The 115,343-nt window shown below is 41.7% G+C and carries 105 protein-coding genes, 2 tRNA genes and 1 riboswitch (1 of these 108 running past the window's edge); of the genes, 70 read left to right on the plus strand and 37 right to left on the minus strand.

The features are described 5' to 3' along the window. Positions 1 to 434 precede the first annotated feature (434 nt). A complete protein-coding gene (locus tag EHS11_RS04820; protein WP_135763285.1) occupies positions 435 to 1,373 on the minus strand; it encodes a DUF1554 domain-containing protein in 939 nt (312 codons plus the stop codon). Positions 1,374 to 1,505: 132 nt separating this feature from the next. Next, positions 1,506 to 3,032: a malate:quinone oxidoreductase gene (locus tag EHS11_RS04825; RefSeq protein ID WP_135763286.1), complete on the minus strand. Its 1,527-nt coding sequence runs from the start codon at positions 3,030 to 3,032 to the stop codon at positions 1,506 to 1,508. Between the two features lie 767 nt (positions 3,033 to 3,799). Between EHS11_RS04825 and EHS11_RS04830 the strand changes: the two genes are divergently transcribed. Both EHS11_RS04830 and EHS11_RS04835 read left to right on the plus strand, forming a co-directional pair. After that, complete coding sequence (locus EHS11_RS04830; protein ID WP_135763287.1) at positions 3,800 to 4,564, plus strand: hypothetical protein; 765 nt, start codon at positions 3,800 to 3,802, stop codon at positions 4,562 to 4,564. A gap of 239 nt (positions 4,565 to 4,803) precedes the next feature. Further along, on the plus strand, positions 4,804 to 5,010 hold the full coding sequence (locus tag EHS11_RS04835; RefSeq protein WP_135763288.1) for a hypothetical protein: 207 nt from the start codon (positions 4,804 to 4,806) through the stop codon (positions 5,008 to 5,010). 120 nt (positions 5,011 to 5,130) lie between these two features. On the opposite strand, the gene EHS11_RS04840 is transcribed toward EHS11_RS04835, so the two are convergent. Further along, the gene (locus EHS11_RS04840; RefSeq protein WP_135763289.1) at positions 5,131 to 5,583 is read right to left on the minus strand and encodes an SET domain-containing protein; all 453 of its coding nucleotides are present in this window, start codon (positions 5,581 to 5,583) and stop codon (positions 5,131 to 5,133) included. 102 nt (positions 5,584 to 5,685) lie between these two features. Between EHS11_RS04840 and EHS11_RS04845 the strand changes: the two genes are divergently transcribed. The 8 genes from EHS11_RS04845 to EHS11_RS04880 are packed head-to-tail and all read left to right on the plus strand — an operon-like array spanning position 5,686 to position 13,157. Continuing rightward, a complete protein-coding gene (locus tag EHS11_RS04845; RefSeq protein ID WP_167884354.1) occupies positions 5,686 to 5,835 on the plus strand; it encodes a hypothetical protein in 150 nt (49 codons plus the stop codon). Positions 5,836 to 5,860: 25 nt separating this feature from the next. Then, positions 5,861 to 6,334 carry a 6,7-dimethyl-8-ribityllumazine synthase gene (gene ribH / locus EHS11_RS04850; protein ID WP_135763291.1) on the plus strand — a complete coding sequence of 158 codons (474 nt, stop codon included), beginning with the start codon at positions 5,861 to 5,863 and terminating at the stop codon, positions 6,332 to 6,334. Beyond that, positions 6,331 to 6,753: a transcription antitermination factor NusB gene (gene nusB / locus EHS11_RS04855; protein ID WP_135763292.1), complete on the plus strand. Its 423-nt coding sequence runs from the start codon at positions 6,331 to 6,333 to the stop codon at positions 6,751 to 6,753. Before ribH ends, nusB begins: the two co-directional genes overlap by 4 nt. 15 nt (positions 6,754 to 6,768) lie before the next feature. Beyond that, positions 6,769 to 8,889 carry a tetratricopeptide repeat protein gene (locus EHS11_RS04860; protein WP_135763293.1) on the plus strand — a complete coding sequence of 707 codons (2,121 nt, stop codon included), beginning with the start codon at positions 6,769 to 6,771 and terminating at the stop codon, positions 8,887 to 8,889. Further along, a complete protein-coding gene (locus EHS11_RS04865) occupies positions 8,886 to 9,686 on the plus strand; it encodes a class I SAM-dependent methyltransferase (protein ID WP_135763294.1) in 801 nt (266 codons plus the stop codon). Before EHS11_RS04860 ends, EHS11_RS04865 begins: the two co-directional genes overlap by 4 nt. A 3-nt stretch (positions 9,687 to 9,689) precedes the next feature. Further along, positions 9,690 to 11,264 (plus strand): DEAD/DEAH box helicase, encoded by a 1,575-nt coding sequence (locus tag EHS11_RS04870; protein WP_135763295.1) that lies wholly within the window; start codon positions 9,690 to 9,692, stop codon positions 11,262 to 11,264. Then, entirely contained in the window at positions 11,228 to 12,352 is a 1,125-nt protein-coding gene (locus EHS11_RS04875) for an N-acetylmuramoyl-L-alanine amidase (RefSeq protein ID WP_246047603.1), read from the plus strand. Before EHS11_RS04870 ends, EHS11_RS04875 begins: the two co-directional genes overlap by 37 nt. Further along, complete coding sequence (locus EHS11_RS04880) at positions 12,333 to 13,157, plus strand: LIC_10740 family protein (protein WP_135763296.1); 825 nt, start codon at positions 12,333 to 12,335, stop codon at positions 13,155 to 13,157. Before EHS11_RS04875 ends, EHS11_RS04880 begins: the two co-directional genes overlap by 20 nt. On the opposite strand, the gene ispG is transcribed toward EHS11_RS04880, so the two are convergent. After that, positions 13,154 to 15,187, minus strand: coding sequence for a (E)-4-hydroxy-3-methylbut-2-enyl-diphosphate synthase (gene ispG / locus EHS11_RS04885; RefSeq protein ID WP_135763297.1), 2,034 nt, complete (start codon positions 15,185 to 15,187; stop codon positions 13,154 to 13,156). The two genes, EHS11_RS04880 and ispG, sit on opposite strands and share 4 nt — an antisense overlap. Positions 15,188 to 15,324: 137 nt before the next feature. On the opposite strand from ispG, the gene EHS11_RS04890 reads away from it, so the two are divergent. Together EHS11_RS04890 and mutY are read left to right on the plus strand one after the other, a co-directional pair. Then, entirely contained in the window at positions 15,325 to 15,609 is a 285-nt protein-coding gene (locus EHS11_RS04890; RefSeq protein WP_135763298.1) for a hypothetical protein, read from the plus strand. Further along, positions 15,606 to 16,673 (plus strand): A/G-specific adenine glycosylase, encoded by a 1,068-nt coding sequence (mutY, locus tag EHS11_RS04895; protein ID WP_135763299.1) that lies wholly within the window; start codon positions 15,606 to 15,608, stop codon positions 16,671 to 16,673. The genes EHS11_RS04890 and mutY overlap by 4 nt, the downstream gene beginning before the upstream one ends. Before the next feature lie 36 nt (positions 16,674 to 16,709). Here mutY and EHS11_RS04900 read toward each other — a convergent pair whose 3' ends face one another. Continuing rightward, positions 16,710 to 17,234: a hypothetical protein gene (locus EHS11_RS04900; protein WP_135763300.1), complete on the minus strand. Its 525-nt coding sequence runs from the start codon at positions 17,232 to 17,234 to the stop codon at positions 16,710 to 16,712. A 236-nt stretch (positions 17,235 to 17,470) separates the two neighbouring features. Here EHS11_RS04900 and EHS11_RS04905 point away from each other — a divergent pair, with 236 nt between their 5' ends. The 11 genes from EHS11_RS04905 to EHS11_RS04955 all read left to right on the plus strand — a co-directional run bounded on the left by EHS11_RS04905 (position 17,471) and on the right by EHS11_RS04955 (position 29,886). After that, complete coding sequence (locus tag EHS11_RS04905; RefSeq protein WP_246047606.1) at positions 17,471 to 18,238, plus strand: AraC family transcriptional regulator; 768 nt, start codon at positions 17,471 to 17,473, stop codon at positions 18,236 to 18,238. A gap of 72 nt (positions 18,239 to 18,310) precedes the next feature. Continuing rightward, on the plus strand, positions 18,311 to 19,675 hold the full coding sequence (locus tag EHS11_RS04910; protein WP_167884355.1) for an alpha/beta fold hydrolase: 1,365 nt from the start codon (positions 18,311 to 18,313) through the stop codon (positions 19,673 to 19,675). A 292-nt stretch (positions 19,676 to 19,967) separates the two neighbouring features. Continuing rightward, on the plus strand, positions 19,968 to 20,852 hold the full coding sequence (locus tag EHS11_RS04915) for a hypothetical protein (RefSeq protein ID WP_135763303.1): 885 nt from the start codon (positions 19,968 to 19,970) through the stop codon (positions 20,850 to 20,852). Positions 20,853 to 20,956: 104 nt separating this feature from the next. Next, entirely contained in the window at positions 20,957 to 22,261 is a 1,305-nt protein-coding gene (locus EHS11_RS04920; protein WP_135763304.1) for a hypothetical protein, read from the plus strand. Between the two features lie 10 nt (positions 22,262 to 22,271). Then, positions 22,272 to 24,785, plus strand: coding sequence for a sigma 54-interacting transcriptional regulator (locus tag EHS11_RS04925; protein WP_135763305.1), 2,514 nt, complete (start codon positions 22,272 to 22,274; stop codon positions 24,783 to 24,785). A 611-nt stretch (positions 24,786 to 25,396) separates the two neighbouring features. Continuing rightward, the gene (locus EHS11_RS04930; RefSeq protein ID WP_135763306.1) at positions 25,397 to 25,672 is read left to right on the plus strand and encodes a Smr/MutS family protein; all 276 of its coding nucleotides are present in this window, start codon (positions 25,397 to 25,399) and stop codon (positions 25,670 to 25,672) included. After that, on the plus strand, positions 25,669 to 27,198 hold the full coding sequence (cimA, locus tag EHS11_RS04935; protein ID WP_135763307.1) for a (R)-citramalate synthase CimA: 1,530 nt from the start codon (positions 25,669 to 25,671) through the stop codon (positions 27,196 to 27,198). The genes EHS11_RS04930 and cimA overlap by 4 nt, the downstream gene beginning before the upstream one ends. 7 nt (positions 27,199 to 27,205) lie before the next feature. Continuing rightward, positions 27,206 to 27,772, plus strand: coding sequence for an aminoacyl-tRNA hydrolase (gene pth / locus EHS11_RS04940; RefSeq protein WP_135763308.1), 567 nt, complete (start codon positions 27,206 to 27,208; stop codon positions 27,770 to 27,772). Then, positions 27,769 to 28,377: a YqaA family protein gene (locus EHS11_RS04945; RefSeq protein ID WP_135763309.1), complete on the plus strand. Its 609-nt coding sequence runs from the start codon at positions 27,769 to 27,771 to the stop codon at positions 28,375 to 28,377. Before pth ends, EHS11_RS04945 begins: the two co-directional genes overlap by 4 nt. Positions 28,378 to 28,380: 3 nt before the next feature. Then, the gene (locus EHS11_RS20090; protein WP_135763310.1) at positions 28,381 to 28,611 is read left to right on the plus strand and encodes a hypothetical protein; all 231 of its coding nucleotides are present in this window, start codon (positions 28,381 to 28,383) and stop codon (positions 28,609 to 28,611) included. Positions 28,612 to 28,623: 12 nt separating this feature from the next. Further along, positions 28,624 to 29,886 carry a replication-associated recombination protein A gene (locus tag EHS11_RS04955; RefSeq protein WP_135763311.1) on the plus strand — a complete coding sequence of 421 codons (1,263 nt, stop codon included), beginning with the start codon at positions 28,624 to 28,626 and terminating at the stop codon, positions 29,884 to 29,886. 61 nt (positions 29,887 to 29,947) lie between these two features. Here EHS11_RS04955 and EHS11_RS04960 read toward each other — a convergent pair whose 3' ends face one another. From EHS11_RS04960 to EHS11_RS05010, 11 genes are all read right to left on the minus strand, one after another. Continuing rightward, on the minus strand, positions 29,948 to 32,377 hold the full coding sequence (locus EHS11_RS04960; RefSeq protein ID WP_135763312.1) for a FumA C-terminus/TtdB family hydratase beta subunit: 2,430 nt from the start codon (positions 32,375 to 32,377) through the stop codon (positions 29,948 to 29,950). Further along, positions 32,374 to 33,981 carry an acetate--CoA ligase gene (locus tag EHS11_RS04965; protein ID WP_135763313.1) on the minus strand — a complete coding sequence of 536 codons (1,608 nt, stop codon included), beginning with the start codon at positions 33,979 to 33,981 and terminating at the stop codon, positions 32,374 to 32,376. The genes EHS11_RS04960 and EHS11_RS04965 overlap by 4 nt, the downstream gene beginning before the upstream one ends. Positions 33,982 to 33,995: 14 nt before the next feature. Further along, the gene (locus EHS11_RS04970) at positions 33,996 to 35,123 is read right to left on the minus strand and encodes an HpcH/HpaI aldolase/citrate lyase family protein (RefSeq protein ID WP_135763314.1); all 1,128 of its coding nucleotides are present in this window, start codon (positions 35,121 to 35,123) and stop codon (positions 33,996 to 33,998) included. A 32-nt stretch (positions 35,124 to 35,155) separates the two neighbouring features. Then, positions 35,156 to 36,610 carry a bifunctional 2-methylcitrate dehydratase/aconitate hydratase gene (locus tag EHS11_RS04975; RefSeq protein ID WP_135763315.1) on the minus strand — a complete coding sequence of 485 codons (1,455 nt, stop codon included), beginning with the start codon at positions 36,608 to 36,610 and terminating at the stop codon, positions 35,156 to 35,158. A 32-nt stretch (positions 36,611 to 36,642) separates the two neighbouring features. Further along, a complete protein-coding gene (gene prpC / locus EHS11_RS04980) occupies positions 36,643 to 37,782 on the minus strand; it encodes a bifunctional 2-methylcitrate synthase/citrate synthase (protein ID WP_135763316.1) in 1,140 nt (379 codons plus the stop codon). Further along, positions 37,779 to 38,684 (minus strand): methylisocitrate lyase, encoded by a 906-nt coding sequence (gene prpB, locus EHS11_RS04985; RefSeq protein WP_135763317.1) that lies wholly within the window; start codon positions 38,682 to 38,684, stop codon positions 37,779 to 37,781. The genes prpC and prpB overlap by 4 nt, the downstream gene beginning before the upstream one ends. Positions 38,685 to 38,714: 30 nt before the next feature. After that, positions 38,715 to 41,039, minus strand: a complete 2,325-nt coding sequence (gene metE, locus EHS11_RS04990) for a 5-methyltetrahydropteroyltriglutamate--homocysteine S-methyltransferase (protein ID WP_135763318.1) — start codon at positions 41,037 to 41,039, stop codon at positions 38,715 to 38,717. Positions 41,040 to 41,052: 13 nt separating this feature from the next. Continuing rightward, positions 41,053 to 41,493 (minus strand): acyl-CoA thioesterase, encoded by a 441-nt coding sequence (locus EHS11_RS04995; RefSeq protein WP_210413633.1) that lies wholly within the window; start codon positions 41,491 to 41,493, stop codon positions 41,053 to 41,055. 285 nt (positions 41,494 to 41,778) lie between these two features. Continuing rightward, positions 41,779 to 41,987, minus strand: a riboswitch (cobalamin riboswitch). 427 nt (positions 41,988 to 42,414) lie between these two features. Then, the gene (locus EHS11_RS05000; protein ID WP_135763319.1) at positions 42,415 to 44,958 is read right to left on the minus strand and encodes an ATP-binding protein; all 2,544 of its coding nucleotides are present in this window, start codon (positions 44,956 to 44,958) and stop codon (positions 42,415 to 42,417) included. A gap of 159 nt (positions 44,959 to 45,117) precedes the next feature. After that, positions 45,118 to 45,423 carry a hypothetical protein gene (locus EHS11_RS05005; RefSeq protein WP_135763320.1) on the minus strand — a complete coding sequence of 102 codons (306 nt, stop codon included), beginning with the start codon at positions 45,421 to 45,423 and terminating at the stop codon, positions 45,118 to 45,120. Further along, positions 45,414 to 45,746 (minus strand): hypothetical protein, encoded by a 333-nt coding sequence (locus EHS11_RS05010; RefSeq protein WP_135763321.1) that lies wholly within the window; start codon positions 45,744 to 45,746, stop codon positions 45,414 to 45,416. The genes EHS11_RS05005 and EHS11_RS05010 overlap by 10 nt, the downstream gene beginning before the upstream one ends. A gap of 234 nt (positions 45,747 to 45,980) precedes the next feature. On the opposite strand from EHS11_RS05010, the gene EHS11_RS05015 reads away from it, so the two are divergent. The 13 genes from EHS11_RS05015 to EHS11_RS05075 all read left to right on the plus strand — a co-directional run bounded on the left by EHS11_RS05015 (position 45,981) and on the right by EHS11_RS05075 (position 58,229). Continuing rightward, positions 45,981 to 46,358: an NADH-quinone oxidoreductase subunit A gene (locus EHS11_RS05015; protein WP_109018746.1), complete on the plus strand. Its 378-nt coding sequence runs from the start codon at positions 45,981 to 45,983 to the stop codon at positions 46,356 to 46,358. Then, a complete protein-coding gene (locus EHS11_RS05020; RefSeq protein WP_109018747.1) occupies positions 46,349 to 46,909 on the plus strand; it encodes an NADH-quinone oxidoreductase subunit B in 561 nt (186 codons plus the stop codon). Before EHS11_RS05015 ends, EHS11_RS05020 begins: the two co-directional genes overlap by 10 nt. Continuing rightward, complete coding sequence (locus EHS11_RS05025; RefSeq protein ID WP_135763322.1) at positions 46,906 to 47,427, plus strand: NADH-quinone oxidoreductase subunit C; 522 nt, start codon at positions 46,906 to 46,908, stop codon at positions 47,425 to 47,427. Before EHS11_RS05020 ends, EHS11_RS05025 begins: the two co-directional genes overlap by 4 nt. 11 nt (positions 47,428 to 47,438) lie before the next feature. After that, positions 47,439 to 48,659 carry an NADH-quinone oxidoreductase subunit D gene (locus tag EHS11_RS05030; protein ID WP_210413634.1) on the plus strand — a complete coding sequence of 407 codons (1,221 nt, stop codon included), beginning with the start codon at positions 47,439 to 47,441 and terminating at the stop codon, positions 48,657 to 48,659. After that, a complete protein-coding gene (locus EHS11_RS05035) occupies positions 48,659 to 49,147 on the plus strand; it encodes an NADH-quinone oxidoreductase subunit NuoE family protein (protein WP_135763324.1) in 489 nt (162 codons plus the stop codon). Before EHS11_RS05030 ends, EHS11_RS05035 begins: the two co-directional genes overlap by 1 nt. A 1-nt stretch (position 49,148) precedes the next feature. Further along, positions 49,149 to 50,444, plus strand: coding sequence for an NADH-quinone oxidoreductase subunit NuoF (gene nuoF / locus EHS11_RS05040; protein ID WP_135763325.1), 1,296 nt, complete (start codon positions 49,149 to 49,151; stop codon positions 50,442 to 50,444). 18 nt (positions 50,445 to 50,462) lie between these two features. Then, positions 50,463 to 51,533: an NADH-quinone oxidoreductase subunit NuoH gene (gene nuoH / locus EHS11_RS05045; RefSeq protein WP_135763326.1), complete on the plus strand. Its 1,071-nt coding sequence runs from the start codon at positions 50,463 to 50,465 to the stop codon at positions 51,531 to 51,533. After that, on the plus strand, positions 51,512 to 52,141 hold the full coding sequence (locus tag EHS11_RS05050; protein ID WP_425460548.1) for an NADH-quinone oxidoreductase subunit J family protein: 630 nt from the start codon (positions 51,512 to 51,514) through the stop codon (positions 52,139 to 52,141). The genes nuoH and EHS11_RS05050 overlap by 22 nt, the downstream gene beginning before the upstream one ends. Further along, complete coding sequence (gene nuoK / locus EHS11_RS05055) at positions 52,138 to 52,458, plus strand: NADH-quinone oxidoreductase subunit NuoK (protein WP_109018754.1); 321 nt, start codon at positions 52,138 to 52,140, stop codon at positions 52,456 to 52,458. Before EHS11_RS05050 ends, nuoK begins: the two co-directional genes overlap by 4 nt. A 4-nt stretch (positions 52,459 to 52,462) precedes the next feature. Continuing rightward, a complete protein-coding gene (nuoL, locus tag EHS11_RS05060) occupies positions 52,463 to 54,394 on the plus strand; it encodes an NADH-quinone oxidoreductase subunit L (protein WP_135763328.1) in 1,932 nt (643 codons plus the stop codon). A gap of 6 nt (positions 54,395 to 54,400) precedes the next feature. Further along, positions 54,401 to 56,134: a complex I subunit 4 family protein gene (locus EHS11_RS05065; RefSeq protein WP_135763329.1), complete on the plus strand. Its 1,734-nt coding sequence runs from the start codon at positions 54,401 to 54,403 to the stop codon at positions 56,132 to 56,134. A gap of 1 nt (position 56,135) precedes the next feature. Beyond that, a complete protein-coding gene (locus EHS11_RS05070; RefSeq protein WP_135763330.1) occupies positions 56,136 to 57,578 on the plus strand; it encodes an NADH-quinone oxidoreductase subunit N in 1,443 nt (480 codons plus the stop codon). Positions 57,579 to 57,695: 117 nt separating this feature from the next. After that, positions 57,696 to 58,229 (plus strand): cupin domain-containing protein, encoded by a 534-nt coding sequence (locus EHS11_RS05075; protein ID WP_135763331.1) that lies wholly within the window; start codon positions 57,696 to 57,698, stop codon positions 58,227 to 58,229. 239 nt (positions 58,230 to 58,468) lie between these two features. On the opposite strand, the gene recJ is transcribed toward EHS11_RS05075, so the two are convergent. Beyond that, positions 58,469 to 60,433: a single-stranded-DNA-specific exonuclease RecJ gene (gene recJ, locus EHS11_RS05080; RefSeq protein WP_135763332.1), complete on the minus strand. Its 1,965-nt coding sequence runs from the start codon at positions 60,431 to 60,433 to the stop codon at positions 58,469 to 58,471. Next, on the minus strand, positions 60,421 to 60,741 hold the full coding sequence (locus EHS11_RS05085) for a bactofilin family protein (protein ID WP_109018760.1): 321 nt from the start codon (positions 60,739 to 60,741) through the stop codon (positions 60,421 to 60,423). Before EHS11_RS05085 ends, recJ begins: the two co-directional genes overlap by 13 nt. 147 nt (positions 60,742 to 60,888) lie before the next feature. On the opposite strand from EHS11_RS05085, the gene EHS11_RS05090 reads away from it, so the two are divergent. The 5 genes from EHS11_RS05090 to EHS11_RS05110 all read left to right on the plus strand — a co-directional run bounded on the left by EHS11_RS05090 (position 60,889) and on the right by EHS11_RS05110 (position 67,679). Then, positions 60,889 to 61,215 carry a hypothetical protein gene (locus EHS11_RS05090; protein ID WP_135763333.1) on the plus strand — a complete coding sequence of 109 codons (327 nt, stop codon included), beginning with the start codon at positions 60,889 to 60,891 and terminating at the stop codon, positions 61,213 to 61,215. Positions 61,216 to 61,293: 78 nt separating this feature from the next. After that, entirely contained in the window at positions 61,294 to 64,545 is a 3,252-nt protein-coding gene (locus tag EHS11_RS05095; RefSeq protein ID WP_135763334.1) for an efflux RND transporter permease subunit, read from the plus strand. After that, positions 64,542 to 65,168 carry an inorganic pyrophosphatase gene (locus EHS11_RS05100; RefSeq protein ID WP_246047608.1) on the plus strand — a complete coding sequence of 209 codons (627 nt, stop codon included), beginning with the start codon at positions 64,542 to 64,544 and terminating at the stop codon, positions 65,166 to 65,168. The genes EHS11_RS05095 and EHS11_RS05100 overlap by 4 nt, the downstream gene beginning before the upstream one ends. After that, complete coding sequence (locus tag EHS11_RS05105; protein ID WP_135763335.1) at positions 65,165 to 66,490, plus strand: TolC family protein; 1,326 nt, start codon at positions 65,165 to 65,167, stop codon at positions 66,488 to 66,490. The genes EHS11_RS05100 and EHS11_RS05105 overlap by 4 nt, the downstream gene beginning before the upstream one ends. 7 nt (positions 66,491 to 66,497) lie before the next feature. Next, positions 66,498 to 67,679 carry an efflux RND transporter periplasmic adaptor subunit gene (locus EHS11_RS05110; RefSeq protein ID WP_135763336.1) on the plus strand — a complete coding sequence of 394 codons (1,182 nt, stop codon included), beginning with the start codon at positions 66,498 to 66,500 and terminating at the stop codon, positions 67,677 to 67,679. Between the two features lie 46 nt (positions 67,680 to 67,725). Here EHS11_RS05110 and EHS11_RS05115 read toward each other — a convergent pair whose 3' ends face one another. The 3 genes from EHS11_RS05115 to EHS11_RS05125 all read right to left on the minus strand — a co-directional run bounded on the left by EHS11_RS05115 (position 67,726) and on the right by EHS11_RS05125 (position 70,090). Then, on the minus strand, positions 67,726 to 68,070 hold the full coding sequence (locus EHS11_RS05115; protein ID WP_135763337.1) for a DUF4180 domain-containing protein: 345 nt from the start codon (positions 68,068 to 68,070) through the stop codon (positions 67,726 to 67,728). Between the two features lie 103 nt (positions 68,071 to 68,173). Further along, positions 68,174 to 68,575, minus strand: coding sequence for a DUF1801 domain-containing protein (locus EHS11_RS05120; RefSeq protein ID WP_135763338.1), 402 nt, complete (start codon positions 68,573 to 68,575; stop codon positions 68,174 to 68,176). A gap of 393 nt (positions 68,576 to 68,968) precedes the next feature. Then, positions 68,969 to 70,090, minus strand: coding sequence for a hypothetical protein (locus EHS11_RS05125; protein WP_135763339.1), 1,122 nt, complete (start codon positions 70,088 to 70,090; stop codon positions 68,969 to 68,971). 174 nt (positions 70,091 to 70,264) lie between these two features. Between EHS11_RS05125 and lexA the strand changes: the two genes are divergently transcribed. The 7 genes from lexA (at position 70,265) to glpK (ending at position 76,923) form a co-directional block, all read left to right on the plus strand. Further along, positions 70,265 to 70,873, plus strand: a complete 609-nt coding sequence (gene lexA / locus EHS11_RS05130; protein WP_109018766.1) for a transcriptional repressor LexA — start codon at positions 70,265 to 70,267, stop codon at positions 70,871 to 70,873. A 37-nt stretch (positions 70,874 to 70,910) separates the two neighbouring features. After that, positions 70,911 to 71,213: an LA_1448 family UV-C exposure upregulated protein gene (locus EHS11_RS05135; RefSeq protein ID WP_135763340.1), complete on the plus strand. Its 303-nt coding sequence runs from the start codon at positions 70,911 to 70,913 to the stop codon at positions 71,211 to 71,213. Further along, positions 71,210 to 72,586 carry a S41 family peptidase gene (locus EHS11_RS05140; protein ID WP_135763341.1) on the plus strand — a complete coding sequence of 459 codons (1,377 nt, stop codon included), beginning with the start codon at positions 71,210 to 71,212 and terminating at the stop codon, positions 72,584 to 72,586. Before EHS11_RS05135 ends, EHS11_RS05140 begins: the two co-directional genes overlap by 4 nt. Before the next feature lie 4 nt (positions 72,587 to 72,590). Continuing rightward, positions 72,591 to 73,637: a tRNA (adenosine(37)-N6)-threonylcarbamoyltransferase complex transferase subunit TsaD gene (gene tsaD, locus EHS11_RS05145; protein ID WP_246047610.1), complete on the plus strand. Its 1,047-nt coding sequence runs from the start codon at positions 72,591 to 72,593 to the stop codon at positions 73,635 to 73,637. Then, complete coding sequence (gene pssA / locus EHS11_RS05150) at positions 73,634 to 74,389, plus strand: CDP-diacylglycerol--serine O-phosphatidyltransferase (protein WP_135763342.1); 756 nt, start codon at positions 73,634 to 73,636, stop codon at positions 74,387 to 74,389. Before tsaD ends, pssA begins: the two co-directional genes overlap by 4 nt. 82 nt (positions 74,390 to 74,471) lie before the next feature. Further along, on the plus strand, positions 74,472 to 75,428 hold the full coding sequence (locus EHS11_RS05155; protein ID WP_135763343.1) for an MBL fold metallo-hydrolase: 957 nt from the start codon (positions 74,472 to 74,474) through the stop codon (positions 75,426 to 75,428). A gap of 1 nt (position 75,429) precedes the next feature. Continuing rightward, a complete protein-coding gene (gene glpK, locus EHS11_RS05160; RefSeq protein WP_135763344.1) occupies positions 75,430 to 76,923 on the plus strand; it encodes a glycerol kinase GlpK in 1,494 nt (497 codons plus the stop codon). An 86-nt stretch (positions 76,924 to 77,009) separates the two neighbouring features. Here glpK and EHS11_RS05165 read toward each other — a convergent pair whose 3' ends face one another. The 8 genes from EHS11_RS05165 to EHS11_RS05200 all read right to left on the minus strand — a co-directional run bounded on the left by EHS11_RS05165 (position 77,010) and on the right by EHS11_RS05200 (position 85,810). Beyond that, positions 77,010 to 78,371 carry an SBBP repeat-containing protein gene (locus tag EHS11_RS05165; protein ID WP_135763345.1) on the minus strand — a complete coding sequence of 454 codons (1,362 nt, stop codon included), beginning with the start codon at positions 78,369 to 78,371 and terminating at the stop codon, positions 77,010 to 77,012. Positions 78,372 to 79,439: 1,068 nt separating this feature from the next. Then, on the minus strand, positions 79,440 to 80,807 hold the full coding sequence (locus EHS11_RS05170) for an SBBP repeat-containing protein (protein ID WP_135763346.1): 1,368 nt from the start codon (positions 80,805 to 80,807) through the stop codon (positions 79,440 to 79,442). Between the two features lie 528 nt (positions 80,808 to 81,335). Then, the gene (locus EHS11_RS05175) at positions 81,336 to 82,484 is read right to left on the minus strand and encodes a flagellar motor switch protein FliG (protein ID WP_135763347.1); all 1,149 of its coding nucleotides are present in this window, start codon (positions 82,482 to 82,484) and stop codon (positions 81,336 to 81,338) included. Further along, complete coding sequence (locus EHS11_RS05180; protein ID WP_135763348.1) at positions 82,481 to 82,723, minus strand: hypothetical protein; 243 nt, start codon at positions 82,721 to 82,723, stop codon at positions 82,481 to 82,483. Before EHS11_RS05180 ends, EHS11_RS05175 begins: the two co-directional genes overlap by 4 nt. A gap of 13 nt (positions 82,724 to 82,736) precedes the next feature. Then, positions 82,737 to 83,903, minus strand: a complete 1,167-nt coding sequence (locus EHS11_RS05185) for an iron-containing alcohol dehydrogenase (protein WP_135763349.1) — start codon at positions 83,901 to 83,903, stop codon at positions 82,737 to 82,739. Between the two features lie 83 nt (positions 83,904 to 83,986). After that, entirely contained in the window at positions 83,987 to 84,313 is a 327-nt protein-coding gene (locus EHS11_RS05190; protein ID WP_135763350.1) for a flagellar biosynthesis anti-sigma factor FlgM, read from the minus strand. 20 nt (positions 84,314 to 84,333) lie between these two features. Continuing rightward, complete coding sequence (gene rsmI / locus EHS11_RS05195) at positions 84,334 to 85,056, minus strand: 16S rRNA (cytidine(1402)-2'-O)-methyltransferase (protein ID WP_135763351.1); 723 nt, start codon at positions 85,054 to 85,056, stop codon at positions 84,334 to 84,336. Then, a complete protein-coding gene (locus tag EHS11_RS05200; RefSeq protein ID WP_135763352.1) occupies positions 85,046 to 85,810 on the minus strand; it encodes an LIC11073 family putative lipoprotein in 765 nt (254 codons plus the stop codon). The genes rsmI and EHS11_RS05200 overlap by 11 nt, the downstream gene beginning before the upstream one ends. Positions 85,811 to 85,850: 40 nt before the next feature. On the opposite strand from EHS11_RS05200, the gene EHS11_RS05205 reads away from it, so the two are divergent. After that, a complete protein-coding gene (locus EHS11_RS05205; protein ID WP_135763353.1) occupies positions 85,851 to 86,543 on the plus strand; it encodes an LIC_20245 family lipoprotein in 693 nt (230 codons plus the stop codon). Between the two features lie 3 nt (positions 86,544 to 86,546). Here EHS11_RS05205 and nadE read toward each other — a convergent pair whose 3' ends face one another. From nadE to EHS11_RS05220, 3 genes are read right to left on the minus strand one after another with little or no spacing between them, the layout of a single operon-like run. After that, positions 86,547 to 88,499, minus strand: coding sequence for an NAD(+) synthase (gene nadE / locus EHS11_RS05210; RefSeq protein ID WP_135763354.1), 1,953 nt, complete (start codon positions 88,497 to 88,499; stop codon positions 86,547 to 86,549). Then, positions 88,486 to 89,778 (minus strand): 3-deoxy-D-manno-octulosonic acid transferase, encoded by a 1,293-nt coding sequence (locus tag EHS11_RS05215; RefSeq protein WP_135763355.1) that lies wholly within the window; start codon positions 89,776 to 89,778, stop codon positions 88,486 to 88,488. Before EHS11_RS05215 ends, nadE begins: the two co-directional genes overlap by 14 nt. Then, positions 89,779 to 90,534 (minus strand): flagellar filament outer layer protein FlaA, encoded by a 756-nt coding sequence (locus EHS11_RS05220; RefSeq protein ID WP_135763356.1) that lies wholly within the window; start codon positions 90,532 to 90,534, stop codon positions 89,779 to 89,781. 79 nt (positions 90,535 to 90,613) lie between these two features. On the opposite strand from EHS11_RS05220, the gene EHS11_RS05225 reads away from it, so the two are divergent. Genes EHS11_RS05225 through proC form a run of 3 tightly spaced genes read left to right on the plus strand, consistent with a single transcriptional unit; the run spans position 90,614 to position 92,858 of the window. After that, positions 90,614 to 91,381: a hypothetical protein gene (locus tag EHS11_RS05225; protein WP_135763357.1), complete on the plus strand. Its 768-nt coding sequence runs from the start codon at positions 90,614 to 90,616 to the stop codon at positions 91,379 to 91,381. Positions 91,382 to 91,384: 3 nt separating this feature from the next. Then, positions 91,385 to 92,086 (plus strand): YggS family pyridoxal phosphate-dependent enzyme, encoded by a 702-nt coding sequence (locus tag EHS11_RS05230; RefSeq protein WP_135763358.1) that lies wholly within the window; start codon positions 91,385 to 91,387, stop codon positions 92,084 to 92,086. Continuing rightward, positions 92,064 to 92,858 (plus strand): pyrroline-5-carboxylate reductase, encoded by a 795-nt coding sequence (proC, locus tag EHS11_RS05235; protein ID WP_135763359.1) that lies wholly within the window; start codon positions 92,064 to 92,066, stop codon positions 92,856 to 92,858. Before EHS11_RS05230 ends, proC begins: the two co-directional genes overlap by 23 nt. Positions 92,859 to 92,871: 13 nt before the next feature. Here proC and EHS11_RS05240 read toward each other — a convergent pair. After that, a tRNA-Met gene (locus tag EHS11_RS05240) sits at positions 92,872 to 92,944 on the minus strand. Positions 92,945 to 93,114: 170 nt separating this feature from the next. Here EHS11_RS05240 and EHS11_RS05245 point away from each other — a divergent pair. The 9 genes from EHS11_RS05245 (at position 93,115) to EHS11_RS05285 (ending at position 102,641) form a co-directional block, all read left to right on the plus strand. Continuing rightward, positions 93,115 to 94,176 carry a sensor domain-containing diguanylate cyclase gene (locus EHS11_RS05245; protein ID WP_135763360.1) on the plus strand — a complete coding sequence of 354 codons (1,062 nt, stop codon included), beginning with the start codon at positions 93,115 to 93,117 and terminating at the stop codon, positions 94,174 to 94,176. Between the two features lie 22 nt (positions 94,177 to 94,198). Then, positions 94,199 to 94,426: a hypothetical protein gene (locus EHS11_RS05250; protein WP_109018785.1), complete on the plus strand. Its 228-nt coding sequence runs from the start codon at positions 94,199 to 94,201 to the stop codon at positions 94,424 to 94,426. Next, the gene (locus EHS11_RS05255) at positions 94,405 to 95,307 is read left to right on the plus strand and encodes a hypothetical protein (RefSeq protein WP_167884356.1); all 903 of its coding nucleotides are present in this window, start codon (positions 94,405 to 94,407) and stop codon (positions 95,305 to 95,307) included. Before EHS11_RS05250 ends, EHS11_RS05255 begins: the two co-directional genes overlap by 22 nt. A gap of 2 nt (positions 95,308 to 95,309) precedes the next feature. Continuing rightward, on the plus strand, positions 95,310 to 96,446 hold the full coding sequence (gene mnmA / locus EHS11_RS05260) for a tRNA 2-thiouridine(34) synthase MnmA (RefSeq protein WP_135763362.1): 1,137 nt from the start codon (positions 95,310 to 95,312) through the stop codon (positions 96,444 to 96,446). A gap of 16 nt (positions 96,447 to 96,462) precedes the next feature. Next, positions 96,463 to 98,715: an alpha-hydroxy-acid oxidizing protein gene (locus tag EHS11_RS05265; protein ID WP_135763363.1), complete on the plus strand. Its 2,253-nt coding sequence runs from the start codon at positions 96,463 to 96,465 to the stop codon at positions 98,713 to 98,715. Positions 98,716 to 98,718: 3 nt separating this feature from the next. Next, positions 98,719 to 99,936, plus strand: a complete 1,218-nt coding sequence (locus EHS11_RS05270) for a PilZ domain-containing protein (protein WP_135763364.1) — start codon at positions 98,719 to 98,721, stop codon at positions 99,934 to 99,936. Next, positions 99,936 to 100,913, plus strand: a complete 978-nt coding sequence (locus tag EHS11_RS05275; protein WP_167884357.1) for an RluA family pseudouridine synthase — start codon at positions 99,936 to 99,938, stop codon at positions 100,911 to 100,913. Before EHS11_RS05270 ends, EHS11_RS05275 begins: the two co-directional genes overlap by 1 nt. A 75-nt stretch (positions 100,914 to 100,988) precedes the next feature. After that, positions 100,989 to 102,146 (plus strand): DNA methyltransferase, encoded by a 1,158-nt coding sequence (locus EHS11_RS05280; RefSeq protein ID WP_135763366.1) that lies wholly within the window; start codon positions 100,989 to 100,991, stop codon positions 102,144 to 102,146. A 66-nt stretch (positions 102,147 to 102,212) separates the two neighbouring features. Then, entirely contained in the window at positions 102,213 to 102,641 is a 429-nt protein-coding gene (locus EHS11_RS05285; RefSeq protein ID WP_210413635.1) for a hypothetical protein, read from the plus strand. A gap of 10 nt (positions 102,642 to 102,651) precedes the next feature. On the opposite strand, the gene EHS11_RS05290 is transcribed toward EHS11_RS05285, so the two are convergent. Together EHS11_RS05290 and EHS11_RS05295 are read right to left on the minus strand one after the other, a co-directional pair. Further along, positions 102,652 to 103,107, minus strand: a complete 456-nt coding sequence (locus EHS11_RS05290; protein ID WP_135763367.1) for a lipoprotein — start codon at positions 103,105 to 103,107, stop codon at positions 102,652 to 102,654. Then, positions 103,104 to 103,763 (minus strand): hypothetical protein, encoded by a 660-nt coding sequence (locus EHS11_RS05295; RefSeq protein ID WP_135763368.1) that lies wholly within the window; start codon positions 103,761 to 103,763, stop codon positions 103,104 to 103,106. Before EHS11_RS05295 ends, EHS11_RS05290 begins: the two co-directional genes overlap by 4 nt. A gap of 25 nt (positions 103,764 to 103,788) precedes the next feature. Between EHS11_RS05295 and EHS11_RS05300 the strand changes: the two genes are divergently transcribed. From EHS11_RS05300 to EHS11_RS05330, 7 genes are read left to right on the plus strand one after another with little or no spacing between them, the layout of a single operon-like run. After that, the gene (locus EHS11_RS05300; protein WP_135763369.1) at positions 103,789 to 105,342 is read left to right on the plus strand and encodes a M16 family metallopeptidase; all 1,554 of its coding nucleotides are present in this window, start codon (positions 103,789 to 103,791) and stop codon (positions 105,340 to 105,342) included. Continuing rightward, complete coding sequence (locus EHS11_RS05305; RefSeq protein ID WP_135763370.1) at positions 105,339 to 106,757, plus strand: M16 family metallopeptidase; 1,419 nt, start codon at positions 105,339 to 105,341, stop codon at positions 106,755 to 106,757. The genes EHS11_RS05300 and EHS11_RS05305 overlap by 4 nt, the downstream gene beginning before the upstream one ends. Next, a complete protein-coding gene (locus EHS11_RS05310; protein WP_135763371.1) occupies positions 106,757 to 107,602 on the plus strand; it encodes an MBL fold metallo-hydrolase in 846 nt (281 codons plus the stop codon). The genes EHS11_RS05305 and EHS11_RS05310 overlap by 1 nt, the downstream gene beginning before the upstream one ends. Positions 107,603 to 107,643: 41 nt before the next feature. Beyond that, on the plus strand, positions 107,644 to 108,252 hold the full coding sequence (locus tag EHS11_RS05315; protein ID WP_246047612.1) for an O-methyltransferase: 609 nt from the start codon (positions 107,644 to 107,646) through the stop codon (positions 108,250 to 108,252). Between the two features lie 44 nt (positions 108,253 to 108,296). Beyond that, on the plus strand, positions 108,297 to 109,055 hold the full coding sequence (locus EHS11_RS05320; protein ID WP_135763373.1) for a hypothetical protein: 759 nt from the start codon (positions 108,297 to 108,299) through the stop codon (positions 109,053 to 109,055). A 49-nt stretch (positions 109,056 to 109,104) separates the two neighbouring features. Then, positions 109,105 to 110,421, plus strand: coding sequence for an N-acetylmuramoyl-L-alanine amidase (locus EHS11_RS05325; RefSeq protein ID WP_210413636.1), 1,317 nt, complete (start codon positions 109,105 to 109,107; stop codon positions 110,419 to 110,421). Beyond that, the gene (locus EHS11_RS05330; protein WP_135763375.1) at positions 110,418 to 111,185 is read left to right on the plus strand and encodes a hypothetical protein; all 768 of its coding nucleotides are present in this window, start codon (positions 110,418 to 110,420) and stop codon (positions 111,183 to 111,185) included. The genes EHS11_RS05325 and EHS11_RS05330 overlap by 4 nt, the downstream gene beginning before the upstream one ends. Positions 111,186 to 111,195: 10 nt before the next feature. Here the strand turns inward: EHS11_RS05330 and EHS11_RS05335 are convergent. Together EHS11_RS05335 and EHS11_RS05340 are read right to left on the minus strand one after the other, a co-directional pair. Continuing rightward, positions 111,196 to 111,282, minus strand: a tRNA-Leu gene (locus EHS11_RS05335). Positions 111,283 to 111,291: 9 nt separating this feature from the next. Beyond that, the gene (locus tag EHS11_RS05340; RefSeq protein WP_135763459.1) at positions 111,292 to 111,696 is read right to left on the minus strand and encodes a PaaI family thioesterase; all 405 of its coding nucleotides are present in this window, start codon (positions 111,694 to 111,696) and stop codon (positions 111,292 to 111,294) included. A 249-nt stretch (positions 111,697 to 111,945) separates the two neighbouring features. On the opposite strand from EHS11_RS05340, the gene EHS11_RS05345 reads away from it, so the two are divergent. Together EHS11_RS05345 and EHS11_RS05350 are read left to right on the plus strand one after the other, a co-directional pair. Then, on the plus strand, positions 111,946 to 114,597 hold the full coding sequence (locus tag EHS11_RS05345) for a hypothetical protein (protein WP_135763376.1): 2,652 nt from the start codon (positions 111,946 to 111,948) through the stop codon (positions 114,595 to 114,597). Between the two features lie 170 nt (positions 114,598 to 114,767). Then, positions 114,768 to 115,343: the start of an ATP-binding cassette domain-containing protein gene (locus EHS11_RS05350; RefSeq protein ID WP_135763377.1), read on the plus strand. 945 nt of this gene lie beyond the right edge of the window; 576 of the gene's 1,521 nt are visible here — the first part of the coding sequence; the start codon lies at positions 114,768 to 114,770; the stop codon falls past the right edge of the window.

Here is a 115,343-nt window from a genome sequence, read left to right on the forward strand (position 1 = left end):
TGCTCGTTTTCCATAACAACAGATCACTAAATGCTATACCACGTACAAGAACTTTATGGGTAACGGGATGGTTATCCACCCGCCACCCATTGAGTTCCAATTATCACATCACCTTTCCCCTGTAAAGCGATGTCCGTGATCTAAACAATTTTATTCAAATACATTCGCCTTTTTGATTACTGTTATCCCTGCCTCAATTTTTTCGCGCGCCAGGGATACGGAGGGCTTGGTCGCATTGCGACCGGAGCGTTAGCGGAGCCCGCAGTAGCCCGCTCGACTTTTACAATGAAACGCACATGATCGTGTCAATTCGAGGCGCCAAGAGGACGTTTTGCGTATTACCTAAGATTCTAGAAAAGACTCTATCCCTTCTTTGCGGTGTATTTGGCAATTAGAAGCAGTGCGGGTGGTGCTAATAAAGTGTTCTATGGTTTTTATTGCTCCACACAAGCAAGCACATTGAAACTGCCGCAACTGCCTCCGCCGTTGGATTTTATATTGGTGCTGGATGCCTGGCCGGCCCCTCCCGTTCCTGTCCAAAGAGAGCAACTTCCTGTCCCGTGTTGCAGCCAATCTCCGCCCGTAGATAGTCCGGTCCAAACGGTGAGAGTACCGGTAGAGCTGATATCTGTGGTCTGAACCAAGAGTCCCAAACTGTCTGCAGCTCCGATTGTAACGGAATCTGCAGCACGAATATAAGTTGTGTTAGGTTTTAATACCCAATCCTTATGCTCTGCGAGACCGGATGTAGCACAATTGGAGGAAGTACAGGCAATCCGATTGGTTGCATCAACGATTAAGCTCTTATAGATTGCTGCGGAAGGAGTTGTCGGTTTATTTGTGTCCGTCTGGCATTTCGAATCTGCTCCGGAAATCCCCGACAAAGCGGCAGTATAAGTTGCAGCGGTTAAGAACATTTTACATGGACTACAAACCGGAGTAGCGGTAGCTTCGAGTGAGGCGTTACTTTCTCCGCTTGTATTTACCGCGGTTAGAATATAATAATAAGAAGTATTGTTTGTGATGTCCGAATGAGTATAAGGAGAAGTAATGTTTGCAATCCGAGTGCTGTTTGTTTTTGATACGCCCGTGGAAGTTCCGTAATAAAGTGCATAGGAAGTGGCGCCTGTTACTTCCTTCCACGACAAAGTATTTTGAGTGTTGCCTGCTTGTATGGCAGGCGCTTCCGGTGTGGGAACCAGAGACGATTTCGGGCATAGGATGGAGCTTTGACCCAATAGACATTTTAGCTCTTCCGTTGCAAAATAGGATTTATTTCCAAAATCCTGCGCATTATCAAATTCCAATTTTTGGCAAGTGGTGAAGAGAAGAATGAAACAAACTAAGATAAGTAATTTTTTACTTTCTGTCATCGTCTATCTGACGAAATAAATTTCTAAAATCAGATCGGGTCTTTTTTCGGTTTTTTACAAGAGGGAAATATCACCCTACACCGGACTCCTTTCACGATTACAATGTAGGGTGTAGGAATCATTTTTTACGGTTTAAGCTTGGTTGGACACTTCTTTTCCCGATCCGGAAAGACTCAGGATTTCATGGGAATTCCTTCTGCTGGTTTTACACAATTCTTCATTATGTAAAAAAGACTCACCATAACTCGGAATCATTTCTTTCAGTTTGGAAATCCATTCTTTAGATTTCATTTTTTCTACGAAACAATCGGAAAGAACTTCAAGCATAATGGAAACCGAAGTAGAAGCACCGGGTGATGCTCCAAGGAGTGCCGCCAAACTTCCATCAGATGCCGATACCACTTCCGTTCCGAATTCCAAAACACCGCCTTCTTCCTTGTCTTCTTTGATGATCTGTACTCTTTGTCCTGCAACTACCAGTTCCCAATCTTCCGATTTTACATCCGGGAAATATTCTTTCAATGCATGAATGCGGTCTTCGTGGGATTGCATCGCTTGTGAAATCAAATACTTTGTCAAAGGAAGGTTGTGCATTCCCGCAGACAACATCGGAAAAATATTATCAAACTCCAACGATTTCACCAGATCCAGATAAGATCCTTTCTTTAAAAACTTGGTACTGAAACCTGCATAAGGACCGAATAACAGCTCTTTTTTGCCGCCGATGATTCTTGTGTCCAAATGAGGAACGGACATAGGAGGGGAACCGACGGAAGCTTTGCCGTAAACTTTTGCAAAATGTGTTTCGATGACATCTCTGTTTTTACATCTTAACCATTGGCCGCTGACGGGAAATCCCCCGAAGCCGGCAGCTTCCGGGATATCCGATTTTTCAAGCAAAGGAAGAGAGCCCCCGCCCGCACCGATGAATACGAAGTTTGCTTCGTGGTGTTCTTTTTCATGGGTTAACAAATTGGTAGATGTTAGGTTCCAAAGTCCGTCCTTTTCTCTTTCCAGGTCTTTTACGTTTTCATAGTATTGAACATGAACCCCTTCCAAACTTGCCAGATAATTGAATATTCCCTTTGTTAAAGTTCCAAAGTCTACATCCGTCCCCAAATCCATCTTTGTGCCTGCAACCTGCACATTCGGATCTCTGTTTTTCATTACGAGAGGCATCCAAGTCGCCAATTCGTTTCGATCTTCCGAATACTCCAATCCTTCGAATAACGGCTCTTTTGCGAGTGCTTCGTATCGTTTCTTTAAAAAGGAAACGTTTTCTTCCCCCCAAACAAAGCTAAAGTGGGGAACATGGTGAATGAAACTCTCCGGAGATAAAACTTTTTTTTCTTTTACAAGATATGCCCAAAATTCTTTGGAAACTTCGTAAGAAGAAGCGATGTTCAACGCTTTTTTCACATTGATGGAACCGTCCGGCTCTTCCGTTGTATAATTCAATTCGCAAAATGCGGAATGTCCCGTTCCCGCATTATTCCATGCATTGGAACTTTCTCTTGCTGCGGCATCTAACCTTTCGAGTACGGTGATGGTCAAGCCAGGGTCGAGTTCTTTTAGTAGAACTCCTAAGGTAGCGCTCATGATCCCAGCACCGATTAAGATGACATCCGATTTTGTTTTGATTGTATGTTTATCTTTCATAGCGATGGTAAGAGGTTGGGAGACTGTTGTTATTTTTGCAATTTATTTCTAATCAAAAAGCAAGAAAAGCTTCGAAAATTCGGATGTATTCCTCTGGAAACCTTTCCTTTTGGGCGCCTCGGATCTGTTATGTGAATCCGGGATCAATCATTGCCCCGACCGGGCTCTTCAGAGACTACGCCTATCGGCTCCGGTCCTTCGGACGCCTTCGGCTCTCTTTCGATCCCTGGCGCAGGAAAACTTTACAAAAAAGATCCTCCGTCAAAATTTAGAATCGGTTTTCAGTTAGAACACTATCCGGAAAAATATTGACAAGACGAACGGTTAGTCTCAATTTCCGATTGGTAGAGCAAATGAAAACATTTCGATTTCTTAGGAAACGCGGAACATCCTGTTCCGACGAAAAAGCTTCGGCCATCCGTGGCCATTCGCAGCGACCCATAGGGAGCGAGAATGGTGAACTGGGCGGTAAGCGAATGCGGTAGCCCAGATTCTCTGACTTGCTTGCAAGTCCAACTAGTTGTTACATAAATCTTCAACCAACTGACTTTTGGAAACTCACGTCAATCTTTGAGATGGGCTTTAACCCACCGAAGGGAAACATCTCACTCACTTGAAAAACCCTTTTTGCCAAATCCATCCCCTCCAAAAAGGGAAATTTTTTTCTAAAAAACGAAAAAACTGCAATAAAAAATGATCGCCGCCATTCCATAATTTTTTGACTTCTCGCTTTAATGCGGCTTAGCTGACCAAATCGTAGGTCCCCCATGCAAACAGAAAACCCATCTGAACAAAGATTCACAAAGATGCGAGGCGCCCAACAAAAGATAGATAAAGTCTCTCCTCTCTTAAAAGCAAGAGAGATGTTTCTCGCGGTGGCGGAGGCAGGGATGCCGGAGCGGACCCGTCGTAACACGGAGGTTACGCGGGGACGAGCGTGGAACATCGAACGCTTGACAGAAAGACGAGACGGACTCATAAAATGGGGAGAACTGCGAAGGGATGCACAATCCATAGAATCAAAATCGGACATAGCCACCCTCAAGGCAGAGCTAAAAGCAACCAAGTCTTCCGTGATCGACTTTTCCACAGGAACGGAATCTGTGTTGAGTAGTTATGACGATAGTCTAACAAGACTTACTACAAAAGAATTTATATTCAACGAGCCTATTCAGAAACAAGCTGTCATCACTCAAAATACAAGTATGGGACTCGGAGAATTTTTCTCCAAGGACCGAAGTCTGTCGGAAGTGTCAAAAATATCTGTGTCGGATAAAGTTTCCACTATGGGAAGTTTCTCGTTAGGCGGTGTAGCTGCGGGGATAGGACTTGTCCAGACAGATCCTGTTATTTATAAAACAATCAGCCTGGTAGAATCTGCTGCGGGAGCTGTAGGAGGATTTGTATCTTCTCTTACAGGAAATACATCCGGTGGACAATCGTATTCTATTTTCAATGCGGCGAGCCTCGCAAAAACTATATTATTGGGCAAAATATCCAATATATTGGACAAAACAAATCTTGTTTTATAAAAACAATCCCTGCTCCACCGGATCGACCAGCGAAGCGAGCTTTGTCGCCTTAGGGAAGGCCGGGTCGTTTTACAAAAGAGAGGAATTGGAAAGGAAAAAATGCTAGGGCGCTCACGGGGAATAGGAATATTTTCGGATAGGACTTGGTAGCAAATTCTTTTGCAAACTGCTTAGAACCATTCTACTTGACTTGCCAAGGAAACTGGGTTTTTCAAACTGGGTTTGTTGGGAGGAACTTTATGGCACTTTCGATTCGACTTCCTTTGTTTCTTTCCCTCTTATTTTTCGGAGTGAACTTCGTGCTTTGTGCGTGGACTCACATGGAAAAACCAGAAGGACCATTTCGTTTGGGTGATTCTATCATCCGTTATGCGGAAGAGTTGGAAAAGTTTGATTCCAAACCTTCTTATACCAAACTAGCTCCACATCACAGCAATCTTCTCTAGATTGTCAGGGAGCCCGTTTGGTAGGTACTGCCGGGAATTGGTTTGAGTGCATGCTTATGCTCTTACCTGGCCCGGTGGCCAAGTTGAGCTTTCTTGAAAACGGATGTTTAAATCGATCCGTTATTTCGGTTTGAAGTCGACATTATCCCAATAATCCTTTCCATAATTAAAAAAGATCTCTTTGCCTTCGGGGATTGTCTTTAACACTTTGAATCTTGCAGTCTTCCAGCGAACGGAAGTTACTAGCTCTGCATTCGGTTTGCCCGAGTGATTGATAAATCGGGTGTAATTGGAAAGTTTTCCTTCTCCGTAAATCCACCAATCTTTGCAAATCCATAACAGATATTTGGAATCCACATATTTTGGAGATTCCGCATCATCGTCCGTTATTATTTTTCCTTGGTAATAACCTACAGTATCGCCTTTGTATAATGTCTGTTTTGTGAATAGCCCCATTCCGATTCCCGGAACCGAGGAAGGTTTTACTTCAAAGTCTTTTTCGGAATAAACAATCTGTTTTCTCTTTTTAGGTGCTTTGGCTTTCTTCTTTGCCTGAGTCTGTTTCTTTTTCATGCCTATAGGACATAACTCGGGATCATTTCCAGTTTGTAAAGCGAATGAGATTTAAGAATGCCATGTTATCCAGCCGATCTTCAAACATACAGAGGTTCTTTTATGTTGAAAAGAAAGGAACAATCCATTTCCCAAGAGAATGTAGTCAATCTGGCTTTGTATCGGGCGAAAAAAGCCTTGGAAAAAGACGGATTTGAAGTGGTAGAAAATCCGGAAGGCAAGATCACACTTGTCATTCGTCTTGCGAAATAAAACCCCTCTGTTACCTTGGAATTACATGACACATATTCGAATTGAAGGAAATCGTATTGGGAGCGGTCAAAAACATTGTGTGATTGTTTCCAAATTCAATGAATTTATTACCGAAAGTCTTTTGAAAGGGGCTTTGGATGCTTATCGCCAACATGGAATCGCCGAATCGGATGTAACAGTGATTTATGTTCCGGGCGCTTATGAACTTCCCGCTACTGTTTCTAAAGTAATCCAATCCAAAAAGTTTTCTTTTTCAGCAATCACTTGCCTCGGTGCTGTGATTCGGGGAGCTACCTCGCATTATGATCTGGTTGCGGGAGAAGCCGCCAAGGTGGGAAACCTCGCTATCGGCGCTCAGATTCCGGTAATCTTTGGAGTTTTGACAACGGAAACCATCGAACAAGCGGTAGAAAGAGCCGGAACCAAAGCAGGAAACAAAGGCTACGAAGCAGCAACCACTGCGATCGAGATGGCAAACTTGTTTCGTGAGTTAGGATGAGTTCCCGCCATACAGGACGTTCTTTGGCACTGATGTGCCTTTATCAAATTGACCTGGTCGGAGTCGAACCTTCCAAAGCGATGAAGTTCGACTGGTACGACAAAAAAACCTCCAAAGAAGAAAAGGACTACGCTATCTTTCTTGTGAAAGGAGTGGTGGAAAACCGGGAAGAGATCGATACTCTAATTAAGAAATATTCCGAAAATTGGGAATTATCGCGGATTTCCGTTGTGAACCGCTGTATCCTCCGTCTTTCCATTTTGAGTCTAAAAAAGGAACCATTCCTTGCGGCGCCGGTTGTGATCAATGAGGCAGTCGAGTTGACAAAAGAATTCGAAACGGACGAATCAGCGAATTTCATCAATGGTTTGTTAGACGCTTTTTACAAAAAAGAGATCTTGGCGAAAAATCCAGGGTAGGAAAACTAGAGGCAGATGGACCCGATCCAGAAGAACAGATTCCGAATGGAAGAGGACAGGAATTCTTCCCAACCCAGTTACTACAAGGAAGATCCGTATTTAAGGGATCTGGGAAGAGATTCTCGTAAGGATGAGTCTACTTACGGTTCCAATACGGAAACAAAGCAACCGGTTCTGTCTTTTTTCTTCTGGCTTACCATCATTTTACTGTTAGCTGTAGCTGCGACTTCTGCTGTTTATTATTTTTATTATTATAAAAAAACCGATCCAGAGGAACTTGCCAAGTCTCTTCGTGGACTTCCCCAGGACAAAAAATCTTTGGAACTTCTTTTGGACAAGTCCTACCTTCCTAAAGATTCCATCAACTCCGATCTTGCCAATTGCCTTAATTCGTATCATGACCGTTATGTGAACAAGGCGTTTCGTGTTTGCGAGGAATTTTTAAATACTCCCGGCAAAGACGAAGACAAGTCGGTAGCACTCACCGTTCTCGGTGTGATGTTTGACGAAGCGGGGCGTTACATCAGCTCCATCGAAAGATTGGAAAAAGCAATTCAATACGATCCTAAAAATTATTTTGCATACTACAACCTTGCCTTGGCATTCAAACATTCCGGCAAATTCGAAGAAGCAAGAAAGGCCGCAGCCAAAGCTAAAGAAATCGCTCCGAACGATGCACGGGTAGCGTTGCTCACTGGAAATCTTTATCAGGAGATAGGCGATCCGAAGGCTGCCATCGATGCTTATAAAGAAGGGCAATCTTTGGCACCGAATGATCCGGTTCTTTCTTATAATCTTGCCATCAGTTATTATAAACAGGGAAAATTACCCGAAGCGATTGAAGAGTTTCAAAAGGCTGCGCTCGCTTCCCCGAGCTCGAATGTGGCCGCACTTTCCTACGGACATTTGGGATCTATTTTTTATTCCAGAGAAGACTATGACCGGGCGGAATATTATTTCAGAGAAGCGGCAAGACTTCGTCCGGCGGACGCAAAAAATCATTACAATCTGGGTTTGATTTTTCTAAAGAGAAAAAATCCGGAAGAGGCGGCAAAGTTCTTTCAAAAAGCATTGGATGCAAATTCCAACGAACCTGAAATTTACCGCTATATTGCGGAAGCATTCACTTCCATGGGACAGTCTTCTCTTGCCATCCAAGCTTTAAAGAAAGCGATTTTACTCAAGCCGAACGATGTGGATTCCTTATTTGCCCTCTCCGAACTCTATTATAAGAAAGGCGAGTTGGTTGAGGCGGAAAATTTATTCCGCAGAATCATCCGAATGACACCTGGCGACAGTTATTCGGAGACGGCTTATGTGAATTTGGGAATCATTCTGGACGAAATGGAAAGGTTTACGGAATCCATTCAATCTTTCGAAGGTGCCATTGCACTCAACCCCAAAAATCAATCGGCACGTTACAATCTGGGGATTGCCTATTTGCATGCGGGTATGCCTACCAAAGCGATCGAGGAACTCCGAAAAGCGAGTGCTCTTGAGCCAAATCACCTGCCTTCCCGTTTGGCGATCGCGGACTATTATCTGGAGCAAAAATACTATAACGAAGCTATCGCTGAGTATGAGGAAGTTCTTTCCGAAAAAAAAGATCTTCATGAAGCAAGGATCAAACTTGCGGACGCATACATCCAAACCAGAAGTTATCCTTCTGCGGAAAAAAGCCTTGTTTATGTTTTGGAACATTCCAAAGATCCGAAAGAAATCAAACTCGCTCATAGAAAACTGGCCCTCACCTATGCTGAGGGCGGAAATGGAAGCCAATCCAGAAAAGCAAAAGAGGAAGCGTTTCGCGCTTCCCATATAGATCCGGAAGATATGGAATCGAGGCTCGTTCTTTCCAAGATTCTGATTGATTCCGGTTCCCTTATGGATCGGGAAAAAGCGGTAGACGAGCTAACAACCGTTGTTCGTTCCGATGTGTCTCCCTCCGTTGCAGCCAAAGCCCATAATTATTTGGGTGTATGTTATTTTAAAAACGGCGAGTTCAAAAGAGCTCTTCAGGAATTTCAAATGGCAATCGATCTCAATCCCGGTTTGACGGAAGCTTATGAAAATAAAAGAGCCGCTCGCGCAGGTTACGAGAAAGCTCTGGAATCAAAGAAGCGGACTTTCTTTTGAGTTTGTTTTCCTTTATACCTTACAAAAAATTTCCCGAGTATTACGATGTTTGTTCGAACACAGGAATATTAAAATTCAAAAAAGCAAGTTATAGAGAATATGGTGATTCCTATTTTATGGAAGAATACCAGGCCCAGTATAAAAAAACATATTATGAGGACGAAGCCAATTTGAGGGGCCTCGCAGTTCGCCGAATCGAAGTTTTGCGCTCTTTTTTTGAAAATAAACAGGCAGGGAAAAAACTTTTGGAAATAGGTTCTGCCGCCGGTTTTTTTTTGGACGAAGCGAGAAAGACGGGATTCTCCGTGCAAGGTTTGGAACTCTCCGAAAGAGAAGTTGAATATTCTAAAGTTACACTTGGTTTGGATGTGGAAAAAAAATCGGTTTTGGATATTCCACGGGAAAATTTTAAAAACAGTTTGGATGTGATTGCCGCCTTTTTTGTTTTGGAGCATATTTCGGATGTGGAATCAGTTTGGGAAAGGTTGGGGCATTGGACCAAATCCGGTGGGGTAATTTTCCTTGCGGTTCCTTCCTTTTTCGGACCTAGTTTTCAGACCAATCCAGAGGAATGGTTTCGTACCCACCCCGGAGATCACTTTTTTGACTATGATTTGCGCTCTTTGAAAAAACTCTTGTCAAGCCTCGGGTTCACGGTGAAATATGCTAGACCCATGTCGTACCACCCCAGCCGAGATCTAGGTCTTCTAGGAAGACTTCCTGTTTTGGGGTATAAATTCTACTCAGACCGATTCTGCTATGGCGACACGATTCAAGTTGCCGCAATTAAAAAATAATCTATGAAATTTACCGAACTCCCCTTACACGAACTCCTTCACAAAGCCTTAGAAAAAATCGGTTACATTGACCTAACACCCATCCAAGAAAAGTCGATTCCATTTGCAATGGAAGGCAAGGATGTGACCGGTCTTGCTCAGACCGGAACCGGAAAAACGATGGCCTTTTTGGTCCCCACCTTACATAGGTTACTCAGCGCCGAAGAAGAAGAAAAACTTCCTTATGCACTTGTGCTTGCTCCTACCCGCGAGCTTACCATTCAGATTGGTGAAGAGGCAAAAAAACTTTTGCAATTTACAGACTACGGTGTGGCAACGATCATCGGCGGAACGGATTACCGATCCCAGGAAGAAGCTCTCGGAAACAAAGCATGCATCATTGTTGCGACACCCGGACGACTCATTGACTTTGTCAAAAATCACGGTTTGTCTTTGGATGCGGTCAAAGTTGTGATCCTGGACGAAGCGGACAGAATGTTCGATATGGGTTTTGTTCAAGACCTGAAATACATCTTTCATAAATGCAAAAACAGAAAACAAAGTCTTCTTTTCAGCGCCACTCTGAGTTATGAAGTAGTAAGACTTGCCAGCAAATATCTGGAAGATCCGATCGAAGTTCATATCAATCCTGAAAAAGTAATCACGGAAAGAATCGATCAAAGCCTATTGCATCTGGGACGTGATGAAAAACTTCCTTATCTTGTGAATTCACTTCTTAATTCGTCTTACGAAGGTTTGGGGATTATATTCACGAATTATAAGATGAATATCCCGAGGATCGTATCCAGTCTTCGCAAATACGGAATCACAGCTACCGGTCTCTCATCCGAGTTGGATCAGAAAAAAAGAATTCGTCTGCTTCGTGATTTCAAAGCAGGAAAATACAAATACCTGATCGCAACGGATGTTGCTTCCCGAGGTATCGATATTGAAAACATAGATGTTGTTTATAATTACGATCTTCCCCAAGATGCTGAAAATTACGTGCACAGGATCGGTAGAACGGCGCGTGCGGGGAGAAAGGGTAGTTCCATCGGGCTTTGTTCCGAGACGGATTATACGGAATTGGAACGGATCGAAAAGTATCTGAATTCCAAACTCCCCGTGGGAGAAATCAACGAGGCGTATTTGGAATTTCCCGTCGGTGAATTTATACCTGCTTTTCCTGAGGAAATGATTCCCGGAGAGAGAAAAGGCGGGCCGCATGACAGAGACCGCAAAGGCGGACGCGGCGACAAACAAGGTAGAGGCGGAAGAGATCGCGATCGTAAAAAACCGGATCATTCGAGTCATCCTCCTGCAAAAATGTCGCATCATGAACACCATGACCATCCGGCAAGAACGGAGAAACCCGCAGGAAAGGATTCCGGAAAATTTTCAGGACAAAAAAGAAGAGATCATAAACAACAAGGGCAAGAACCGAAAGGCAAGCCGAAACATCATCAAAACCAAAATAACAAACAGTCTCACCAGCCGAAAGTGAAGAGAAATTTGTTTGATATCAATGATACGAAAAAATCCCAGCAAAAGAAGAAATCGATTTGGAAAAGAATTATCTCCCTTTTCAAAAAAGACTGATTGCTGTTTGTCTTTTTCTATTAATTCTTTTTGATTCCTCTTCCGTATTTTCCGAAACAGTAAAGCTGCCGTTATACGGCAATGGCGGCTTTGTTTCTTTGGTTGATCTAAACCCGCTTTTTCCCGAACTCAAATTCAGTTTCAAAGAATCCACCTTGGTCAGTCATATCCAATCCCCTCAAGGTAAAATTTCCTTTCGGATCGGTTCCAGTTTTTATACTCTGGATAATAAAATTAACAAAATTCCCAAACCCCCTTTGATCAAAAACGGAGATCTTTATTTTCCTATCGATATTGTTGAAGCAGTGTTTTTGAATCTCCTATCATATGACATGCGTTATAAGTTTATAGAGAAGGAACTGTTGATTGATATTCCAAAAGAACCTACTCCGAAAAGAAATATAAATGTAAAAGCGATTATCATAGATGCCGGACATGGCGGAAAAGACCCCGGCACATCCGACTCCGACGGCAATTTCGAAAAGAACGTAAGTCTTGCCGTTGCGCGGTATCTTTATCTCTATCTTAGAAAATACTATCCTGAGATTCGCCTTCTTATGACCCGCAAAACTGATCATTTTGTGGAATTGGAAGACCGTTCCAAACTTGCCAATACGATTTTGAAAGATACAAGGGATTCGATTTTTATTTCCCTTCATTGCAATGCTTCATTGAATGAAAAAGCAGACGGATTTGAGATCTATTACCTTTCCCAAAATCCCAGCACGGAACAGGCAAGAGAGACCGCTCTTTTGGAAAATAAATTCATCGCCCCTCATGTCCATAAGACAGTAGCAGCCATTCAATCTCAGATGTTGTCGAGTGTGACTCAAAGGAGATCCAAAAAACTTGCCGAATCCATTGAGTCAGATTATGATAAGGGAATGGATACATTGATTACTTCCAGGGGAGTGAAAAAGGCGGATTTTTCCGTCTTGCGGGGAAGCCTAATGCCTGCGGTATTGATAGAAATGGGGTATTTGACTAGTCCGGGAGAGAGTAAAATTCTCCAGGACAAGTCATATCAGAAAAAAATTGCACGTAGTATCATTAAAGGAATTCATAAGTATGCTTCATCCAAAGATTAAAGAATATTCTGAAATCGCAAAAGAGAAAGGATATGCTTGGGGTTCACAGTTTTACAGACTGGGAACAGGAATCGAAGTCACTACCAATCGGTTTTTGTTTTTATTTTTTTCCTGGTTCTCTCTGCTTTTATTTTTCACCTTCTTTATATTAGCTGAAAAAAATCCTTTCAATCTGCTTGTTCCTTTCAATGTATTTCAACTTCCCAATTACGACCATAGAAGCAATTTTAAAGTATTTATTTCCGACGGCGCCGATCTTCAGGCACCAATCACCCGTTTGGTTCTTGCAAATGAAAACAAATCCGAGTTTATCTACCAATTGATCGAAGAAGTAGGAGCTCCTCCTTATTTTTTACCGGAAAAAAACGAGGAAAACGCTGAGATCGTCTTTACTCCTAAAAAATTACTCCCTCTTCAATATTCTTTGACGAATATCTGGTTCAGGGAAAAGGAACAAACAATCATCTTGGATTGGAACGAAACAAGCCTCGAACAAGTTATGAATCAGTACCGATTGGCGAAAAGCGGGCAGGGTTCCGCTCTTGTGGATGATGAAGAACAAAACCAGACAGTGGATACGATTACCTATTATTCGGGTCCTGAGCTTGGACCGAAAGAAAGCGAAGAATCCGTTCGTGCGAAAAAACTGAAAGCACTTGCCGCTACATTCAAAGCAATCGACGCCACTATTTTAGCAAACTTTTCGGAATTCAAAACCATCCAACATAAGTTAAACGGAGTTTCCAAAGAGTTTCCCGGGCTTTTGGATTATAGTCTTTTGGAAGACAAAAAATCTTCGAATTAGTTTTCCGGATCAACCCACATTCCATTGGACTTGATGAGTTCAATGAGTTTGTCCGCGGCTTCCGCTTCGGCGACTCCTTTCATTACTATTTCTTTCCCTCTGTACAAGTGTACCTTGCCTACACCAGCGCCCACATAACCGAAGTCAGCATCAGCCATCTCACCAGGGCCATTCACGATACAGCCCATGACTGCGATCTTGACACCTTTCAGATGTCCGGTTTTGGCCTTGATCACTGCTGTAGTGGATTGTAAGTCAAACATGGTCCTTCCGCAGGAAGGACAGGAAATATATTCCGTTTTGGTAAGCCGAAGCCTCGTTGCCTGTAAAATATCGTAGGTGAGTTCTATGAGTGCGTTCGGATCCGGCTCTTCCAGGCGAATCCGAATCAGGTCTCCGATTCCATCCAGAAGAAGTCCTCCTAAGTGAATGGAGGAGTCGTAAAGTGCGGATTCTTTCGAGTCGTATTTGCTGCTGAGAGCAATCGGAAAATCGGAATCTTTCACTAAAAACGAAAATCTACGAACAGTTGTTAATTGGGAGTGAGGGGTTGAAAAAAATACATTTTGGATTTTTCTTTTACGGATCTCTTTTATTAAAAAATCAATTTTGGAAAAATCCTTTTCTTCGATCGGGAATTCAACCGATCTCCCGTCTTTGGCATAATTTCGTATAAAATCCAAAAATTCGCCGAATACATCGGATTCATTCCCAGGGCTATCATCAAATAGAAATGGATTTACCACCCATTTCTGCAAGGCAAAGATTTCTTCTACAAGTCCTTCGTATTGAAATGTCAGATCCTCCGTAAGTTGGAAAGATACCGGATTGGGAATCTTTCCAAGCTTTTTCAAAGAGGAGAGTGCTGTGAGAGCCATCTCATCCCGAATCTGAAAGAATACAATCTCGTTGAATTTGGAAGATCTGTTGCCTAAAAAATTTTGTTTTAAGATTTCTTCCGCTACAATCTGTCCTGTAAAGGAAAATTCAGTCTCCACCCGAACTGGATGTTTGTCACCTAACTCCAATTCTCCTGTCTTTGTCTCTCTGGAATAAAATCGGGAATATTCATAAGGATCTCTGAACTCGGTGAAGTAGGATTTTGATTTTTCTTTTTCGAAGACGGCTTCTTGTTCCTTTGCCCAAATCGAATTGTATTTTTTTGCGATTTCCTTTGCTGCTGGAATTTCTTCGATCGCTTCTTCGGTAAGAGAAACACGAATCGTATCTCCCAGCCCTTCTTCCAGAAGAGATCCGATTCCTATGGCGGATTTGATCCTTCCATCTTTCCCGTCACCTGCTTCCGTTACACCCAAGTGGAGCGGGTAGTCCATTCCCAATTCGTAAAATCGGGATACAAGCAACCGATAGGCGGACACCATGACCTGCGGATTGGATGCTTTCATGGAGACTACTATTTCTTTGTAGTTATTTCTTTCTGCGATTCGGATGAATTCCAGAGCGGATTCCACCATACCTTGGGGAGTGTCTCCGAAACGGTTCATAATTCTGTCCGATAGGGAACCATGGTTCGTTCCGATCCGCATCGCGACTCCCAATTCACGTGCGCGTAGTACAAGAGGAGTGAATACTTCTTCGATCCTTTCCAACTCTTCTTCGTATTCTCTGTCCGTGTATTCTATGATATCGAATTTTTTTTTGTCAGCAAAATTGCCCGGATTGATACGAACTTTCTCTACCCATTCCACACACTTCAAGGCGACTTGGGGTGTGAAATGGATGTCCGCTACAAGAGGAACTTTAAGTCCCAGTTCTTTCATTCTTTTTCGGATTTCCGGTAAATTGTCAGCGTCTGCTTGACTTGGAACTGTTAGGCGAACTAATTCGGAACCTGCTTTTTCGAGTGCGCCGATTTGGGAAATGCTGGCTTCCGTATCACGAGTGTTTGATGTAATCATGGATTGGATTCGGATCGGGTTTGTTCCCCCGATTCCTACTCCTCCCACCTTTACTTCCCGAGTAGTCCTTCGTTTGTAATAAAAAGGGGATTCGTTGTACTTCGGATTCATCGTTTCTTATTGTCTCATGATCTATTAAAATCTTTATTAAAATTCGCGCAAGTAGTTCTAATTTTCATTTTTGTCTTCAATTTCGAATCTGTAAGGGTCGAAAATCATCTTAGGGGTTAAGCCCCAAAAGAAAAGAGATGAGCGCGGAATTAAAAACAGGTTTACGTAGGAAATACAGAGTCCAGGTGACAGTGGCAATCTATAGAGAAGGCAGCTTGTCCTATAAGAGTGAAATTCTCTCTCCTGCCTTTTACTCCAAAAGAACGGAAGCCCGCGACCATATCCGCCAAGAGATTCGGGAAAGGCTTACGCATTCCCGGTTTTTCCGATCCTCGCGATTGGATTATGATTTGGTCCGTTATACTGAAGAAGCGACTTGTAATACATATCTTCGTTATACGATCCAAGACACGGAAATTTGACCCCGCAAGAAAAACTCCGTTCTTGGTTTTTATTAAACCAAAGAGACCTGCCTTTTCGCAAAAAGAAACAAGCCTATTCTATTTGGGTTTCCGAGGTCATGCTCCAACAAACCCGAGTGGCAGCGATGTTGCCTTTATATGAAAATTTTATGTCCAGGTTTCCGACAGTTGCGGATTTGGCCCGATCTTCGGAAGAAGAAGTTTTGAGTGCTTGGAAGGGACTAGGATACTATACCCGGGCCCGCAATTTAAGAAAAGCAGCCATTTATGTGGAACAAAATTTCAATGGAAGTTTTCCCAAAGACCTGAATGAAGTTTTAAAAGTTCCGGGAATCGGTCCGTACACCGCGCGGGCCATCCTTTCCATTGCCTACGATCTTAAACATGCCGTTTTGGATGGGAATGTGAAAAGGGTCCTCGCCCGACTTTTTATCTATGAAAAAAATATATTGGGGGCAGGAGCGGACAAAGATTTACAATCGTTAGCTGATAATTTTCTGTATGAAGATTTTCCAGGTGATCATAACCAGGCAATGATGGAGCTCGGTGCTACGATTTGCCTTCCTGAAAATCCGAAATGTCTTTTGTGTCCTTTGCAATCGGATTGTAAGGGACTTTCCGAAAATCTTTTGGATCGGATTCCTCTTCGAACCAAAGAAGATAAAAAGTTAAGTTTGATCGGTCATTTTATTTGGCTTGAGAAAGGAGAAGAAATTCTACTTATCAAAGAAAAGAAACCTCGTTTTCTAAAAGGTATGTATGTTTTGCCTTATTACTTTGAAGGCAAACTTCCTTCGGAAGAATACCGGTCTTCGGAACTCATACAGGATTTGGCAAATCGCAAATCTTTGATCAAACTTCCCCGTTCTTTTTCCCATACGATCACTCATCATAAATTTCAGTTTTGGATACACAAGGAAGTTCTTTCTGAAAAAGAATCTGACCAGTTAGTATCTGCTATGCGAGAGGAAATGGACTGTAAGTGGGTGAAAAAGGAAAATCTTGAAAATGAGTTTCCTTCCTCTTTGGCAAGTAAGGTAAAAAAAATCATTTTATCCGATTGAATGCTGCCCAATCGGATAAATTTTCAAAGACAGTATTTATTTTGACCAGGTGATTCGGTAGGTAGAATCCTCTAACTTTTCAATTTTATAGTTTTTGACCTGGCAAAGATCCATAATCCCCATAAAGACACCTTCTACGGTTTTATCGATAATGTCGGGATTGATTGCTTGTATGATAACTTCCCCTTCCACTGTTTTCAGGAACTTTCTGGGAATGATCCCGTCCCCGCGAACATTCTCTTTGTATCCCTCCGCTTCAAATTTTAGAAACTCAAGCGGATTTTCCAACAGATGCTTCGGTAGGCCGACCGTTGCATGAATCGTCGGATATATTTTCTGGCCCAGAGTCGTGTAGGCGCGGTCTTTGGAAATGGAGGCCTCTCTGTATTTTTCCACAACGGCACGGTAGATTTCCAGATCATACCAACCTTCGGGATCTAGTTCTTTGAATCCTTTCCCTGTTTTTTCTTTTATAATCTGGTCCGCTTCTTCTTGTTTTGTTTTGTACAAACCCATGAGAGAACAGGTCAAAAAAATAAATTTTCCCCGTAATTCTACCATTTCCTTTTGCTCCTTTTGCAAACAACGATCAATGAGGTTGGTCGTTGTTTGGCGTTTTGGACGAGATTTTTAATGTTCTTCTTACACAAGTAGTCAATAAATTTTCGGATTCATTAGGGAAAGGTTCTGTTTTGCCGTTTTTGTTTCGATTTGGTTTGTCCCGAACTCCGTATTTTTTTGATTGTGAAGATTCATAAAATCGAAAAGGATAAAGAACGGCGCGACTAACTATGAAGATGGAAAAATTCATTCCAAGCGACAGATTAAAACCGTACATTCAGCATTTTCTAATCATCGAAAGTGATTTTGGAATGCAAAATCTGATCCTGCCCAGTTTGTCCGTAGTATGTTCCTTTCAGATCCGAGGTTCGATCACCTATGTGGACGAAGGAGACGAAAAAACAATTCCGCTTTTGGGTATTGCGGGGCTTCGGAGTTTTCCAAGAGAAATTCGATATGCAAAAGAAGCATCGACGATTTTGGCAGTGTTTCGTGAAGGAGGGGGCAGCGGGTTTTTCAAACAACCGATGCACGAAATTTTCGGATTGAATCTACCTTTGGACCATTTGATCGATCAAAACAAAACCCGTGAGATCGAAGAAAAACTTTTTGAGAAAAAAACGAATGCCGAGAGAATCTCACTTATAGAAAATTTTTTGATATCTGAAATCAAAGAACAAAAACCGGATCCTTTGGTCTTTGACACCATTCGCAAAATTCAATTCGCAAAAGGAAATTTAAAAATCAAAGAAATTCTAAACGGATTTCCTGTTAGTTTGGATTCATTGGAAAAAAAATTCAAACGAATCGTAGGAACTACTCCGAAACAATTTTCTACGCTCGTCCGTATGAGAAATTTCATCGATCACTACTCTTCGGACATCAGTTTCACAGAGGCAGCTTACGAAGCAGGTTATTTCGATCAGGCCCATTTTATAAAAGATTTCAGAAACTTTACCGGCAGAACTCCAAAGGAATTTTTTAAATCCGCCACCTACTGGTAATTTCTGATTTTTTACAATTTTGAAATCGGGTATTGCTGTATTCTTGCTTTGTATAAGAGGTAAGAAATGCAAATGAAATGGACGCGAACGAATTCGGTTCGCATTTTTGTTTCGGGATGGGTGGTTTCGATTTTTGCGGTAGTCTTTGCAAATATAGCAGTCGAAGCATTTCCACACACCCGAGGGTTAGGCTTTTTTTCTGATTTGAGATACGCGCTGATTACACCTTTGTGTTTTCTATCGGCAATCCTATCCGCGTTTTTGTATGAAATTCTTGTTAGTCGGTATGAGAGAGCAAAGCGAATATTCGCAACGATTCTATTTATATTTGCGGGGATGATCTTACTCCTACTTTCACTCATAGGTCCACCGGGCCTCGCACTAGCTTCCGGTTTTGCAGTGATGATCGTAACTATTTTTATGGCCTTTCTTATCCCGAAGTTTGCGGAAAGAAAGGAGATTCCTTTATCGTTTCTTCGAATCGTCGGAATTGTACTCTTGAGTTTGATCGAAGTAGTTGCTTGGTTCGGTGCAGTTTCAAGTGAACGGATGAACCAACAGAATGTGCAAGCGGTCGGTTTTGAAATTCCTCGCGGCATGTTTGATGTGGATCATAAATACATCGATTTGCCAAGTGGTGCACGCATTCATTATGTGGACGAAGGAAAAGGTGAGACGATTTTATTTTTACACGGAAATCCTGCATGGTCTTTCCAATGGCGCGATTTGATTCTAGGTCTGCGAAATTCGTATCGTTGTGTAACACTTGATTATCCCGGCTTCGGATTTTCAGAAGGGTCTGCCGGATTTGGTTTCACACCAAGAGAACAAAGCCTCGTCGTAGAAGAATTCATAAACCAACTCGAACTTCGCAATATAACTTTGGTTATGCAAGATTGGGGCGGTCCCATCGGTCTTGGTTTTGCCGGACGTCACCCTGAGTTAGTGCGACAAGTCGTTTTGGGAAGTACTTGGGCATGGCAAACACCAACGGGCACTCCTCGCGGTCGTTTCTCGCAGATTGCAGGCGGACCGATCGGTGAGTTTGTACAAATGAACTTCAACGGATTTGCCCGCTTGGGAATCACGAACGGGATCGTCCGCAAACTTCCGCCGGAGGTTCTTGATACATACGTGCGTCCGTTTCGTCCGCTTAGTCGGCGCGGTATCGCCGCATTCTATCCGGGACAAATTACTTCCGCCACCGAATATTTCGCCGAGGTGGAAAACGGACTATCCAAACTAACAGACAAACAGGCGCTAATCTTTTGGGCGTTGCAAGATGCGGGATTTCCTCACGAGGATTTGATTCGATTCCAAAAAACGTTTTCAAAGAATAAGACGATAGAATTTCCGGATGCGAATCATTTCTTCTTTGAAGATACTGCGGAGGAAATGATTTCGGAGATAAGAGAATTTATGGAAGGAGGGAAGTGAAAAGGCGGAAAAAGTCAAAATCTAAAATCACTTTGGGCGTCATTGGCATCCACGATTTTGATTCTTTTAAAGACAGGTTCCGTTGGAAAATCAGCGAATAAGAGGCCTTGGATTTTTATTGGTGCAGAAAATTCGGCACTCAATTCTTCTGCACTGACCGAAAATTCGGCACCAAATTCGCTCTAGATTCTCCGTTTTATGGCGTTTTAAGGACAAAAAAGAACATTTTTGACATTGGCACGACTTTTGCTTTAGACGAATGAAACAAAGTTTTCACAAAGAGGGAAAAAATATGGAAAATCTATTGAAAATTAAAAAAGGAATTTGGGGGAGTTTGGTCCTGCTCCTGATTCTGGCAACTAGCCCGGCATTTGCCGTGAACTATGTAATTTACGTACATGGGAAAGGATCTGATTCCAGCGGGCTTGCGGATACGAACAATAGCCGATGGGGAAACTCGGATTCTTACGGGGCCGCTCACAAAAGACGTTCTACCGCTTGGGGTGCCAGCCGATTTGTAAATTATGATTCCACCCAAGATCCCCGCACTTCAGGGGCCACAAGAGCTCAGACCAAACTGGCAAGTGCAATCAGTTCTTATTGCACCGGATCAAACAAATGCGTCATTATCTGTCATAGTGCAGGATGTTATGCGACTGAATATTATCTTGCAACACAAGGAACTCCTGCCAATCTTTTATATGTAGTCGCGGGAGCAAGTGCTGCAGGAGGATCTTCAGTGGCAGACATAGGAACTACCGCTACTCTTATCAGTCCTCTTCTTCAACTGCTAGGTTGGGCCGTTGCCGGTGAACCGAATAACATGACAAAGGCGTTGAAAACGGGAACTGCAAGAAGTTTCAATCATAACACTTCAAAAGTTACTATCTACAGCTTGGCCGGTCATAAGTCCAGTCAACCTGCTGCGACTGCAATCAAAGGAGAAGACGACAAACTTGTTAACTTTTCAGGCGCTTGCGGATACACTCAACACGGATCAATGACAAATTGCAATGACGGAAGTAATGCAAAATACACTAAACATACTTCTTATTGCAATTCCCTAGGAGCTGTTCCTTGCAATACCAGCAAAGGGTCGGGCGCATACAATGCCGATCATAGCGGGATGCAACCTGTAGCAAGAGATGCTTTGGATCGATTGTTAGGTTATCTTTAGTATTCCGGGCTTTAATCTAATTTCAAAACAAGAATTCCGGCGTAATGAACCCGAGTTCAGGGCGAAAGAAAATTCTTTCGCCTTTTTTATATTATGAGGATTTTATGAAAAAGTATTTTTCGAAAAAAAGAATTTTGGCGGGAATCGGATCGATTTTCGGGCTTTGGTTATTGGTTTATTTTTTATTCTTTTTCAGTACAAAAGAAAAGGAACATCCTGCGGTGCAGATGGAAGAAGAAAGACTTTTTCAAGAAAAAGGGATACCCTCCGATTCTTCCAAATCGTTCTGGGATAGCACCGGTATTCCGAAACCGGACTTTATAGGAATGGAAAAACTCATCCAAAAATCCGAAGTGGCTACTCCGAGTGTGCTCTTTACGGAATACCAACTCTATTATCGTTATCCTCCCGAGTCACGCCCCCTAACAAAGAAAATGGTAGATCTCCTGGATCCATTCAAAGTCATGCAGGAAAAGACCCCCATTTTCAAGCCGGATACAGAAGGAGAAATTCAGGGATATTTTTCCTGGCATAGCAGTGCCTATATGGTTACTGAAGATAAACCAGCCATTGCTTGGTTGGAAGTTTTAGATGCAAAGACGGACGAAAGGGTTCGGCCGAGGATTCTATCTGCGGAAATTTATTCAGATTCGGTCTATGGCGAAAAATTAATAGGGACAGCCGATTATAACGATTCAGGATCGGCACCGGACAGGGAAAGTAACGATCATATTTATACTTTTTCCTGGAGGCCAAGAGGAGGGGAAAAACTTCATGGAGGAGAACTTTCCATGAAAGTCCGTTTCGATGCTCCCAGTATAAAATTAAAGGAAACGGAAGCTTCGTTTTCATTCAATTCCACTCCTACGATCCCTGCAAAGTTTACAGGCAACTACCATGAATACGTAGAGAATGGGTCTTTGTATATCGCAGCCGAGATTGATATATATAAAGCGGGACAATATATCATAGAAGGGAACCTCTTTGACAAAGAAACGGGAACTCCTTATCACTGGGTATATCTACGAAAATACTTGGAAAGGGGAACTTCCCAAAAAATCGCGCTCCCCTTCTTTGGGGCGATCTTCCATGATAGGGGATTTGAAGAAGGCCGATTTGTTTTGGGAAATTTGAGAGGGCATAGAATGAATCTTCCATACGATCCCCGCAAACTGAAAGAGATGTTGGCCAAAGGCCAGGAAATCCCGACCACAAGCGAACCGTTGCAAGAATGGATTCCTTTGCCTACAGAATCTTATACTACATTAAATAGTTACAATATCGTTCAATTTTCCCCCTTGGAATACCAAGGACAGGACAAAAAAGATCGTTTACGTGTGATCCAAGAATACGCTTCCGATTGGGAAAAGACTCGCGGAGCGGGCCCGGACACGAACATAGGCGACTAACACAGGAACTATGGAGCTAAACCAGGTAAGAATTTTAATCGGAATCACAATCCTTACAGGGTTAGCCATTTTATGTGTAATTACTCTGCTGAAACCCGATCTAGGTAAGGTCGGCCGAGCCTTTCTTGCTTTGGTGGTTTCTCTTTTCGCCTGGTATTTTTTACACACTCTTTCTTTTTATCTCAGTCGCTTTTGGTCTTCTCCTTCCTATACGGTGGGGTCACTCGCGGGAGTCGCTGTCATTTTAGTCGGAACGACACTGTATTCTTTTTGTGAATACTTTCCGGAAGGCACGGAAGATAAAAATACCCGTAAACGAATTTTGTTTATGGCTTTCGTCGCCATTTGTCTTGCGCCTTTGACCTTTTCCAAACTCTGGATCAGCAATCGGGGAGCCGGTGCCACTGTCGGTCCCTTCTTTTATATGACAAGCGGTTGGGTGGTTTTTGCTGCGATCGGTGGGGTCGTTCTGCAAATTCGGAAATTCCAAAAAACGAAAGATCCTCGCAAACGGAATAGAATCCTTCGGCTACTAACAGCCATTCTTGTTCATGTAACGATTACAGTCTTTTTTTCTGTCGTCTTACCGGCATTTGGTTCTTGGAACTATTTTTTTCTAGGGCCTGCTTCTGCGGTATCCGGCCTTGCCCTTGTCATCTATGCGATTCAATTTCATCCTTTGCTCAACCTGCGTGCTGCCGTTTTTCAAATCGGTCTTAGGCTCGTCTTAGGTCTTTTTGTCTGTACAGCTATTTATCTTTTTCTGACATACATTGTTTCGTTTCGGGACAGCGCGCGGTTTACTTGGGAACTTGCGGCCATTTTTTCTTTATTTTTTTTAGCAGGACTTGTATACGGAAGTTCTATCCATCGCAGGTTGGAAAACCGTTTTTTTCCCCGTGGTATAAGCATGGAAGAATTGATTGTAAACGTATTCTTGCGGCAAACCACCGGAGCTTATATTTCCCTGGAAGGATTATTAAGGGAAATGTTGGAACCTGTCGTACAGAGATTCGAATTGACCCGGATTTTTGCGGCAATTGCAAATCATGAGGATGGGTTGGTTTTCTATGAAGTAGGCGACAATCCGAATGAACTGAAAGAAATTGCATCGCGTCTTGTATTCAGTCGCCTGGGCCGTGAAAGAAGACTTCCGAAAGAACTCGTCGAAGAAGGAGATAGGCTGTTTTTATTGGATGAAGACGCATCGATTCCTTTTCGAAAGAAAACCAACTTTACCCGTAAATACGCGCGTTTGGTGCAACGGACTTTGGATTTTAGAACGAGAGTCGTTCAGTTGGGTTGCCGGGTGGTGATGCCGCTCGTATTACAAAACGAAGTATGCGGGTATTTGCTTTTGGGAGATAAATTATCCGGTAGACCTTACTTTGAAAATGAAATCGATTTATTGGAAAAATTACGTAATCCTTTTGCGGCACTTGTGCGCAATCATATATATTATGAGAGGATTCAGTTTTTGAAAAACAGGGCGGAAGCCGAACTGAGAGATTTGAAAAGTATAGGTTCGTCTAACAGGGAAATCATACACCAGACTATAGGAAATCGGATTTTGGTCTACCGCAGTAGCCTGATGGAGGAAACTCTGAATCATGCCAAAAGAATTGCCCCTCTTTCCCGACCGGTATTTATCAATGGAGAAACCGGTACCGGAAAGGAATTGATCGCTTTATTGATTCACGAACAAAGCAGGGCATCTGAAAATTTTGTACCGATCAATTGCGCCGCTCTTCCTCCTTCTCTTTGGGAAGATGAGATATTCGGTCACGTCAAAGGTGCTTTTACGGATGCAAAAACAAATCGTTCCGGAGCAGTCGAACGAGCCGGCAAAGGCAGCCTCTTTTTTGATGAAATCGGAGAGATGCCTCTCTCCATGCAGGCAAAAATGTTACGTCTCTTGCAGGAAAGACAATTCGCTCCGATCGGAGGAAGGGAGTCGGTCCGTGCGGAATGCCGCTTTATTTTTGCAACTAACAGAAATTTGGAGGAAGCTATCCGGCGAGGTGAATTTCGAGAGGACTTGTACTATCGGATCAATGTTTTTAGAATCGAGCTTGTACCTTTGCGTGACAGACAGGAAGATATAGAACCTCTCATCAAGTATATGTTAGCTGCTTTCTCTGCGGAAATGAACTCTCCGGTGGCATTCATAGCGCCGCAAGCAATGCGAGCCTTTCTGGATTATTCCTGGCCGGGAAATATCCGTGAATTGGAAAATATTCTGTTACGTGCTTTGAGTACGGCAAAGGGTCCCGGGTTGTCCTTGGAAGATGTTCCTGAAATCGCAAAGGAAACAACAAAGGTTCGTTCTACTCAAAGCTCGGCCTGGGAAAAGGAATTGTCTCCTTCCGGAGGAGGCAGTTTTCACGAAATCATGGATGCTTGCGCACTGCGAGTGATCCGCTCGGCTTTGGATCGTTCTGGAGGAAATAAAACGCAAGCTGCTAAACTACTCGGAATTAGGCGGTCCTCTTTGGAATACAGACTCAAAGAGCGAAAGTCGTAAATATATACTGTACCTCCCGGCCCGAGGGCAAAAAGGCGAACTTTATTTGAGAAATTTCGGGGTAATGCAAAGAAGGGTTGTTAGTTTGGTCGGGATATGTTAGTTGGAACTCATTGGGTGGCTTTGTGGTTCACCCCACCCAAATCAGGGCGGGGAAACCAAAATCCCATCTTATAAAGAAAGACTACCTCAGACAAAAACAAAAAATGGCAAGTCTCACCATCCTAACATAGATAAGGCCACTCTTCTCCTAAAAGCAAGTGAGATGTTTCCCTTCGGTGAGTAAAAGCCCATCTCAAAGATTGACGTGAGTTTCCAAAAGTCAGTTGGTTAAAGATTTATGTAACAACTAGTTGGACTTGCAAGCAAGTCAGTGAATCAGGGCTACCTGCATTCGCTTACCGCCCAGTTCACATTTTCGCGCGCGGGGGGCTCCTCCCTATGGGTCGTTTGCGAATGGCCAAGGATGGCCGAAGCGAGTGCACCACAAGGTTTACGCGCACAGGAGCCGGAAGCATCTCATTTGTAATTTTCTTTGAAAATCTGTTCAAAAACAGGAAAAATTCTGAACAATTTAGGGGGAAATTTTGCAATGGGAGAAGAGCCCTTTTATGCGCACCATCTACATCCGCAAAATGAGATTTGAAGAAGCTAAGTTGAAACTGGAAAGAGAAATCAACGATGCTTTTATGGAAGGGGAAAGTTATGTGGAAATCGTTCATGGGATCGGAGAAGGGATACTGAAAAGAATGGCGGTTGACTATGTGGAGTCCTGCGATTTTCTGAAATTACTGGATAGAGATCCGATGTTTCGGGGAAACCCGGGAGCCACTCAGGTAGAGATTTTGGCTCCTTCCAAAGAATACATCAATAGATTGAAAAAATGAAAAGTCTTTCCGATAAAATCCAAATTTTAGACGTTACTTTGCGTGACGGAGAACAAACCAACGGGGTTTCTTTTTCATGGCAGCAAAAACTGAATATCACAAAATTTTTGTTATGTGACCTCAAGGTGGATCGGGTTGAAATTGCAAGTGCAAGGGTTTCTCCCGGCGAATTCGAAGCGGTTAAGAAAATCGTAGAATGGGCAGAACTGGAAGGTCTTTCCGATAAAATTGAAATTTTAGGATTTGTAGATTTTGAAAAGACGCCCAATTGGATGCGGGATACAGGTGTTAAGGTTTTGAATCTTTTGACCAAAGGTTCCTTGAATCACCTAACCAATCAACTACGAAAATCTCCCGAGGAACATTATTCCGATATTTCCAAAACGATTGAGTTCGCATCCTCTTACGGTATCACTGTCAATGTTTATTTGGAAGATTGGTCGAACGGATATTTGCATTCGCGCGATTATGTTATCGATTATCTTAAGAACGTATCAAAATTCAAAATCGAAAAATTTTATCTGCCGGACACTCTAGGGGTCATGTCCCCCGACGAAGTGGGAAAAGCGATTAAGGAACTCGTCGGTTTATTTCCCCATCTTTGGTTTGAATTTCACGGGCACAACGATTATGACCTAGCAGTTGCTAATTGCCTTGCAGCAGTGCAGTCCGGTGCCAAAGGTTTGCATGTGGCTGTGAACGGACTTGGAGAGAGAGCGGGCAATTCTCCGTTGGAAGCAGTGATCACTTCTTTGCATGATAAGACGGAATTCCGGTCCAATGTCGTGGAAAAGGAAATTACGAACGCGTCCAGGCTTGTGGAAATTTTTTCAGGCAAACGGATTTCGGACAACCGCCCGATCGTGGGGGAAGACGTATTCACCCAAACCGCCGGGATCCATGCAGACGGAGACAAAAAAGGAAATTTATACGCCAATCTGATTATGCCGGAAAGATTCGGGCGAAGTCGTGTTTACGCACTAGGCAAGTTAGCCGGAAAAGCGAGCATCACTGAAAATCTGAAACAATTGGGAATGGTTTTGTCTCCCGAAGTGGAACAGAAAGTTTTATCCAGAGTGATCGAGCTAGGTGATCAGAACAAAACCGTTACAAAGGAAGATCTTCCTTATATCATCGCGGATATAACAGGCGAAAATAGAGAAGCCTCTTTTCAAATCGAAGCTTGCACCGTTACAAGCGGAATCGGGGTGAAACCGACCGCCGATTTGAAGGTAAAATTCAAAAATCAGATTTTTGAAGAAACTGGAACCGGGGACGGCGGTTACGATGCATTTATGAATGCTTTGGGAAAAATCCTTCAAAAATTGAATATCAGCATACCTCCGTTATACGATTATGAGGTTAGGATTCCTCCCGGCGGAAATACGAATGCACTCGTGGAAACCGTGATCACTTGGAAAAGCGAGACGGATCTGCAACCCACGAGAACCATCGGAATCGATTCCGATCAACAAGTGGCAGCGATCAAAGCGACCGAAAAACTGCTTCATATCATCTTAGGCTAAAACATCTATGATTCATTTACTCATCGTAGGTCTCGGCAATCCGGGAAAAAAATATGAACATAACCGACACAATATAGGTTTTATCATTTTGGATGAATATGCAAAGTCCAAAGGTGAATCCTGGAAAGAGAACAAAAAATACAACGAATCTCTGATCACCGGGGATAGTTACAGGCTTCATTTACTGAAACCACTGGAATTTATGAATTTATCAGGCAAAGCCGTGCAAACTTTTGCCCAACTGTATAAAATTCCCGCCGCAAATATCCTCGTTTTGCAAGATGAAGTCGATTTGCCTTTTGGAAAAATAAAAAACAAAATCGGCGGTGGAACCGCAGGTCATAACGGTCTAAAGGATATAGTTGAGAAAATCGGTTCGTCTGATTTTCATAGGTTGAGGTTTGGAGTGGGAAAACCAGAAAAAGGGCAAATGGAAGTTGCTGACTATGTTTTACAAAATTTTACGGAAGAGGAAAGAAAAGAGTTCGACGCACTTCTTTTGGAATCCACCAAAAAAATAGATGAATGGCTTAAAGCTGCGTTAAATAATCTCAAAAAAGGATCCGCAGCTTGAATCCAACCAAAAGCTCTCATTCGAAATCATCTCTCTCCACCAAACAAGAATTAAAGAAAATCCTGATCCAGACTGCAATCTCGATTGTCATCGTCGTGGGAATCGTATTTGCATTGGCTTACTTTTTTAGAAAACCCCTTCTGGGGCTCTCTGCCGTTTTTGTGGAACTGTTCGGTTTTTTCGGACTGTTTTTCGGAATGATACTTTCCGATAGTCTTCCTGCTTTTATACCTCCTGACGCCTTTTTGATGTTAGCCGTAACGGGAAATATGAGCGGACTCTTTACCATTTTTTGGATGGGTACCGGAAGTATCATAGGAGGTAGCCTTGCTTACCTCATAGGAAGGTATCTGATTCCCAGATTTCATTTGGGAAGGCAGATGGTTTTGCATTACGAAGACAGACTGCTTCCTTATGTAAGAAGATACGGTTTTTGGGCGGTGGTGCTGGCCGCACTGACTCCCATCCCTTATTCCTGGATGGCTTATACGGTGGGAACCTTCAAAATGAAATACAGATTGTTCCTTCTCGGGTCGTTTTTTCGTTTTGTACGTATGGCGGTTTATTTTTACGCAATGCTCGCCGGTTGGGTGAGCGGAGTATAGATTGTGGATTCGGGTCGATTGTTTCCGATTTCCAGAGAAGAAATCATTCTAGAAAAAGTACGTTTTTTTTATTTGCCGGATCGAACTGCGCAGTTTATTGCAAACATTCTGGATGGAAAAGTTTCCGAGCGGAGCCTGGTATGCTGCCATTCGGGATGCGATGTCTGCAATGACACCATATACAAATGTTATATGATGATAAAAAAGTCACTTGAAGAAAACAAATCGGGATGAAATTCTTTTCCTATGTCTTCTCTTTTTCCCGGTCCGGGCAAACAAGTTCCTTTAGCGCATAAAATCAGACCCGATACCTGGGAAAGATTTTTGGGACAAAAAAAGGTAGTAGGGCAGATTCGATCTCTTACCAAACCCACATCGATTTTGTTTTATGGACCACCTGGCACCGGCAAGACGACACTGGCGCATCTCATCGTAGACAAATGGAATTTGCCGAAACGATTTTTATCCGCAGTTACAAGCGGAGTGAAGGAACTCCGAGAGGTCATAGAAGAATCCAAAAAGATAGGAACCATTGCTCTTTTTTTGGATGAGATCCATCGTTTTTCTTCCTCTCAGCAGGACGCACTTCTTCCTTCCGTAGAACAAGGAGATTTGATTTTACTTGCTGCCACTACGGAAAATCCTTCCTTCCGAATCAACCGTGCACTGCTCTCCAGAATGCAGGTGTTTCGTCTACAGTCGTTAGATGAAGAAGATGAAAAGGGAATCATCGGATCCGCTTTGGAGATAGAAGGAGAAGGGCGGACCTTTACGGAAGAGTCGATGAAGGAAATTCTGAACGCAAGCGGAGGAGATGCTAGAAAGTTGTTAGGTATCCTGGAAGGATTGATTTCACAAACAAAACCGAAAGAAGAGATCGGGCTTGCCCAAGTGGAAAATTTTTTAGGAGCAAGGGTGATTCAATATGATAAAAACAAAGAAAGTCATTATGATGTGATCTCCGCCTTTATCAAATCCCTTCGCGGTTCGGATCCTGACGCCGCACTTTATTATCTGGCAATCATGCTTGAAGGTGGAGAAGACCCTCTCTTTATTGCAAGAAGACTTGTTGTATTTGCCAGTGAAGATGTGGGCAATGCTAGTGTACACGGACTTCCTTTGGCGATCGCCACTTGGCAGGCGGTGGAAAGAATAGGAATGCCGGAAGCACGGATTCCTCTAGGACAATGTGTTAGTTTTCTTGCCAGTGCTCCAAAGTCAAACGCAAGTTATCTGGGTGTCGACGCGGCTTTATCATTTGTCCGATCCAATAAGTCTACTTTTACCATACCCAATCATTTGAGAAACGCGCCTACTTTGACTCATAAAAAAGAAGGAGCAGGGCAGGGATACAAATACCCGCACGACTTTCCTTATCATTTTATAAAAGAAAAGTATTTCCCCGAGGAATTTTATCCGAGCCCGCCTAAGTTTTATTCTCCGACCAATCAGGGAATGGAAAAAAATCTAAAGGAACAGTTGAATAAATTATGGGGAGATGAAAAATAATACGCATTCCCGGGGTTCATGTTCCATTTTGTTCGTGAAGTGGGTCTTTCCGGCATCCACGTTATCTTTTCCGGATCATTTCATCTAAAGCTAATATTCGTTTTGCGCCTTCGATTTCAAGCTGTTCTATGATATGGCCGTCCACTACAGCAAGTGCTTCCCCCAGTCCTTTCGATTTTTCCAATGATTCTATGATTTGTTTTGCGCGCACCAACTCAGTTGTTTTCGGACGGAATGCTTCGTTCGCATAAAGAATTTGATTGGGATGAATCAATGTTTTTCCATCGAATCCCAAATTCCGTGCCTGTCTGCAGTGTAGTTCGAAAGTTTCCGAAGAAGAAAAATTTAAGAATGCTCCGTCAATCGCCGCTCGACCATGAGCCCTTGCCGCAAGAACAATTTGCGATAAAGAAAAGGTCAGACCTTGTCTTTCTATATTCGGATACAGTTTTAAACTTTGGGAAATTGAATTGTTTTCTGTTACAAGTGCTATGATTTGTTCTGATAAACCTAACATTGATTCCGCTTCCAATACGGCTTTTGCATTTTCGATCAATATGAGTAGCGGGACACCAGGAAGGGCTTCATTGATCTGGTCCAGGATCAATTCCACGTCCGCTTTGATTCGAACACCTGTAATCAAAACCGCATCCGGCTTTGCCGATTTCAGACTTTGTTTGTCTTCTTCGAACCAAGGAGAACCGGGTCTATTGATTCTGATGATTTTTTCCTTGGATCCGTATGAATGTTTTGTAAAAGATTGAATCACCATTTTTCGGGCATTTTCTTTTTCCATAGGGGGAACGGAATCCGCCCAATCGAAGATAAGAGAATCCACCGGCATCTGGGTGGCCTTTTCCAAATATCTTTCCTTCCATCCGGGTACGAATAACAAGGTTCTCCTCGGACGATAGAGGGATTCTTTCCATAATGTCTGTTTTGCGGCAAGAATTAAACCTTCCGGTAAAGTTTCATCCTCTTCTTTGATTTTGTTTTTCCAAAAATTAGGACCAGATTCATGAATCGAATTTCCATGTGTGTCTACGGCAACAAATACCGGCATATCATAAACTTCGAATTCATGGATTGCTTCCATTCCTAAATCTTCAAATGCAATTACTTTCGATTTGCGAATGGCTTGCGATACCAGATAGGCAGCTCCGCCTACGGCAATGAGATAAACCGATCCGTAATCTTTGATCGTTTGCACTGTTTCTTTGCTTCTTTCCGCTTTGCCGATCATACCCAAAAGTCCCGTATTTTTTAAGATTATTTCCGTGAATTTATCCATTCGGGTTGCAGTCGTAGGACCTGCCGGTCCCACCACTTCACTAGTGCCCGGTTTGGGATCAACCGGTCCTACGTAATAAATGAATTTTCCTTTGAGATCAACCGGAATTTCTTTTCCTTCTTTTAATAAATCAGTCATCCTTTTGTGGGCAGCGTCCCTTCCTGTTATTATTTTACCACGTAACAAAAGTCTGTCGCCTGATTTCCAACCTGAAATTTCTTCCTTGGTAATGTGATCTAAATCTACGATTGTTCCCAAGAATTCGTCCTCTTCTCCGACGATAGGCCATTCGTTCAAGGAAGGTGGGGAAAACTCCGGAATTTTTTCATCATTGAGAGCAAAGTGGATATGTCTTGTCGCAGCACAGTTAGGAATGATTGCAACCGGCAAGGAGGCGGCATGAGTGGGGTAGGTTTCGATTTTTACATCAAGCACGGTAGTGAGTCCACCTAATCCCTGTGCTCCGATACCGAGCTTGTTTATTTTTTCATGGAGTTCCAATCTTAATTTTTCAACCGGATTTTCTGCACCTTTTTCCATCAATTCCCGGATGTTAATCGGATCCATTAAGGATCGTTTTGCCATAAGAACTGCTTTCTCTGCCGTTCCTCCGATTCCTATTCCTATAACACCCGGAGGACACCAACCGGCCCCCATCTTGGGAATGGATTCCAAAACAAAGTCCACTATGTTATCACTTGGATTTAGTATGGCTAACTTCGCTTTGTTTTCCGAACCGCCTCCTTTTGCTGCGACCCAAAAATGAATTTCATTTCCTGTTACAAGTTCCGTATGAACGATCGCAGGAGTGTTGTCTTTGGTATTGTTTCTTGAACTTTCCGGATTAGCAACAACGGAGGCACGTAACGGGTTTTCAGGGAGTGTGTAAGCTCTTCTGACTCCTATGTCGATTAACTCCTGTAAGTTTTTTTCTCCTTCAATGATTAGATGAGATCCTAACTTTACAAAAACAACTATGATTCCCGTATCTTGACAGAGTGGACGGTTCCCGAATGCCGCCATCCTTGAATTTTTCAGAATTTGGGAAATTGCATTTTTTGCGGAAGGGGATTTTTCCTTTTGCCATGCACTGAACATCGCATCTATAAAATCTTTCGAATGATACGCAGAAATATATTGCAATGCTCTGAATATTGATTCTGAAATATTTTCTCCGGGAAGGATTCTGATTTTTGTCATTTGGTTATCCGCGAAAGCGATTCCGTAATTTCTTTCCTTAGAATTTTTCCGTTCTTGGTTCTAGGAAAATTTTTATAAAAATGAATCTTCTTCGGTGCCTTATACTCTGCGAGTCTTTCTTTGCCGAATCGAATGACTTCTTCTTCGGATAGATTTGTTTCGGGATGAAGGATCACGCAAAGAGAAACCAATGTTTTATCATTTCCTATATCTTCTCCGATGGCAACACAGTCTGCAATGTCCGGATGGGATTTCATTACTCTTTCTATCTCATAAGGTGAAACACGGTAACCGAATGTGTTGATGATATCATCCTTTCTTCCTATAAACCAAACATAACCGTCGTTATCTATTCTTGCATAATCTCCGGTAATGAAATATCCTTCTTTTCTGGATTTTTTATCTTCGTCAGGAAGATTCCAATAACGGAGAAATAAACCCGGATCCTTTTCGGATACTACGATGAGTCCCTCTTTTCCCGGTGGGACTTTTTTGCCTTCTGCATCGATTAAGTCTACCAAATGACCCGGTTGGATTTTTCCGGCTGACCCTGGTCTGATTCCATTTTTTTTATTTTGAGAGATATAATAGGAAAATTCCGACATCCCTAGTCCTTCATAGATGGGAACTTGAAACCTATCTTTCCACTTTTCCAGAACTTCATCTGACAGATGTTCGCCTGCTGACATGCAATAACGTAGGGTAGGTGTATTTTTTTTTGAAAGATCCGTTTTCTGAAGGATCTGTCTGTAAACCGTTGGCACTCCGATGAAAATCGTGCACTTATGCCTTGCGATGAGATCAATCCAAAGTTCAGGATGATTTTTGCCTTCATAAGCTATGACCGTATGACCTCTGTAAAGCGGATCCATTAATGCGGTTCCCAACACATAAGTCCAATTGAATTTACCTGAATGAAGGATTTTGTCGTGATCTTCAAAATCAAACCAAAACTCACTGGCTGGTTGTCTTCCGAGCAAAGCCCTATGTGCGTGCAATACTCCTTTCGGGTAACCAGTAGTTCCGGAAGTATAGACTAGGTAAGCGGGATCATCCGATTTGGTTTTAGTCGGAACGGGGAGAGTGACTTTCTTTGCAAGTTCTTCATCCAGATCGATGAATTTGAATCTGGAATTTGAATTCGGCAGCCCACCTTCTCCCGACAGATAAACGGTTTCTATTTCCGAGTCTTCCGTTAGTTCTTTTTCCAAATCAATCCACATTGATTTTTCCGTAACTAAAACTTTCGCGCCGGAATCTTTTGCAATATAGGATACTTCTTTGGATGTAAGAAGGGTAGAGGTTGGTGTTGCTATTGCTCCGGATTTTAATGTCCCGAAAAAGGCGGAAGGATACGTAATTGAATTGGAAAGACGTATGAGAACTCTTGTATCTCTATCATATCCATTTCGTATGAGAGAGAAATGAAATCTGGAAGAAAGAACTGAGAGTTCTTTGAAACTGCATTCTTCTCTTTCACCTGTTTCATTTTCTATAACTAAGGCGATTCTTGTCTCGATCTTCGTTCCCAGGTGTAAATCTGTAACAGCTGTTCCTATATTAAAAAATTCGGGAATCTTCCATTCGAATTGAGATCTATTCATTTTTTCATTTCCTATTAATTGAATCCGGCATAAGGCCAATTTTCTAAAATCACTCTATCGGGAAGTTTCTTTAGGACAAATAAAATAAAGTCTTCCTCTTTTTCGCTTAATTCTCCCAGTGCCTTGGCTCTTAAAATCGCTTGGAGCGCTTTTCCGAACATAGGAGGATCCAACATTTCTCCCTCGAACCGGACAGCTCCTCCGGTAAGAGCGTCGGCTTCCAAGGCGATTTGCAGAATTTTTATATTTCTCCGAATGGTGGAAGGTGAAGGAATGAATGCAACCCTGCATAGGTTGATATGGTTGGGATGAATCACTTGTTTGCCAGTAAGCCCGAGAGCAGTTTCCGTGGAAGCATGTGAAAAAACGATATGTGAAGCTTTGTCGCCGTTCAAATCCAACCATCGCCTAACGTCAGAAGGCTCAACTGCATTATCAGGAAGCCCTTCCTGGTTGATCAAAGGATCAACTCCACCGATCACTCCTCTGCCTGCTTGTCTCGCTTCAAATAACAGGTCATAAAGATAAGGCCTCAATTCTTCCAGCCAGTTTTCGGGCGTTATGTGAATCGCCATTGCTTTTGAAAAATCATGAATCCCGAAAACCAAATGTTTGACTGTTGAAAAATTCATCATTTCGGGAGCTAATTTCAAAGAACGGGGGTGTTCGATGATCGGCTGCACAGTCATTTTCGAATTTATCTCCACTAGATCGGAAGATAAGTCGCGAATCTCGGCAGTTCCGTATTGTTCGCCTGCTTTAGCCAAGGTGATTACATGAACGTAATTGCCTATTTCCTTCAGTAACTTCAGATCTTTCGAATATTCTTCCGTCAGAAAAGGATTGATTCTAATGGCGATTTGAATGTTTTTGTTTTCAAATCTGTAAATTTCCTTTCTCAATAATTCACGACTTAATGCTTTTCTGGAGCAGCCATCTTCCAAATCAAACAACAAAGTATGTGCTTTAGAATGTACGGCGAATCTTTCCAATCTTTCTGTGGCCGCTTCGATCGTTTCATAGTCCGAGTGTTTCGGAACGAATTTGATAGGAGGATAATACAATTGTATCCCAGGCCATCTTGTATCCAGGATCTTCCGATGAAACTGTGCCTTTTCATTTCCTTCATCAATTGTTATCATTTTCGATTCCGTCGTAGTTCGAATATTCATTGTTAATTGAAAGAGAATAAATCGACGAACCGATGGACTTCCATTTCTTCCAACTTTTTCTGATCGGACACGGCTTCCAGGATCAGTTTTTTTTGCTTTTCGGCAAATCTTCTACTTAGATTTTTTTTAAACTTTATTGCCAGAAGAGGAATCCCTTCTTTTCTTCTTCGTTTGTGTCCTATTGGATAGTCTACGTGGACTTCTTTGAATTTTGTTCCGTCGTTCCATTCGATTGTGATTGCGTTAGGGATTGACCGTTTGTCCGGATCATGATAATCTTTGGTAAAATTTTCGTCTTCGATGCAACTAATTTTATCTCTTAAGATGTCGATTCTAGGATCAACCGCAACCGCATCCTCGTAGTCTCCGGCGGTAAGTCTTCCATATAACAGTGGAATGGCAACCATATATTGGATGCAATGATCTCTATCCGCAGGATTGTTCAAAGGGCCTTTCTTATCTATAATTCGAATACAAGCTTCGTGAGTGCGAATGGTTATTTTTTTTATATCGTCTGTCGATCTACCTTCTTTTTTTAATTCTTCATGAAGTTCCATTGCTGCCTCCACCGCAGTCTGGCTGTGAAATTCTGCGGGGAAGGAAATTTTAAAAAGTACATTCTCCATCACATAAGATCCATAAGGTCTTTGAAATTTGAATTCGTTTCCTCCGAAAGATACGTCGTAAAAGCCCCATGTTTTGGCAGTTAAGACCGAAGGATAGCCCATCTCTCCTTTTTTTGCTATTAATGCCAGTTTTACGGCACGGGAAGTTGCATCTCCGGCAGCCCATGATTTCCTTGAACCTGTGTTTGGCGCATGTCTGTAAGTTCTGAGGGATTGACCATCAAGCCAAGCGAGTGAAATTGCATTTAGAATTTCTTCCCGGTTCAGTCCCAACATTTCGGAAACAACGGCAGTCGAGGCGACCTTTACAAGTAATACATGATCCAATCCTACTTTATTGAATGAATTTTCCAAAGCAAGGCAACCTTGTATTTCGTGTGCTTTGATCATAGCCGTTAACACATCTTTGACGACTAAAGGTTCCCTGCCTTCGCTCTGTGCATTTCTGGAAATCCAATCGGCAACAGCCAGAATACTTCCGAGATTGTCGGAAGGATGTCCCCATTCGGCTGCAAGCCATGTATCGTTAAAATCCAGCCAGCGTATCATTGTGCCGATGTTCCATGCAGCTTGCACAGGATCCAGTTGATAAGAAGTACCCGGAACTTTCGCACCGTTCGGTAGATTGGCGCCGGGAACAACGGGTCCTAATAATTTAGTGCAGGCCGGATACTCTAGTGCTTCCAATCCGCAGCCCAATGTATCAATCAGGCAGTTTTTTGCGGTTTCGTACGCCAAATCGGATTTGATTTTATAATTCATAACATAGTCGGCAATGTCGACTATCACTTGGTCGGTTTTTTGTTTAGTGTTGATTGTATGAGAACTCATTTTATTTTCCTGCTTTTTAATTTTATTTTTACCTACACTCTTTCTCTTAACGGAATAAATGTTAGATTGTCCGGTCCGATGTAGTTCGCACTCGGCCGAATGATTTTGTTATCAATTCTTTGCTCGATCACGTGTGCACTCCAACCTGCTGTCCTTGCTATAGCAAATAGAGGAGTGAACATGGCCGTAGGAATTCCCATCATGTGATAGCTGACCGCACTGAACCAATCCAAATTGGGAAACATTTTCTTTGCGTCCCACATAACGAATTCAATTCGATCTGCAATTTCAAACATTCTCATAGAGTTTGCATCATCAGATAATCTTTGAGCTACTTCCTTGATGACTTTGTTTCTTGGGTCGGCGATCGTATAAACAGGATGGCCGAATCCTATGATCACTTCTTTGTTTTCTACTCTCTTTCGAATGTCTTTCTCGGCATCATCCGGATTTTCATAACTTTTTTGGATTTCGAATGCGGCTTCGTTGGCCCCGCCGTGTTTTGGTCCTCGTAATGCACCGATTCCTCCGCAAATGGCGGAAAACAGATCGGACCCGGTTCCAGCCACTACTCTGCAAGCGAATGTGGAAGCGTTGAACTCGTGTTCTGCGTAAAGAATAAGGCTCGCGTGCATAGACTTTGTCCAAAGAGAGGAGGGTCTTTTTCCGTGAAGCAAGTGTAAAAAATGTCCTCCGATGGAATCTTCCTCGCTCTCCACGTCGATCGATCTTCCGTTATGTGAAAAATGATACCAGTAAAGCAGCATGGAACTGAGAGATGCTAGTAATCTGTCGGCGATATCTCGCGCCCCCGTATGGCTATGATCGTCCTTTTCCGGAGTGTTGCATCCCAAAACGGAAACACCCGATCGCATTACATCCATTGGGTGGGTGCTTGCCGGTAATTGTTTAAGAGCGATTTTAACCGCATGCGGCAATCCTCGGAGGGACTTTAATTTGCTTTTGTACGCATTTAGTTCCGTCAGATTCGGTAGCGTTCCATGCACAAGCAGATGGGCAATCTCTTCAAATTCGCATTGGTCGGCAACATCAAGAATGTCATAACCTCTGTAATGTAAGTCATTGCCTGATTTGCCAACTGTACAGAGTGAGGTATTTCCTGCTTCGATCCCGGAGAGTGCGACTGATTTTTTAGGTCTGTTTAAAATCATTTGAGAGTCCTTGTTTTTACGAATAATTCATCTAACTTTTGTTCGTACCAATAATACCCTATGGAATCATACAATTCCATTCTGGTCTGCATCTGATCGATTACATTTTTTTGCGTGCCGTCCTTCCGGATATTCACATACACATTTTCGGCGGCTTTGTTCATTGCACGGAATGCGGAAAGAGGATATAACACAAGTTTTACTCCTGAATCTTTCAGTTCATTAGTTGTAAAAAGGGGAGTAGATCCGAATTCGGTGATATTGGCAAGGATCGGAACTTTTACAGCACTGGAAAATTTTTCATACATTTCAAGGCTTGTGACTGCTTCTGGAAATATCATATCCGCGCCTGCTTCCACACAAGCAATGGCTCTTTTTATGGCTTTCTCTAATCCTTCGACAGCAATTGCATCTGTCCTTGCCATAATCACAAAACTCTCGTCGGTTCTTGCGTCGGTTGCCGCTTTGATTCTATCTGTCATTTCTTCAAGACTGACGATTTCTTTCCCCGGTCTGTGACCGCATCTTTTCGCGCCCGTTTGGTCTTCAATGTGCATAGCCGCGGCCCCGTATTTGATTAATGATTTGGTAGTTCTCGCAACATTGAATGCACTCGGACCGAATCCGGTATCTACGTCCACGAGCAAGGGAAGATCGCATACGTCTGTAATACGACGAATGTCCGTTAATACATCATCTAATCCGGTAATTCCCAAATCCGGGATTCCCAATGAACCTGCGGCAACTCCTCCTCCGGAAAGATAGATGGCACGAAACCCGGAGTGTTTTGCGAGTAAGGCATGATTTGCATTGATCGTTCCTACAACCTGAAGAGGATATTCTTCTTCTATTGCTTTGCGGAATTTTTCTCCGGGAGAAAGTGATGTTTGTTTAGTTGTCATTCATTCTCTCCTATTACAGTATAACTTTTGTTATTTTGCATATTCTTCCGTCTTCGTTCTCATAATTTCAGCGGCTTCCACCATGTTCCTTAAAGCTTCTTCTACTTCCGGCCAACCTCTTGTTTTCAAACCGCAGTCAGGGTTGACCCATAATTGCGGGTAAGGAAGAACCGATTTCGCTTTTTCCAAAAGATCGATCATCTCTTCTTTGCTCGGAACTCTCGGTGAATGGATATCATAGACACCAGGTCCTATTTCGTTTTTATAACCGGATTTTCCAAAGTCCCGAAATAATTCCATCTGTGACCTTGAAGTTTCGATAGAGAGAACATCCGCATCCATTGCCTCGATTGATTCCAATATTTCGCCGAACTCCGAATAACACATATGAGTATGAATCTGAGTTTCATCTTTTACGCCGCTCGTCGCCAAACGGAATGAATCAACCGCCCACTTCAAATATGTTTTCCATTCGCTCTTTCTAAGGGGAAGTCCTTCCCGAATGGCAGGTTCGTCTACTTGAATCATCTGAATTCCGGCAGATTCCAAATCGTTTACTTCATCACGAAGCGAGAGTGCAATTTGTTCGCAAGTAGCCTGTCTCGGTTGATCATTTCTTACGAAAGACCATTGCAGGATGGTAACAGGACCAGTTAACATTCCTTTGACGATTTTAGGGGTTAGTGATTGCGAGTATATGGCCCAATCGACAGTCATAGGTTCGGGACGGAAAATGTCTCCGAACAGGATGGGAGGTTTCACACAGCGGGAGCCGTAACTTTGTACCCATCCGTTTTCAGTAAAAGCGAATCCTTCCAGTTTTTCTCCGAAATACTCTACCATGTCCGTTCTTTCGAATTCCCCGTGAACCAAAACATCGAGACCGATTGATTCTTGTTTTGCGATACATTGTTTTGTTTCTTCTTTCAAAAACCGATTGTAATTTTCCAATGATAATTTTCCGCTTTTCCATGAGGCACGTGCCGATCTTACGTCATTTGTCTGCGGGAAAGAACCTATAGTTGTCGTTGGAAATGTCGGCAGTGAAAATCTTTTTTGTTGTAGGGTTTGTCGATTGATGAAAGTAGATTTTCTTTTTTTGTCTCCTTCCGAAATTTTCTCCAATCGTTCCCTGACTTTTTGGTTTTTTGTCCTGGGGGAATTTTTTCTCGTCTTCAGTGCTTTTTTATTCTCAAGCCACATATAACCAGATACCAGATAGGTTTGAGAAGGTACTTCCTTGCCGGAGGCTTCTGCAAGGGCTTTGATTTCGGATAATTTCTGTAATGCGAAAGACAGCCAGGATTTAAGTTCCGTATCAAGTTGATTCTCTCCGTTTAAATCTTCCGGAACATGTAATAGGGAAGATGAACTTCCTACGAATATTCTTTCACTTCCTATCGCTTCAACTGCTGTTCTTAAAATTTTATGAGTGGCTTCTAAATCGGTTCTCCAAATATTTCTTCCGTCAACTAGTCCTAAGGATAAAATATATTCAGGCGGCAGTGATGCCAAAACTGTTTCCAGTTGTTCGGGAGCCCTTACCAAATCTATATGCAATCCATCTAACTTTGAGGCGGTCGCAATCTTTAAATTTTCTTTTAAATCGCCAAAGTAGGTTGTAACGAGAATTTTCGGGCGTTCTGAAAATTTTGCAATTTCCGTCAGAGCGTTTTGGTAAGAGGATTGAATTCCTTTTTCCAACTCTAACACCAAACACGGCTCGTCCAATTGAATCCAACGAACTCCTTTTTTCTTTAAGAGCGAAAATAGTTCCTTGTAAAGAGGCAGTAGATCTTTCAAAAAATGAAGAGGTGATTTTTTTGAATTCAAGTCCATTTTAGAGAGAAGCAGAAAACTCACTGGCCCGAGAATCACCGGTCTTGTTTCAATTCCAAGTTCGTAAGCTTCTTCCCATTCCGAGATCAGTTTTTTCGGGTTTAGGGAAAACTTCGTCTCATCATTCAACTCAGGTACAATATAATGGTAGTTAGTATCGAACCATTTTGTCATTTCCAGCGCACTTGTATCAATTCCGGCGGATTTATTCTGTAATCCTCTGGCCATTGCAAAATAACGTGCGATCGGATTTGATATGGATCCGTATCTTTTCGGGGTTGCTCCCAGTAATACGATAGTATCCAAAACATGATCGTAATAGGAAAAGTCGTTGGAAGGAATATGATTCATTCCTGCTCTTTTCATTTCCAACCAATGTTGTTTTCTTATATTTTTACCGGTTTCATTCAGTTCTTCTTCTGAAATTTTTCCAGCCCAAAAGGATTCTAAGGATTTTTTGAGTTCCCTCGCTTTCCCGAATCTCGGATAACCTAAACAAGTTGCTAATACTGACATTATCATTCTCCTATTATGCTGATTTCGACCTAACCCGATCGAATAGAGGCGGAACTTTCGTTGGCTTGCCGGTTTTATCGAGTGCAACCAAAACAAATTTTCCTTTTGTTCCAAGTCGTCTTTCGCCCGTTAGGAAGTCTTCGCTGTAAAGTTCTACTCCTACTGTCATCGAAGTAGTTCCCGTTTTTGTGATCTTGGAAATGATTTCTATCAGTTGACCTTGTTTGATCGGGACTTGAAAGTCCGCCTTTTCGCTGTTAGCTACGACAACGGTATGCCTGGAGTAACGGGATGCCAGCATATAGGCTGACTTTACCATAAGAGAAAGCGCTGCTCCCGCAAATAGAGTTCCGTAATGATTGGTCCTTTCCGGAAATACCATTTCGACCAGTCTGTTTTCTTTGATGACCCCGGCCGGAATGACTTCCGTCGGATGAACTGATTTGTTCTTCACGATTCCTTCTCCTAAAGACAGCTACAACTAACTTAGTTATTGTTAGTTGATAGTTCGTAGGGGAAGAAGGTCAGCTTGGGCGTACGAAGCCGCAGGCTTTTACTGATAGAAGAATCGCAAAAGCACTGACCGACCTTTCGCCCCCACGGGCGACCACAAGAAAAGATAGAGGTGAGGATGGATCTAGAGTATGGCACTAAGGTAGGAAAACAAGGGTCCAATGCCAGCTTTTGATACCTTCCCACCTCCCTCGAGGATTCTAGGTCGTTCCGACGACGGATGTCTCTTCATCGTCGGGTGTTGGCAGGTCTTCGGGCTTGAGAGCATGTCAGCTATGCCGTTTGCCTAATTTTCACTGCTTCCCAGTTATCGTATAACCAGTGCAAGTTGTGAATTTCGTTCTCTCTTACCGCTGCGGGGCAGCCTCGGAATCTAACCGAGTTCCCTTTTAAGTGCTGATCTATGATCAGGACACCAACACAGATGGCACTATCCTTGGTACCTGGCATTTCAGTGTCAATTAAAAAATTAAACCCCGATATTATGCATAAAAGCTAATATGATCTGAATTGGACATAAATCTAAGAAATGTTTCCAACTTTTTTATTTTGTTTTATTTGAAATTTGCCTTTTTTTGCATATAGCACGGATAAGTTGGTTGGGTTGTTTGAAAATCGTGGTTTTTTCAATATCAGTCTTTCCGAATATTCAATTTCCCTGTCTATCTTTCCTTATTTTTGGTAGCTTGTCCGTATTCCCCGTTTGTGATTTTGAATTTCACCAAACTACGAAATACCTCCAGATTATGATGCCTAGTTCGTAAGATTCCTTTAAATTTGCAATGCAGTCTTAGTTTATACAAAGATTGAAAATTCTATCAATGGCTACGAAATTTAACCGGCTGAAAAGTATTTTCGTAGGTCAGGAACCTGTTTTTCTTTCAATCAGCCATTCATATAATGCCTGTTCAATGTCTCTTTTTTGAAATGGTTTGGGAAGGAAGGAGGACATTCCCGCTTTGAAACATTTTTCCCTATCTTCTTGAAAAGCGTCCGCAGAGACGGCAACGATGATCGGTTTCGGATTTATACTTATATCTTTTAAAATTTCTTCCGAGGCACCGATTCCGTCCAAGTTCGGCATATTGATATCCATAAAAATCAAATGAAACGCATTGGTCTTGGCTTTGTCAACTGCCTCACGACCGTCCCGTGCCAAGTCGTGGCGAACATTTAATTTTTTTAAAAATTTGGAAAACAAAAACAAATTGGTAGGATCGTCTTCGGCGATCAATATATTTGTGTTAGATGGTAGTTCGGAAAGATCCACGGAATCTTCCGAACGTAGAACTCTTGAAACCTGATTGGGAAGCAACCTTATCCTGAATTCAAACGAAGTTCCTATCGGATCGTTTCTTTTGGCTTCCAATTCTCCTCCCATTGCATCGGTGATTTTTTTGGAGATGGCAAGTCCGAGTCCCGTTCCTCCGTATTTGCGGGAGATGCTGGAATCCAGTTGTGTGAATCTTTGGAACAAAGAGTTCATTTTGTCTTCAGGAATTCCTATTCCCGTATCAGCCACTGATACTTTGTATTGAATCCAATTTCCGGTGTTTTCTTTTTCGGAAGAAATGCGGATTTTTATTTCTCCGGTTTCCGTAAATTTTACTGCATTTGAAATTATGTTGAATAACACTTGTTTAATTCTATTTTCGTCACCGTGCGCAAGATATATGAAATCCGGATCGAAAGTCACTTCGAATTTAACATTTTTTTTCTCCGCCTGGTATTTGAAGATTCCTTCCACGAGTTCGAGCAGAATTTTCCAGGAAAAATCCGTTTCTAATAATTCGATTTTTCCTGCTTCTAATTTCGAATAATCTAAAATATCGTTTAAGATGGTTAACAAAGATTGTCCGCTGTCTTGTAACATTTTAAGGTATTGTCCCTGATCTTTTGTCAGAGAGGTCATCTTGAGTAATTCGGCAATTCCCAAAATTCCGTTCATGGGAGTCCTGATTTCATGACTCATTGTCGCTAAAAATTGGGATTTGGCATTATTGGCGGTTTCTGCTATTTGTTTGGCGATCTCGTATTCTTCGGTACGAAGCCTGACTTGCAATTCAAGTTCGTATTTTTGATACTCTTTCAGGTTCATAAGTTCCGTATGAGTTTTGTTTTTTTCTTCCAGAATTTCGCCTAACCTTTCAACCAGGTTTTCTTTTTCCTGCAAAGTTTTTGTGATTTTTTTTGATAAGATGATTGCTTGGATGAATATAAACAGCAAAACGCCGAAATGGGAAATAAAGCCTGTATGAATGATGCCGAAATTAAACAGTAGGTCGTTTAACAGAGTAATGGCTGTTATGGAATAGGCAAAGAGCATCAAAGCCGCTCCTTCCCGTTTTCTAAGCAACGCTCTTATGAAGAAAGGAATATAAAGGATTAATACAAAGGCCAAAAAACCGAATAGATAAGCCGCAAAATGAGTGAAAACGGATACTGGCAAAAATAACGTGAATAGGAAAGAAGTGAATATAATCCTAAGGCCGTTCGTGAGTAATTTGGGTATGTCTTCGGGAAACAGAAGGTCATAGAGAGTGATCATCAAAATTCCGATCAAATATATCACTCCGAATAAGAAGCGGATATAAGAATCAAATTCAAAGTTGGGAAATAGATAATAAAATGTATGTGTTTCGAAATTTAACTGTCGAATTCCCATTACGATGCAGAAAAGACCGAATAACAGATATTCTTTGGATCGCAATCTCGATAGATAAATGATCAGATGATATAAGCCTATGATAATGATGGCGGAGCAACTTGCAATGTCCTTCATTACAAACTCAGTATGTTGTCTTGCGATTGACTCCCATTTTCCGAAATACAATGGTTCCCAAAATCCGTGATTCTCATGATTGAAATTGGAAACCCAAATCACGATCTCCGCTTCTTCAGGAAGATTCCCCAAATAGGCGACACCAGGTTTCAAATCCGGCTTCATTGTTTGGAAACTATCTCCTGTTCGTCCTATCTTGACCACAGAACGGGAGTTAATGAAAATTTCAAATGCGGACATGATCTCCGTCCAAAACAAACCGTAATTGATTTTACTGTCCCGGGGAAGGCGGAGTTTGAGCCGGTAGGTTGCTTTTCCGAAGATAGGTAGATTTTCTCCCTTTATTTTATAGAATTTCCAGAAAGAAGGAACAGGGAAATATCCCTGACATTTTTCTTTCCAAATGGATTCCTTCGATCCCGGAGGAATCAGTTCATCCCAACAAAATTCCCAGTCCCCTTTCAGGTTCACCAAACCTTGGTTTGGCTCCCATGCCGAAAGGTCGGTAGTTCCGTTAATTGCGTCGAGGTGGGAAGATGTGGCTATTTTGCAGGAAAAAAAAGACACGAAAAGGATAAGTAGTAAAAAGTAATTTTTTTTTAAGTAGGAAGGTGGAAATACCATAAAACTACCTTTAGGTGAATGAAGTGATGATCATCGGGATTCAAATAAAAAATTCGTATGTAAGAAAACATCTGCTCCTTTGTTTCAAGAGCAATCTATTTATTTTATATTCCGAAAAGCTAAATAAGTTTCCCCGTTGGTAAAGGGGTAAATCTGATTTTAGTTTGTTTTTTCCAAAAGCGAAATCACTCGTTTTTCCAGAACATACACTTGCTCTTTTTCAGAACCGCTCAAATGTTCCCAGATTCCGTGATTTTTCTTCCATTCTCTGACTTGAAGGCTTGCGATTTTTAAATCTTCCCTGTTCCCTTTTTTGATATAACATTCGCAGTTTTCCCGAATCAAGTGGGATATGCTGTCAAAATCATAACGACGGAGTTTGTATGTTTTATCCCAGATCTTTTTGGTGTATTCGTACTTTCCCTCAGAAGCAATGAGGAATGCAGCTTTGGAACTTATTTCCAAAATGCAATTTGCAGTGATCGTCCGTCCGCTGCAACGTCCAGTGCAATCAGTGGAGAACAGATAAGTGCACCGACCAGAGCTCCTCCTCCCAGGTAAACCAAAGTTTCTGTAACAGCTGTTCCGCTGGTGGCCGCAATGGAAGCAGCTTGGCCCGAGCGGGTTTGTACTGATTCTTTGGATTGTTCCAGAAATACGACTTCAGCCAGATCTTTCCTGGACTCTTCGCACATTCCCAAATAATGGTAATCTCTGATTTCGTCTTTGGACCCGAAACAATTGCATAGGGAAAATAGGAAGACTGACAGGTAAAAACGACAGAGCATAGGAAATCAAACTGTTTGATTGAAGTTGAAAAATCAACTGCAATCGGATTTTGTTTTTGAAAGAAACAAAACCTCTTGAGGACAAGGTGGATTTAATTGAGAGCGATTCTCAATTGGTTGACCTGTCGGTCATTTTGTACGGATTTCCTAAGACAAGTTGCAAATTTTCATGATTTCCTTCCTATAAAGAATCTAGCCTTGACAATAGGGCTATTGAATGAGATGATTCTATCAATGGGTTTAGCTCCAGATAGTTTCGCACCTATCCTTATCCAGCTTGCATTGGGAATCGGATTTTCCGCAGTCATCCTATCGCTTGCTTTCCTTCTCAATCCCAAAAAAAAGTCGAAACCTGCAGATACTTTCGAGTGCGGAGTGACTTATTACGGGGACGCACGCGGCCTTTTCAATATCAAATTTTATTTGGTCGCCGTCTTATTCATATTATTCGATATCGAGGCAGTATTTCTTTATCCTTGGGCCGTAAACCTTTTGAATTTCAAGAATGCCGGCCTAGGCGGATTCTTTCTGATTGAAATGTTTTTTTTCTTACTCATACTTGTAGTAGGTCTGTATTATATCTGGAAAAAGGGGGCATTGGAATGGGACTAACAGATGTTTTAAGCAAACCCGGTGAAATGTTCGGAGATATGTTCCAAGTTGCCACATTGGAAGATGTGGTTCAATGGGGACAAAGTTACTCCCTTTGGCCTTATCCTTTTGCTACCGCATGTTGCGGTATCGAATATATGGGTACGATGTGTGCGGATTATGATATGGCGCGTTTCGGCGCCGAACGTCCTTCCTTTTCTCCCAGACAAGCTGATATGATTTTGGTTTTGGGAACTATTACTTATAAAATGGCTCCCGTGCTTCGTCAGATTTACGATCAGTTGTCCGAACCGAAATTTGTGATCTCTGTGGGAGCTTGTGCTTCTTCCGGGGGAATGTTCGACACCTATGGAGTGTTACAGGGTGTGGATCGGATCCTTCCCGTAGATGTATATGTCCCGGGTTGTCCTCCCCGTCCGGAAGCGATTCTGGATGCGCTTGTGAAATTGCAGGAAAAAGTAAGGTCGCAAGGTTTGGAAGCGAGACGTCAGGAAATCATGAAAAAGATCCAAGAGATCAACGAAAAAAACAAACCTCTTGTTGTTGCATGAAAGAATCCATTCAGGCTTATTTAGAATCCGATTTTTCGAACTTCCTTCTAACCGGACGTGACATAAACACCAACCTTCCTTACTTTTGTATCAAACCGGAGGGAATTGTCCCCGTAGCAAAAGCGCTGAAGGAACATCCTGAATTTCGGTTTCAATTTTTAAATGACCTAACGGCTGTTGATTGGCTCGGAAAACGCGAAACACGATTTGAAATCGTATATTTGCTTCGTTCTCCCAAAAACAAACATTTTCGAATTCAACTTCGCGCTCCCGTGGAAGAAGGGGAATCCGTTCCTAGCTTAGTGGAAGTTTTTGTAGGTGCTAACTGGCCCGAGAGAGAAGTATTCGATTTGTTCGGAATTCCTTTTGCAAATCATCCCAGAATGGAAAGGATACTTATGCCTGATAATTTTATAGGACATCCTTTACGTAAGGATTATCCTTTGGAAGGTCCCGGACAGGATTATCTGATTGAAGATCTTCTTACCATTCATACGAACGAGGATATTAGCCAATAGGCGGAAATCTTATGGTAATGTACGAAAAAACCGCAGAATATTTCGGTCAGAAATACAAAGACCTTCCCGAAGGCCATTTGCTTGTCAACTTGGGTCCTTCTCATCCTGCCACCCACGGGATTTTACAAAACGTCATTCAGATTGACGGGGAAAGAGTGGTGGAAGCGGAGTCTGTCATCGGTTATGTGCACCGTTGTTTTGAAAAGCTGGGAGAAAGATACGATTACAACCAGTTTCTGGTTTGTACGGACAGGATGAATTATGTTTCCACTCCTTTGAACAACATAGGATGGATTCTCACTGTCGAAAAGATGATGCAGATCGATGTTCCCGAAAGAGTAACTTATGTAAGAATGATTATTTCCGAGCTATCCCGTTTGATGGATCATATCATCTGCAACGGAGTGATGGGGGTGGACTTGGGAGCTTTTTCCGGCTTCCTTCATTTGTTTCACCATAGGGAAAATATCTATCAGATTTTAGAAAAACTAACAGGTGCTCGCCTTACAACCACTTTTTGCCGAGTAGGGGGTATGGAAAGGGATATTTATCCCGATTTTCAAAAAGAAATCAAAATCGTTACCAAGGGCATCAAACCTGCATTAGACGAATTTGAAGAGCTTCTCATTCGAAATAAAATTTTCAACGAAAGAACTGCCGGGATCGGAGGGATTTCTGCAGAAGATGCGATTGCCTACGGATTTTCCGGACCCAATCTGCGTGCCGCAGGTGTACCTTGGGACGTTAGAAAAGACACTCCTTATATGTTGTATGATAAGGTGGATTTTGATGTTCCGGTGGGCGAAGACGGATCCGCATTGCACCGAACTTTGGTTCGGATGGAAGAGATGAGACAGTGCATTCGGATCATCGAACAATTAATAGACGGAATTCCAGAAGGTCCTTATCATGCGGATCTTCCTCATACATTTATTCCTCCCAAAGACAAAGTGTACAATAACATGGAAGAATTGATTTATCATTTCAAAATCATTATGCACGGAATCAAAGTTCCTCCCGGTGAATACTACCATGCCACGGAAGCCGCCAATGGAGAGTTAGGTTTTTATGTGGTCTCGGAAGGAGAAAAAACTCCTTGGAGAGTCCATGTTCGCAGGCCGTGTTTTTGGTATTATCAGGCATTCCCTCAAATGGTAAAAGGGGGATTACTTGCAGATACGATTGCAACTATGAGTTCTTTGAATGTAATTGCAGGGGAGCTTGATTGTTAATGGCATATCAATTTTCCCCCGAATCGGAAACCAGATTTCAAAAACTGATTCCTCAATTTCCCAACAAACGTTCTCTTATCCTGCCTTGTTTGTTTCTTTTGCAAAGAGATCAGGGGTTTGTGGATCATGACGGTATGCAATACATCGCCGATCGGATCGGCAATCCTGTTTCTCTCGCTCATGTGCATGGAGTTGCGACATTCTATACCATGTACAATAAAAAGCCGGTGGGCAAATTCCATGTTCAGATTTGTGCGAATATCTCTTGTTATCTTGCGGGATCCGACTCGATTACGGAAAAGGTTTGCAAAAAACTGAATTTGGACAAAGGCCAAACATCTAAGGACAAATTGTTCACTGTGGACGAAGTCCAATGTTTGGGTGCTTGCGGTTTTGGGCCCGTGGCACAGATTAACGACCGTTATTATGAAAATCTTACACCTGAAAAAATAGACCAAATATTGGAAGAGTTAGGACGGAAAGGTTAGTATGATCAGAAAACTATTAACAACACATATTGACCATCCGGAGTGCCATACTCTGAAACATTATCTTTCCGTGGGAGGATATGAATCTTCCAAGAAGGCTCTGAATTCACTTACCCCGGAACAGATTATAAATGATGTGAAAACATCCGGGCTCAGAGGAAGAGGCGGGGCAGGTTTTCCTACGGGAAACAAATGGAGTTTCATTCCGAAAACGGACAAACCCAAATATCTGATCTGCAATGCGGACGAAGGCGAACCCGGCACTTTCAAAGACAGACTGCTCATTGAAAAACTTCCTCATATGCTGATCGAAGGGATGGTCATCGCTGCAAAGGCAATCGACTGCCACCAAGGATATATTTATATCCGAGGTGAATTCAATAAAGGTATTGATGTTGTGGAAACAGCAGTGAACGAAGCTTATGCGGCAGGACTACTTGGGAAAAATATCCAAGGTTCGGGGCATGATTTCGAACTCGCCATTTATTCCGGTGCCGGTGCTTATATTTGCGGAGAAGAATCCGCGCTTATCAATTCCCTTGAGGGAAGGAGGGGTCATCCTAGACTCAAACCTCCTTTTCCTGCCGTATCGGGACTTTACTCTTGCCCTACTGTCGTGAACAACGTGGAAACATTTTGCAATGTTCCCCATATCATTCGGATGACGGGAGAAGAATACAAAAAGATCGGAACCGAAAAATCTCCCGGTACTCGCTTATTTGCTGTTAGTGGGCATGTCAAAAAACCGGGCATTTACGAAGTGGAAATGGGCACTCCCATGAAGGAGTTGATCTATGATATTTGCGGTGGGATGAAGAATGATAAAAATCTGAAAGCAGTGATTCCCGGTGGATCTTCCGCTCCCATTTTAACTGCTGAGGAAGCAATGACCGCGACTATGGATTACGAATCCATTGCCAGCCTCAAGTCTATGCTTGGATCCGGTGCTGTGATCATCATGTCGGAAGAAGCGGATCTGGTAGAGACGACTTACCGGTTGGCCGAATTCTATTCCCATGAATCTTGCGGACAATGTACTCCTTGCCGTGAAGGAACTCATTGGGTCAAAGATATATTGCACAAAATCAAAGTAGGGGAAGGGACGGAAAAGGATGTGGAATTGATTTATTCTCTCTCCCGTAATATGGAAGGCGGAACTACCATTTGCCCTCTTGCCGATGCTTGTGTGATGGCGGTCCGACCTACCATGCAAAAGTTCAAAGAAGAGTTTGCACGAAGACTACAACCGGTTGATAAACCGACCGAACCCAAAAAAGAAGTAGCCAATGTTGGCTAAAAAGGCAGTTTAGAAGCGATGGAATGGGGTTTTATCATTGCCTGGGCGATCAAAATTCTCGCCTTATTTGTAATTATTCTTACGGGTGTTGCCTATTATACACTCGCAGAACGTAAGTTCGCCGGATTTATCCAGGATAGACCCGGCCCGAATCGTGCAGGTCCGTTCGGACTATTTCAACCTCTGGCCGATGGAATCAAATTCATCAGCAAAGAAGAAATATTTCCCAAGAACGTATCCAAGGGTATGTATATACTGGCACCTACTATTTCCATGACTTGCGCGATCATGGCTTGGGCGGTGATGCCGTTCGGAGGCACCATTCCCGCTCCCGCTTGGCTCACTCAGCTGACTGGCGTTAGTGTGATTGACTTGCAAGTTGCAAATCCCGATTCGGGGGTTTTGTATATGTTGGCTGTCTCGTCTCTCGCCGTTTATGGAATCATGATCGCCGGTTGGGCAAGCAATAATAAATATTCTCTACTCGGCGGAATACGTTCCACCGCTCAGATGATCAGCTATGAACTTCCTATGGGGCTATCCATCATTGTGGTAGTGATCATGTCCGGGTCTCTTCGTCTAACGGAGATTAGTGACGCGCAGAAGGATGTTTGGAATTTTTTCACTCCTCCCGGATTCGTTGCTTTTTTCATTTATGTGACTGCCATGTTTGCCGAAACCAACAGGCTTCCTTTTGATTTGGCGGAAGCTGAATCCGAACTGGTTGTGGGTTTCCATACGGAATACGGGGCATTCAAATTCGCATTATTTTTTCTCGCCGAATATATGAATATGGTAACTATGTCCTGCCTTACCACCATACTTTTCTTTGGCGGATACAATGTTCCTTTCGGAATAGGTAAGGGAACGGACTGGGCCGTGTGGATCGGACTTCTCTTTTTTATCGGAAAGGTTTTGTTCTTTGCATTTCTCTTTATCTGGGTTCGTTGGACTTTACCGCGTTTTAGATACGACCAATTGATGCGGCTCGGTTGGAAAAAAATGATTCCTTGGGGATTGTTTGCAGTGATGTTTGCTTCCATTTATACTGTGTATTGGAAAGAATCCTGGGTGAAACTATTTCTATGATCGAAACATTCTCCATTGAACTGGCGTTTTTCTTTTTATTCGGAACCATTTGTATCGGAACTGCCATCAGCGTGGTGTTTCAAAAAAATCCTGTGGTATCCGCAGTTTCCCTCGTATTTATGTTTTTTTCCCTGGCAGGGATTTACGGGATTATGGGCGCCTTATTTATTGCCACCATGCAGGTATTAGTGTATGCAGGCGCAATTATGGTTCTAGTGGTATTTGTCCTTATGCTTCTTAGCCAAAGAGCGGAAAACTTATCCAAGTTTTTGGACAATCCTTTTCGCGTAGTAGCTCTATCTTTACTTGCTATCTTTTTCTTTTTTGGGCTTTATTCCGCGTTGAATACGGGAGTTCCTAACGCTTATCAATCGGGCAAAGGTTATAAAATCACGGAATCAACTTCCGTATATCAATATCCGATCCAAGGCACAAGTTCCGTTTCCGCCAATGGAAATGCGGCTACAGTAGGAGCTGCAACCTATCTGGAATATGTGCTTCCTTTTGAATTGATTTCGATCTTACTACTTGTTGCGGTGATCGGTGCAGTGATTCTAGCCAAAAAGAAGTTAGGTGAAGGCACCGATGCCAAGGATGCGACTTTATGAATCCGTTGATTTCCGGTATTCCCGTTCCTTTTTTTCTAGGACTTGCAGGGATTTTGTTTTCCATCGGAGTTTTGGGAGTGCTCATTCGCCGCAATGCAGTCGTGATTTTTATGTCGGTCGAATTGATACTCAATTCGGTAAACTTGGTATTTGTTACCTTTTCCAAATCCTTATCCAATATTTCAGGTGAGGTGGTTGTATTCTTTGTAATGGCAATTGCGGCGGCGGAAGCTGCTGTGGGACTAGCGCTTGTGATTGCAATCTTTCGTCAGAAAAAATCAGCCAATGTGGATGAACTCCAAGAGATGAAGTGGTAAACAGATGTTAGATTTATTCCCTTTAGTCGTTTTATTCCCTTTGCTTGGTTTTTTACACAATGCTTTGCTTCGCAATAAAGTTCCTCACAGATTTGCGGGGATCGTTGCAACGTTCGCCGTATTTTTATCCTTTTTGGTCACGCTTGTTTCTTTTTATCAGTTCCGTCCCATGGAAAGAACCGCTCCCCACCTAATTCATGTTTTTTCCTGGATACACGTGGGCAATTTTCAGGCGGATGTAGGGTATCAGGTAGATCAACTTTCTCTTTACATGACTTTGATCATTACCGGGATAGGGACTTTGATTCATCTTTATTCCATGGGTTACATGAAAGGTGATCATGGATACAACCGCTTTTTTGCTTACTTGAATTTATTTATTTTTTCCATGTTGAATTTGGTTTTATCTGACAATCTTGTTCTGACTTTTTTGGGATGGGAAGGAGTAGGGCTTTGTTCTTATCTGCTTATCGGGTTCGAATTTGAAAAAAGTTCGGCTGCCGCTGCAGGAATGAAAGCGTTCATTTTGAACCGGATCGGGGATGTGGGTTTTATCCTGGGCACGGGATTTCTTTTTTGGATTGTAGGTAGCGTTCGTTATGCGGACTTGCAAGCAACGATTCCCGGACTGCCCGGATTTGTGAATTATGCCAATCTCATAGCTTTGTTTTTCTTTATTGCCGCAATGGGGAAATCGGCACAAGTTCCTCTTTACGTCTGGCTTCCCGATGCGATGGCGGGTCCGACTCCAGTATCCGCTCTCATTCACGCGGCAACAATGGTGACTGCGGGAATTTTTCTCATCGCAAGATTGAATTTTGTATTTTTAATCGCGCCCGAGACTTCGTTTTTTATCGCATGCATCGGTGCTTTTACCGCCTTATTTGCTGCGACAATCGGTGTTTTACAAAATGATATCAAAAAGATTTTGGCTTATTCCACCGTATCCCAGTTAGGCTTTATGTTCCTTGCTATGGGTGTGGGAAGTTATGTGGCAGGACTTTTTCATTTGATGACTCATGCTTTTTTCAAGGCATTGTTATTTCTCGGAGCAGGTTCCGTGATTCATGCTCTCCATCATGAACAAAACATTCGTAAGATGGGCGGTCTTTTTTCCAAAATCAAAATCACCAGTTGGACTTTTCTTGTGGGAACCGTTGCCATTGCCGGTCTTCCTCCTTTTTCCGGATTCTTTTCCAAAGATTTGATTTTGGAAAAAGCATACGTATATCCGGTATACGGACCGATCCTCTGGACATTCGGAGTGGTTGCCGCGTTTTTTACCGCATTCTATATGTTCCGACTTGTATTTGTTGTGTTCTTTGGAAAAGACAATACGCAAGCTCATGGTAAAACCATTCATGAATCTCCCGGCACAATGACTTTTCCTCTTGTTGTTTTGGCAATAGGAGCGATCGTCACGGGTTTTTTACAAACTCCTCATTTCTTTTTAAACATTCACAAACTGGAATCCTATTTTGAACCGGTTCTGAAATACGGAAAGGAACTTGCTATTGTTAATCAAACGACCATTAAGGGAGCGGAACTCAGTCCGCAAGTCGAAATGGGTCTCGCTTTATTTTCAGTGTCCGTTGCTTTGGTTGGGATTATTTTTTCCTATCTCTTGTTTCAGTGGCAAAAATCGGAAATCTTGGAAGAACATACCGGTTTTAGAAAGATCCTTTTTCATAAATACTACATTGATGAAATTTATGATTTTATCATAGTGAAACCGTTTTTGTTTTTTTCCAATGGAATCGGTTATTTTTTCGATCGTGTTATCATAGATCGTTTTTTTGTTACCTTCGGGTTTAGTCTGGCTTGGTTTGGCGGTGCGCTCAGGCGTGTCCAAACCGGGCTTGTAGGTGACTATGCACTTTACATCGTGCTCGGTTCCTTTTGTATCATTCTATATCTTTTGGCGAAGGGAGTGTAAAACCGGATGCCTGATCAAATTCTTTCCATCATTATCGCCATTCCGATCATCGCTTCTCTTCTGATTGTGGTTCAAACCAGAATCGGGACTGTTCGGATTATATCCGCTATCTCTTCCGCATTCACTGCTCTTTTATCTTTCGTTTTGTTTTTTTTCTTTGATGCATCCAACAGCGGCCTCCAATTTGTACATTGGATTCCGGACTGGATCGTATCCGGAAGGTTGAGCATTGATTACCACGTCGGCCTTGACGGAGTAGCTCTCTTGTTATTTGCTCTGACAGCATTTTTGTTTTTTATTTCAAGTATTGCTTCCTGGTCGAACATCCCGATAAAGATCAAAGAATTTCATATCTGTTTGCTTGTATTGGAAAGCGCAGTACTCGGAGTATTTGCCGCAGGAAATCTGGTTTTATATTATGTATTTTGGGAATTGATGGTTCTTCCTATGGTCATGATGATCGGAATTTGGGGCGGGGAAAACAGAACCAAAGCCGCCATTAAGTATTTTCTATTCTCTATGGCAGGTTCCTTGTTTATGTTAGGCGGGATTCTTACCTTGTATTTCAAAACGGGCAAAACCTCCATTGAATCCCTATCTACGATGGATCTGACTATTTTTTCACAAAGCATGCAATGGTTTTTATTTTTCACATTTGCGATGGCTTTCTCCATTAAAATTCCGCTGTTTCCTTTTCATACATGGATGCCGGATGTTCATACCCAGGCACCTACTGTCGGTTCGGTGGACCTTGCGGGAGTTCTGCTTAAGATAGGTGCTTACGGATTTATACGTTTTTGCATTCCTTTTTTTCCTGGGATCAGTTTGGAGTCAAAAGACCTATTCCAGGCGCTCGCTGTGATAGGAATTATCTACGGGGCAATGGCAGCACTCGTCCAAACGGATATCAAGCGGATCATTGCCTATAGTTCCCTTTCCCATTTGGGTTATTGTATGCTCGGACTTTTTTCTTTTACGGAAGAGGGTGCCGTGGGCGGGATGTTGCAAATGATATCCCATGGGATATCCACGGGGATGCTTTTCCTGATGATCGGAATGATCTACGAAAGAGCACATACCCGCGATATATCCGAGTTTGGCGGACTTGCCAAACAAATGCCTATGTATTCCATTTTCTTTTTACTTGCGGTTCTGTCTTCCGTCGGGCTTCCGGGAACGAATGGATTCATAGGAGAATTTTTAATCCTTGTTGGAAGTTTAAAAGCCAATTATCTGTTTGGCGGGATTGCCGCAATCGGAGTTGTGCTTGGAGCATTGTATCTGCTTTGGTTTGTAAAACGGTTCTTATTCGGAACCAGTAAGACCATTCAGGCAAAACCTTATAAAGATCTTTCATTCAGAGAAGTCGCCATCCTTTCTCCTCTTGTGATTTTGATTTTTTGGATCGGAATCTATCCCGCTCCTTTTCTCGATATTTTAAAACCTTCCGCACGTGTTTATCTTAACTCCGCTTCGGTAAAAGCGATTCAAGAAAGAACAAATCCTGTCCGCGATTTTGCAAATCAACCGATTGGAAAAGTTTTTATAGACTATGTTGCATTAGGTGCTCCTCTTTTATCCTTCGAAGAAAGATTGGGGAAATATGTTTCCAAACATACGATTCTTCCTTTGAACGGAGTCGAAGCCAAACCGATAGAAACAGAAGAAAAATGGGAAGGAATGGAACAGAAAATTGAATCGGATTTTCCGATAGAATCTCTTCCGGAAGGGCAGAAATAATATGTCTTACATACCGAATATAAATGATCTTTTCGCAATTCTACCTGCGATCATTCTCTCGGGAACTGCGATCCTTTTACTTGTGGTTCAGTTTTTATTACCGAACAAAAATGAAATCGCTCCTTTGTGGGTTTTGACTTTTTTCGGATTATTGGCTTCTCTTTTTGCTTTGTGGTACAGCACGCAAAGCCCGGGTTACGGAAAATATTTTTTATCTCAAGTGTCTTTGAGTCCGATGACGGTTTGGTTGAACGCAATATATTTGATTGCGGGTATTGCCACACTACTAGTTGCTCCAAAGGCTTTGGAACAAGGCAAATCCCTTTTCCCTGAATTTTTCCCACTCCTGCTCTTTTGCATCACCGGGATGATGTTTTTTACATCAGGATATGATCTGATCGTTATCTTTGTAGGTTTGGAAATTTTATCTCTTTGCCTTTATATTCTGATCGGAATGGCAAGAAATTCCGTATTTGCATTGGAATCGGCGATGAAATACTTCCTGTTAGGTGCATTTAGCTCCGGGTTTATGCTGTTGGGTATTGCATTTTTGTTCGGTGGGTCGGGAACTACGAATGTAGACGGAGCTCTGCGTGGATTGTTTTTAAAAGGATTCGAGTCCAATTATTCCAAAATCGGATTCGGTTTGTTTTTAATCGGAATCTTTTTCAAGTCAGCACTGGTTCCGTTTCATTCCTGGACTCCCGATGTTTACGAAGGCGCACAAACACCTATCACCGGTTTTATGGCGTCGGCAGGAAAAGCTTCTGCCATGGGATTACTTATGGTCTTTTTCCAACATATCCCTGCCGGCGGAGACGGAGAAGTTTGGAAAATACTGGTTGGGATTATTTCTTTGTTATCCATGACCTGGGGAAACCTGATCGCTCTTCGTCAAACGAATGTAAAGCGGATCTTGGCTTACTCTTCCATTTCCCATGCGGGATATATTTGTGCAGGGATTGCCTGTGGTGCGAACCTCGAAGCGCTCTATTATCTTTTTTTATATGCCATTATGAACTTGGCTGCCTTTTCATTGATTACTTATTTGGAAGAGGGGAAACGAATCATCACATTGGATTCTCTTTCTCAATTGAGCGGAACTTTTCCTTGGACTGCATTCGGATTATCTCTTGTATTTTTGTCTTTTGCAGGGTTTCCCCCTTTGGCAGGTTTTTGGGCCAAATTGTTTTTGTTACAAAAAATTGCCGAGTCTGATTCCTTATTCAATCGGGTGTTGCTTTTCGGTGCGGTCGCCAATTCGGCAGTTGCTTTTTATTATTATATGAGAATTACAATTCACTCTTATATGAAAACAGAACTGGGAGTGATCGCAAGTGAACCGGATATCGCAAGACAACCTGGGATAGGAATCGTTGCTGTCATTTCGCTTTTGGTTGTATCTGTGGGATGGTTGTTTTTGCAACCTGGCCTTTTCTTGTAAGGTTCGTTATAACAGACAATATTTCGTAATAACGAAAAAATATTGTCTTCCTTCTTTCGTTTTCTTTTATGGACTAAATATAGAGTCGTTTTTCTTTACAGATCCCAGGGGGCTAATATGGCTACAATTCTACGTAAAACGGAAAAAATCCAAGATACGAAAGCAGTAAAAGAGTTCTTGAACAAGAACGGAATCGTTTATGAATCTTTCCCGGCGCCTTCCGCTTTGGATTCTATTTTAGGGCAAAAATCGCTGAATGATTCCGAAAAGGAAGAATTGCTGCGCGGTTTGGAATATCGTTTTGATGATCTGAAGAAACAATTCGGATACATTGCACGTGACCTCGTTGTTCTGCATAATGAAATCCCTGGCATTCAGGATGTCCTTGCAAAGTTTGATAAATTGCACATTCATACCGATGAAGAAGTCCGTTACATTGTAGATGGATCCGGAGTATTCGGGTTTATTGTGAATGGGGAAAAATTCGAAGTCCATGTGGCGAAAGGGGACTTTATCTCTATCCCGGAAAATACAAACCACTGGTTCACTCTGGACGACGCATTCCGTATTAAGGCAGTTCGTTACTTTAAAGATAACACCGGTTGGACACCAGTCTATGTGGATGAATCCAAGGTATTGGTTCATTCGTAATTCGCTTAGAAAGAGTCTGTAAGGGACATAATTTCTGCCGCGTGGGTAATAAAAACCCCCACCCTGTTGATCAGCTTCGCTGATGATTCTCCGAATACTTTTCGCTTCTATTGGCGCTCAAAGGGGTTGGGGGGTGTGGCTCGTGGGCTCGCACCCAAACCTCTATCACAATTCCCTTCTTTCGTCGAACATTAGTTCGGCTTTCCGGAAAATTCTTCTAAAAAGTTCGCCTTTTTGCTTTATTCGACTGCGGTGGCTTCGCCGAACCAATCTACTACAAACTGGATAGAAGACCTTCCCATAAAATAGTTTTCTTCCAGTTTTCCGATCAAATCCAATTTGTCAGTGTGCGAGACTGCTTTTTGGAATTCGTCTCCCTTGTTCCAGAGGATGAATTTCATAGAACCGGATCCCAGGATATTGAACCGAATGTGCTTTCCTCCGCTGAGAGGTGTTAGGTGAATGGGCTTGATCCCTTTGATTGCGATTTTTACGTCGGGATTTCCCTGGCCGAAAGGTTCCAAAGGTTTCCATTCTTTATAAAGTTTATCATTCAGCTCTTCCGGAATCACTGTGATATCCGTAGCAAGAATGTATTTGTCTATGGCTTCTTTTTCTTCGACTAACCAGAGTTTTGATTTTTCATACATCGCTTTTTCCAGGTCGGGTATTTTGTCCAGTTCTACTGAAAATCCTCCCGCCTCCGGATGGCCTCCGAAATGGATCAAATGTTCCGAGACCAGGTTCAAAAGTTCAATCACATTCTCTTTGCTATACGATCGAATGGATCCCCTTGCATCTCCGTTGTCCGGTGCAATGAATACTGCAGGTCTTTTGAAATCTTCCACCATTCTTGTCGCGACAATTCCACTGACTCCAGGTTCCATATCCGGTTCATAACAAAATACAATCGGATGCTCTGTTCGTTCCGTTTTCCTTTTGAAATAACGATCAGCCCGATCCAAATTCCTTTTGGTTCTATCTTTTCTTTCTTCATTGATACCGGAAAGTATTTTGGCCTTTTTGTCAGCCGAAGGAAGGTCTTCGGACAATAATAAATTTACCGCCTCTTCGGTTTTCCCCATTCTACCTGCAGAATTGAGAAGCGGGCCAATTGACCAACCCAAGTCTTTTGCAGTGATGTTTTTCGGGTTTAGGGACAATTGTCCCAGTAGCGATCTGATTCCATAACGTCTTTTGGGAAGTTTCGGATCCAGGAAAGTCAATAATGATTGTAAGGAGAGTTTTACAATCATTCGGTTTTCTCCTCCAAGAGGCATAAGGTCCGTAATGGTTCCTATTCCTGCCAAATCCACTTCTTCTTCCAGAGACTCGAAAAAATCCCGGATCTTCAAACATTGAGTGTAAAATAAAAATCTCTCGTCATCATCGGGTAACTCCCCTTTGGTGGAATGTCTTTCCGGAAAGGGAAATAGATTTTCTTTCGGTAGGGAAGGGATTTGCGATAAAGACGGAGAAGTGTGTTCGGAAACTCTGATTCCGTTCTGAAAATAGAATGTTTCTCCGTTTTCTTCTTTGAAATAAATCTTATCAAACTCATCGCTCAACCGAAATAGTATGGCTTGAATGATTTTGAATGCAAGCACAGCTGTACAGATTTTTTTCTCAGGGTAACGTGAGTCCAAACGTCTGGGATTCACTAAAAAGGTTTTTTCAGGAATTCTTTCGGGAATCTCGTGGTGGTCCAAGACGATCACTCTGGTTCCTTTTTTTGTCAATTGATCGATTTCATCCGCTTGGGAAGATCCGAAATCAAGTGTTATGAGTAGATCGGGAGCTACCTTATTTATTTTCTCCAACGCTTCGGCACATAAACCGTAAGGGTCGCTTTCCGAAGAATTCATAACGGAAATGGGAACTTCTTTAAAGTAAGGATGAGATTTAAAAAAAAAGGCAAGTGATGAGGTAGAGGAAACCCCGTCCGCATCACGATCTCCGTAAAGAACGATGTGTTTTTTATTTTTAGAATATTCTAAAATGATTTCAATCGATTCCCTTATATCCGGCAAAGAGAAAGGAGAATGAAGGTAAGCAAAGCTGGTATTTAGAAATTCGTGAGGGGGAATTTTTTTCAACTCTTCCCTGCCATCGACCAGATAACGAAGAAGAGGTTTTTTAGAAGAAACTTGAGCTCGGATTTCGGACAGACTTGGTCCGAACCGAACCTTTGCTACATTAAGCAATTGCCTATGATTTTGGATCCAGCTTCCACTTCCAGCCCGGGAGTCTTGATATCACCGACTACTTTGCCCGGTTTGCGAAGTTCTACTTTTTCTTTTGCATCCACGTTGCCTTTCAAACTTCCCAGCACAACCAGTGAACCTACTTCTACGTCCGCTTCCACATCACCGGTTTCATCTATAATCAGTCTTCCGGCAGAAGTGATCGTACCTTTGAACTGACCTTTGATCTTGAGGGTTTGATTGAAGGAGAGAGTGCCTCGAAAGCTGATGTCATCGTTGATGATGGTATCTATTGATTCGTCTTTCATAACTTAGGGATAGAGTGAACCGGTAGATGGATTTGGCAACTCGTTCGCATCATCTTCCCTAGGAATTAAAAAAAAAGTTCGCTTTTTTACCAATTTTCCAGTTGAACCGCATGGTAGACGGGAGATCATGGAGATGGGTGTTCCTTTTTGCGACTTAAAAAGATAGCAGATACTCTTTTTCTACTCATTCTCTCCATATTTATCAACTTCAATATTGTAGATGATCGCTTTGTTGCACCCCTGGAAGATTTAGCGACGGAATACCATTCCTTCGAATTGGAAGAAACAACCAGAGTCATTTCTCTTGCTCCTAAAAAACAAAATGCGCCGAATCTACTGCTTTTGAGTTCTTTTTCTGTTTGGGAAGCACCTTCCAGTTCCATTTCAATTTTCGTTTTTTCCGAAAATGAAATGATCCAGGAAACCTCTCTTATTTTTCACTTAATCAGTCTACCTCCGCCTACTTTGGCCTAGTTCTTGCTACACTGTAGGGTGGATAGCTCTGCCCGCAGAATATTTCAGTTTACTCATGCTTAAAGGGGCTACGGTTTCATGTTAGAAAAAATCATTCAATTTTCAATTCACAAAAGAGCGGCGGTTCTCGTAGTCACTGCAGTTCTTACCATTTTGGGATTGTACAACGCTCTGCATTTGTCGATTGATGCGATTCCCGACGTAACAAACGTTCAAGTATCAGCGGTTACTACTGTTCCCGGACTTTCTCCCTTGGAAGTAGAACAGTTTATCACGTATCCTGTGGAATTGGAATTCAACGGAATGCCAAGAGTAACCGAGATTCGTTCTATTTCCCGAACAGGTGTTAGTTCAGTAACCGTTATCTTTGAAGATGGAACCGATATCTATTTTGCCAGACAGTTGGTGAATGAAAGGTTGAAACAGGCGGAGAACTTCATTCCAAAATCATACGGACGTCCCGAATTGTCGCCTGTGGCAACGGGTCTCGGTGATATTTATGAAATTGCTTTGGTGTCAGAAACCCATACTCCGGAAGAACTCAGAACCATGATGGAATGGGAAGTCGCTCGCCAACTAAGGTCTGTTAAGGGAATCATCGATGTGAATGTAGTCGGGGGAGATGCAAAACAATTTCAAATTAAAATTGACCCCAAACGACTCCTTTCTATGAATCTGACTCTCTCTCATATTACCGAAGCTTTGGAAGGCGCCAATATCAACTTAGGCGGCGGGTACATCCAAAAAGGGGAAGAACAGTTTGTTATCCGGGGGGAAAGTCAATTTAAGTCCGTAGAGGATATCCGCCAACTGTCTGTTCGCACTTCCTCCGACGGGATTCCTTTGACTCTAGGTCAAATTGCAAAAGTGGAAACAGGTCCCGCACTTCGTTTCGGTCTTGCTACAAGGAATGGAAAGGGCGAAGTCGTAAGTGGAACAGCCATGATGTTACTCGGTAGCAACTCTTTGGAAGTTGTAAAAAGAGTAAAATTAAAAGTAGAAGAGATTAAAACCAAACTTCCCAAAGGGATGAGAATCGAAGTTTATTACGATCGTTCCGAGTTTATCGGAAGAACTCTGTCTACGGTATTTACCAACCTGGTAGAAGCTGCCATCATCGTACTTGTATGTTTGATTTTGACTTTGGGAACGGTAAAAGGTGCGATCGCTGTGGCGATGGCGATTCCTGTTTCTATGCTCATTGCTACGATTCTAATGAATATGTTCGGGATCGTAGGAAACTTGATGTCACTCGGTGCACTTGACTTTGGGTTACTTGTGGACGGATCCATTGTGATGTTGGAATCCACATTGCACGGGTTTATGATCCGAAAGACATTTTTAATCACGAAGACTTCCGCCCAAGATATGGAAGACGGGATCGAAGACGTTATTATGGAGTCCTGTATCAAGGTAGTACGGGCTTCCGCTTTCAGTGTGGGAATTATATTACTTGTTTATCTTCCTTTGATGACTCTGGAAGGGGTGGAAGGTCGAATGTTTCGTCCGATGGCGATTACCGTAGCATTTGCATTAGGCGCGGCCCTCCTTTATTCCATTACTACATTCCCTGCACTCATGACTTTGATTTATAAAAAACCAATCTTACATGAGTCGGCTTTCTGGGAAAAATTCCAAAATAAATATTCCGAAGTTCTGACCTACGGAATGAAATTCAAAAAACAATTTGCTTTGACCGGAGTCGGACTAGTCTTACTTTCCTTTGTTCTTGCAGGAACCTTGGGCTCTGAGTTTTTACCTAGGATTGACGAAGGAGAAATTGCGGTAGATATCAAGAGACTTCCTTCCACTGCGATCAATCATTCCCGGGACTTGAATCTTGAGCTGGAAAAGGTTTTGTTGAAATTTCCGGAAGTAGTATCGGTTGTTTCCAAACAAGGAAGAGGTGAATCGGCTGCCGAACCTATCGGATCGGAAGAAGGCGAATCCATGGTGAAACTGAAACCCAGGAAGGAATGGGTCACTGTGAAAGACAGGGAAGAGTTGATGGAACTGATGAAGGAAGAAATCTCCAATAATGTTCCTTCAACTTATATCAGTTTGTCGCAACCGATTGAAAATAGGGTAAACGCTTTATTATCCGGTTCCAAGGCAGATATTGTAATCAAGATTTACGGTGATGATCTCAAAACCTTAAAAACACTTGCTGATAATTACGCAGGCAAGATCAAAAGAATTCCCGGAGCGGCCGACCTTCGGGTTCAAAAGCTTTTGGGACTTCCTCTTTTGGAAATCAAAATGAATCGTTCCAATATGGCGCGCTACGGAGTCAGGGCCGAAGAAATTCTTACTACTATCGAGACTTTACGCGTAGGATTCAACGCCGGAAAAGTTTATGAAGGATACAAACGTTTTGATTTGATCGTCCGACTGGATGCAGATGTGAGAGACATTGATGTCATCGAGAATGTTCCCGTCATGACTCAGTTTGGCGGAACGGTTCCTTTGGGACAGGTAACGGATATCATTATGACGGAAGGTCCTGCCGCGCTTTACCACGAAGGATTGAAACGTAGAATCCTCGTGGAAGTAAACGTTCGCGGAAGGGATATGATCGGGTTTGTAAATGAAGTTCAGAAAGCGACCGATTCGATAGAAAACAACCTTCCCCAAGGTTATTATGTGGATTGGGGAGGACAGTTTGAAAACTTCACCCGCGCCAAGGCAAGACTAGGACTCGTTATCCCGATCGCGGGAGCTATCATTTTCGGAATGCTGTTTATCGCATTCGGAAGCGTTTATTATGCGTTAGGTGTTTTTATGCTTGTTCCTCTGTCTTTGTCTGGAGGGATTCTATCTCTTGCACTTCGAGGACTTCCTTTTTCCATTCCTGCGGCAGTAGGTTTTATCGCAGCTGCGGGTATCTCTGTATTGAACGGGGTGGTTTATGCCTCAGCTCTGAAGGATCAATTGAAAATAACCAAAGATCCGAGTAAAGCGGTTGTCCAAGCGGCAGTCTATACATTACGGGCAGTAGCTACAACCGAACTTGTGGCCATCATCGGATTTTTGCCGATGGCGATTGCATCCAGCGCGGGTGCGGAAGTGCAGAGACCTCTTGCTACAGTTGTAATGGGAGGAGTGCTTGTTGCGACCATACTTTCCCGATTCTTATTGCCGATCGTATTCGAGTTTTTGGTAAAATTGGCACAAAGACAGGAAAGAAGACAATCGGAAAGAGAGAAAAAGATGAATGAGTATTTTCTGGAAGAAATGAAAAAATACCAAATGGAGGAATCCGATCATGACGAATCTCACGGTCATCATGAACCGGAACCACCACAGACTAAAAAAAGGAAAGGTAAATGATGAAGCCAAATTATTACGTAGCGCATCCTTGGCATGGATTGGAATTGGGACCGAAAGCTCCCGATGAGTTGGATGTTTTTATCGAGCTGACTCCTCAAGATCCGGTCAAATATGAAATTGATAAAGCATCCGGATTCATTCGGGTGGATCGTCCTCAGAAATATAGCAACCGTTCACCGACACTCTATGGTTTTATTCCGCGTACTTATTCAGGAGATATGTCGGGAAAACATTGTTCCGAAGTGGTGGGAAGACCTGACATAAAAGGAGACGGAGATCCCGTCGATATTTGCGTGTTAAGTGCAAGTCCCATCAATCATGGAAATACGATCTTAACTGTAATACCCATCGGCGGACTTCGAATGATCGATAAAGGCGAAGCAGACGACAAAATCATCGCAGTTCTGAAAGGGGATGAAGTGTTCGGCCTTATGAAAGATATCGGCGACGCACCGAAGGCTCTTATCAACAAACTGCATCATTATTTTTTAACTTACAAACTCGATCCGAATTCCCCATCTACCGGAACGGTGGAAATCACCGAAGTTTATGATCGCGCGGAAGCCTTGAAAGTGATTCAGTTCGGAATAGAAGATTATATTAAAAAGTTTGTTACCGTATGAAAAAACATTTTAGTCGTTTGGTTTTTGTTAGTTGTGTTTTTCTTTCGGTAGATGTTTTACCGAAGGAAAATGAGGATCAAAAGCCAAAAAATACGGAGAATCCCATGTTTGCCGGAGAGGAATTTGGCAAAGATGATTTTCTTTCCCGCTGGAATTTGGAAGAGCTGGAAACATTTGCAGTCAGTAGCAATCCTTTGTATCTGAAAGAAAAACAAAATATAGGAATGGCTCGCGGGGATATCATTACTGCCAGCCTGTATTATAATCCTGTGGTCAACACCCAACAGCAGTTTATGGGTGCACGAGCAAGCGCAGGCACCGGTCTTCCCGAAACGTCCATTATCTACAATCAACCGTTTGACGTGAGCGGAGTGATCCCTCAGAGGGAAAAAGTCGCAAAACAGGAGTTCCTTGCTACAATTGCGAGCTTTAACGACTTTGATCGTATTTTCCGCCTGAGACTTAGGCAGAATTTCTGGACTTATCTTTATGTTACCGAGCAGATCAATTTTCAAAAGGAGTTTTTGGAAAACTACCAGGACTTACTGGATTTGACAAAACTAAGAGCTGAAAAAGGTGATATTTCCTTTTTGGAGTACGATAGACTCACTCTGGAAAGGATTCAGATCGATAGGGACTACCGGAACGCGCGTATTTTGCGGGCTCAAGTAGTTAAAAATTTAAGGATATTGATCGGAATTTCGGACACTCAAATCCCTTTGAAAGTAAAAGGAAGGCTTGAATTTTTTTCTACAAAAGAATTCGGGATAGATCTTTCCGATTTTGACATTGAGAACAGACCCGATTTAATTGCATTAAAGCTACGCCAACAAAGAGAACGTATGAACGTCGAGTTGAAAAAAAGAGAAGCGATTCCTACTCTAACTCTCGGTATGGAATATTTGAACAAGGGTAATGAGAATGTTACAGGTGTTTATGCAACGATTCCTTTGCCTATGTTTGACAGAAAACAAGGTGAGATTTTAAAGTTCGAAGAATCTCATAAAAAATTGGGTTTTGAAGTAGAAGCAAAACGAAATGAAATTACCTCTGAGATTTCCGCCGCAATCAAAGAATTGCAGGCCCGTGAGTCCCAACTTTTGGACTACAAAGCTTTCGATTTGGTCAATAAAAACAAAGAAGTCCAGGAAAAGTCCCGTTTAGCGTATATTAGGGGAGCTTCGAATTTGGTCACTTTTTTGGAAGCGGAAAAAACCTATTTGAATGTTTTACGCAGTTATTATGAAATTATATATTTATATTATAATGCTTTAGAAGCATTTCGTGCAGCGGTCGGAAAAATGGATATTTCGGATTATTAGGAAAAATATGGAACCTTTTTACAAAACAAAATCATTTCGTAATATCGGCATCGGAGTTTTGGTAGCGAGTCTTTCCTACTTCGGATATGTAAAGTTCATTGCAAATTCCAAAAAAACGGAAAGTTTGGCGGATGATAAATCCAAATTTAGAATTTCGGAAGAGATTCAAAAGAACCATCCCTTTTCCCTGATTTACTTGGAAGAAAAGGAAGTGGAAGAAGAACTTCAACTCCCCGGAACCGTGTCGTATGACATGAATAATGTGGCAAAGGTAGGTTCGCGGGTGAGCGGAAGGATCAATTCCGTACTTGTAAAAGAAGGGGATCAGGTAAAAAAAGGTTCTCCTCTTGCTTCCATTCAATCTGTGGAATTGGGAACTACCGAAGCGAATTATTTAAAAGCAAGGGCAAGGCTGGAGGCATTAAAAGTGCAAGCCGATCGAGCCAAAGAACTTTATGAAAGAAAAGTTACCTCTGCCAAAGAATATGAAATGTCTCTTATGGATTATAAATCCGTAAAGGCCGAAATGGAAACGGGTAGAAATGCCCTTGAAAATTTAGGTTTGAATGATTCCGAGATTACCAATTTGGAAGCCGGAAAATACAATTCCAAAAACCTTTTCATAAGAACACCTATTTCCGGTTCGGTGACAGTCCGTGAAGCAATCACCGGTCAAGCTGTCAATGCAAGGGACAATTTGTTCACTGTTGCCGATCTTTCCGTTTTGTGGATCAATTTGGAAGTTTTTGAAAAAGATTTGTATCTTATCAAAGTAGGGAACGAAGCAAAAGTACATCCCATCGGTTCCAGTGCGGATGCGTTAAAGGCGATTGTTTCTCATATTTCCGATGTGATCGACCCTGTGAAAAAAACGGCTGAGATTCGTTTGGAAGTTAGAAATTCCAAAGGAAGACTTCGTCCAGGACAAAGTGTAACTGCTGTCGTCAAAGGGATCGTAGGTGAAAACGCACAAAACAAGATCAAGGTGGTTCCTATTGAATCGGTTCATAAGATTGAAGGTGAAAATTTTGTATTCATTCGGAACTCTGACGGAAGCTTTTCTCCCAAAAAAGTAGCGCTTGGAAAGAGTTACGAAAACTGGGTTGAGATCACCACAGGTGTTTCGGATACGGATGCAATCGTAAAAGACGGCTCCTTCGTTTTAAAAAGCGAATATTTGAAATTATAATAATTAAGTTTATCTTTTGATTTCTGAATAGGGTGAAACAGGGAAATTATTTTAGAAATTCTACTGCTTCATCCAAGTTGTCAGCGAAAATAATTTTTCCTTGTCTATTGGATTCGAATATGAAGTCGCGAAGGCTATTGCTCGTAATATTATTAAAGTCGCCTAAAATGATAAGCCTCATCTTATGATTGACTAGTTTTTGCAACATTTCACCGGCCAATTTAGTTTTCAGATCATAGAAATGATCCGAAAAGCTGTCCTTTTTGAGTATAATTGTTTCTTCGGGTGAGTTTACTATTATATTTAAAAATTCATCAGTTGATTCGATTTTGTTATCAACTTCACAATTTGCAAAATCTCCCTTAATTGAATTTATAATTGAAAATTCCATTATTGAAACCTAATGACGTATAGATGATTTGTATAGCAATAAATATTTCCCGCATTGCACATAAGGAATCCCAGAGCGATGCGTTTCATTCTGGAGTTGCGAATTATTTAGCCTTCTTTCTTTTGTATATACTTTGATCTATCGCAACTGCGTTTAATAAATATTCCGTAAGTATGGATTCATTAATTTGATCGGGTGTAAAGTAGGTAATGCAGTAAACTTGTTTTCTGTTTTCTTTTTCTAAAACACCGTATTTATCATCAATCAGGTAACCGTTACAAAAACCGAATTGAACACCTGCTTTAGGTCCAGATTTAATCGAGGCAGGCCAGATAAAACAAATTCTGCTATTTGAAAAATAATATAAAACGGAATAGGAAATTTTCTCTTCAAGTAAATCGAAAGAAGCTACAACCTTTTTCAGCTTTTGAACAATCGATAATTCATTCTCTGTGAGAGAATTGTAGAAGTAATTTATTTTAGAATCAGATATCGGGTTATTCATATGTCAAAATGGGAATTGGTCAATTTTTTTGCTATAATATAATTGCATCAAAGAAATGAGCGATCACTAAATGCTAATAGAATAAGTTAAATTAAGAAAGTAAAAATTATTTGCATTTATATACTATGAAAGTTGCTAAATATATTTCCAATAAGGCCAGAGAGGAGTTGGATATAAAAAAATCGTAATTTGCAAAATACCAAGATCCCAAGTTATGATCCACATTAACACAAATCCAAAAACCAAATATCCAGAGCCAGACGATAAGGCGTAGTTAAACGTCAGTTTGATTTTAAAGAGCGAATATTTGAAATTGTAATCAGCTCCCTTTTGTAAACAAAGAGCTTTCGATTTTATAAATCAAAAGCTCTTTGTTATTTTTTCTCTAAAGAATCAAAAATGATAAGCCACTTCCAAACCTACCTGCGATCTTACGTCCTTGTTTTCCGGAAATGGCCCGAATCCTGGCTGGCTTCCGAGCAGAAAAGGTAACATATTGGCGCTACCGGAATTACTAAGGAGTGTAAGAAAGTTACCAGGTTCTTTTACTTTAGAATCGACCACTCTATGAGTTGTATGTGTAGTTTGATAGGTAAAGCGAATGCTTACCGATTCGGTTGCTTGGTAAGTATACCCGAAGCTGAGTCTGTTTCCGACTAACTCTGTTTTTACGTCTCCCGTGAGTTTTGTCGTGATAGGAAATCCGCTCTCACTTCCCGATGCGGAAGGAATAATAAAAAGGGACATTATTTCCGAAGTGTATTTTCCTCTGTTGGCAAAGCTTTTCAAATAATCCGCTCCCAAATCGATTTTATGTTTATCATTGATTGAAACCGTATAGGCAAGGCCCAATACTCCGTTCACAAAAGCTTCGTTATATGTTAATTTTTCGGTGGAAGTTATGGAAAAGAAATTTCCTCCCGCAGTCGAAGTGCCTGAAGAAGAGGAAAGTGTGGCCGAACTGTTTCCATAGGAATAAGGAGATGTGGATTTCACTTCATTTGCATAAATTTCAAATCCGGCCCTAGCTCCGAATCCTTTCAGGAATTGGTTTTGAGAATCATGAAGGAACTGAACGTTCTCTACCAATTCGATTCTGGCAGTTTGCAGTCGGTTGCTTGTATATTCGGAAACACCGGTAATCTCCGAAAGAATGGAAGTTGATCCGAAGCTAAGAGAAGACTTGCTGTAATCAATCGACTTTTGGTTTCCTGAAGACAAGCTGGCAAAGGAGAATCCGAGATTGGTTTGCAAAAGTCCGCTGTGTTTGAATAGGAAACCGAATTCTCCGCCTGTTCCCTTGAAGGTGCCGGTCTGAGGTATTCTATATGAAGTTGTGCCTCCTATATATCGATTCAGAAAGAGACTGTTTTCCATTTCGAGTGCGTTCTTTAAAGTGGCGGAATCTACGGTATTTTGAGATACCTTAACGTAGAATTTTTTATTGTTTTCTTGCGAGAGAAGTCCGCTTGCAAACGTTAGCCCTACAACTAACAGAGTAAATATTTTTTTCATTTGGTTACCTGGTTTTTTTATAATCTTCGGTGAAGGTGATAAACTAACAGAGTTTTGTCAATTTCATAAACTAATTTTTGTTATATAAAAAAGGGAAAAAATTTTAATTTCATACAATAAAAGTTCCCTTTTTTTTAGTTGACATAACGGATATTTCCTATTTGTCTGTTAAGTATGAAAGATCTTACGGAAAAACAAGAACAAGTACTTCAATACATTACAGATACTGTAAGGGAAAAGGGCTTTCCTCCTACCATCCGGGAGATCGGAGATCAGTTCGGAATCACTGCAAAGGGTGCTTACGATCATCTCAAAGCCGTTGAAAAAAAAGGATACATCCGCACTTCTAAAAACCAGAGTCGTGCCATCGAGTTATTGCGGGGGAATGCTGATGATACCCTTCTGGTTCGTGCCTCGGGGATTCCTCTTTTGGGTCAGGTTGCCGCAGGAAATCCCATTCTCGCGGAAGAAAACATAGAGGAATACATTGCCGTTCCGGATCATCTAGCTACCAAACCCGGCACCTTTGCTCTGAGGGTGAAAGGGGATTCCATGATTGAAGCCGGGATCAGTGACGGAGATATTGCCATCATTCAAAAAAAGGATTCCGCACGAAATGGAGAGATCGTGGTTGCCATGATCGAAAATGAAGCTACATTGAAAGTTTTCTATAAGGATGCGGATCATATTCGTTTGGAACCGCGCAACTCCCGTCTGAAAGCCATCCGTACAAAAAAAGCAACAATCATAGGCAAGTTGGTAGGTTTGTACCGAATTTACTGATTGACCCGATTCAGAGCGGTAAGGAAGGTTATGGGGTATGCACCTTCTTCCTTCAAAGCCGATTTTTCTCATCGGCTTGGCATTGTTTTCCTTCCTTAGCTATTGCGCTCCTAAAAAAGAAGCGGTCAGTCCTTATGATTTGAAAAGGGTTCTTGAGCGGGTCGCTCAAGCCAGAATTCAAACCGGTCTTACCGCAGACATTGACAAGCCCTCTCCTTCCGACCGGGAGTTATTTGAAGAGGCTTGTGACATCTACCGCCTTCCCATCGATAAAGCAAAACACGCTTTAAAGGAAAAAAACGAATCTCTTTACCTGTCCATTTACGGAAATGAATCATGACCCGAGGCAAAGAAAGAATCCTATGGGCAAGCATTACCTTTTTGCTTTTGGCAGCTTGGGTCTTTTCTCCTTTGGAAAAAGCAAAAGCCATTTCTTCCGAAGGAGAAACATATCTTCAAATTTTGCATGAAGTAATATCTTATATCGAAAACGACTTTGTTGATCCGATAGAAGAGAAAAAGATCTACACCGGAGCCATCCATGGCGCCTTGCAAAGCTTAGGTGATCCTCATTCCCGATTTTTGGATAAGGACGATTTTCAGGAATTGCAAAACGAAACCAAAGGAAGTTTCGGTGGAATCGGAGTCGAGGTGAGTTTTCAGGAAGGAGCTTTTGTCATTATTGCTCCTTTGGAGGGAACCCCTGCATGGAAGGCCGGACTTCTTCCTCATGACAGGATCACGGAGATCAACGGAAAGAGCACAAAAAATCTATCCCTCTCGGATTCCATAGCTATGATGCGGGGAGACGTAGGTTCTTCTCTCTCCATGAAAATAGAAAGAAAAGGTCTGAGAGACGCATTTACTGTCAGCTTAGTTCGTGAGTTGATTAAAATCCAATACATTCGTTCTGCGTTTCTACCTGAAACCAAAACAGGTTATATCAAACTCGCTCAGTTTATGGGCCGGGAAAATACGGAAAAAGAATTTACGAATAACATTCGTAAGCTTGTTGACTCGGGTGCAAAAAACATTATCATTGATTTGCGGATGAATCCGGGCGGACTACTTGATCTCGCTATTAGAATTGCGGATCTATTTTTGCCGGGCAACAAAGAAATCGTATCCGTTCGGGGAAGGGGAGGGGTTCTCATTCGTACCTTTCGATCTGAAAAATCCGAAACCAAATTCTTAGACGTACCCATTGCAGTCCTTGTGAACGGCGGTTCGGCAAGCGCTTCCGAGATTTTGGCCGGGGCTTTGCAGGATAACAAACGTGCCAAGATCGTTGGGACTCAGAGTTTCGGGAAAGGATCGGTTCAGTCTATTTTCCCACTCTCTCACGGAACAGGTGTCGCCGTCACCATTCAGAAATATTTTACTCCTTCCGGCAAGTCCATTCATGGAACAGGAATTACACCTGATCTTGTGGTTCAACCTATCACTGCTACTGATGAAGAAAAATTTGCTTTTGATAAGTTGCAAAAGAAAAATAAGCTTCGACCGTTTTTGAGTGAACATCCTGAGTTCAATGAAGATGTGGTTCGTGACTTTCAAAAATTGTTGGAATCGGAAAAATTACACATTGGAGATTCAGTCGTTCGACTCTATCTTTTTAGCGAACTTAAATCGACCTCTTCTTTTCAAAAACCGAATACGGAATTGGACTTACAGTTGAAAGAGGCTATTCAATTGGTTTCCAAAGAACAATAAGGTCTTGAATACGAATTCGAAAATCGGGATAGGAATAGAATCCAGTTGCGATGAAACTTCGATTGCCTTAGTTGAAGCTGGCAAAAAACTACTTTCTCTTAAAATCTACAGTCAGATAGAAAACCACGCACCTTACAGGGGTGTGGTGCCTGAATTGGCTTCCCGTTCCCATTTGGAAAAGATCAACCTTCTGCTTGAAGAGTGTTTGATCGAAGCGGATGTAGACTGGAAAGATATTGCATACATCGCGGTCACTACCCATCCGGGTCTTATGGGCTCTCTAATGATCGGTGCACAACTTGCCCGGTGTATTTCCCTGGTTCATTCCATCCCCATTGTTCCGGTCAACCATTTGGAAGCTCATCTTGCGGTTGTTAGCTTGGAAGAAGAGATTCCTTCTTTTCCTTGGCTCGGGGTTCTTCTCAGCGGAGGAAATTCTTCCATTTACCGTTATTCGGATTGGGGGAATTTGCAACTCATCGGGGATACTATGGACGATGCCCTGGGGGAAGCTTTCGATAAAGTCAGTGCTCTTTTGGACTTGCCTTATCCCGGAGGTCCTGTCGTTGAAAAAGAGGCTCGGAAATTTTTTGATAGAACGGATAAACCGAAAGGCTCCCTGTTTCCCAGATTATTAAAAGAAAGCACCTATGACAAAATTGAGTTTTCCTTCAGCGGTCTGAAAACTGCTGTTTTGTACCATGTGAGGGGGAAACCGAAAGAAGACTTGGATATTCCCAGAATCTGCCACGATTTTCAAAAAACCGCTTTTGAATTGGTAACTCGTAATATTTCAAAAGCGGTGAAAAATACCGGAATCGGAACTGTTGTTTGTGCCGGTGGGGTGCTAGCAAATTCGATTCTCCGGGAAGAATTAGAAATGGTTGCCAAAAGACAGGATTGGACTCTATTGTATCCTAGCAAAAAAATCTTATGTACGGACAACGGTGCCATGATCGCAAACCTTGGATTTTACCTTTGGCAGAAAGGTTTTACCGCGCCTCTAAATTTTAAAGTTAGCCCAAAGAGAAGTTTCTCTCAAACGATATGAAAAAAAAACTTACCTGGATACCAAACACTCTTACCCTCGGAAACCTTACACTCGGATTTGTATCCATGTTGGTTGCTTCCGAAATCGGACTTAGTACCACCCCTAGCCATGAATTATTCCAATTGGCAGGAGTATTCATCATCTTAGCTGCGTTATTCGACGGTTTTGACGGGATGGCGGCTAGAGCATTGGATTGTACATCGGAGCTTGGGGCCGACTTGGATAGTTTGGCCGACCTCACCACTTTCGGAATCGCTCCCGGATTTTTAACATACAAAATGTTTTTGGATGAATACAAGATCGATCTTTTCGGAAGGCCGGATATGTTTCCAGTGGGGATGTTGATTGCCGCATTATTTCCCATCTGTGCCGCATACAGACTCGCAAGATTCAATGTCGCACATGATCCCAAATCTTTCCACGGGCTTCCTTCTCCGGTGGCCGGAGTAGTGGTAGGAATTTTTCCTCTTGTATTTCGTGTGGAACAAGTTCCGAAACATATGGCAATTCTCTTCTTTATTTGCACTGCACTTCTAATGGTATCAACCATCCGTTATTCCAAACCACAGGTAGCAATGCGGGGAATCTTTACTTGGAAAAGAATGGCATTTGCTCTGGGCGGACTCGCACTACTGGTGTTAGCCGTCGGGATTTCGAAATGGCCTCATTTTCTATACGGAGCCGTCGGGTTCTATGTATTTTCAGGGATCGTTTCCTTTGTGATCCATACCATCCAAGAACTACGTGTTTAATTCGAATCTTATTATTGATTTAAAAAGATTCTCCATATTAAAACGTTTGATTTTTTGAAATAAGGAACGTAAAAAAAGAGCAATGAAAATCAAGTTTTGGGGAGTAAGGGGTTCAATTGGTTCACCGATTCGTCCTACGGGGGTAAAGCAGAAAATTGAAAAAATTTTATCTTTGGCAAGCCCTACCGATATCCAAAACGAACAAAGCATTCGCAAATTTTTGAATTCACTTAGTTTTTCCGCCTCATCAACGTACGGTGGCAACACTACATGTGTTGAAATCCGTGACAAAGACGATAACCTGATCATCATAGACGGTGGAACCGGACTTCGGGAGCTCGGAAATTCCATTATGCCGTCCGCATTCGGAAAAGGCGGAGGACATGCTCATTGGATTCTCACTCATACCCACTGGGATCATATCCAGGGGATTCCTTTTTTTGTTCCTCTTTTCCTTCCTGGAAATCATTTTGAATTTCATTCTTCCTTTGAAGATATCGAAGATCGGTTAAAGTATCAATTCGTATTCAGTCATTTTCCGGTTTCTTTCGATCACTATGCAGCAAACAAAACATTCCATTACGAAGAGGAAGGAAAGGAAGTTCAATTAGGTCCCCATATAACGGCATTCAGCAAGGCAGTCCGTCACCCGGGTGGGAGTTTTTCCTATCGGTTTACTGAAAACGGAAAGTCCATCATATTCGCATCCGATGCGGAGTTTAATCTGGATGAAATGGAAAATATAGACACCTATATAGATTATTTCAGAGATGCAGAGATACTTGTTTTCGATACTCAATACACATTTGAAGAGTCTTTGCAAAAGATCGATTGGGGTCATAGTTCCGCATCAATCGCAACGGACATTGCACTTCGTGCCAAAGTAAAAAAACTGATCATGTTTCACCACGACCCTTCTTATGATGATGACAAATTGGATTTGGTTTACTTGCGAGCATTGAAATACAAAGAGATGTTTGATCCTCATGGCAAACTGGAAATCATTATGGCTCATGAAAGTTTAGAATTGGAGATATGAAGTGGCAAAAAAAGAATATATCATAGGAATTGACGCAGGCACGACGGGAATTCGTACATTCTGTTTTAATGATAAAGGAAAAGTAATTGCTTCCGCTTACCAAGAGTTCAAACAACATTATCCTAAGCCGGGCTGGGTGGAACATGATCCGGAAGAAATCTGGGCTAAAACACAAAAACTCATCGGAGATGTGATCAAATCCGCCGATCTGAATCCGAAAGACGCGATTGCCATAGGAATTACCAACCAAAGAGAAACCTCGGTCGTCTGGGATCGTAAAACTGGAAAACCGATTTACAATGCGATCGTATGGCAATGCCGACGAACATCTGATATATGCAATAATCTGAAAAAACAAAGTCTTGAATCCAATTTCAGAAACAAAACCGGGTTAGTTCTTGATGCTTATTTTTCCGGAACCAAGATCCAATGGATTTTGGACAATGTTAAGGGAGCCCGTGCAAAAGCGGAAAGAGGGGACTTACAATTCGGAACGATCGACACTTGGTTACTTTACAAACTTACCAACCATAAAGAACATAAAACGGATCATACAAACGCATCCCGAACTTTATTATTCAATATCCAAACCAAGGAATGGGATGAAGAACTTTGTGAAATTTTAAGAGTTCCCAGTTCCATCCTACCGCAAACATTCAATTCCAAAAATCTTTTCGGTCACACTTCCGGTGTAAAATCCTTACCGGACGGTATTCCTATTTCTTCGTTAGTCGGCGACCAACAAGGAGCGCTCTTCGGTCAATTGTGTACGGAACCGGGAGAAGCAAAGAATACCTACGGAACAGGTTGCTTTTTTCTATTCAACGTGGGTGATGAATTCAGGATCTCCAACCAAGGTTTGATTACCACTTTGGCATTGGGCCCGGAAGGCAAAACTGTCTACTGTCTGGAAGGGTCGGTTTTCATCGGAGGGGCAGTCGTTCAGTTCTTACGGGACAATCTGGAATTTTTTGAATACTCCAAGGATTCTGAAAAACTTGTCAAAGCATTGAAAACAAAGGATGAAATCGTATTTGTCCCCGCGTTTGCAGGGCTTGGTGCGCCTCACTGGGACCAGGAAGCTAGAGGCGCCATCTTCGGGTTGTCCAGAGATACAACTCCCGCACAAATCACTCGCGCCGCTCTGAAAGCGATCGCACTTCAATCGTATGAACTTGCATCTGCCATGGAAAGAGAAACGGGCAAACCTCTTAAATTTTTAAGAGTGGATGGAGGAGCGACTGCCAACCAATGGCTGATGCAATTCCAGGCGGATATCTTGGGAACGCGCGTGATTCGTCCGCAAAACGTAGATACTACGGTCCTCGGTGCGGCCTACTTGGCCGGTCTGGAACGAGGGTTTTTCAAAAATGTTGCCGCTTTGAAAAAGCTGGAAACAAAAAACACACACTTCGAGCCTAAGATGAAAGAATCGGAAAGAAAAGAAGAAATCACCCGATGGAATGACGCAATCCATAGGGTAAAAACGAATTAACCATCTAACTTTCGTATCTTGTTGATGAAACAAAAGCCTCCGTGTGAGGCTTTTGTTTCAATCGATAGTTTTTCGGTTTTATATTTTTAACGGCTCTCATTTGCTCTTTTGAGTAAAAATGAATCTTGGATTCCGGTTAGTTTCTGCCCATCGATATCGCCGTTGGTAACTCCTGATATATAAATATTTTTTGTTTGTTTGTCTATGGCGATATCGCTGGCAACAGCGGCAGATCCGATCGATCCGAAAAGACGAGTCCATAACTTATTGCCATCCGGATCATATTTAACTACAAATCCAGATTGGGAACCAATTTGTGGTTGCCCATCCAGATCACCTTGTGTAAATCCAGTAACATAGATATTTCCTTTTGCCCCCACGTTGATTCGATAGGCTTGTGTTTCTTTGCCTTGCGTACCTAAAAGTTTAGTCCATAATTTACTACCGTTCGCATCATATTTGGTAACAAACAAATCTTTAGTTCCAGTTAGACTATTTCCGTCTAAATTTCCATCTGTAAATCCTGTTATATAGACATAGCCTTCAGGATTGGAAGAAATACCAAAGGCGCTTGTTGTCTTACCTGATGCACCTAATAGCCTAGTCCATATTTTGTTTCCGTTGGAATCGTATTTCGCTACAAATGAATCCAGGGTGCCTGTCAATGTTTGTCCGTCCAGATTGCCTCCTGTCTCTCCTGCAATGTAAAGATTTTCTTGGGAATCCATAGAGATGCTTTCGGATCTGGTCTGACTATTCGAAACACCTAAAAGTTTGGTCCATAATCTATTTCCGTTGGAATCATATTTCGTTATAAACAAATCGGCAATACCTGTCAATGTTTGTCCATCCAGATTGCCGTTTGTAACTCCTGTAATATAAATATTGTTTTTGGAGGTTATGATAATATCATTGGAAAAGGCCTGTCTACCTGATGCGCCTAAAAGCCTGGTCCATAACTTGTTTCCGTTAGAATCGTATTTGATTACGAATAAGTCCAGAACTCCCGTAAGCGTTTGCCCATCCAAACTACCTTCCGTTATTCCTGTTATATAAACGTTTCCTTGTGAATCCGAGGAAATAGCATAGCTACGTGTATTTTTACCAGTGACTCCTAAGAATTTAGTCCATAATTTATTTCCACCAACATCGTGTTTGGTTACGAAAATATTTTCGGTTTTGTTATCGGACGGTTGTCCTTCTAGGATACTGTTCGTATCACCTGTCGTATAAATATTTCCTTGTGGACCTACGGATACTCCCGTGCCCATAGTCTGCTTGGAAGAAGTTCCGAAAAGACGAGTCCATGGGTTGGGGTTGTCGTTGTTCATCATTAAGAATGCTAGTAAAGGTAATAGTTTCTTGTTTTTGTTATTTTTGGAAGAACATCCAAGACATAAAATGGAAATGGTAAAAGTTACTAAAAGCGTTTTTACGAAAAATTTCATTGGTTAATCTCCTGCGGAATCTCTTTATAAGCACTTAACGGATATGCTAACTGGTCCATACTTTGAGAAAACAGGAATGTGCATGTAATGAAAAGATCGCCACAACACAATTTTCTCAAAGCCCCTTCGAATTGATTGGTCTTCGGCTATTGGGAAAATTTATGCATTACCGATTTTTCGAGTTTCTGCCGTTCTCCGGATAATCAGCGGATCTCTTTTTACGGACACTTTGTTCCCATGTTGCCGATATGATACCGGATTTTCCGGTTCTTTTTTTTGTCCCGGAAAAAACTTTATACCAATCGATATCATTTCTATGGTTTTGTGGTTATGAGGTCAATGAAATAAATCAATTAATATAATTATTATATATTTATATTTGAATTTTATGATATATTTAATTTAATTGATGATTGTTTTTAAATGGTATTTTCATCGTTGGTATTTGTTTGTATTAACATTGAATTGTCTTATTGGAATGATCTCTGTATGGATACAAATGCCCTTTCGGTTTTAGAAAGAACTATATGTTTTATGTTTATCGATAAGAAGTAAAAAGTCCTGTAACGTGATTTTTTACAAAAAATATATTTTAAATTTTTTATTGGAAACAAATTGAAAATCCTACTCAGTCTTTTCCCTTCTTGACTGGACACGGCATCTAGACCAGAAATGTTTGCATGCAAATCTAAAGCTATAGTGGTTGAGCTGTGTACTGAGGATTATGGAACCTGGAGTTGATGGCGCGCTATAAACACCAAATCTATATTTGGTGCTACTTGTATTATTTATAGCATTATCGCTGTTATTTAGAATCTGGAAATCTGTAGGGCTTTACAGGGGTAAGTTCAAGCTCAAGCATTTGCCGAGTTTATTGGTAAGTGAAACAATAGCGCTAGCAAAGTCTGTTGTTTCTTTTTGCTATCTCTGGAGGAGTGTTTCAAGCATACATTGGAAACGGAAAGAAATAGACTTCCAATCAAAATCATTAATCGGCAAATGCAGAAGACCTCATTATGAGGTCTTCTTGAAAAAATATTTTTAAGATTTTTGATTCAAATCCGTTTTTTAACGGCTCTCATTTGCTATTTTGAGTAAAAATAAATCTTTGGTTCCGGTTAGTTTCTGCCCATCTATATCGCCGTTGGTATCTCCTGTTATATAAATATTTTTTGCTTGTCTGTCTATGGCGATATCTCTAGCCGCAGCAGCAGATCTAATTTCCGAAGAACTTCCTCCCAAAAGGCGAGTCCATAATTTAACACCGTTTGCATCATATTTGACTACGAAAGGATCTTGAGAACCCTTTCGTGGTTGCCCATCCAGATCACCTTGTGTAAATCCAGTAACATAGAGATATCCCTTTGACCCCACGTTGATTCGATAGGCTCGTGTTTCCTTGCCCGGTGCACCTAAAAGTTTGGTCCATAATTTACTGCCGTTCGCATCATATTTGGTAACAAACAAATCTTTAGTGCCGGTTAGACTATTTCCGTCTAAATTTCCATCTGTATATCCTGTTATATAGGCATCGCCTTCGGGATCGGAAAATATACCCAAAGCGATTGTTTCCTTACCTGATGTTCCTAAAAGCCTGGTCCATAATTTATTTCCGTTGGAATCGTATTTCACTGCAAACGAATCGATCCTCCCTGTTAATGTTTGGTTATCTAGATTACCATCTGTATGTCCTGCTATGTAGAGATTTTCCTGGGAATCCGTAGAAATGCTTTCGGAGAAAACAAATCTATTCGAAACACCTGAAAGTTTAGTCCATAACCTATTTCCGTTGGAATCGTATTTCGCTATAAACGAATCTATATTCCCTGTCAATGTTTGGTTGTCCAGATTGCCGTCTGTATCTCCTGTAATATAAACATTGTTTTGAGAAGTTATGATAATATCTCTGGAAAAGGCCTTTTTACCTGATGCGCCTAAAAGCCTGGTCCATAACTTATTTCCGTCGGAATCGTATTTGACTACGAATAAGTCCTGAACTCCGGTAAGTGTTTGCCCATCCAACTCACCTTCCGTTACTCCTGTTATATAAACATTTCCTTGTGAATCTGAGGAAATAGCATCACTATAAGTATTTTTGCCAGTGACTCCTAAAAATTTAGTCCATAATTTATTTCCGTTTGAATCGTGTTTAATTACGAAAAGATTTCCGGTTTTGTTATCGGATGGTTGTCCTTCTAGAATACTATCCGTATCACCTGTCGTATAAATATTTCCTTGTGGACCTACGGATACACCCCTGCCTGTAGTCTGCTTGGAAGGAGCTCCGAAAAGACGAGTCCATGGGCTGTCATTGTTCATCATTGATAATGCTAGAAAAGGCAATAGTTTACGGTCTTTGTTATCTTTGGAAGAACACCCAAGACATAAAAGAGAAATGGTAAAAGTTACTAAAAGCGTTTTTACGAAAAATTTCATTGATTAATCTCCTGTAGAATCTCTTTCTAAGCACTCAACGGATATGCTAACTTGTCTATACTTTGAGAAAATTTATGTGTTACCGATTTTTCGAGTTTCTGCTGATCTCCGGATAACCAGCGGATCTCTTTCTATGGACACTTTGTTCCCATGTTGCCGATTATAATGCAGGATTTTCCGGTTTTTTTTTGTCCCGGAAAAAACTTTATACCAATCGAAACTATTTCTATAATTTTATGTTTACGCGGTCAACGAAAATAATTTATATAGTTATAATATATTTATATTTTAATTTTAGAATATATTGAAATTATTTAAATATTGTTTGTTGGTGTAATATTCTATTCATGAATGGTGTTCGTTCATATTTTTTTCGAAACGTCCGATCCCATTTACCTTCGATATTTTTTATTGTAAGGGGATTTTTTGGGAACCTGGGACAAATACTCCTGAAAAAAATATGCTTATTTGTAATACTTAATGCTTATGATTTCGAAAGTAAAAATGCTGTTTTCGTATTTGATCTGTTTAATAGTCAAACCATTGTAATGTGAATTCAAATCCTCTCCTTTCTTTTGTAATTCCTCCTCCTACGATAGCGAGGCCAGTCGTAAAAAAAGGAATTTCGATAAGATGATAGGGAGGAAGTCTATGAAATTCGTAAGATTCGAAGTCTTTTCTGGACAAAAACCAATCGAACCGCAGGACATCGATCCATTCTTTGGTTTGAAAGAACAGTTTCGTTTTGCTGCATCCGTAAAATTCTATATAAGGATCGGATCTCCAAAACCTGAACTTATCCGCATTTTCAAAATTCGTTCGGACCGAATCCGGATTTTCCTCATCGGAAGAAACTTTGTATGTGAACATGTTTCCTTCTTCGAAGTATATATTTCTGGAAAATCTCCGATACACTTCCGTTTCCATTGTTTCAATCAGACCTTCTCCTTCTTTCGGCTCCAAGGCAGGTGAGTTTTGAATCATTTGGAATTTGTTTTTTGAAACTGATTTTTGCAAAACCTCTCGCACTGGTTTCGATAGTTTCGGTAATTCGAATTTGACGATCCTTTCATCAAAGGAAGAGATGAAGCTTTGTACAAACGGTCCGTGTATGAGAGGAATGATTTCTGCCGTAAACATACTGTTACTCAGAAATTTTGCGAATTCCGATTCATGAGTAAACAGATTGGATACGATTTTATATTCTTCTTCGGGAGTTCCGGAGTAAAGGATACGAACCAAACGAAACAGAAAGTTTTTACTTTTTTTATCGAAGTAAAGCATTTCTATTTTCTCATTTACTTCTTCTTCCGAAAAATTCGGATTCACTATATCGCGTAGAGAAAGATATTTATTTTGTCCGTATTTTGTTCGTTTGGTTTTTGTAAGGTGAATGCTTTCCTGATGAATCATTCCTCCGATTTGAATTTCACCTGTTTCGGGCTTTGGATGGTTGTAATCAAAAGTATCAATCGACACGGAAGGAAAACGAGTCCGATTCCAATGGAGAGAGTATAAAAATTTGGGAATTAAAATCGGTTCGCTATGAAGAGAGGGGAGTTCCGGTATTTTTGATTTTGGGAAGTTATAAAATGGTTCGGATAAGGATTGAATTCTTGCTACTGAGTTCGGTGTAGCAAAAAAGAAATGGTAGTTTTTTCCTTCTTTGTGGATCAAGAACTTGATTTTTTTAGTTTTTTCTGTATTTTGATTCTGAAATTTTCCCAATGATAATCGGCTTTCAATTCTTCGAACTCTTTCTCCACACCGAAACGTAAAAAATCAAAAATTTCAGTGTGATCCATCCCCACTATAATCGATAGATCCGTGATGACTCTTTCCAGTCTCCGTGCATCACGGTCACTCAGTGAAAAGGTCTTCATCAATTCTGTTTCGAATTCTGTTAATCGGATCAAAATCTTACCAAACTTAGAATGCTGCGACTAGTATCGTCTCTATCTCATTTTTTGGCAATTCTCTGGGAAGGCAATCCAGAAACGGGTAGGTCGCGGCAAGAGTTGCGATTCCCGGAAGGTCGATTTTTTTCACTTCATACTCTGATAATCTTTGGGGAATTCTGAGTTCCAGATAAATCTTTCTGATTCCTTCCACCGCTTTGATCGCAGCCTCAATGACCGAAATATTGGAAACGTCTTCGTCCAAAGCTCTCGCAATCATTACATATTTACCGGCGGAGGAGGTGAGGTTGTATTCCATCACATGGGGAAGTAAGATCGACATAGCTTGGAATATATCAAGATTGGTAACAGTTGTTACTGCAAGAGACAGTGCATAACATAACCCGAGAGAGCTCGTAGATTGGGCGATTCCCGCAAGCAAACTTGCTGCGTAGATTGAGTTTTTAGGACCCAGGTTGCGCGGTTCCCGGATGGCGGGTACAATGTTTTTGGAAATCAATTCGATGGCACGCAGTGCGGTAGAGGAGGTGATTTCGTTTGCGTATTTGGAAAGAATACTGTCTACTGCAGCAGATAGAATTGCGATTCCTGTTTTGGCGGTTTCCGTAGAGGACATACCCGCGCCGATTTTCGGATCGGATACGACTAGTTCGGGAAAAGCCCATTCGTGTGCGAAGTATTTTCTGTTTTTATCCTTATCATCCACAACAGAAAAGAAAGGAGAACATTCGTTTCCGAGAAGAGGTTTGGTAGGAACAACTATGACGGGAAGTCCTTTTCTTTTTAATTGTTTTTTGCCAACTAGCAGTTCTTCTGCGAACAGATTGTTTGTTGCCAAGAGCGCTGCCGCTTTACCTGCGTTAATTGATTCAAAGGAGCCATAAGCCACAACGCAATCCGCATTTGATATGCGAAGAAAATGTGCCGTAGAGTCCAAATCTTTAAAATGAACTTTATCTACTATATCATCGAAGATGATCACCCCTTCGGAGTGTTTTTCCAAACTGGTTTTGATGATGGATAATTCTTCAGCGTTCTCCAGTTCCTTTTGGGTGGCGATGAGAACAACCCTGGTACCAATGTTTTTAACAAAGGAACCTAGTTTATAACCGCAGTCGATTTCGAAGTGAATTTTTGTGGGAAATTGGAAGTTGATCCATTCCGGGAGGACTGGCATATGTCCTCCTACGTATAACTAAATGAAGGTGGTAGAATCCGCAAAGAGGACAAATTGAAAGGACCCCTCACCACCTGTCCTTTTTACAATTGTCCTAAAAATGTAGAAGCAATTTGGTCGGAAATTTTATCCAACATGTTGTTGGAAAGATTATCATAATCTCCGTTTTTTAAACGATCTTTAACTGCTTTTATTTTTTCCGTACGGTCTTCTTCGGGAGGAGCACTTACTATCTGTTTTGCGATTTGTTTTACTTCAGATTGTAATTTTGCCTCCGTTGCAAGTTTTTTAGCAGCATCGGAGATCGAAATTGTGTCTACTGGACCGTTAGATTCTGTTTTGGAAGTAGAAGCAGTCTTTTTCGGTTCATAACCGTAACCACCAACTCTCCCTATTTTATCTACGTTCATGCTATTTGTCCTCTTTCGATTCAAGTATCGGAGATTATAGAAAATCCCTTAAGCTTTTTTTTTCGTGAATTCAGGAGAAATACGAATTCACCCTTTGCCACAGGAGGATTTTCCAAAAGTTCCTTTGGATTGGCATAATAACGTATTTCCTCGAATGTCTTTGTCAATTCTCTTCCTACTAGGATTTCATTTTCGGGAAAAAGTTCCAAAAGCATAGGGTAGAGGCGGGGTAATTTATGAACCGATTCGTAAAATACAACCAGTCCTTCTATTTTTCCCGCTTCTTCCAGTTCCTTTCGTTTTTTGCCGGGCTTTTCTGATAAAAATCCCAAAAACAAGGTGGGGTTTACCTGAAATCCGGAAACGGAAAGTAGCGCAGTGAGTGCGGAAGCACCCGGAACCGGAACAACGGAAAAACCTTTCTCCCTTGCGATTCGGACCAAATGGGAACCGGGGTCGGATACTCCCGGTGTTCCTGCATCCGATACAAGTGCATAGGATTTGCCTTCTTTCAGGCCTTGCATCAAGGGGGCGTAAGGTGTTTCAGAAGAATCTTTATAAACAGGGTAAACTTTTGCGTTCACTCCCAACTTGGAAAATAATTTCCTGGTTTCGGAAAGAGATTCGCAATATACTGCTTCCACCGAATTCCAAACTTCAATTGCACGTGCGGTAACATCTCCCAGGTTTCCAATGGGGGTCGCCACTACATACAGAGCACCTTTTTCCATATTACGGGCCAATGAACTGACAACCTGGGGGTTTGGAACCTGACGGACAGGGACAACCCAATGTTTCTTTTCCTGACACCAAACAAGGATTGCAGGCACTCCCCAAAGGGCAGGCACTCGGGGTTCCGCAACCGGAAACAGCACAAGCAGCGTTTGTATTGCAGCCTGTATTGGCCGGACAAAGAGAAAGAGGGGGAACTCCTAGTGCTTGAGCTGCCATTTCATAGCCACCGGAACAATTGGAAACACTGGCAGAAGGGTTGGAAATCAAACCATTGGCAAGGAAGGAACGAAGTGTAAAATTATAAATCTGGCATTTTTGAAACGGATACACTCCGGGCGGAGGAATCTGATAACGGATTCTTTTGGTAATTATGTTTTTGGAATCCGTAGAGTTTTGAAACGGTAAATGGGGAAAACTGGGTTGTACCCCATCTTCCAACCATTCCCCTGAAATCGTTTGAATGATCGCAGGTGTGGCAGTGGTGATATAGAGATTGTAACCTTGGAATTGAGGCTCTCTGTTGGTTATATAATAACGAACTAAAAATTCCGGACGGGGGTTTGCATTAAAATTCAAGGCATCCAATTCGAAATTGTCGGTAATATTACTATTTACGGCGACTATTGCCAGGATTTGGGGAACGCTCGGTGGCACTAAGAAAATAAAAGGGGCAACTGGGGTATCCGTATTAGTTCCACAGCTAAAAAAGGAAAGAAAGGAAAAGCTGACTAGATATATTGGGTATGAGAGGGTGCGTCGCATGTAAAAAACGTTCCCTCCCACGATTTTAGGAATTCAATCTATGGGAATCCAAAAAAAAATACTCTATTCAGCTTTCGTAGCTCTCATTCTGTTCTTTGTCGCATTGCTTTTTACCTTTCGGGATGATGAAGCGGAAAAAGAGAAAAAAGACAAAAAATCCAAAGCACTTTCTTATTTGTTAGGAGGTGGTTCCAAAGGAAAAACAAACAATCCGCTAGGAGTCAGAGGAGAGGATGCGGAATCCATCTTCGACTCGGACTATTACAAAGCCGGCGGGATGAAATACGAAGAAGACTCTAAAATTGCAAATAATTCAGGTGATGGAGAGATCCCGATCAATCCTCAAACCGGCAAGCCGTATCCTCCCGAGGCAATGGAGACATTTGATGAACTCCGCGAACTTTTTCCTGATAACGATTTGATTCCGAAACGTCTGACTCCCGAACTCAAAGCGCAAGCAGAACAACACGGACAAAAACTGGCACAGGCCACAACATCCGTGTTCGGTGGAACTCCTTCCGCTTCCGACGTTCAGTTTTATTATTCGCATGTTAAAAAACAAGGGAACGACCGGATGGAGATCATCAATTATCTGATTGAGAGCCAAGGTGGAGAAGATCCCGAAATGGACAAAAAATTTCAGGAAATACTAACCAATATTAAATTCCAAAACGAACAAGTGGATAAGGAAATGGAATCAGCCTATAATAAAGCGGGTGTATCTCTTCCTTAAAGTTTAGAATTCACCGGATAGGATCGGATAACGAAGGCTTGTTTTCGGATCCAGTCCGTATTCATCCAAATGAAAAGAGGGAGGAAGCCTTTCTCTTTTCCACTGGGAAACTTTAAATAGTCGAACGAATCTTTCTATTTGGTTTGAAACTGTATCCTTGGAAAGAGAGTTGTCCTTTTCCAGGATTCTTTCCAGGCATTCCGCTTCGTCTAGCCCCACATAAACCAGAAGCCTTTCTATCTCTTGCAAAATCGGATAGGGCATCAAGTCCTTTTCATCTTCCTGCTCCGTAACAAGCGGTCTGAGCTCTGCAGTGGGTTTTGTTTGTCTTAAAATTCCTATGGATTCTTTAGGACTTATGTATGCATTATTTCCTTCTTGGATATCGTCCAAAAAGCAAAGCAGAAATTCCTTGCTCACTCCTGCAATCGGGCAAAGAGACCCGGAAGAATCTCCGTCCATGGTCGTATAACCGACGCTACCTTCGCTACGATTGCTTGTGGACAATAACAAATGTCCGTTCGTGTTGGCAAGTAACCAGATGAGAGGAGATCTGACTCTGGCTTGAATATTTTGAAGTGCGAGATCATCCGTTTCCCAATTCAATTTTTTGCCGATCTGGGATTCGATCAATTCGACTGCATTGGAAACGGAGGAATCAATCGAGATTTGATAGTGTTTGTTTCCTATTTCCCGGGAAAGAAGGGATGCGATCTTTTCCGTCAATGTGGAATTGTTTTCGGTCTTTTGGTAAAGTGTAACCAATAGATTTTCCTCATGGATCCCCAATTCCGAAAAAATGGAATTTCCCGATTCCTCTTTGGCAAGTTCCTTCATCGAATTTACGAGCAATGCGCATATCGCACTGTCCGCACCACCTGATAGAGATAAGGTGAATCCTTTTGTTTTGGACTTCCGCAGATAATCATAAAGTCCGAGCGAAACTGCACGGGTAAAATCATCGTAAACGGTAACAGGTGCCTTGTAATCGGATTCTTTTCGTTTTTCTTTTTCCCTCATATCCAATATAAAATTCGAAGTGCTGGAATCTTTGTTCAGCGAGGTCAAACGGAAGATTGGAATTTTTTTGTGATTTCCGTTCGGGTGAGAATTTCTGAATTCCTTGGCGCGAAGGGAACGAAGTTCGGAAAGAGAAGATCCGTAAGTTGTGATTTGATAAGTGGAAAAAAAGAGCCTCGGTCCTTCTTTGGAAACGTTTCCGTTTTCACAAAACAAACTGCCTCCTTCGTATATGGCTCTGCCGGATTCGTTTCCGCAAAGATTGGTAAAAACAGTCAGGTTTCTTTGGATTCTGCTTGTTTCCTGAAAGATTCTTTTTCGGATTTCTCTTTTTCCCATAGCAAAATGGGAAGCACCCGGAGAAAACAAAACATCGATTCCGTTTTCGGCATAATATTGAGAAGGACGGTTCAGATTCCAGGAGTCTTCGCAGATTTCGACTGCGGAGAGAATTCCGTTTTTTTCCAGGATAAAATGTCCGAAAGGAATCGATTTCTGATTCGCAAAACTATGATTTGGTGGAATAAAACTTTCGCTGATAAAACCGGAAGGAGAATGAAACCATCTTTTTTCATAATGGATTCCCGTGTTGGCAAGATTCATTTTAGGAACCAAACAAATTACTTCACCGGCATGAAGGACTGCGATGCAATTGTACAAATAAGAAGAATGAAAAACCGGTAAGCCGACCAAAATCGTTTTGTCTTTGGAATAGGGAAGGATTTCGAGAAGGGACGTCCAGGATCTTTTCCAAACCGATTCTTTGTAAAAAGCGTCTTCACATCCGTACCCGGAGATGGCAAGTTCCGGAAATAATACATAATCGGAATCGATTATCTCTTCGGACTCGAGACTGGACTTGATTGATTTTAGATTTCCTGAAAAATCGAGAGGAGTTGTATTGAGAGATACAGCTGCAATTTTAATTAGGGTCATTCGAAAAAACTCTACTGTAGATTTTTCCGGACGCCCCTTTGTTTTCCAGCACAAAGTTTCTGTTTTTTGCGCCCAATTCTTCCGCCAGATTCGGGTTTAAAATTAATTTTTTAAAAGCACTGATGTATTCTTCCTTATGATTGCAAGCGATGAGACCACCTAGCTTTTGCATAACGATTGCTTCGGGAGCATTTGAAATTTTCAGGCCCGTGACAAGAGAGAGTGCAAATGCGGCAGGTTCGATCGTATTATGCACTCTGTGGTGAAATGCTCCTCCCACATAAGCAAACTTGGCAAATTGATAAGCAAATGCCAAAATACCCAATTCGTCCACAAGCACGATCTTCGGATACTCCGAGCTTCGGTCCATGAGTTCGGAAAAAGTTTTTACAGTTGTAATCGATTCCAATTTCGATCGAAACGATTGCATTCGGTTCTCTTCCCATTTATGAGGAAAGATCCAGAATGTAGGAAGAGGGTGATTCTGTTCCGACCAATGGAAAAGAAAATCCGAAAAATAGGATTCACAGACGGGATAAGTAGAGCCTAGTAAAATCGGTTTTTGGTCCGCGATTTCCGTTTTGTATTTTTTCAGAAAGGTTTGGAATCTTTCCGGAGGGGTCCCGGATTCGATTCGGTGCAAGACCGATTCAAAACGGGTATCACCCAGTGTTTCTATCTTATGGTCGGGTGCTAATGTTTTGAACTCTTCTGCAATAATGGGATGGGAAGGATAAATTCCTTCCAGGTATTGGAAACTAGCTTTTGTTAAAGAATGAACGAATCCTTTTTTTCTCCCCGAACCGGAAGACAAAGAAGCGCATGCCAAATAGGACTTACAATTGTATTTATTGGCCGTCTTTAACAAATTAGGCCAAGTGTCCCAAGCCAGGATGATTAGTTTTTCGGGCCTAAATTTTTTGAATAGGGAATCATAGGCAAAAGGAAAATCCAAAGGCAAAATAAAACTGCGATCGAAGTTAGGATCTATTGTTTGTTTGTCGGTAACGCTATCGGAATAAACCGATTGGATGATAAAGAGACTCGGATTTTGTCTTTTGATTTCTCCCGCAAGTGCGCGTGCTTGATCGAGCTCTCCCACACTTGCAGCATGCAACCAAACGGTTTTCCTTTGAGGATCCTTATCCGAATTTAAAAGTTCAGTTAAACTTTTCTTTCTTTTGGCTAATAACATTCTTCCTTTCGGAAAAAGAAAAACGACGATCAGAAATGGGAGGTAAAGCAGAATGAGAATCAGATTATAAAGAAAATACGCCATTTAACGTTTGTTTCCCCAAGTATCTTGCACCTCAGATCCGGGGTAAACAAAAGTGGACTTATCCATTAAAAAACACAATTGATCGAAATACAAATGAAAGGCGCCTTGTTTTTGAGTGGGCTGAGACGTGAGTCGAAACGCTTTTACAGACACAGGCAAAGAAAAAGATTGGATGAGCCTTGCATTTTCTTTCGGAAGATTGATGGGAACCTCCAATCTTCTCCAACCGAAAAAATTCAAAATGCCCAAGGGCAAATAAATCTCTTTTGATTTTTTCTGAGTCACTACCAAATCCAAAGCCATATGATGGCCTTCGGAATACACCCAAATGATCGCCTGGATGGGAAGTCCCAGAGGAAGTAACAACTGTTCTTCGGGACGAATCGTCCAATGATCCCTTTTCGGATTTTCCACATAACTATGAATCAAGAAAGAATTTTGGGTTTGGACGTTCGGATAACCATTGTTTTTCAAAATTTCCTTTTCCTGGGGGAAAGCGGAGGAGTCGGGAAGATTTGCAGAAAACTCAGTGTGATTTAAAAAAGAATCGGATCTGTAAATACTCCAAGGTCTTTCTCCTTCGAAGTCTTCCGCAAGAAATAAGACATAGTTTTTTTCATTTTCGAGTGCTTTTTGCAGTCGTAAAACTCTACCTTCTTCATCTCTGTCCCAAGGTCTGGGTGCGCCACTCAAGTCCAGGCAAAAAAAGAGAAGAAGTAGAAAAAATATATTAACTTTTTTTATAAATAAAAACATTTCTAACTTTTCTAATCGGCAAAAAAGTGTAATCCTTTCTATAGTAACGGTAAAAAATAAGAAGGGTAAAGTCTTTTCTATGGCTAGACAGGATAATCTAAAAATCTTTACAACGGCGATCCTTGTTGTACTACTCCTTTCTTCTTTTATTTTCGGATTCATTTATCGTAATGAAATCTACCAGAAGATACAGATGATCGGTAAGGCCAATTCTTTGGAAAAAGAAGACCGCATCATTGAAAAACCTTGGGCTTCTCCCGTTTCTTCCGAAAAGGAAACTGCAAATGTAGATGATTCTTCCAACAAAGAAGACAAGTCCACAAAGACAAAGTTGCCCAATCTTCCCAGTCTTGAGGAGATGGATCCTACTTGGGAAAAACCAGGTTCCAAATCGGTTTCCGTAACAGGCAGCCAGGCTGAAAAAAAACAAACTCCCAAATCATCCGAAAAGGCCACGATAGACAAAGAAAAGGAAATGATAGGAGACAAATTTGCGGAAGAACCGCGTGATCTTCTCAAAGAAACCAAACCTCAGATCAGTTCTACTTCCAAAGAAAATAAAAACAAACAAACCGCTGTTTATCGACCTACCGCAAAGAAAAAACAATCTGTCCCCAGATATACATACACTGCAAAAAAAGTTTCCGACTCCAAACTCCAAGCGAAAAAGTCTTGGGCAAAACCGAACCGAATCAGTTCCGAAACCAAATCAAGACAATCTGTGAGTTTGGAAGCCAGATTCCGGGATATGGAATCCAAGTTTGTTTTGCAAAATCAAAAGAACGATATGCGTTTTACAGAGATTGAAAAAAGAATCGAAAAATTAGAAAAATCTCTCGGACCTTAATTCTTGTCTTCCTACGGAGAATCTTACAAAAATCTCATTTCCTCTCTTCAATCCCAATACCCGAAGAACCGATTTCAAATCCTTGCTGTTTCCAAAACAAAACCTTACGAGGTGATAAGAGAAGCGTATCTGGGGGGAATCCGTGTATTCGGAGAAAATTACATTCCGGAAGCCGTTGAAAAATTCACAAAGCTCAGAGAAGAGTTTCCCGAGGCAAACGAAGAGGTTCAATTGCACCATATAGGGCCTGTGCAATCCGGTACTTTACGCAAGTTATTTGGTCATTTTCAATTCACTCACGGGGTGGGATCTTTTTCCACTTTAAACGAATTATTGAAACGTGCTTTGAAAGAGAAAAAAACAATCCGATACTTTATACAATGCAATCTTACAAAGGAGTCTTCCAAAAACGGAATGGATACGGAAGAATTGATCTTGCGCAAGAAAGAGATGGTGAACCTTCAAAATGAATATTGCATTTGGGAAGGAATGATGGGGATGGGACCGTCAGACGGTGAATCGGAAGGAACGGGACTTGCCTTTCAAAAATTGAATGATTTGAGAAATGAATACTTCCCTGATAAAAAATTATCTATGGGGATGAGTGGGGATTACGATCTTGCACTGCAATACGGATCCGATTATTTGCGGATCGGTTCAAAAATATTTGGAGATAGGGTTTATGGAACAGACAAACAGGCATAATGTGGGAGTAGTGGGACTGGGCAAAATGGGCGGAGCGATCGCCCTGGGAATCCATGCCTCCGGGAAAGGATTCGTTTACGGTTATGATCCGTTTACAAAAACACAGATCCCGGGCATAGAATACAAGTCCGGGATTCCTTCTCTCGAAGAGATGGCTGACATCATCATACTCGCAGTCAAACCGAACGACATTGCATTGGTGGTAGGCGAATTCAAAAAACCAAAAACATTTTTGTCGATTGCTGCCGGGATTTCCGTTGCCACCATTCAAAGTGGCGCACCTAAAGGCTCGAAGGTGTCCAGGCTTATGCCCAATTTGCCTTTGGTGGTAGGACGTGGGGCGGTAGGATTTTTCGGAGAACCTAGTCTTGATTCTTTGGTTGTGGATCTCTTTTCTTCCCTTGGAACGGTCGTTAGGTTGGATAAGGAGTCATTACTGGATGCAGTGACAGGTCTTTCCGGATCGGGGCCGGCGTATGTAATGACTTTTCTCCATGCGCTTGCCGAAGGAGGATTGAAAGCCGGGCTATCGTATTCACAAAGTCTGGATTTGGCTTTGGAGACGATTGCGGGGAGTGTGGAATACTTTCGTAAGCTAAAAGAGTCAGATGCAAATCTTCATCCTATGGAAGTGCGCAATTGGGTCACTTCTCCCGGGGGAACCACGATTTACGGTTTGGATGCTTTGGAGAGAAAAGGGTTTACTACTTCTGTCCGTGATGCGGTCACGGAGGCTGCAAAGAGGAGTAAGGAGTTGGGAGGAAAGGAATAAAGGATGATAACGGTTGCGCGGACAGGATTCGAACCTGTGGCCTTTGGGTTATGAGCCCAACGAGCTACCAGCTGCTCCACCGCGCGGTGTAAATACCACATTCTATGATGCAGGTTTCCTGTCAAGATCGTTTATACTTTGTTCTAAGAAGTTTACACAATTTGTACAATTTTTAAACCAATCCCTAAAATCGTACTTTACATTGACCCTATTTTCATTGTTTTTAATAATTTAATCTCAGCTTGGGCGGTGTGCTTTGTCACTAAAAGAAAATACAGACATAGTATTCGAACATTACGAAAAAAAAATATACGATCAAAAACAGCTCCTTGAGATTTCCCGCGCGCTCAACTCTACGCTTGATTACAAGTATCTGATTGATGCGATCCTGAATATTTGCCTAGCTCAATTGCAGACGTTGCATGCTGCCATGTACCTGGAGCCGGAGATTGATTTAGGTCTTTTCCGATTGGAGCCTCAATCCACGAAGGGATTCGAGCTGACGGAAGCAGATCATAATTACGAAATCAAAATAGATACTCCTCTGATTCATTATTTCGAGGAAAAACCAAAAGCGATCACTATGGATCAGATTCTTTTGGTCGAGTCACTCAAAGATTCCAAAGATTTGAATTACTTGCGCCAGTTAGGTGCTGAAATTCTTGTTCCTTTGAATGCAAAAGGTAAGGTGAATGGTCTCCTCGTTCTCGGGGAAAAGATGACCACGGAAGAGTTTCTGGAAGATGAAAAGGAATTCATGACCACACTTGCCAATTTGGCCGGCATTGCCGTAGATAACGCTCGTTTGTATGAACTCGCTACCGTGGACATGATGACCGGTTTGAAAATTCATCATTACTTCCAAACCAAATTGAAAGAAGAGATGGAACGTTGCCGCAAAAAAGGAACCAAGCTAGCTCTTCTTTTTACGGACGTTGACAAGTTCAAAGTATTCAACGATACTTACGGTCACCAAGCGGGGGACGTAGTATTGATAGAAGTGGCAAGACAACTCATCAACGCAGGCCAACGCCATCACATTCCTGCCAGATATGGCGGAGAAGAATTTTGTCTGGTTATGCCCGGTGCAACCGAAGAAGAAGCATTTGCTAAGGGTGAGGAAATCCGCAAAAGTGTTGAGGCTATGGTTGTAAAAAACCCGAACGACGGTGCTGATCTGAAGGTGACTTTGTCCGTAGGAGTTTCGACTTTCCGCTCTACAGACCGAAACAACAAAGATCTGATCGAACGTGCGGACAAGGCTCTCTACCAAGCCAAACATTCCGGTAGAAACAGAACAATTTCCTTTAAAGAATAGAAAAAAAGCCGATGAGGAGAGTATGGCAGAAGCAGTTACCATTCTCTCCGATCTTTCCCGTCCTGGTCATTCCGGAGTCCTCGAATCTATCCGAGATAGAGCATTGGGGCTTAAGTCGTTCAACTTCCAACCTTATTCTTGTTTTATCGAGTATAAGTCCAAAGAAGAAAAAACAGGGATCGAATACAGAGATTGTATCGTAGATTATTCCCGTTGCCCCAATCAAAATTGTATCAAAAAACTGGTTTAAGATTTTTAATTCTACTTTCCTTTTGTTCGGCTTTTTTGCAATGCCAGGGGGAAACAACATCCATTCCTTCCTCTTCCTTCGTTAACAAAACGTCCATACTGAATGTGCTTCCAAAGGGGAAATTCAAAGTGGAAGATCTGGGAACTCATCTTTTGCTGCATGGGTTTTCCGACCCTGATACGAATAAATCTTATCCGTTGTTATGGGACACCGGATCTGACATTAGTTTTGTGAGAGAACATCTGGGTGCGGAAAGAGACACTCAATTTCGATTGAGATGGGAAGGAAAAGATTTCCCTTTCAAAAAAAGAAAGGGAATCCTTCCCGAAAGCCTGGAAGGACTTGTTGGAAACGACTTTTTTGATAATACATGTGTTTGGTGGGAAAACGGAGAATTGCAAGTATTTGATTCCTCGTCCAGTTTTTGTGAAAAACCTCAGGCTTTTCTAACTACCAGTTTGCGCACACTTTCCGTTCGGAAATGGAATCTCCATTATTATGCAAGTTTCAAGGGCAAAAAAGAAAAAACCTATATTGGAATTTTGGATACCGGTGCAAGTTTAAGCCTTCTTCCCTTTAAAGGAGAAGAGGGTCTGGAATCCCAAGGTAAAAAGAAGGTGTTTTTGCCCGGAAATCAAATTCAGGAAGCGGATCTTTTTTATTGGAAGGGACCTCTTTATTTGGGGACAAACCTGGGAATTTGGGAAGAATACTTTGACATTTATTTTTTAAGCGGAATTTCACTTGAGAATTTCCTTTTGTCAAGGGACAAGGACAGGGAAGAGGTTTGGGTCATCGGTTTGGATATTTTGCGCAGAAAACCCTTGTTCTGGGATTTCGCAAGAAATAGAATCGCCATCTTAAATCCCTCGTCCAATTAAAAGTGAACACAAAAGAAAAGATCATAGTTGCAATGAGTGGGGGGGTTGACAGTGCAGTTGCCGCTGGTCTGCTCATCGAACAAGGTTATGATGTAATTGGTGTTAATTTACGCACCTGGGAATACGAAGCTCCTGCCTGTGATGTTACAAAAAAATCCTGCTGTTCTCCCGAAGACATCCGGGACGCGAGAGATGTGGGACTTTCTCTCAATATTCCTTTTTACGTGATCAAAATGGAAAAGGTTTTCGGGGAAAGAGTGATCCAGAGATTTATAGATGATTATAAGGACGGCCGCACTCCCAACCCATGCGTCGAGTGCAATACATTCGTAAAGTTCGGCGCTTTGTTTGAAAAAGCGAAGGCACTCGGGATTTCCAAAATCGCTACCGGACATTATGCACGGACAGTGGAGATTAATGGGCGTTATGCCATCCGCAATGCGGTTGACATGAAAAAAAACCAAGCGTACTATTTGTACGGTTTATCACAAGAAAATATCAGCTCTACTATATTTCCTTTAGGGGAAATGGATAAATCGGAAGTCCGCGAAATTGCAAAACGTATGGGACTTCCCGTTGCGGAAAAACCGGAATCCCAAGAGATTTGTTTTATTCCTGAAAACGATTATAGAAGTTTTTTAAAAAAGCAAGGTGTTGATTTTACTCCCGGTTTTTTCCGTTTGGTGTCCGGTGAGATCATAGGCAAACACACAGGCAAAGAAAATTTTACAATCGGCCAAAGAAAAGGTTTGGGTGTGTCTTGGAAAAATCCCCTCTATGTGATCTCCATCGAAGACGATGGAACCGTAGTAGTCGGAGAAGATGAAGAGACATTTTGCGAGTCTTTCATACTGGAAGACATCACTTACCAAGGGATTTTTCCCATGGAGCCTGGAGAAACAGCCGAGATGAGAGTTCAAATCAGATACCGCCATACACCTGTTCACTGTAAAGTGACGAGCTTTGGTGACTCTTGGAAAGTCGAATTTATAGAAAAAGTAAAAAGCGTAACACCGGGGCAGTCTGCCACTTTTTATCCGTTAGATGACAATTATCTTTTGGGCGGCGGGATCATCCGAAAAGGAAGCATTCAACTCCAAAGAAAGCAACTTGTCATATCTGGTTCGGGGCAAACATAACTAGGAATTTTGTCATTTGAAATCAGTTACGGATAAATCCATTCTAATCATTGGTGGAGGACTATTACAAGTTCCCATCATTCAAACGGCAAAGACTATGAAATTGAAAACGATCGTTGCGGATATGAATCCCCAATCGATCGGATTTCAAATCGCCGATGAAAAAATCATCATGTCTACGAAAGATTTGGAAGGGATGGTTCGTGAGGCAAAAAGATACAGCCTTACCAAACAAATCCACGGAGTGATCACCGCGGGGACTGATGCAAGTATGACTGTTGCAGCGGTTGCTTCCGCATTGGGACTTCCTGGTATCCGGTTTGTAGATGCGGAAGCTGCAACAAACAAAGTAAAGATGAGACAACGTTTGAAAGAACACGGTCTCCCCATTCCCCGTTTTGCGCCTGTTTGGTCTTTGCAGGATGCAAAGGACGCGCTCGACTCCTTGACTTTCCCTTTGGTAATGAAACCTGCCGACAATATGGGTGCGCGCGGAGTGATTAAGGTAAATCATAAGGACGAAATTCCTCACGCATTCCGACATGCTAAAAAATTCTGCCCGACGGGGGAGTTGATTTTGGAAGAGTATATGGAAGGTCCCGAACTATCCGTAGATGCTCTTGCCTTCCAAGGTCAGATCCGGATGACAGGTATTGCCGATCGTATCATAGAAAGAGAACCTTTTTTTATCGAAGTAGGGCATAATATGCCTTCCGCATTGTCCAAAGAAACAATCTTGGAAGTGGAAAAGGTAATGTCCGGAGGAATGCGCGCTTTGGGAATTCATCTGGGAGCGGGCAAGGGAGATATCAAAGTCACAAAACAAGGTGTAATGATCGGAGAGATTGCAGCGCGGCTTTCCGGCGGGTTTATGTCCGCTTTCACCTATCCATTGTCAACCGGTGTTAATTTGAACCGCGCGGCGTTACTCATAGCACTTGGTGAAACCCCGGATAATTTGGAACCGGTTCTAACCCGCGTTTCCATCGAAAGATCCTTATTATCCAAACCGGGCAAACTCATCCAAATCACAGGTTTGGAAGAGGTTAAAAAAATCGACGGAGTCAATGAAGTTTTTTTACAATCAAAATCCGGAGACGTAATCAAAGAACCAACGAATAACATTGATAAATCGGGACATGTGATCATTACTGCGGACTCTCTTTTGGATGCCGAACTCATTTTTGAAAAAGTGAAAAAGACAATCGTATTTGAAGTGGATGAATTGTTTTCCATCAGTGAAAAGGAAATCAACGACTCAGCGAGACAAAGATTCGGAAAAGACATTTGTTGGGTTTGTAAAGTATGCGATGGGGTAAATTGTGCTTCAGGCATTCCGGGAATGGGCGGTGTAGGACGAATGGAAACATTCCAGGACAATTATACCGCATTACAAGAATTCCACATTGTTCCCAGATACATTCGCGATCATGTGATTCCTTCCATCTCTACTGATTTCCTAGGACTTCCACTAAAGATGCCTATTATGTCCGCACCTATGACAGGGGTTGGAACTAATATGAATTTTGTTATGACAGATGCGGACTATGCACAGGCTGTCACAAAATCATTTGCGCAAAACGGTTCCATTGCTTGGCTTGGAGATGGTGCCAGTCCCGAAAAATATAAAATCATGATAGATGCCATAACAAAATCCAATGGTAAAGGAATATTGATTTGTAAGCCGAGAGCGGATGAAGGTTTACTGATGGAAAGATTGCTTGAGGCGGAAGCTGCAGGTGTATTTGCAGTAGGTATGGATATTGATGCAGTTAATTTCAGAACGATGACTTCTAAAAATCTTTCGAGTATTTCCAGGTCAATGGAATCTCTCTCTAAAATCAGAGAAAAGATCAAGATACCTTTTGTATTGAAAGGCATTATGAGTTTAGAAGATGCTAAATTAGCAATAGATGGAAAATTTTCAGCAATCGTAGTATCCAATCATGGCGGTAGAGTTTTAGATGGTATGCCAGGGACAGCAAGAGTACTTCCTAAGATAGCAGAATATGCGAAAGGAAAAATTCCCATTCTTGCGGACGGTGGCATTCGAAGTGGAATGGATGTGTTTAAAATGTTAGCACTTGGTGCAGATTCAATACTTGTAGGAAGACCGGTTGCGATTTCGCTTGTGGGCGGTGATGAGGCGGGAATTCGTTTTTTACTCAACAAATATTCGGAAGAATTAACGCAAAGCATGAGCGTTAGCGGTGCATCCGATCTTTCGAAAATTACAAAATCAATGTTACTTCACAAGATGAATGGTTGATCTATGGATAAAGAAATAACCGACATTGACGGTGTTTTAAAAGTAATTACCGCACTTTTCGGCAAACTACCCGTATCCATTCAATACGAAGGGAAAGATATTCCGGTCAAGATCATTGCCTTAAAAAACAAAGCACTCATTATAAACACTCCTCTTATTTTTCCAAACAAGGATCGGAATTTATCCGTAGTTCACAACGGAAGCAAATTTGTCGCACAATTTTTGTTAGCTGGTGGAGACGGTCACGGAATCGAGATACTTACACCTAAGAAAATATCCATTGTTGCTGCCACAAGGGAAACTACAAGGGTCGAAGTTGCTCCTGCAAGCGGAAGTAATGCCACCTTAAAGGCAATTAACATCATAAATGTGATCGATGTTTCCAAAGCAATCGGCTTTGATGATAAAAAAGTCGATGCGGTACTACTTACCTATCGAACGAAATTGATGAAAGCATATCCGCAATCTTCTATTTACTTTGCAGGAAGAATGGACAACAGACTTCGCCTGATGCACCATTACGAAAAGTCCATATTTATTATGGACAGAAAGGATAAAAGTTCGGCTAGTCCTCAGTTTTTTCCTTTCGATGAATATCTAAGAATTTTTGAGTCCTCCAAGATCGATGATAAATACATCTCTGAAATTTGTATTCCTATCAGATACAAAGGTTATGTTCATCTCGGTTATGTGCAGGTTTTGAGTGAAAACATTTTGACGATGGAAGCTTTTCAGCAAGTTGAGATTTTTGCAAGTGCTGTAGCTCGGGATGTGATCAGCACCGGAGTTTTCCAAGAGTCGAGAGAAGTCTGTCAGGTTATGGATCTAAGTTCCGGTGGTATTAGTTTTCTCCATTCTCCGTCCAGATCATTTAGCAGAAGTATGACTATGAACGGAACAATCCTTTTTGATATTGTTTTCAATCAGGAGTCCAGAGCCACATTTAGAGGTATTATTAAAAACATTCGTAACCAAGAAACCAATTTTAGAGTGGGTTGTCAGTTTTATAATTTAAACCCCAAAGATATGGAAGCACTTGATGCATTCCTTAGCATTGGGAAACCCACTGAGCTGGAACCGGGACCCGATGCATCCGAAGAAGGGGCAGAGACGGGATTTTCAGAAGGTCATGATTCGGAAGAAACAAACAATCCTGAGGAAAATGTGGGCGAGTTTGGAAATTCTGAAGATCCTTTTGCCGGTGAACCGTTACCTGAATAGTGTCTTCAGATCCTCTTAAAAATTACAAAAGTTTTGTACCATCCAATTTTCATTCCTATCCGTTAATTGAATATTTAAAAGCACGGTTTCCCTATCATAACGAAGAAGATTGGATTTCTTTAGTAGAAAATCAGAATGTTCTAATCAATGGAAATTCATCGTCTCCCGATTTGATTTTGAAAACAGGAGATGAAATTTCCTATTCCCCCAAACCCGATTCCATACGGGAACCTGCGATTAACAGGGATTATCATGTTTTAGCGGAAAAGGAAAACTTTCTCGTGGTAAACAAACCTCCGAATATTCCGGTTCATCCTGCGGGTAGATACAGAACCAATACTCTTTTGAACCTTTTGGAACATGACAGAAAAACAAAGTTTTATCCCGTGCATAGATTGGATCGGGAAACCTCAGGCATTATTTTGTTTGCAAAAACGGCAGAGTTTCGGCTTGTTTTGCAAAAATTATTCGAAGAAAGGCTGATCCGGAAAGAATATCTAACGTTTGTTTACGGACGGTTTCCGGAGACTCTTGTATCGGAAGGGTACATGGGGAAAGATCCGAATTCGAGCATTCGCAAAAAACAATCTCTCCGAAAGGAAAGTTTGGGAGAAGATAAACTCACTTTTACCGAATTTTCCCTGTTATCCTATGATCCGAAAAAGAATATCTCCGTGTTGCTTGTTAAACCTCATACCGGAAGGATTCACCAAATACGTGCTACATTACTTGGCGAAGGTTTTCCCGTAGTGGGGGACAAACTTTACGGAAAAAGGGAAACCGCGTTTCTTGATTTTATCCAAATGGGAGAATCCGATCTTTTGAATGAGGAATTGGGGCATAACCGCCAATGTCTTCATGCATATTCATTGTCTTTCGTCGACCCGACTACGGGTGAAACAAATAATTTTCATTGTCCTCTTTCATTCGACTTATGTCGCTTAATTGCGAACATTCCGTCCGAATATGTCACGTAACATAAATTAAAAAACATCCCCGCTCTTTTAGTTTCTTTCCGATCTTGTTATAAAGATAGGAGGCTTTTGCAACGGATGGCAGGAGCAGAGAGATTAAAAAAAGAGTCGGATAAGTTTTTATTCGGAGAGTTTTGGACCGCAAAACAAAGACAAGGACATCCTATCCATCATACGGTTAGTTATAGAGCTTCCTTTAAACCTGAGTTACCTTCTTTCTTTATGAAGGAATTTTTGCATAAAAAGAAAAAGGTCGTCTATGACCCTTTTGGCGGTCGTGGCACTACTGCCGTTCAAGCGAACATAGAAGGGCATTTTGCAATTCATAACGATATCCATCCTTTATCTATTTTTTTGGCAAGTGCGAGACAAACTGTTCCGGGTTTCGATGTTTTGGTGAAAAAACTGGAATCATTGGATTTGAAAAAACACATTCCGGAAGAAGAGGGTGATGAAAGGTTACTTCCTTTTTTTCATCCGGAAACTTTGGTTGAAATCAAAAACTTGAAAAATTACATGAAAGATGATATTTCTCCTGAAATGCAATTTTTGGGACTCATCGCATTGTCCAGGTTACATGGTCATAGCACGGGATTTTTCTCCGTTTATACTTTCCCCCAACTTTCCATTCCGCCGGAAGCTCAGAGAAGAAATAATATAAAAAGGCAACAGACTCCGGAGTATCGCGATATCAAATCCAGAATCATTCAAAAGATGAGAAGGGATCTAGCTACTCCGATTCCTCCTTTCTATCATGAATTCTCCAAACAAAATCTATACACTTTGTCTTCTGCGAATAACGTTCCGTCGATTACTTCCGAATCCGTGGATCTGATCGTGACTTCTCCTCCTTTTTTGGATAAGGTGGATTATGAAGCGGATAATTGGTTAAGACATTGGTTTTTGGATATTCCTAAAAACTCGGAACGTAAGTTGAGTATTTTCAGTAATATCACGGATTGGAACAGGTTCATTCAGTCGACTTTGAAGGAATCGTCTCGTGTTCTAAAAAAAGGCGCGTATATGGTGATGGAAGTGGGCGAGGTAAAGAAGGGAAAAGAAATTCTCAATTTGGATGAGGATGTCGTGGATATGGCGAAGGGAACCGGGCTTGTTTGGACCAAAACATATATCCATACCCAAACTTTTACGAAGCTGTCCAATTGTTGGAATGTGTCCAATAATGAAAAAGGTACCAATTCCAATCGTTGTGTAGTTTTAAGAAAGGCCAACTGACGCCGGCGATTTCGATCTTAGAGAAAGAATTGACGATTGATTTTATTTTTTAGTCTAATAGGCAGAATGATCAGAATAATTTTAATCGTTTTTATTTTTTCGTTTCCTTTTTTGCAATGTGGAAATGCAAATAGTCAGACTGCAAAACAGGGAAGCCTCGTTCCTCTGCATCCGATTACAATCACCGCTGCAAAATTGAAAGATAATAAATTCGAACTGAGATTGGATCTTCCTCCCGATTATGGGTTTCAGATAGAAGCGCCGCACCGTCTATTTTTGTCAGGCACAAACGGACTGACTGTTACAAAAGCGGATTTGAAGTTAAACGGTCCCATTCACCCTAAGAAAGCAGAATACTTCGAATATGTGAAAGGACTGCCGTTCGAAGTTTCGGGAAAGGGTGATCTGGAAGTAAACGGAAAACTATTTTACTGCAATTTCAAAAAGAATATCTGCATCCCCGGAAAGATTTCGCAAAAGATACAGATTCTTTAGATAGCGGTCGTTATTCGAGCTGGGTTGTAACCAGTCGTTTCAGATCTTTTTTCTGGATTTGATATAGAAAAAAATACCTACCGCCGAGGGAAATGTTTTTATCCACCAATTTCCCTTCTTTTGAAATTTCACGTAATTCTTTTCTCCCTTTTTCCGAAAGATTGGGGGGAGAGTATGTCTTTAGTAAATTGAGTGCTTTGTGTTCGGCGATTGTATTTGCTTCCGATTTGCGTGCTTCCGAATCGGAAAGTACACTGGAAATGGCAACTTGGAATAAATTCTCGTTTAAGAATCCTTCTTTTGCTTTTGTAAATTCGATCACTTCAGGAGATTCAACTGCTTCTTCCTTGGTAATTGTCTCTTGATTGGTTTTGACTTCTTTTTGCGGCGTTTTGCAAGCATTAGCTGAAAGGAAAACAACAACTATAGATGCCAACGTAAGTGAAAGTGTTCGGGTTTGTTTCATTCTAAATCTCTCTCTCCAAGATTTTGGTATGCACCCAAAGGAACTGGGGTCTCCTCAACCTTTGCATATAGTTTTTCTTGGATGTTTCTAAATAGGAAAGCACATTTTGATCTATCCGAATAATCTTCTTTATAAAGATGAAGAGAGTCGAAGAACCATGCAAAGTTCTGAGTATACGGTTTTGTTCCCTGAGGAAGGGGTGCCGACAGAAGGGGAACAGTAGAGGCTTGGTTTTGATTCTGTGTTTGGTTAGTAAGAGCGGTATTTGTATTTCCAACGGCGAGTCCCGGAATCGGGCTTGCACTTGCCTGGGCATCTCTTTGCTCTTTGATCGTTCTCATTTGGCCGATGCGGGTGCTGGAAAAACTTTCTATACCTTCGCCAAATCTATATTTGTCCCTATGTGCTTGCAAAAGGTAAGGCATGGAAAGCTCTTCCCGTTTTAAGAACGCTTTCGTTTTGCATTCTTCTCTTTTTGTTTTTCTGGGTGCTTCCAACGAAGAATAGGGAATCTCAACTTTCATTTGAAAAAATTCCCTTGAAATAAAACCTATATCAGTCTCGTTTTGTAATGCCTTTTCCACAAGAAGTTTGTCCGCAGGTTGGAAGCCGGAACAAGAGAGGAAAAAGGATAAAATTAGAAGTTTACGATTCATTTTATAGTCTCAAAGATAGCAGTAGATGTTGAAAATACGATCCTTTTTCCTTTGCCTTTTTCTTATCGCAACTGGGACCAGTGCCCAGGAAAACTTCTTTCCCAGTTCTGAAAAGCAATTCCTTGAAAAAATCAGAAAGATCAAATTGGAAAACGGTCTTACGGCCATCCTCATGAAAAGAGGGACTTCCCCCACTTTGGCTCTTTATATCAAATTCAAAGTGGGTGCAGTGGATGAAACTCCGGAACAAGCGGGGATCGCCCATCTCCTGGAACATATGTTGTTCAAGGGAACGAAGAATGTGGGAACCAGCAATTTTTCCGAAGAAGAAAAATATCAAATTCAGATAGAAGTTTGGGGAACCAAACTGGACAATCTCGGTCTTTTGAAGCGGGATTATTTGGAAAGGGGAGAAGAAGTTCCCAAAGATCTGAATGACAGGATAACTACCCTTAGTCGAAGATTGAAGAATCTGATAGAATTGCAGGATTCCTTTATCATTAAAAACGAAGACTCGTATATTTACGAACAAAACGGCGAAGTAGGGTTCAATGCTTATACTTCTCAGGATGTAACCAATTACCAGATTCAATTACCTTCCAATCGTTTGGAGATTTGGGCAAAATTGGAATCGGACAGATTGAAAAATCCAATTTTAAGGGAATATTACACAGAAAGGGATGTTGTCATTGAAGAAAGAAGGATGCGCACGGAAGATAGCGGTGCGGGAGTTCTCAGGGAGAGGTTTTTTTCCGTAGCATTCGAAAGTCATCCTTATAGAAAACCTGTGATCGGTTATGCGACAGGGCTTCCTTTTTTGAAAATCGACGACACCAAAAAGTTTTTTTTGGAAAACTATACTCCCAATAGAATGGTGATTGCCATTGTAGGAGACCAGGACTTTGACTCCACGGAAAAGGTTTTAAGAAAATACTTTTCGGATCTGAAAAAAGGAAAGGAAAGGTCTCCTTACAAAGTATCCGAAAAACAATATTTAGGTGAAAAAAGATTTTCCGTTCTGCATCCTTCCAGTCCCCAAATTATGATGGGTTGGTTGAAACCTCCTTATCCCCATAAGGACAATGCTGCTTTCGATGTTTTGTCTAGTCTCCTCACGACCGGAGCCGGTTCCCGTTTGAACCAAAGGCTTGTACTGAAAGACAAGTCGGCAGTTTCCGTAGGTTCTGCGAACGGATATCCCGGAGAAAGATACTCCAATTTTTTTACTCTATTTATCAAACCTCAGTCGGAGTTTTCCCAAAAAACAATGGAAGATACGATCAGAGAGGAACTTGATCTGATTGAAAAGGAAGGAGTGTCTGAACAGGAATTGGAAAAAATCAAAAACCAAATGGTTTCAGAATTTCTAAAATCTATGGATGACAATGCAAATATAGCTGATTCTCTCAGTTACTATGAGCTGTTATACGGGAATTGGAATCAATTATTCCGTCAATACAATGCAATCCTCGCTGTTAAATCCGAAGACATAAAATATATAGTAAAGACCTACCTTTCCAAAAACCGGATTACCATCGGGATTTTGGAAGACATTAGGAAAAACGGAAATCAAAAATGAAAAATAAAATTATAATCGTCATTCTATTTTTAGCACCTACTCTTTTTGCGAGAGAGATGGGAGATTTTGTCAAAGATATAAAAATCGCACCGTTTTATTTTTCGATCCCAGCCTTTGTTTCCGAAAAACTAAGTGATGGAACTGAAATTTTGGCACTTCCGAATTCGGAATTTCCAATTATCTATTCCGAGTTACATATCTATCATGGCAAAAAAGATTTGGGAAAAAGACCTGTGGAAATCATCCGACTATTGGAAGATAGCTGGGAATTTTCCGGTTCGAAATCCTATCCGAAAGATACTCTTTTGCAAGAGTTCGAAAACTTAGGCGCCAACTTTTCCTTATCGATCGGTTATCATAAAACGGTAATCGGTTTTAGTTATTTGAAAAAAGATGAAGCGAGAGTTTTCGAATTGTTTCAATCTTTCTGGAAAGAATCCGTTTTGGATGATGAAGTGATTTCCACAATGAGGGGCAGAATTTCCGAAGAGATCAAAAGAAGAAATGATAATCCTTCCGCAGTGGGTGGAAGAAAGTCGCAGGAATTACTATTTTCGAATACGATACAGGGAACTTCTTCCACCATACAAGGATTAGGAGGAATCAAAAAAGAGGATTTGGTGGAATTCCAAAAGGAAATTCTATCGGAAAAGAAAAGAGTTTTGATTTTATCCGGTGACGTAAATGTATCTTCCTGGAAAAAAAATCTATCTTCCTTGGAAGTATACTCCTCCGCTCCGAAAGCCGGTTCGGAAGAGATCACAACGGAAAGTTTGAAACAGTCTTTAACAAACACTAAAAACAAAAACATTTTAGTGGATAAGGATGTTTCCCAATCCTTTGTGATTATGATGGGAGTTCTTCCCAAACACAATGATCCTGATTTTTACTCCATCCAGGTATTGAATTATATCATAGGCGGCGGCGGATTTAACTCGTATTTTATGAGAGAGATCAGAAACAACCGCGGGCTTGCTTATTCTGCGGGAAGTTCTGCGGATTTTCAGGACGAGTATGGTGTGATCAATTTTTTTGCCATGACCAAAACGGAATCGGTTCCGGAAGTCGTGAGTCTGATGAAGGAGTTGATCGATTCCAAATTCATAGATACGATCAAGGAAGAAGAGCTCCTCCGTGCGAAAGTAGCGATTACAAACCAGTTTGTCTTTCTGTTTGATGATTCCAAAAAAGTTTTGAATAATGATTTGAGATTCAAAGAACATCATATGCCTAAAGAGTATCTTGTGAATTTCAGAGAGAATATAGAAAAGGTCAGCCTCTTGGATATCCGAAGAGTGGGCAAATTGTATTTTAATCCTGAAAAACTGGCGACTGTGGTTGTCGGACCGAAATCTCTCAAACAAGGCTTAGGTGAAAAGTTTCAAGTCATTTCTCCTGAAGACAGAATACCTTAATGGCAATATCCTATTTCGAACATAAGGGCTGGAAATTTGACGGAGTTTCCGAAGGGGGAATTAGGACTTCCATCGCGTTTCCGGCACTTGACCTGATGTTCGATTTCGGTGCTGTCAATCCCGACAAGGTTCATATCAGCCAAATTCTTTTGACACACGCGCATCTGGATCACTCCGCAGGCATTCCCTATTATGTTTCCCAAAGAAGTCTTCGCGGTTTGTCCCAACCGAAAATTTACGTTCCGGTCGAATTGGAAGAAAATATGAGAAAGGTTTTGAAACTCTATTCCGAAATGGAAGACTTTGATTACGGATGTCATTTGGAAGGAGTGCCACATCATAAAAGAGTGGATTTGAAACCGGGATTTTTTTTTAAAGCACTTCCTTCCTTTCATAGAGTACCTTCACAAGGTTATACGGTCTTCGAATCCAAACGTAAATTGAAAAAAGAATTTGTAGGGCTCGGTCAAAATGAAATCCGTAATCTTCGTGAATCGGGGCAAGATCCTACGGAAGAGATTCAAGCTCCTATCGTTTCTTTTTCGGGAGATACGAAAATAGAATACCTTCTTGAAAATGAAGAAGTTCGCAAAAGCAGTATTCTATTTTTGGAATGTACATATTATTGTGAGAAGAGAGGAGTGGAAAGAGCGAGAGAATGGGGGCACACTCATTTGGATGAGATCGTTGCCCATGCGGATTCATTTCAAAATGAAGCGATCGTTCTTATCCATCCTTCCAAAAGATACAGTTATAGGGAATTGAACGAATGGTTTCGGAAAAAAATCCCGGATAGTTTGAGAGACCGTACTCATCTTTTTATTCCCACCAAACCTTCCGTATGAAACCAAGACCAAGTATTTTTCGAGATCACTTGGAGGATCATATGGAAGAAAACTATGTTTTGCGACCTCATTCTCTTTTTTATGAGATGGAGGATTATGCAAAGGAAAATTCCATTCCCATCGTATCTGCGGCAACGGGAAAAGTTCTATCCCATCTCTTAAGCCTTCTCAAACCGAAATCCGTTTGGGAGTTGGGAACGGGAATCGGTTATTCGACTTTGTGGATGGCTTACGGTTCCCCCGGATCTGAAATCATTACCATCGATCGCAACGGCTCCCAGGCATCTTTACTGGACGGTTATAAAGAAAAATGGAATGACCTTCGAAAAACAGAGATTAAACGAATTACTTCCTGGTGTATGGACTTTATGTATGAAAATATAGATTTATGGTCGGATGTGGATTTGTTTTTTATAGACTGTGATAAGGTGACTTATCCTCAAATTTGGGAATTACTTTCCACAAAAGCAAAACCGGGTGCAAAAATCATTTATGACAATGTGCTTTGGCACGGAAGGATTTTAGACTCTAAATTGCAAAAGCCATCCGACGTAGCGATCAAGAGTTTTTGGGAAAAGGTGAAAGATTCCAAATATCCTTTCACTCTCTATCCGGTAGGGGACGGGTTACTCTTTATTGAAAAACCATAAAAAATGCTTTTCATTGTCGGTTTGAATATTATGGTTTGTTGGAAATGAAACAGTTCTATCTTATATTTATCATTCTATTCATGATTAGCTCTCTACCTGCCCAAGAATCGGGCGGAGCGGACAAGGGGAGAGAACCTCATGACGAAATTGAAAAATTAGACCAAGGTTCTAATTTGGAAAAAAAACAATCCAAGGAGATTTCCGAATCTTCCCGCGAAAGAATTGTTAGTGGATTAAAACTGCTTACAATCATCACTGCCAATTTCGGAGAAGATGTTCCAGATTCCAAAAATACTTTGGAAAAGATCAGAAAAGATTATCAAGCTGCGCTTCGCTATTATTATAGACGAGCTTATATCTTATCCGGCAAAGGGATCGTTCAAGTGGACAGGGACCTGAGCGATATACTTTCCAAGTTTGCAAAATCATTTGATGCCAAAACACAAACCTTGCTCAATGAATGTGCCGATGCAATCAGCCAGCAGGAACAAAATCAATTGGTCGATGATTCCAAAGAATCCGGAAAACAATCTTCAACCGTATATATTGATATTACAAGCAGCCAGCAAAAATTAAAAATAGCATACTATCAATTGGCTTTGGCGACCGATATGGTGGAAGGCAAACGTTACTATCATTCCATAGTTCATTATCGTATTGCAAAGGATTACGGAATCAAAATTCTTACCGACTTGAAAGGAACGGAAGCTGACAAAAAAACGATCCAGGACAAATACGCGAAAGACTTAAGCGACAATCGGAATCTGATTTACGGTTCCGGATCTTCTGCGCAACCTAACTAAAACTAATTTAAAGGTGAGCCAAGGGGAATAACCTTGGCGGATCTCCGATTTGATTCGATTTATCTTTTTATTTTTCATTTCTTTCTCACTTTTTTCTTTTCCCACCTATCAGGTAGTTATTGATCCGGGACACGGCGGAATAGCAAAAGATCCTACTAGCGAACATGGTGACAAATATGATTCGATCACTATGGGTTATTTGGAAAAATACAAACAAGGTACGGAGTCAGGCAAGGTAACCGAAAGAGAAGTGGTGCTCGCACTTTCCAAAGAGGTGGAAGCTTTGCTTCGGCTTACAGAAACGGAGGAAGGTTGGGTCAAGTTTTCATCTTACCTCGGTCAGTTTTCCAAATCGAAAACATTTCCTAGAATTATAATCAAATCCGTTTTAACGAGAAAAACCAATTCCGACTCCGATCCTTCCTCTTCCGACCCCAATGCTCCTTACAGGCTTTATGATTTTCCTGACCCAAAAACAGGTGTTAGAAAGAAGGGAAGAATCTCATTTATCAACGACCAAAAACCCCATCTTGTACTTTCCCTTCATTTGAATCCTGCAGGCAGAGGACAAGTAGGAGGAATGGCAGCCGTTCTTACCCCTGGATATTCCACTTTTAATCTTCTGAAAGAAATTTCGGAAGGCAAAAAAAAGCCGAAAGAATTTCTGAACAAACCCTGGTCCGACTGGATGGTGTTCGCCGGCAATTGGTCCAAGCTGGAAAATGCGGTTGCGGATGCCTGGATTTATTTTCACGGATACTGGTCAGATCGTTCAGGGAAAAAAACGGAACTTGATAAATTCGAAGGATATCGCCAAAATATGGTTAGTTGGAAATATTCGGATGAAAAGGGATGGGAATCCAAAGCAAACGCAGGCGGAAAAGGCCCTTATTCCAAAACCCATTCCGGTTTCCGTGCTGAAGGTGCTTTTTTTGAAAGAGAAAAAGGCAAAAAAGAAACCTGGAGAAGGGAAGGCGGACGGGAAGGATTCGGCGGGGACAATTATTACGCAGCAAAGGAACTGATGCGTTTTGTGCAATACGGACTCCGGCTTCAATTGAAAGGGGAGAAGGGATACCCTGAAGTAGGCCCGATTCAGAATCCATATATTTCAACTTATAGTCTGCCAACTTATACAAATGCGATTTGTGCATTTATCGAAATCGGCTATATCAACCGAAAAAGAGATATAAAGTATCTGACCGAAAACAAAAAAGAAACTGCAATCTCCCTTGCGGTAGGCATTTACTCGTTATTTAACGGTATCGAAGTTCGGAAATTTAAAAATATGCCGATTTTTCCAAAGGGTAAAAAAGTAAATTGGAATAGATATGGAGATTATTTTGAAGAGGTGGCCGCACCTTGAAAGGGAAAAACATTTTGGATGATCCTATCTTTCCTGAACTGATTCTCGCTTATCAAAATTCCTTAAGATTCAGATATTCCAGTGAGTCTTTAAGCAAATACCCCAAATACAAAAATATAGATAGGGATTTGATCGATGGATTAGTAAAATTTTTTATACAGTTTTTATATCCTGAATTCGAAGACAGAAAAAAACTCGATGCCGCATTTAATTCGTTAGCTGGGTTTATCCATCATCCGACCAAACTTTGGGGTATTCTTGGAAATCTTGCCGCTTCCATTTTTCGGTTTGGAAAACATTTTCCGCAAGCTCTGAAAGCAGGGATCGCCGCCTTACATTCGTATATAACTGCGCATAGTTTCGAAGAAGTATTGTTAAAAGAAGCAAAGAGAGAATCAAGGCTTGATTATTTTCTGCACACTGAAGAAGGATTTAAAAAAATCTTAGGTAGAATTTCCCAAAGAGATGCGGATAGTTTTCGTAAAGACGTAGGAAAGCTACTTTCCCTCTTTGCAGATGAAATACTTGTAAATAAGATCATTCTGATTATGGAAGATGTGCTTCTTCGAATGGAGAAAAAATTCAACATCTATACCGAAGAAGATAGAAAAGGAATTCAATTGGGAATTTCGATTTTGGAAAACGGGAAAGATTTATTTGAAAGGTTGAATCGGGAAGAGATGCTTGCGATCGTACAAGCAATCGATGAAATAGAAAAGGATTATTTTATCGAAGCAAAGAGGAGTGCTGAAACGAACCCTTAAGTTCTGTGAGTGGTACCGATGGCCGGAATCGAACCGGCATGATGTTGCCATCGGTGGATTTTGAATCCACTGCGTCTACCAATTCCACCACATCGGCGGTTTAGCTTTAATCCTCTGCTTCGATATATTTACCTTTTCCGCGGGCCACTATTTTGCCGATCTCATTTTCAATTTCAGCACGGTTTTCGATGATTTTTTTGTTTTTCTTAACAAACCATCCTCGAAGGTGAAGTGGCTCATTTACCTTGGCAGGTTGTAAAAACCGAATAGTCAGTTCACCGGTGGATGTATCAAAATTCATTGCTTCATTGATTTTCAGCATGATTTCATCCAATATGGTGGAAATAATACCTGGGTGGATTTGATCCGGATGTCCCTGGTATTTGTCGGGGCAGGTGTAGTCACCGAAGGCAGTGAGAGTGTCTTCGTCGAATGTGATTTTGAGCTGCAACCCGTCTGCGTTGTCCGGACTCGAGGCAAAGCTTAGATTTTTTTTGGCAACGGATTTCATGCCACCATAACACGCAAGAAAAACTCTGGTGTCAAGCATAAAACGTGCCAAATCAAGCCTAGGCTGATTCAGCCGGTTTTAGGGGGAATCCTAGCCTTTCGTCAAAACGATACCGCTTTTTGTCGCTCGTATTCCGTTCGAATCCGTCTACTGGTTAGGAATGTTTTTTGTTTTATCTGAGGCTAAAGACAAGCTTTACTCAATAATGGGTTCCGAAACCTCGAAAATAATTAATAAGGCATTATCAAAATGATCACCACTCTTATGATGTTACTTGGACTTTCCGGCGCTGGTGCCGGATTGTACAATGTAATCAAAGAGCCTTCCCGGGGAAAAGAGAGAGAAAAGGAAGGTGAGGGAAGTAGTAGGCGGAGGAGAGAGCGAAAACGCGCACGCGAAGAAAGCGGAGAATACGATGAAGGAGACGGTTTGCCCGATGTTCCACCTCCGAAATGGGGAGGAAGAGGAAAGGAAGTTCCTTTCCGGACTCCGAAAGGCCCTCCGGATAGGGAACCAAAACTACCTGAGCCGGTAGAGAATGACCTGCCCGAATTAGGTGACGAGGGAGATAGCGCCGGTTATCCGTCTACCGTTCCTTCCAAGTCGGGCAGATCCAGAGACAAGAATAAAAAAAAGGAAACCAAGCCGCAAGCCTTGGAAGATATCCCCTTAGGTGAGTTTGGTGAAGACGATCCTATTCTTGCGGGAAATTTAAAACAAAGAAAGGATAAACCAGAACTTTCTTTTTCTGCCGATGATATCATTTCTAAAAACTCGAAGTACGCCTTTCATAGAAGACCGCTTCTGAATGCGGAAGCATTGGTTGAGTCGGATCATGTGGAAGAAGCGATTGAGATTTATACCCGAACCGGAGATAGAATCCCCGATCCGGAGATTAAAAGCAAGATCCAAAAGAATATCCGGGACTTGGAAGAATACATTGAGTTCGGAGGCGGTGAGCCGGTATTTGAACCGGAAAAGGGTCTCCCTACAGGCAAACCAGACGAATCAAAATCCAAAAAGGATTCCAAAAAAGAAAAGTCAGGTGATTCTAAAAATGCTGATTATCAGGATTTTGTTACCGCATTAAAACAAGTATCCGAGGTATTTGCTGAATCCATTGCAAAAGCAATTCAGTATGCGCAAAATCTTCCTCCTTCAGGATCAGGTCAGCCTTCCCAATCTCCGTCGTCACCCCCACAAACTCCCGTTAGTGATAATAATCCCAATGCAATAGATTCTGATAAATTCACGCCCCAAAAACCAGACAAGCCGGAAACAAGAACACCAGACATCGGAGGAGGTGGATATACTCTTCCTCCTCCGGGAGCTGTAGGTGCGGATTTTTTGCACCCGCTGGTGTACCAATTTTTAAAGGATGCACCTCCTCTTCCTGATTACTCTCATGTGGGAGAAAAAGAGACAAAAGGGAATTATGAAAATCTACTTAAGTCTTTAAACCAAGGACTGATGGCCCCTCCTTCCGTAGGAGGACCTATCGTTTTGCCACCTAATTTTAATGCGGCGGTCACACCACCTAGCACTCCGATGGAAGGCGCGAGTCCTGCAGCTTCGGGGATAGTAGGTCCTTTCTATCTACCCAATCCTGGACAGATTCAATCGGATTTTCAGAATCTATCCGAAGCACTATCAAAGGCTACCGAAGAAGTAGGAAATCTAGGCAGTATCGCCGGTGGTATGGAATCTGCGTTAGGTGCAAATTCCAAGTCTAAGGATTTGGCGGGACTTGATCTTCCGGATGATACTTTCTTTTCCAATGAATGGAAACAATTTAGAGATCTTCCTTTGGTGGATCGTAGATCCGGAAAGGAAAGAAGAGTCAATGAGGATAGAAGGGAAAAAGCGGGAAGAAAGGACCGTAGATCGGGCCTCGACCGAAGGCAGAGTGATAAGTTTAAGGAAAGAGAAGAATATTTAAAAGATAAGGCCGTACAGAAATTAGAATCCGATGTTAAGAAGGCGCAAAACCTTCCCAAATCTTCTTTGAATGATTTGCTTGCCCCTTATTTTCCAACACTTCCCCCAAGGCCGTACTTTCCTCCGGAACAACCCAGACCGGAACCAGCTGAAAAATTAGGTCTTCCTGACCCTCTTGCGAAAGAGACACCTAAGGAAGAGGAGTGGATCGGGGACGAATCGGAATGGTTTGAAGAAACCACAAAGGCACTTCGTAAGGAAGTGGATCTACCTGCTCCCGTTGATCCTTACGATCATTCAATTACGGCACCTAAGATCGGTTTACCGGATGCGATTGATCCTTCAAAATCAAAATCGGAAACCATTATAGAAACGGACGACCCCATCCAAGTGGAATTGATGGGCGGACCCACTCAAAAAGAAGAATTAAAAATCGGTCTTCCCGATCCTGATGAAGTTTATCGTGACCGGCCATTTAAAAAAGGAGAGGAGGCCGGTTCTTATGAAGAAGGTGAAGAACCTGAGCTGGATACAGAACCTCCTGATATCGAAATCGTAGATGGAAATCTGGATGAGATTCCCGAAGCGACGGATACTCCGGATGAGCTGGCGGAAAAAGTAGAGGAAGAGCCGGAAAAAATCATCCATGGGGTTTTGGAATTAAAACCTCCCGAAGCTGATGATGCGCCGTTTTTAACTCTTACTTATGATTTCGGAAAAATACCGCATGCTTTCCGTTTGTCGAAAAACTATTCGATTATGGAATATTCCTATTTTAAATACAAACCTATGCTGATGAAGGCACAAGAATTTGCCCGCCGAAAGATGTTAAAAAATGCTTTGAACTATTACCGTGTGATCAAATCGCAAAATATTCCTCCTGAGCTTCGTAAAATGATCAATCGCAACATAAGGGATATCACAGAGTTTATGGAAAAATTCCTGATGGCTAAGGGCGGTTAGAGATTTGTTTTCTCTTGACAGACTTTTTTTCTGTTTTAAATTGTATTTACCAAGAGGTATTTTCACCGATGAGACTGACCACCTAATCATAGGTAACCACTGCTTTAAAATCCTTTCTTAAATTTTAGATGTTTGCCTATGTTTTTGTTCTTTGCAACAAAGGGGCACGCATGTTATCTCATCTATCCATTCACAACCTATCCTTTCGGTTTCCGGGCTCGTCCTATTATCTGATAAAAGAGGCAAATCTTCATTTTCGAAATAATTGGACCGGGATCGTCGGTCGAAACGGTTCAGGAAAAACTACTCTCGCCAAACTGATTACAGGTGAACTGAAACCCGATCAAGGGGAAATCATCGGCAATGTTGGTGCGGAATACTTTCCCCAGGAGCCGATTTTAAAATCGGAGAGTTTGGAAGAATTTTTATACGATGATTCCAATGAATCCGGGTTTTGGAAAAGTATGCTTGGGATCGAATATGATTTTCTGAATCGAATCGATCATTTGAGTTATGGAGAAAGGAAAAGAGTTCTTTTGGCGATCGCAGTTTTTTCCAATCCAGGAATTTTGATTTTGGATGAACCGACCAATCACTTGGACGAAGAAAGTAAGGATCTATTTTTAACCGCGATGTCGGAATACAAAGGAATAGGAATTCTCATCAGTCATGATCGGGAATTACTCGACTTATGCGAGTCTTGTGTTTTTGTAAATCCTCCTATTGCAATGCAAAGAGCTGGGAAT

Origin of the sequence: Leptospira ilyithenensis (assembly GCF_004771005.1) — a bacterium.
In the GTDB taxonomy this organism is placed as follows: Bacteria; Spirochaetota; Leptospiria; order Leptospirales; family Leptospiraceae; genus Leptospira_A; species Leptospira_A ilyithenensis.

Bases quoted from the DNA above. Each gene is read 5' to 3' on its own strand.
- EHS11_RS05105 (WP_135763335.1), top strand. From the start codon at position 65,165: ATGAAAAAACATTTTAGTCGTTTGGTTTTTGTTAGTTGTGTTTTTCTT.
- EHS11_RS04890 (WP_135763298.1), top strand. From the start codon at position 15,325: ATGAGCGCGGAATTAAAAACAGGTTTACGTAGGAAATACAGAGTCCAG.
- pssA (WP_135763342.1), top strand. From the start codon at position 73,634: ATGAAAAAAAAACTTACCTGGATACCAAACACTCTTACCCTCGGAAAC.
- EHS11_RS05035 (WP_135763324.1), top strand. From the start codon at position 48,659: ATGGCATATCAATTTTCCCCCGAATCGGAAACCAGATTTCAAAAACTG.
- EHS11_RS05030 (WP_210413634.1), top strand. From the start codon at position 47,439: ATGGTAATGTACGAAAAAACCGCAGAATATTTCGGTCAGAAATACAAA.
- EHS11_RS05300 (WP_135763369.1), top strand. From the start codon at position 103,789: ATGTTGAAAATACGATCCTTTTTCCTTTGCCTTTTTCTTATCGCAACT.
- proC (WP_135763359.1), top strand. From the start codon at position 92,064: ATGGAACAGACAAACAGGCATAATGTGGGAGTAGTGGGACTGGGCAAA.
- EHS11_RS05215 (WP_135763355.1), bottom strand. From the start codon at position 89,778: ATGGCGTATTTTCTTTATAATCTGATTCTCATTCTGCTTTACCTCCCA.
- nuoL (WP_135763328.1), top strand. From the start codon at position 52,463: ATGTTAGATTTATTCCCTTTAGTCGTTTTATTCCCTTTGCTTGGTTTT.
- EHS11_RS05075 (WP_135763331.1), top strand. From the start codon at position 57,696: ATGGCTACAATTCTACGTAAAACGGAAAAAATCCAAGATACGAAAGCA.
- EHS11_RS05185 (WP_135763349.1), bottom strand. From the start codon at position 83,903: ATGCCAGTCCTCCCGGAATGGATCAACTTCCAATTTCCCACAAAAATT.
- nuoK (WP_109018754.1), top strand. From the start codon at position 52,138: ATGAATCCGTTGATTTCCGGTATTCCCGTTCCTTTTTTTCTAGGACTT.
- EHS11_RS05170 (WP_135763346.1), bottom strand. From the start codon at position 80,807: ATGAAATTTTTCGTAAAAACGCTTTTAGTAACTTTTACCATTTCTCTT.
- EHS11_RS05190 (WP_135763350.1), bottom strand. From the start codon at position 84,313: ATGAACGTAGATAAAATAGGGAGAGTTGGTGGTTACGGTTATGAACCG.
- EHS11_RS05200 (WP_135763352.1), bottom strand. From the start codon at position 85,810: ATGCGACGCACCCTCTCATACCCAATATATCTAGTCAGCTTTTCCTTT.
- EHS11_RS04820 (WP_135763285.1), bottom strand. From the start codon at position 1,373: ATGACAGAAAGTAAAAAATTACTTATCTTAGTTTGTTTCATTCTTCTC.
- EHS11_RS05280 (WP_135763366.1), top strand. From the start codon at position 100,989: ATGGCAGGAGCAGAGAGATTAAAAAAAGAGTCGGATAAGTTTTTATTC.
- EHS11_RS05125 (WP_135763339.1), bottom strand. From the start codon at position 70,090: ATGAAAAAAATATTTACTCTGTTAGTTGTAGGGCTAACGTTTGCAAGC.
- EHS11_RS05155 (WP_135763343.1), top strand. From the start codon at position 74,472: ATGAAAATCAAGTTTTGGGGAGTAAGGGGTTCAATTGGTTCACCGATT.
- EHS11_RS04905 (WP_246047606.1), top strand. From the start codon at position 17,471: ATGGAAAAATTCATTCCAAGCGACAGATTAAAACCGTACATTCAGCAT.
- EHS11_RS05085 (WP_109018760.1), bottom strand. From the start codon at position 60,741: ATGAAAGACGAATCAATAGATACCATCATCAACGATGACATCAGCTTT.
- lexA (WP_109018766.1), top strand. From the start codon at position 70,265: ATGAAAGATCTTACGGAAAAACAAGAACAAGTACTTCAATACATTACA.
- EHS11_RS05110 (WP_135763336.1), top strand. From the start codon at position 66,498: ATGGAACCTTTTTACAAAACAAAATCATTTCGTAATATCGGCATCGGA.
- EHS11_RS05225 (WP_135763357.1), top strand. From the start codon at position 90,614: ATGGCTAGACAGGATAATCTAAAAATCTTTACAACGGCGATCCTTGTT.
- EHS11_RS04860 (WP_135763293.1), top strand. From the start codon at position 6,769: ATGGACCCGATCCAGAAGAACAGATTCCGAATGGAAGAGGACAGGAAT.
- EHS11_RS05015 (WP_109018746.1), top strand. From the start codon at position 45,981: ATGGGTTTAGCTCCAGATAGTTTCGCACCTATCCTTATCCAGCTTGCA.
- EHS11_RS05285 (WP_210413635.1), top strand. From the start codon at position 102,213: ATGATCAGAATAATTTTAATCGTTTTTATTTTTTCGTTTCCTTTTTTG.
- EHS11_RS04900 (WP_135763300.1), bottom strand. From the start codon at position 17,234: ATGGTAGAATTACGGGGAAAATTTATTTTTTTGACCTGTTCTCTCATG.
- metE (WP_135763318.1), bottom strand. From the start codon at position 41,039: ATGTCAGTATTAGCAACTTGTTTAGGTTATCCGAGATTCGGGAAAGCG.
- EHS11_RS04835 (WP_135763288.1), top strand. From the start codon at position 4,804: ATGGCACTTTCGATTCGACTTCCTTTGTTTCTTTCCCTCTTATTTTTC.
- nadE (WP_135763354.1), bottom strand. From the start codon at position 88,499: ATGACCCTAATTAAAATTGCAGCTGTATCTCTCAATACAACTCCTCTC.
- EHS11_RS05270 (WP_135763364.1), top strand. From the start codon at position 98,719: ATGGATAAAGAAATAACCGACATTGACGGTGTTTTAAAAGTAATTACC.
- EHS11_RS05340 (WP_135763459.1), bottom strand. From the start codon at position 111,696: ATGAAATCCGTTGCCAAAAAAAATCTAAGCTTTGCCTCGAGTCCGGAC.
- prpB (WP_135763317.1), bottom strand. From the start codon at position 38,684: ATGACAACTAAACAAACATCACTTTCTCCCGGAGAAAAATTCCGCAAA.
- EHS11_RS05020 (WP_109018747.1), top strand. From the start codon at position 46,349: ATGGGACTAACAGATGTTTTAAGCAAACCCGGTGAAATGTTCGGAGAT.
- EHS11_RS05165 (WP_135763345.1), bottom strand. From the start codon at position 78,371: ATGAAATTTTTCGTAAAAACGCTTTTAGTAACTTTTACCATTTCCATT.
- EHS11_RS05220 (WP_135763356.1), bottom strand. From the start codon at position 90,534: ATGTTTTTATTTATAAAAAAAGTTAATATATTTTTTCTACTTCTTCTC.
- EHS11_RS05250 (WP_109018785.1), top strand. From the start codon at position 94,199: ATGGCAGAAGCAGTTACCATTCTCTCCGATCTTTCCCGTCCTGGTCAT.
- EHS11_RS05135 (WP_135763340.1), top strand. From the start codon at position 70,911: ATGCACCTTCTTCCTTCAAAGCCGATTTTTCTCATCGGCTTGGCATTG.
- EHS11_RS05065 (WP_135763329.1), top strand. From the start codon at position 54,401: ATGCCTGATCAAATTCTTTCCATCATTATCGCCATTCCGATCATCGCT.
- EHS11_RS04965 (WP_135763313.1), bottom strand. From the start codon at position 33,981: ATGAATAGATCTCAATTCGAATGGAAGATTCCCGAATTTTTTAATATA.
- EHS11_RS05320 (WP_135763373.1), top strand. From the start codon at position 108,297: ATGAAACAGTTCTATCTTATATTTATCATTCTATTCATGATTAGCTCT.
- nuoF (WP_135763325.1), top strand. From the start codon at position 49,149: ATGATCAGAAAACTATTAACAACACATATTGACCATCCGGAGTGCCAT.
- EHS11_RS04970 (WP_135763314.1), bottom strand. From the start codon at position 35,123: ATGATAACAATTGATGAAGGAAATGAAAAGGCACAGTTTCATCGGAAG.
- EHS11_RS05205 (WP_135763353.1), top strand. From the start codon at position 85,851: ATGGGAATCCAAAAAAAAATACTCTATTCAGCTTTCGTAGCTCTCATT.
- EHS11_RS05345 (WP_135763376.1), top strand. From the start codon at position 111,946: ATGATCACCACTCTTATGATGTTACTTGGACTTTCCGGCGCTGGTGCC.
- EHS11_RS05310 (WP_135763371.1), top strand. From the start codon at position 106,757: ATGGCAATATCCTATTTCGAACATAAGGGCTGGAAATTTGACGGAGTT.
- EHS11_RS04880 (WP_135763296.1), top strand. From the start codon at position 12,333: ATGCTTCATCCAAAGATTAAAGAATATTCTGAAATCGCAAAAGAGAAA.
- EHS11_RS04930 (WP_135763306.1), top strand. From the start codon at position 25,397: ATGCGCACCATCTACATCCGCAAAATGAGATTTGAAGAAGCTAAGTTG.
- ispG (WP_135763297.1), bottom strand. From the start codon at position 15,187: ATGAATCCGAAGTACAACGAATCCCCTTTTTATTACAAACGAAGGACT.
- EHS11_RS05120 (WP_135763338.1), bottom strand. From the start codon at position 68,575: ATGAATAACCCGATATCTGATTCTAAAATAAATTACTTCTACAATTCT.
- EHS11_RS05025 (WP_135763322.1), top strand. From the start codon at position 46,906: ATGAAAGAATCCATTCAGGCTTATTTAGAATCCGATTTTTCGAACTTC.
- EHS11_RS05000 (WP_135763319.1), bottom strand. From the start codon at position 44,958: ATGGTATTTCCACCTTCCTACTTAAAAAAAAATTACTTTTTACTACTT.
- ribH (WP_135763291.1), top strand. From the start codon at position 5,861: ATGACACATATTCGAATTGAAGGAAATCGTATTGGGAGCGGTCAAAAA.
- EHS11_RS04845 (WP_167884354.1), top strand. From the start codon at position 5,686: ATGTTGAAAAGAAAGGAACAATCCATTTCCCAAGAGAATGTAGTCAAT.
- nusB (WP_135763292.1), top strand. From the start codon at position 6,331: ATGAGTTCCCGCCATACAGGACGTTCTTTGGCACTGATGTGCCTTTAT.
- EHS11_RS04960 (WP_135763312.1), bottom strand. From the start codon at position 32,377: ATGACAAAAATCAGAATCCTTCCCGGAGAAAATATTTCAGAATCAATA.
- EHS11_RS05290 (WP_135763367.1), bottom strand. From the start codon at position 103,107: ATGAAACAAACCCGAACACTTTCACTTACGTTGGCATCTATAGTTGTT.
- EHS11_RS04925 (WP_135763305.1), top strand. From the start codon at position 22,272: ATGGAGCTAAACCAGGTAAGAATTTTAATCGGAATCACAATCCTTACA.
- prpC (WP_135763316.1), bottom strand. From the start codon at position 37,782: ATGATTTTAAACAGACCTAAAAAATCAGTCGCACTCTCCGGGATCGAA.
- EHS11_RS05070 (WP_135763330.1), top strand. From the start codon at position 56,136: ATGTCTTACATACCGAATATAAATGATCTTTTCGCAATTCTACCTGCG.
- cimA (WP_135763307.1), top strand. From the start codon at position 25,669: ATGAAAAGTCTTTCCGATAAAATCCAAATTTTAGACGTTACTTTGCGT.
- EHS11_RS04830 (WP_135763287.1), top strand. From the start codon at position 3,800: ATGCAAACAGAAAACCCATCTGAACAAAGATTCACAAAGATGCGAGGC.
- EHS11_RS04975 (WP_135763315.1), bottom strand. From the start codon at position 36,610: ATGAGTTCTCATACAATCAACACTAAACAAAAAACCGACCAAGTGATA.
- EHS11_RS05140 (WP_135763341.1), top strand. From the start codon at position 71,210: ATGACCCGAGGCAAAGAAAGAATCCTATGGGCAAGCATTACCTTTTTG.
- EHS11_RS05100 (WP_246047608.1), top strand. From the start codon at position 64,542: ATGATGAAGCCAAATTATTACGTAGCGCATCCTTGGCATGGATTGGAA.
- EHS11_RS05010 (WP_135763321.1), bottom strand. From the start codon at position 45,746: ATGCTCTGTCGTTTTTACCTGTCAGTCTTCCTATTTTCCCTATGCAAT.
- EHS11_RS04825 (WP_135763286.1), bottom strand. From the start codon at position 3,032: ATGAAAGATAAACATACAATCAAAACAAAATCGGATGTCATCTTAATC.
- EHS11_RS05095 (WP_135763334.1), top strand. From the start codon at position 61,294: ATGTTAGAAAAAATCATTCAATTTTCAATTCACAAAAGAGCGGCGGTT.
- EHS11_RS05315 (WP_246047612.1), top strand. From the start codon at position 107,644: ATGGAAGAAAACTATGTTTTGCGACCTCATTCTCTTTTTTATGAGATG.
- EHS11_RS04955 (WP_135763311.1), top strand. From the start codon at position 28,624: ATGTCTTCTCTTTTTCCCGGTCCGGGCAAACAAGTTCCTTTAGCGCAT.
- EHS11_RS04870 (WP_135763295.1), top strand. From the start codon at position 9,690: ATGAAATTTACCGAACTCCCCTTACACGAACTCCTTCACAAAGCCTTA.
- EHS11_RS05295 (WP_135763368.1), bottom strand. From the start codon at position 103,763: ATGAATCGTAAACTTCTAATTTTATCCTTTTTCCTCTCTTGTTCCGGC.
- EHS11_RS04920 (WP_135763304.1), top strand. From the start codon at position 20,957: ATGAAAAAGTATTTTTCGAAAAAAAGAATTTTGGCGGGAATCGGATCG.
- EHS11_RS05305 (WP_135763370.1), top strand. From the start codon at position 105,339: ATGAAAAATAAAATTATAATCGTCATTCTATTTTTAGCACCTACTCTT.
- EHS11_RS04910 (WP_167884355.1), top strand. From the start codon at position 18,311: ATGAAATGGACGCGAACGAATTCGGTTCGCATTTTTGTTTCGGGATGG.
- nuoH (WP_135763326.1), top strand. From the start codon at position 50,463: ATGGAATGGGGTTTTATCATTGCCTGGGCGATCAAAATTCTCGCCTTA.
- EHS11_RS04915 (WP_135763303.1), top strand. From the start codon at position 19,968: ATGGAAAATCTATTGAAAATTAAAAAAGGAATTTGGGGGAGTTTGGTC.
- EHS11_RS05115 (WP_135763337.1), bottom strand. From the start codon at position 68,070: ATGGAATTTTCAATTATAAATTCAATTAAGGGAGATTTTGCAAATTGT.
- pth (WP_135763308.1), top strand. From the start codon at position 27,206: ATGATTCATTTACTCATCGTAGGTCTCGGCAATCCGGGAAAAAAATAT.
- EHS11_RS04840 (WP_135763289.1), bottom strand. From the start codon at position 5,583: ATGAAAAAGAAACAGACTCAGGCAAAGAAGAAAGCCAAAGCACCTAAA.